104 protein-coding genes, 3 tRNA genes and 1 pseudogene (2 of these 108 cut by a window edge) are annotated in these 115,343 nt (G+C 55.7%); 65 read left to right on the top strand and 43 right to left on the bottom strand.

Annotated elements, in window-relative coordinates; all coding sequences use genetic code 11:
* The 3 genes from IPM59_11840 to IPM59_11830 form a co-directional block, all read right to left on the bottom strand.
* Nucleotides 1–62, bottom strand: the start of a protein-coding gene (locus IPM59_11840; protein ID MBK9216267.1) for a M3 family metallopeptidase. Its footprint begins 2,071 nt before the window's first position; the window shows 62 of its 2,133 coding nt (coding positions 1–62); it begins with the start codon at nt 60–62; its stop codon lies off the left edge, out of view.
* Nucleotides 63–217: 155 nt separating this feature from the next.
* Nucleotides 218–294: transfer RNA gene (locus IPM59_11835), tRNA-Arg, on the bottom strand.
* A 178-nt stretch (nt 295–472) separates the two neighbouring features.
* A complete protein-coding gene (locus tag IPM59_11830; GenBank protein MBK9216266.1) occupies nt 473–1,015 on the bottom strand; it encodes a hypothetical protein in 543 nt (180 codons plus the stop codon).
* Nucleotides 1,016–1,231: 216 nt separating this feature from the next.
* Between IPM59_11830 and IPM59_11825 the strand changes: the two genes are divergently transcribed.
* Nucleotides 1,232–2,203 carry an IS110 family transposase gene (locus IPM59_11825; GenBank protein ID MBK9216265.1) on the top strand — a complete coding sequence of 324 codons (972 nt, stop codon included), beginning with the start codon at nt 1,232–1,234 and terminating at the stop codon, nt 2,201–2,203.
* 556 nt (nt 2,204–2,759) lie between these two features.
* On the opposite strand, the gene IPM59_11820 is transcribed toward IPM59_11825, so the two are convergent.
* Complete coding sequence (locus tag IPM59_11820; protein MBK9216264.1) at nt 2,760–3,749, bottom strand: VWA domain-containing protein; 990 nt, start codon at nt 3,747–3,749, stop codon at nt 2,760–2,762.
* Nucleotides 3,750–3,881: 132 nt separating this feature from the next.
* Here IPM59_11820 and IPM59_11815 point away from each other — a divergent pair, with 132 nt between their 5' ends.
* Genes IPM59_11815 through IPM59_11805 form a run of 3 tightly spaced genes read left to right on the top strand, consistent with a single transcriptional unit; the run spans nt 3,882 to nt 7,425 of the window.
* On the top strand, nt 3,882–4,406 hold the full coding sequence (locus IPM59_11815) for a hypothetical protein (GenBank protein ID MBK9216263.1): 525 nt from the start codon (nt 3,882–3,884) through the stop codon (nt 4,404–4,406).
* A gap of 22 nt (nt 4,407–4,428) precedes the next feature.
* Nucleotides 4,429–6,033 carry a protein kinase gene (locus IPM59_11810; protein ID MBK9216262.1) on the top strand — a complete coding sequence of 535 codons (1,605 nt, stop codon included), beginning with the start codon at nt 4,429–4,431 and terminating at the stop codon, nt 6,031–6,033.
* 6 nt (nt 6,034–6,039) lie between these two features.
* Nucleotides 6,040–7,425, top strand: a complete 1,386-nt coding sequence (locus IPM59_11805) for a tetratricopeptide repeat protein (protein ID MBK9216261.1) — start codon at nt 6,040–6,042, stop codon at nt 7,423–7,425.
* Nucleotides 7,426–7,427: 2 nt separating this feature from the next.
* Here IPM59_11805 and IPM59_11800 read toward each other — a convergent pair whose 3' ends face one another.
* Together IPM59_11800 and IPM59_11795 are read right to left on the bottom strand one after the other, a co-directional pair.
* Nucleotides 7,428–8,042, bottom strand: coding sequence for a hypothetical protein (locus tag IPM59_11800; protein ID MBK9216260.1), 615 nt, complete (start codon nt 8,040–8,042; stop codon nt 7,428–7,430).
* Between the two features lie 445 nt (nt 8,043–8,487).
* On the bottom strand, nt 8,488–9,093 hold the full coding sequence (locus tag IPM59_11795) for a sigma-70 family RNA polymerase sigma factor (protein ID MBK9216259.1): 606 nt from the start codon (nt 9,091–9,093) through the stop codon (nt 8,488–8,490).
* 323 nt (nt 9,094–9,416) lie between these two features.
* Here IPM59_11795 and IPM59_11790 point away from each other — a divergent pair, with 323 nt between their 5' ends.
* A complete protein-coding gene (locus tag IPM59_11790; protein ID MBK9216258.1) occupies nt 9,417–10,286 on the top strand; it encodes a hypothetical protein in 870 nt (289 codons plus the stop codon).
* Nucleotides 10,287–10,341: 55 nt separating this feature from the next.
* A complete protein-coding gene (locus IPM59_11785) occupies nt 10,342–11,751 on the top strand; it encodes a hypothetical protein (GenBank protein ID MBK9216257.1) in 1,410 nt (469 codons plus the stop codon).
* Between the two features lie 20 nt (nt 11,752–11,771).
* Here IPM59_11785 and IPM59_11780 read toward each other — a convergent pair whose 3' ends face one another.
* From IPM59_11780 to IPM59_11750, 7 genes are all read right to left on the bottom strand, one after another.
* Entirely contained in the window at nt 11,772–12,731 is a 960-nt protein-coding gene (locus tag IPM59_11780) for a hypothetical protein (protein MBK9216256.1), read from the bottom strand.
* Nucleotides 12,732–12,749: 18 nt separating this feature from the next.
* Entirely contained in the window at nt 12,750–13,706 is a 957-nt protein-coding gene (locus IPM59_11775) for a hypothetical protein (GenBank protein ID MBK9216255.1), read from the bottom strand.
* A gap of 28 nt (nt 13,707–13,734) precedes the next feature.
* The gene (locus IPM59_11770) at nt 13,735–14,127 is read right to left on the bottom strand and encodes a type II toxin-antitoxin system VapC family toxin (GenBank protein ID MBK9216254.1); all 393 of its coding nucleotides are present in this window, start codon (nt 14,125–14,127) and stop codon (nt 13,735–13,737) included.
* A 6-nt stretch (nt 14,128–14,133) separates the two neighbouring features.
* Nucleotides 14,134–14,388, bottom strand: coding sequence for an AbrB/MazE/SpoVT family DNA-binding domain-containing protein (locus IPM59_11765; protein ID MBK9216253.1), 255 nt, complete (start codon nt 14,386–14,388; stop codon nt 14,134–14,136).
* Between the two features lie 40 nt (nt 14,389–14,428).
* Nucleotides 14,429–15,277: a hypothetical protein gene (locus IPM59_11760; GenBank protein ID MBK9216252.1), complete on the bottom strand. Its 849-nt coding sequence runs from the start codon at nt 15,275–15,277 to the stop codon at nt 14,429–14,431.
* A gap of 283 nt (nt 15,278–15,560) precedes the next feature.
* Nucleotides 15,561–15,893 carry a type II toxin-antitoxin system RelE/ParE family toxin gene (locus IPM59_11755; protein ID MBK9216251.1) on the bottom strand — a complete coding sequence of 111 codons (333 nt, stop codon included), beginning with the start codon at nt 15,891–15,893 and terminating at the stop codon, nt 15,561–15,563.
* A 3-nt stretch (nt 15,894–15,896) separates the two neighbouring features.
* Nucleotides 15,897–16,673 carry a PspA/IM30 family protein gene (locus IPM59_11750; protein ID MBK9216250.1) on the bottom strand — a complete coding sequence of 259 codons (777 nt, stop codon included), beginning with the start codon at nt 16,671–16,673 and terminating at the stop codon, nt 15,897–15,899.
* Between the two features lie 444 nt (nt 16,674–17,117).
* Between IPM59_11750 and IPM59_11745 the strand changes: the two genes are divergently transcribed.
* The 4 genes from IPM59_11745 (at nt 17,118) to IPM59_11730 (ending at nt 26,206) form a co-directional block, all read left to right on the top strand.
* Nucleotides 17,118–17,843 (top strand): transposase, encoded by a 726-nt coding sequence (locus IPM59_11745; protein MBK9216249.1) that lies wholly within the window; start codon nt 17,118–17,120, stop codon nt 17,841–17,843.
* 175 nt (nt 17,844–18,018) lie between these two features.
* The gene (locus IPM59_11740; GenBank protein ID MBK9216248.1) at nt 18,019–18,399 is read left to right on the top strand and encodes a hypothetical protein; all 381 of its coding nucleotides are present in this window, start codon (nt 18,019–18,021) and stop codon (nt 18,397–18,399) included.
* A gap of 291 nt (nt 18,400–18,690) precedes the next feature.
* Nucleotides 18,691–25,074: an Ig-like domain-containing protein gene (locus IPM59_11735; GenBank protein ID MBK9216247.1), complete on the top strand. Its 6,384-nt coding sequence runs from the start codon at nt 18,691–18,693 to the stop codon at nt 25,072–25,074.
* Between the two features lie 145 nt (nt 25,075–25,219).
* Nucleotides 25,220–26,206 carry a KpsF/GutQ family sugar-phosphate isomerase gene (locus IPM59_11730; protein ID MBK9216246.1) on the top strand — a complete coding sequence of 329 codons (987 nt, stop codon included), beginning with the start codon at nt 25,220–25,222 and terminating at the stop codon, nt 26,204–26,206.
* Here the strand turns inward: IPM59_11730 and IPM59_11725 are convergent.
* The gene (locus IPM59_11725; protein MBK9216245.1) at nt 26,203–26,727 is read right to left on the bottom strand and encodes a DinB family protein; all 525 of its coding nucleotides are present in this window, start codon (nt 26,725–26,727) and stop codon (nt 26,203–26,205) included. The two genes, IPM59_11730 and IPM59_11725, sit on opposite strands and share 4 nt — an antisense overlap.
* A gap of 45 nt (nt 26,728–26,772) precedes the next feature.
* On the opposite strand from IPM59_11725, the gene der reads away from it, so the two are divergent.
* The 14 genes from der (at nt 26,773) to IPM59_11655 (ending at nt 41,374) form a co-directional block, all read left to right on the top strand.
* Nucleotides 26,773–28,119, top strand: a complete 1,347-nt coding sequence (gene der, locus IPM59_11720; protein ID MBK9216244.1) for a ribosome biogenesis GTPase Der — start codon at nt 26,773–26,775, stop codon at nt 28,117–28,119.
* A gap of 103 nt (nt 28,120–28,222) precedes the next feature.
* Nucleotides 28,223–29,689, top strand: coding sequence for a redoxin domain-containing protein (locus IPM59_11715; protein ID MBK9216243.1), 1,467 nt, complete (start codon nt 28,223–28,225; stop codon nt 29,687–29,689).
* Between the two features lie 99 nt (nt 29,690–29,788).
* Entirely contained in the window at nt 29,789–31,015 is a 1,227-nt protein-coding gene (gene tgt / locus IPM59_11710) for a tRNA guanosine(34) transglycosylase Tgt (GenBank protein MBK9216242.1), read from the top strand.
* A 51-nt stretch (nt 31,016–31,066) separates the two neighbouring features.
* Nucleotides 31,067–31,372: a preprotein translocase subunit YajC gene (gene yajC / locus IPM59_11705; GenBank protein MBK9216241.1), complete on the top strand. Its 306-nt coding sequence runs from the start codon at nt 31,067–31,069 to the stop codon at nt 31,370–31,372.
* A gap of 10 nt (nt 31,373–31,382) precedes the next feature.
* Entirely contained in the window at nt 31,383–33,074 is a 1,692-nt protein-coding gene (gene secD, locus IPM59_11700; GenBank protein MBK9216240.1) for a protein translocase subunit SecD, read from the top strand.
* A complete protein-coding gene (gene secF, locus IPM59_11695; GenBank protein MBK9216239.1) occupies nt 33,075–34,142 on the top strand; it encodes a protein translocase subunit SecF in 1,068 nt (355 codons plus the stop codon).
* 256 nt (nt 34,143–34,398) lie between these two features.
* Complete coding sequence (locus IPM59_11690) at nt 34,399–35,199, top strand: TonB family protein (protein MBK9216238.1); 801 nt, start codon at nt 34,399–34,401, stop codon at nt 35,197–35,199.
* A 98-nt stretch (nt 35,200–35,297) separates the two neighbouring features.
* Complete coding sequence (locus IPM59_11685) at nt 35,298–36,047, top strand: MotA/TolQ/ExbB proton channel family protein (GenBank protein MBK9216237.1); 750 nt, start codon at nt 35,298–35,300, stop codon at nt 36,045–36,047.
* A gap of 45 nt (nt 36,048–36,092) precedes the next feature.
* The gene (locus IPM59_11680) at nt 36,093–36,536 is read left to right on the top strand and encodes a biopolymer transporter ExbD (protein ID MBK9216236.1); all 444 of its coding nucleotides are present in this window, start codon (nt 36,093–36,095) and stop codon (nt 36,534–36,536) included.
* A 39-nt stretch (nt 36,537–36,575) separates the two neighbouring features.
* Nucleotides 36,576–37,049, top strand: a complete 474-nt coding sequence (locus IPM59_11675; protein MBK9216235.1) for a biopolymer transporter ExbD — start codon at nt 36,576–36,578, stop codon at nt 37,047–37,049.
* A 61-nt stretch (nt 37,050–37,110) separates the two neighbouring features.
* On the top strand, nt 37,111–38,100 hold the full coding sequence (locus IPM59_11670; protein MBK9216234.1) for a hypothetical protein: 990 nt from the start codon (nt 37,111–37,113) through the stop codon (nt 38,098–38,100).
* Between the two features lie 129 nt (nt 38,101–38,229).
* Nucleotides 38,230–40,434 (top strand): bifunctional (p)ppGpp synthetase/guanosine-3',5'-bis(diphosphate) 3'-pyrophosphohydrolase, encoded by a 2,205-nt coding sequence (locus IPM59_11665; GenBank protein MBK9216233.1) that lies wholly within the window; start codon nt 38,230–38,232, stop codon nt 40,432–40,434.
* A 29-nt stretch (nt 40,435–40,463) separates the two neighbouring features.
* Nucleotides 40,464–40,886, top strand: a complete 423-nt coding sequence (locus IPM59_11660) for a GxxExxY protein (GenBank protein MBK9216232.1) — start codon at nt 40,464–40,466, stop codon at nt 40,884–40,886.
* Nucleotides 40,887–40,996: 110 nt separating this feature from the next.
* Nucleotides 40,997–41,374: a RidA family protein gene (locus tag IPM59_11655; GenBank protein MBK9216231.1), complete on the top strand. Its 378-nt coding sequence runs from the start codon at nt 40,997–40,999 to the stop codon at nt 41,372–41,374.
* A gap of 66 nt (nt 41,375–41,440) precedes the next feature.
* On the opposite strand, the gene IPM59_11650 is transcribed toward IPM59_11655, so the two are convergent.
* The gene (locus IPM59_11650) at nt 41,441–41,635 is read right to left on the bottom strand and encodes a 50S ribosomal protein L28 (protein MBK9216230.1); all 195 of its coding nucleotides are present in this window, start codon (nt 41,633–41,635) and stop codon (nt 41,441–41,443) included.
* Between the two features lie 107 nt (nt 41,636–41,742).
* Between IPM59_11650 and IPM59_11645 the strand changes: the two genes are divergently transcribed.
* Nucleotides 41,743–42,975, top strand: a complete 1,233-nt coding sequence (locus IPM59_11645) for a SurA N-terminal domain-containing protein (GenBank protein ID MBK9216229.1) — start codon at nt 41,743–41,745, stop codon at nt 42,973–42,975.
* A 96-nt stretch (nt 42,976–43,071) separates the two neighbouring features.
* A complete protein-coding gene (locus tag IPM59_11640) occupies nt 43,072–44,976 on the top strand; it encodes an ABC-F family ATP-binding cassette domain-containing protein (GenBank protein MBK9216228.1) in 1,905 nt (634 codons plus the stop codon).
* Nucleotides 44,977–45,013: 37 nt separating this feature from the next.
* Here IPM59_11640 and IPM59_11635 read toward each other — a convergent pair whose 3' ends face one another.
* The 3 genes from IPM59_11635 to IPM59_11625 form a co-directional block, all read right to left on the bottom strand.
* The gene (locus IPM59_11635; protein ID MBK9216227.1) at nt 45,014–46,306 is read right to left on the bottom strand and encodes a M20/M25/M40 family metallo-hydrolase; all 1,293 of its coding nucleotides are present in this window, start codon (nt 46,304–46,306) and stop codon (nt 45,014–45,016) included.
* 78 nt (nt 46,307–46,384) lie between these two features.
* Nucleotides 46,385–47,854, bottom strand: coding sequence for an IMP dehydrogenase (gene guaB, locus IPM59_11630; protein MBK9216226.1), 1,470 nt, complete (start codon nt 47,852–47,854; stop codon nt 46,385–46,387).
* Nucleotides 47,855–47,925: 71 nt separating this feature from the next.
* Nucleotides 47,926–48,939, bottom strand: a complete 1,014-nt coding sequence (locus tag IPM59_11625; protein MBK9216225.1) for a helix-turn-helix domain-containing protein — start codon at nt 48,937–48,939, stop codon at nt 47,926–47,928.
* Between the two features lie 210 nt (nt 48,940–49,149).
* Here IPM59_11625 and IPM59_11620 point away from each other — a divergent pair, with 210 nt between their 5' ends.
* The 4 genes from IPM59_11620 to IPM59_11605 are packed head-to-tail and all read left to right on the top strand — an operon-like array spanning nt 49,150 to nt 51,961.
* Nucleotides 49,150–49,545, top strand: a complete 396-nt coding sequence (locus IPM59_11620) for a BMC domain-containing protein (protein ID MBK9216224.1) — start codon at nt 49,150–49,152, stop codon at nt 49,543–49,545.
* A gap of 31 nt (nt 49,546–49,576) precedes the next feature.
* Nucleotides 49,577–51,286: an aldehyde dehydrogenase family protein gene (locus IPM59_11615; GenBank protein ID MBK9216223.1), complete on the top strand. Its 1,710-nt coding sequence runs from the start codon at nt 49,577–49,579 to the stop codon at nt 51,284–51,286.
* 2 nt (nt 51,287–51,288) lie between these two features.
* Entirely contained in the window at nt 51,289–51,630 is a 342-nt protein-coding gene (locus IPM59_11610) for a hypothetical protein (protein ID MBK9216222.1), read from the top strand.
* 7 nt (nt 51,631–51,637) lie between these two features.
* A complete protein-coding gene (locus IPM59_11605) occupies nt 51,638–51,961 on the top strand; it encodes a BMC domain-containing protein (protein MBK9216221.1) in 324 nt (107 codons plus the stop codon).
* 10 nt (nt 51,962–51,971) lie between these two features.
* Here the strand turns inward: IPM59_11605 and IPM59_11600 are convergent, their stop codons facing one another.
* The 3 genes from IPM59_11600 to IPM59_11590 form a co-directional block, all read right to left on the bottom strand.
* Nucleotides 51,972–54,728, bottom strand: coding sequence for a VCBS repeat-containing protein (locus tag IPM59_11600; protein ID MBK9216220.1), 2,757 nt, complete (start codon nt 54,726–54,728; stop codon nt 51,972–51,974).
* 217 nt (nt 54,729–54,945) lie between these two features.
* On the bottom strand, nt 54,946–56,040 hold the full coding sequence (locus IPM59_11595) for a VWA domain-containing protein (GenBank protein ID MBK9216219.1): 1,095 nt from the start codon (nt 56,038–56,040) through the stop codon (nt 54,946–54,948).
* Between the two features lie 10 nt (nt 56,041–56,050).
* Nucleotides 56,051–57,040: a VWA domain-containing protein gene (locus IPM59_11590; GenBank protein ID MBK9216218.1), complete on the bottom strand. Its 990-nt coding sequence runs from the start codon at nt 57,038–57,040 to the stop codon at nt 56,051–56,053.
* 202 nt (nt 57,041–57,242) lie between these two features.
* On the opposite strand from IPM59_11590, the gene IPM59_11585 reads away from it, so the two are divergent.
* Both IPM59_11585 and IPM59_11580 read left to right on the top strand, forming a co-directional pair.
* On the top strand, nt 57,243–57,989 hold the full coding sequence (locus IPM59_11585; protein ID MBK9216217.1) for a type II secretion system F family protein: 747 nt from the start codon (nt 57,243–57,245) through the stop codon (nt 57,987–57,989).
* A gap of 547 nt (nt 57,990–58,536) precedes the next feature.
* A complete protein-coding gene (locus tag IPM59_11580) occupies nt 58,537–60,168 on the top strand; it encodes a type II/IV secretion system protein (protein ID MBK9216216.1) in 1,632 nt (543 codons plus the stop codon).
* 47 nt (nt 60,169–60,215) lie between these two features.
* Here the strand turns inward: IPM59_11580 and IPM59_11575 are convergent, their stop codons facing one another.
* Nucleotides 60,216–61,130, bottom strand: a complete 915-nt coding sequence (locus tag IPM59_11575) for a threonine/serine dehydratase (protein MBK9216215.1) — start codon at nt 61,128–61,130, stop codon at nt 60,216–60,218.
* Between the two features lie 65 nt (nt 61,131–61,195).
* Here IPM59_11575 and IPM59_11570 point away from each other — a divergent pair, with 65 nt between their 5' ends.
* The gene (locus tag IPM59_11570) at nt 61,196–61,528 is read left to right on the top strand and encodes a hypothetical protein (protein MBK9216214.1); all 333 of its coding nucleotides are present in this window, start codon (nt 61,196–61,198) and stop codon (nt 61,526–61,528) included.
* Between the two features lie 4 nt (nt 61,529–61,532).
* Complete coding sequence (gene gndA / locus IPM59_11565; protein ID MBK9216213.1) at nt 61,533–62,939, top strand: NADP-dependent phosphogluconate dehydrogenase; 1,407 nt, start codon at nt 61,533–61,535, stop codon at nt 62,937–62,939.
* Here the strand turns inward: gndA and IPM59_11560 are convergent.
* Entirely contained in the window at nt 62,936–63,781 is an 846-nt protein-coding gene (locus tag IPM59_11560; protein ID MBK9216212.1) for a UDP-3-O-acyl-N-acetylglucosamine deacetylase, read from the bottom strand. The two genes, gndA and IPM59_11560, sit on opposite strands and share 4 nt — an antisense overlap.
* 153 nt (nt 63,782–63,934) lie before the next feature.
* On the opposite strand from IPM59_11560, the gene IPM59_11555 reads away from it, so the two are divergent.
* From IPM59_11555 to IPM59_11530, 6 genes are all read left to right on the top strand, one after another.
* Nucleotides 63,935–64,519, top strand: a complete 585-nt coding sequence (locus IPM59_11555) for a hypothetical protein (GenBank protein MBK9216211.1) — start codon at nt 63,935–63,937, stop codon at nt 64,517–64,519.
* 85 nt (nt 64,520–64,604) lie between these two features.
* Nucleotides 64,605–65,003, top strand: a complete 399-nt coding sequence (locus IPM59_11550) for an EVE domain-containing protein (GenBank protein ID MBK9216210.1) — start codon at nt 64,605–64,607, stop codon at nt 65,001–65,003.
* Between the two features lie 32 nt (nt 65,004–65,035).
* Complete coding sequence (locus IPM59_11545) at nt 65,036–66,388, top strand: hypothetical protein (protein MBK9216209.1); 1,353 nt, start codon at nt 65,036–65,038, stop codon at nt 66,386–66,388.
* 22 nt (nt 66,389–66,410) lie between these two features.
* Nucleotides 66,411–67,853, top strand: coding sequence for a hypothetical protein (locus tag IPM59_11540; protein MBK9216208.1), 1,443 nt, complete (start codon nt 66,411–66,413; stop codon nt 67,851–67,853).
* Entirely contained in the window at nt 67,850–69,505 is a 1,656-nt protein-coding gene (locus IPM59_11535) for an acyl-CoA carboxylase subunit beta (protein ID MBK9216207.1), read from the top strand. The genes IPM59_11540 and IPM59_11535 overlap by 4 nt, the downstream gene beginning before the upstream one ends.
* A 294-nt stretch (nt 69,506–69,799) precedes the next feature.
* Nucleotides 69,800–70,117, top strand: a complete 318-nt coding sequence (locus IPM59_11530) for a hypothetical protein (protein MBK9216206.1) — start codon at nt 69,800–69,802, stop codon at nt 70,115–70,117.
* 8 nt (nt 70,118–70,125) lie between these two features.
* Here IPM59_11530 and IPM59_11525 read toward each other — a convergent pair whose 3' ends face one another.
* Nucleotides 70,126–70,737, bottom strand: a complete 612-nt coding sequence (locus IPM59_11525) for an inorganic pyrophosphatase (protein MBK9216205.1) — start codon at nt 70,735–70,737, stop codon at nt 70,126–70,128.
* Between the two features lie 60 nt (nt 70,738–70,797).
* Between IPM59_11525 and IPM59_11520 the strand changes: the two genes are divergently transcribed.
* Genes IPM59_11520 through IPM59_11505 form a run of 4 tightly spaced genes read left to right on the top strand, consistent with a single transcriptional unit; the run spans nt 70,798 to nt 72,886 of the window.
* Nucleotides 70,798–71,376: an enoyl-CoA hydratase/isomerase family protein gene (locus tag IPM59_11520; protein ID MBK9216204.1), complete on the top strand. Its 579-nt coding sequence runs from the start codon at nt 70,798–70,800 to the stop codon at nt 71,374–71,376.
* Complete coding sequence (locus tag IPM59_11515) at nt 71,373–71,693, top strand: hypothetical protein (GenBank protein ID MBK9216203.1); 321 nt, start codon at nt 71,373–71,375, stop codon at nt 71,691–71,693. Before IPM59_11520 ends, IPM59_11515 begins: the two co-directional genes overlap by 4 nt.
* Before the next feature lie 36 nt (nt 71,694–71,729).
* Nucleotides 71,730–72,083, top strand: a complete 354-nt coding sequence (locus IPM59_11510; protein MBK9216202.1) for a four helix bundle protein — start codon at nt 71,730–71,732, stop codon at nt 72,081–72,083.
* 47 nt (nt 72,084–72,130) lie between these two features.
* Nucleotides 72,131–72,886 carry an enoyl-CoA hydratase/isomerase family protein gene (locus IPM59_11505; protein MBK9216201.1) on the top strand — a complete coding sequence of 252 codons (756 nt, stop codon included), beginning with the start codon at nt 72,131–72,133 and terminating at the stop codon, nt 72,884–72,886.
* Between the two features lie 7 nt (nt 72,887–72,893).
* Here the strand turns inward: IPM59_11505 and IPM59_11500 are convergent.
* The 10 genes and pseudogenes from IPM59_11500 to IPM59_11455 all read right to left on the bottom strand — a co-directional run bounded on the left by IPM59_11500 (nt 72,894) and on the right by IPM59_11455 (nt 79,990).
* Nucleotides 72,894–73,090: pseudogene (locus IPM59_11500) on the bottom strand (NAD(P)(+) transhydrogenase (Re/Si-specific) subunit beta).
* A 105-nt stretch (nt 73,091–73,195) separates the two neighbouring features.
* The gene (gene tnpA / locus IPM59_11495) at nt 73,196–73,639 is read right to left on the bottom strand and encodes an IS200/IS605 family transposase (GenBank protein MBK9216200.1); all 444 of its coding nucleotides are present in this window, start codon (nt 73,637–73,639) and stop codon (nt 73,196–73,198) included.
* A 189-nt stretch (nt 73,640–73,828) separates the two neighbouring features.
* The gene (locus IPM59_11490; GenBank protein MBK9216199.1) at nt 73,829–75,655 is read right to left on the bottom strand and encodes a hypothetical protein; all 1,827 of its coding nucleotides are present in this window, start codon (nt 75,653–75,655) and stop codon (nt 73,829–73,831) included.
* A 5-nt stretch (nt 75,656–75,660) separates the two neighbouring features.
* On the bottom strand, nt 75,661–75,855 hold the full coding sequence (locus IPM59_11485; GenBank protein MBK9216198.1) for a hypothetical protein: 195 nt from the start codon (nt 75,853–75,855) through the stop codon (nt 75,661–75,663).
* Entirely contained in the window at nt 75,839–76,132 is a 294-nt protein-coding gene (locus IPM59_11480; protein ID MBK9216197.1) for a putative addiction module antidote protein, read from the bottom strand. The genes IPM59_11485 and IPM59_11480 overlap by 17 nt, the downstream gene beginning before the upstream one ends.
* 2 nt (nt 76,133–76,134) lie before the next feature.
* Nucleotides 76,135–76,425, bottom strand: a complete 291-nt coding sequence (locus tag IPM59_11475; protein MBK9216196.1) for a type II toxin-antitoxin system RelE/ParE family toxin — start codon at nt 76,423–76,425, stop codon at nt 76,135–76,137.
* A gap of 126 nt (nt 76,426–76,551) precedes the next feature.
* Nucleotides 76,552–78,015, bottom strand: coding sequence for a DUF1446 domain-containing protein (locus IPM59_11470; protein MBK9216195.1), 1,464 nt, complete (start codon nt 78,013–78,015; stop codon nt 76,552–76,554).
* Nucleotides 78,016–78,021: 6 nt separating this feature from the next.
* Nucleotides 78,022–78,423, bottom strand: a complete 402-nt coding sequence (locus tag IPM59_11465; protein ID MBK9216194.1) for a cobalamin B12-binding domain-containing protein — start codon at nt 78,421–78,423, stop codon at nt 78,022–78,024.
* A gap of 15 nt (nt 78,424–78,438) precedes the next feature.
* The gene (locus IPM59_11460; GenBank protein MBK9216193.1) at nt 78,439–79,167 is read right to left on the bottom strand and encodes a hypothetical protein; all 729 of its coding nucleotides are present in this window, start codon (nt 79,165–79,167) and stop codon (nt 78,439–78,441) included.
* The gene (locus IPM59_11455) at nt 79,157–79,990 is read right to left on the bottom strand and encodes a sterol desaturase family protein (protein ID MBK9216192.1); all 834 of its coding nucleotides are present in this window, start codon (nt 79,988–79,990) and stop codon (nt 79,157–79,159) included. The genes IPM59_11460 and IPM59_11455 overlap by 11 nt, the downstream gene beginning before the upstream one ends.
* A gap of 125 nt (nt 79,991–80,115) precedes the next feature.
* Here IPM59_11455 and IPM59_11450 point away from each other — a divergent pair, with 125 nt between their 5' ends.
* From IPM59_11450 to bamD, 13 genes are all read left to right on the top strand, one after another.
* Nucleotides 80,116–80,586 carry a heme-binding domain-containing protein gene (locus tag IPM59_11450; protein MBK9216191.1) on the top strand — a complete coding sequence of 157 codons (471 nt, stop codon included), beginning with the start codon at nt 80,116–80,118 and terminating at the stop codon, nt 80,584–80,586.
* 72 nt (nt 80,587–80,658) lie between these two features.
* Entirely contained in the window at nt 80,659–81,183 is a 525-nt protein-coding gene (gene def, locus IPM59_11445) for a peptide deformylase (protein ID MBK9216190.1), read from the top strand.
* Nucleotide 81,184: 1 nt separating this feature from the next.
* Nucleotides 81,185–81,409, top strand: coding sequence for a hypothetical protein (locus IPM59_11440; protein MBK9216189.1), 225 nt, complete (start codon nt 81,185–81,187; stop codon nt 81,407–81,409).
* A gap of 72 nt (nt 81,410–81,481) precedes the next feature.
* A complete protein-coding gene (locus tag IPM59_11435) occupies nt 81,482–82,186 on the top strand; it encodes a hypothetical protein (protein ID MBK9216188.1) in 705 nt (234 codons plus the stop codon).
* Nucleotides 82,187–82,190: 4 nt separating this feature from the next.
* The gene (pruA, locus tag IPM59_11430) at nt 82,191–83,762 is read left to right on the top strand and encodes an L-glutamate gamma-semialdehyde dehydrogenase (protein MBK9216187.1); all 1,572 of its coding nucleotides are present in this window, start codon (nt 82,191–82,193) and stop codon (nt 83,760–83,762) included.
* A gap of 7 nt (nt 83,763–83,769) precedes the next feature.
* The gene (locus tag IPM59_11425; GenBank protein ID MBK9216186.1) at nt 83,770–84,675 is read left to right on the top strand and encodes a hypothetical protein; all 906 of its coding nucleotides are present in this window, start codon (nt 83,770–83,772) and stop codon (nt 84,673–84,675) included.
* Nucleotides 84,676–84,752: 77 nt separating this feature from the next.
* A complete protein-coding gene (locus IPM59_11420) occupies nt 84,753–86,375 on the top strand; it encodes an alkaline phosphatase (GenBank protein ID MBK9216185.1) in 1,623 nt (540 codons plus the stop codon).
* A gap of 22 nt (nt 86,376–86,397) precedes the next feature.
* Nucleotides 86,398–87,321, top strand: coding sequence for a methionyl-tRNA formyltransferase (locus IPM59_11415; protein MBK9216184.1), 924 nt, complete (start codon nt 86,398–86,400; stop codon nt 87,319–87,321).
* A 5-nt stretch (nt 87,322–87,326) separates the two neighbouring features.
* The gene (locus IPM59_11410) at nt 87,327–88,088 is read left to right on the top strand and encodes a hypothetical protein (protein MBK9216183.1); all 762 of its coding nucleotides are present in this window, start codon (nt 87,327–87,329) and stop codon (nt 88,086–88,088) included.
* Entirely contained in the window at nt 88,085–89,374 is a 1,290-nt protein-coding gene (gene rsmB, locus IPM59_11405) for a 16S rRNA (cytosine(967)-C(5))-methyltransferase RsmB (GenBank protein ID MBK9216182.1), read from the top strand. The genes IPM59_11410 and rsmB overlap by 4 nt, the downstream gene beginning before the upstream one ends.
* A 67-nt stretch (nt 89,375–89,441) precedes the next feature.
* On the top strand, nt 89,442–90,065 hold the full coding sequence (locus tag IPM59_11400; GenBank protein MBK9216181.1) for a PASTA domain-containing protein: 624 nt from the start codon (nt 89,442–89,444) through the stop codon (nt 90,063–90,065).
* Nucleotides 90,066–90,122: 57 nt separating this feature from the next.
* On the top strand, nt 90,123–90,785 hold the full coding sequence (gene rpe, locus IPM59_11395; protein ID MBK9216180.1) for a ribulose-phosphate 3-epimerase: 663 nt from the start codon (nt 90,123–90,125) through the stop codon (nt 90,783–90,785).
* Between the two features lie 14 nt (nt 90,786–90,799).
* Nucleotides 90,800–92,308, top strand: coding sequence for an outer membrane protein assembly factor BamD (gene bamD, locus IPM59_11390; protein MBK9216179.1), 1,509 nt, complete (start codon nt 90,800–90,802; stop codon nt 92,306–92,308).
* Between the two features lie 176 nt (nt 92,309–92,484).
* Here the strand turns inward: bamD and IPM59_11385 are convergent, their stop codons facing one another.
* A complete protein-coding gene (locus tag IPM59_11385; GenBank protein MBK9216178.1) occupies nt 92,485–93,639 on the bottom strand; it encodes a M48 family metalloprotease in 1,155 nt (384 codons plus the stop codon).
* A gap of 224 nt (nt 93,640–93,863) precedes the next feature.
* Between IPM59_11385 and IPM59_11380 the strand changes: the two genes are divergently transcribed.
* The 5 genes from IPM59_11380 to IPM59_11360 all read left to right on the top strand — a co-directional run bounded on the left by IPM59_11380 (nt 93,864) and on the right by IPM59_11360 (nt 100,000).
* Nucleotides 93,864–97,241 carry a hypothetical protein gene (locus tag IPM59_11380; protein MBK9216177.1) on the top strand — a complete coding sequence of 1,126 codons (3,378 nt, stop codon included), beginning with the start codon at nt 93,864–93,866 and terminating at the stop codon, nt 97,239–97,241.
* A gap of 41 nt (nt 97,242–97,282) precedes the next feature.
* Nucleotides 97,283–98,134 carry a DUF2520 domain-containing protein gene (locus IPM59_11375; protein ID MBK9216176.1) on the top strand — a complete coding sequence of 284 codons (852 nt, stop codon included), beginning with the start codon at nt 97,283–97,285 and terminating at the stop codon, nt 98,132–98,134.
* A gap of 59 nt (nt 98,135–98,193) precedes the next feature.
* Entirely contained in the window at nt 98,194–98,673 is a 480-nt protein-coding gene (locus tag IPM59_11370) for a transcriptional repressor (protein MBK9216175.1), read from the top strand.
* A gap of 66 nt (nt 98,674–98,739) precedes the next feature.
* On the top strand, nt 98,740–99,054 hold the full coding sequence (locus tag IPM59_11365; protein MBK9216174.1) for a hypothetical protein: 315 nt from the start codon (nt 98,740–98,742) through the stop codon (nt 99,052–99,054).
* A 94-nt stretch (nt 99,055–99,148) separates the two neighbouring features.
* Nucleotides 99,149–100,000: a hypothetical protein gene (locus IPM59_11360; protein MBK9216173.1), complete on the top strand. Its 852-nt coding sequence runs from the start codon at nt 99,149–99,151 to the stop codon at nt 99,998–100,000.
* 4 nt (nt 100,001–100,004) lie between these two features.
* On the opposite strand, the gene IPM59_11355 is transcribed toward IPM59_11360, so the two are convergent.
* The 3 genes from IPM59_11355 to IPM59_11345 form a co-directional block, all read right to left on the bottom strand.
* Nucleotides 100,005–102,881, bottom strand: coding sequence for a VCBS repeat-containing protein (locus IPM59_11355; GenBank protein ID MBK9216172.1), 2,877 nt, complete (start codon nt 102,879–102,881; stop codon nt 100,005–100,007).
* A gap of 307 nt (nt 102,882–103,188) precedes the next feature.
* Nucleotides 103,189–104,703 carry a mechanosensitive ion channel family protein gene (locus IPM59_11350; GenBank protein ID MBK9216171.1) on the bottom strand — a complete coding sequence of 505 codons (1,515 nt, stop codon included), beginning with the start codon at nt 104,701–104,703 and terminating at the stop codon, nt 103,189–103,191.
* 10 nt (nt 104,704–104,713) lie between these two features.
* Nucleotides 104,714–106,018 carry an Nramp family divalent metal transporter gene (locus IPM59_11345; GenBank protein ID MBK9216170.1) on the bottom strand — a complete coding sequence of 435 codons (1,305 nt, stop codon included), beginning with the start codon at nt 106,016–106,018 and terminating at the stop codon, nt 104,714–104,716.
* A gap of 153 nt (nt 106,019–106,171) precedes the next feature.
* On the opposite strand from IPM59_11345, the gene ggt reads away from it, so the two are divergent.
* Nucleotides 106,172–107,896, top strand: a complete 1,725-nt coding sequence (ggt, locus tag IPM59_11340; protein MBK9216169.1) for a gamma-glutamyltransferase — start codon at nt 106,172–106,174, stop codon at nt 107,894–107,896.
* On the opposite strand, the gene IPM59_11335 is transcribed toward ggt, so the two are convergent.
* The 4 genes from IPM59_11335 to IPM59_11320 form a co-directional block, all read right to left on the bottom strand.
* On the bottom strand, nt 107,890–108,267 hold the full coding sequence (locus IPM59_11335; GenBank protein MBK9216168.1) for a hypothetical protein: 378 nt from the start codon (nt 108,265–108,267) through the stop codon (nt 107,890–107,892). The genes ggt and IPM59_11335 overlap by 7 nt on opposite strands.
* A 242-nt stretch (nt 108,268–108,509) precedes the next feature.
* A complete protein-coding gene (locus IPM59_11330; protein MBK9216167.1) occupies nt 108,510–108,986 on the bottom strand; it encodes a hypothetical protein in 477 nt (158 codons plus the stop codon).
* Nucleotides 108,987–109,034: 48 nt separating this feature from the next.
* Nucleotides 109,035–109,352 (bottom strand): YbjQ family protein, encoded by a 318-nt coding sequence (locus IPM59_11325; protein ID MBK9216166.1) that lies wholly within the window; start codon nt 109,350–109,352, stop codon nt 109,035–109,037.
* Nucleotides 109,353–109,361: 9 nt separating this feature from the next.
* A tRNA-Glu gene (locus IPM59_11320) sits at nt 109,362–109,436 on the bottom strand.
* Between the two features lie 154 nt (nt 109,437–109,590).
* On the opposite strand from IPM59_11320, the gene IPM59_11315 reads away from it, so the two are divergent.
* Together IPM59_11315 and IPM59_11310 are read left to right on the top strand one after the other, a co-directional pair.
* Nucleotides 109,591–112,428, top strand: a complete 2,838-nt coding sequence (locus IPM59_11315) for an aconitate hydratase (protein MBK9216165.1) — start codon at nt 109,591–109,593, stop codon at nt 112,426–112,428.
* A 171-nt stretch (nt 112,429–112,599) separates the two neighbouring features.
* Nucleotides 112,600–115,224 carry a hypothetical protein gene (locus IPM59_11310; GenBank protein ID MBK9216164.1) on the top strand — a complete coding sequence of 875 codons (2,625 nt, stop codon included), beginning with the start codon at nt 112,600–112,602 and terminating at the stop codon, nt 115,222–115,224.
* 60 nt (nt 115,225–115,284) lie between these two features.
* Here IPM59_11310 and IPM59_11305 read toward each other — a convergent pair.
* Nucleotides 115,285–115,343: transfer RNA gene (locus IPM59_11305), tRNA-Arg, on the bottom strand (it continues 17 nt past the right edge of the window).

The raw sequence follows: 115,343 nt of genomic DNA, 5'->3' as shown, positions 1-115,343 counted from the left end.
GCCGCCTTTTCAGAAAAGTTCTTCATTGCAAATACAAGGCCCGCCATTGCGAGCAAAAGCATACTGATAATTGAGCGAAATGACATGGCTTGAGAGTCTCCTCGTGAGATAGATGAATTTTGTGATTTTACGGATGCAGCAAATAAATGTTTCCGGCCGTTCGTCGTTGGGAGGCAAATGATAAAGGCGGCCGACAAGGCCGCCAGTTTATCCTAAATGGTACACCCGGCATGATTCGAACATGCGACCTCTTGATTCGTAGTCAAGCACTCTATCCAGCTGAGCTACGGGTGCACAAGCTGAATAGTAAGACTACAAACCACTGGCTCTTGTGTCAAGCATTTGGCCTCCGCCCCTCGCAAGATCCCCACGATCTGCTCTTCCGTATACTTTTTCCTCATTGCAAGAACCTTCCTCCATTCTATTTGATTCTTGCTTTCCACTTGGGGTAATTTTACGGGAGCAGGTCACTTTATTCGTCCCCCAGCTTGATGAGGTGAATCACGCCATGGCCCGCTTTGCTTCGGCCAATAAAGCGTTCGATCCCTCCTTCAAGATCTATAAAGATGCTTTTGCCTGCGATTTTCAACATCCTCGCGGGAGAGTTTGCCTCACCGTCAAAGCAAAATCTAATCTCATTCGTGGATTCGGTGCAGAACTGTAATTTCTGAAAAGTATTCTCAAGTCGATAGGCTACCCCGCTGTTAATTGGAAGCCGCGTCCCATCCGATGTCACAACGAAACCTCTGATTTGTACGGAATCAGCATTGCTCGTTGTTTTTAGCAAAGCGTCGGAGACATTTTTCAAACCAATCTCCATTATCTGAAGGTCAGGTGGTTGTGATCTTTTGGAATGGAATATCCGATATTTCCCTAAAATCGGAAAATTGTAGTAATCTCCAATTCCCGTCGCTGTGGCGTTTCTTGGAACAGGCGATCCTTTATCTTGCCCAAAACAAAAGATAATTTGAGCCACGACAATCAAGGTAAAAATGCGCCCACCTTTAATATTCATGAGTATTACCTAGAACCACTGTCTAAAACAGCTCTCTTCAACATGCCGTGAAATTTGCAGAGTGCCCCCACCTTTCGTCAACCCAAGGAAATAGACCGATCAGGCTGTCATCACGACGGACGGGGTCAGGCTTGATGTTATAAAGACGGTTTCTCCTGGTCGGTGGAGTAGTATCTTTTTGACGAAGAAATCTGCTCTTTGACAGGAGAAACCGCTATGACATTTTACATTGGAGTTGACTTTCATCCATACCAGCAAACGCTTTGTTGGTGTGATGAGGAGACGGGTGAGACAGGGGCTTTAAAGCTGTTTCACGACATTGAGAAGGTACGCGAGTATTACTCGTCGCTTGGGAAACAGGCCGTGATCGGGATCGAGGCATCGAGTCGATGCGGGTGGTTCGAGAGGATAGTCGCCGAGGCCGGTCATACGCTGCTCGTCGGCAATCCGGTTTCGATAAGGAAGACCGCACTTTCCCGGCACAAGAACGACCGGATCGACGCCGAGCACATGCTTTGGCTGCTGATGCGGAATGAGTTTCCGGCGATCTGGCGGCGACCAATACAGAGCACGGAGATACTCGACGTGATCAAGCTGAGATCGAGCCTGGTTGGGCAGCGGACACAGATCTACAACCGTCTGAGTGCCGTTGCCCGGGACATCGGAATGCCGAAGTCGCTGATGAGAACCGTCGCCGCCCAGAAGGTGATCAAGGAGGTGGATATGTGCGAGGCTTCGGCACTGTGCCGTGACCAGCTTTTCTCTACGCTTGAGCACCTCAAAGCGCGAATACTCGAGGTCGAGTCTTGGCTAAAGCAGAAAGCAACGGCAGACACCAAGGCACAGCTGCTGATGACCCAGAGGGGCGTCGGATATCTCACGGCCCTGATATTCGTTCACACGGTCGGCGATGTCACACGCTTCGACAAAGGAACCAAAGCAGTAACACGCTTTGCAGGTTACGATCCCGTCGAACGTTCCAGTGCCGAGAAGATACGCTTCGGGCGGATCAGCAAGGCAGGGCCGAGACTGCTTCGCTTTCATCTGGGCCAAGCCTCAGATAGCCGTTCGCTCGGATGCGAGACTGAACGCATTCTACAAACGGCTCTCAAAGAGGAAACCCAGGGCTGTGGCCAAAACGGCCACTGCCCGCAAACTTCTGGTCAAACTCTCGATAATGCTTCGTGACTCGATCACGGCAGAAGAGTTCGACCTGCGTGGACGCACAGTTGGCAATGCTCGAAAGAATCGCATGGTCCGAAATGACCGTGACCTGATAGAGCCAAGCCAACCTTGCCTTGCTTGACCGCCGGCAAAGTGCGAAACGAAACATCATGGGTATTGAGGCAGTGAGAAACACTGCCTCGCTAACACAAGCAGACCCGAAGAGATGAATGAGTGAGCCACCAGCTCTTACTCGACAAGTCCGATGCCACGCTTCGGACAGCTACGAACAAATAAATGAAGATCAGAACTTCTTCGTCAACCGACTACCCACTTCACCACCGGCCCCCGCGCCGAACAGCGAAGCTCCGCCTTGACTACAACACCGTCTTTAGAGATGCGATATTGCTATATTCGCATCATTCGTGTAAGTCTAGCACTCCTGGCAAGGCGAACGCGGGTTGAGACGCGACCAACACGTCAAACTTCTCAACACGGCCTCATGTGCGGAGCGCTGTACACTCCGAGGTACCAGCAACGCCGAGGCCGCCCATTTACGGGCGGCCTTTGTGTAAGGATCCTATTTGGCAAAGTAGCCCATTCGCGTTCGAGGTATTAGGTCGGCCTGACTGACACCGACCTTGATCGACCTCCATTTGCCGTCCCGTCTGTCGTTTGCCGGCTGGTATTCGAGCGTGTAAAGCGTTCGCAGGTCGGCAGCGACGAGGGCGTATATGCAGCCCATGTCTTCGAGGCGTTCGATCGTGTTCACTCGTCCGCCTGTCCTATCAGCGATTATCTGCAATCGGGCCCTAGCGGCCAGATAAAGGGCGGTCTGCCGAGGAGTAGGCTCGGCCAGCTTGGCGGGATCACCCGTGGGCAGGGCGAGCGGATAGATCGTCACTCCCTGCAGATCGGCTCGGTCAAGGACGCGCTGTAGTATTTCGCTCTTCTCAGGGCTTATCGCCATCGGCACTGCCTCATCGGAAAGCTTTTCAAGCAGTTCCCGATCCTTGTCTCTGACGGCTGTATCGACGCCATCGCTCAGGACGACGATGGCCTTTCGTCGGCTATTCTCACCGACGAGTTTTTCGAGGGCGAAGTCGATCGCCTTGTACATTTGGGTCTTACCACGCCCATCCGATACTTCAATCGAGTGGCCGATTACCTTTCTGTTCGTCGTAAAGTCGTTGCGCAGTTTTACCTTATCGTAAAACTCGATCACGGCAACCCTGTCTTGTGGCGAGAGGGCATCTATGAATCGAGATGCCGATTGCTTGATCACCTGCCGGAAGCCGAGCGTCGAGCCGCTCATATCGAGAATGAGAACGACGCTAAAAGGCGATTCTGTAGCCTCAAAGCGAGTTATCGGTTGTTCTATGCCGTCCTCGGCAATGCTAAAGTCAGCACGCGTCAGATTCATGATCGGACGTCCGCGTCTGTCGACAACGCCTACGTTAAGGCGGACGATCGAAGAATCGACGCGTATCGGGTCATCATCCTGCGCCGCGACGCCGATGCTCAAGATCAAAATTACCGTAAGCCGGGCCGCTAGCTGTCTGAGGGGCATACACCGTGATGGTAGCCTGTTTGACGCGGCGGGGTGAAGCATTGGTTGCATTTGGTGTCTCGCGACCGGCTATTGTATTAACTATTCTACGGAATTGGTCTATAATCGTTAGCAACCGGTTATCCTTTTGGGGTGCGCATGCTTTTTCGGCCGAGCTTTTGTGCAAATTGCGGTGAAAAGATCGAGCGAACGGATTGGACTATTTTGACAAGCCGCAGGTTCTGCCCCGTCTGCGAGATCGAGTTTAAGGGACATGAACTGCTGCCGCGAGCGATTGTGGCCGGTGGAATTCTCGTCGGTTTGATCGGCGTCGGAGCCTATTTGAAAAGCGGCACAACTGTTGCCACATTGCGGTCCGGGGCGAAGCCGCAATCGCTGGTTGAGCGTCCATCAAACTCTGCGCTGCGACCGTCAGGCCCTATGCCACGGGCAGAACCGACGCCGTCCGTAGTGCAGAATACAGCGCCGCAAGCCTCGTTGTCACCACCTATACCGGTTCGTCCGACGGTTGTGACGAGCGAACCGCAATACTATTGCGGTGCCGAGACAAAAAAAGGAACGGCTTGTCTGCGGCGAGTAAAGGGTAATGTTCGCTGTTACCAGCACGTTGGGATGCCGGCGATTGCCGGGGCCGATCGACTGACGGCAAAGAAATAATCAGGAGATAGATGACCTCTACATGAAACCACTTGCGCAAAACTCGATGATCCAAAACCGCTACCTGATCGTTCAGTTGATCGGGAAAGGCGGCATGGGCGAGGTCTATCTTGCTATCGACCAGCGGCTGGGAAGCGCGGTCGCCCTGAAGCGGACGTTTTTCAAAGGCGACGAGACTATGGGGACGGCCTTTGAACGTGAGGCTCGGATACTCGGACGTCTGCGCCATCCGGTATTGCCAAAAGTGATCGACCATTTCGCTGAAGGCGGCGATCAATTCCTCGTGATGGAGCATATCTCGGGCGACGACCTGGGCAAGCGGCTCGAGACGTCGAAAAAGCCATTTCCGCTAAATTGGGTCATGTTTTGGGCGGATCAGGCTCTGGACGCACTGAACTACCTGCATTCTCACGAGCCGCCGATCATTCACCGCGATATCAAACCTCAGAATCTCAAGCTTACGGACGAGAATCACATCGTGCTTCTCGATTTTGGTCTGTCTAAGGATTTTGACAGTGTCAATACCGGTGGTTCGTCAGGCGTCGGCAGCATAGTTGGTTACTCGCCGGGGTTCGCTCCGATGGAGCAGGTCCGCGGCACAGGGACCGATGGCCGAAGCGATATTTACTCGTTATCGGCGACGTTATACCAGCTGTTGAGTAATGTTGCCCCGCCGGATGCCCTTGCCCGGGCCGATGCAATGCTTGGTGGCGGTGCCGACCCGATCGAGGGTCTGAATCTGCTTAATCGCGACGTCGCACCCGCGATCTCCGACGTTATCGTCAAGGGCATGGCGATCAGGCAGGACGATAGGTACCAAACAGCCGCGGAGATGCAGAAGGCGCTTCGTAAGTCGTTTAATCAAGGGAAGCAGCCGACTCAGGCGGTGACGGAGGTCCTGCCAAGCCTGGATATTGATACTACCGAGGCCCCAACACGTATCGTAACGGCCGCCCCCGCGAATCCGACGCAGGTTAACGCGGCACCTGACAACGGCAGCACGACGATGGAATCGACGATCCAGATGGATCATGCTGAGGTGGCGGAGGTCCTGAGGCAGTCTGACGTGAAGGCTGATGCTGTAGCAGAAACGCCGCCCCCTCCGGACGCTGTAGCCAAGGATGTCGTTGCCGAGCCGCCGCCGGGTGCGAAACCGGTCGCGAGTGCTACCTCATCGGTTAGCCCGCCCATGACAGCCGGCAGAGCTGCGGCCGCACCCCATAAGGCGAGATCGTCGACCGCAGGGTTCCTGATCGGCGGCCTGGTCGGCCTGGTGCTCCTTGCTGTCGCAGCAGGCGGTGGATGGTACGCCTATGATCGATACTATAAGGCGAGCCAGACGGCGCCGGCGCCGACACCTGTTCCGGCCGCGTCGCCTGTTGTGAACGCCAACGTGCCTCCGACAAACACGGACAACGCTAATGGGGAGGTATCGAATTCCGGCATAAGTTCGGCCAACACAGATCAGGAGACGGAGGCGAACGTGCAGACCGGACCGTCAACACGTTCTACACCGAATTCGCCCTCGAGGACGACACAGCCACCGGCTCGCACATCACAGCCGGCGGCGCCCAAATCGACGCCGAAGGCTAAACCTCGCGATGACAGAACGATTATTTTGCAATAGACGCCCATGAGACCACGACACATTCCAATAATAGTTGCGACGATCGTCGCACTGGCAACGATCTGCTTGCCCGTTGCCGCACAGAACAAGCGCGAAAAAGAGCGTGCACGGCAATTGGCAATACAAGCCGACCGGGCCTATCGAGAAAAGAACTATCGGGAGGCGGCGGACAAGTATGCGGAGGTGATCGCGATCCTTCCGAACAATCCGAATGCTCACTACGCCAAAGGCTCTGCCCACGTTGACCTGAAGGAATACGATGACGCTCTGAACGAATTCACGCTCGCGATGAATAAGGGGTTCCGGCCGATCCTTGCGATCCATAAGATCAGAGCTTTCGTCTATAACGAGCAGAAGAATTTCGATGCGGCGGCAGCCGAACTTGAAAGGGCACTCGGCATCGCACCAAAGGATATTCAAATTCTAAAAGATCTCGGCGGCGTGCAGATCAATCGTCAAGCGTATCAGCAAGCCCTAGATATCCTGGGCCGGGCCGCAAAGATCGCACCCCAGGACGCGGATGTCTATTACAACATCGCTCGTGTTCATAACGCTCAGGGCGATTTTGGGAATCAGCGGACGGCGGCGGAGACGGCGCTTGCCAAAGGGACACGTTTCCCTGGCGAGGCGTATTACCTTCTTGGCGACGCTTGCCGCAAGCAGAATGATACGCCGTGCGCCATTGAGGCATTTCAGAAATCGGCCAATGCGAAACCCGACAATTTGCAGACGTACAGAACTCTGGCTGAGATCTTCCAGGACGAGAATCGTTTCCCCGACGCTATCAATATTCTGAAACAGGGGCTCGTTGCCTTTCCGGCCAACGGCCATTTGTACACGGACCTGAGCCGGTATTACAGCTTTGATGACCGCCCGAACGAAGCGATCCAGGCCGCAAAATCCGGCATTCAGATCTTGCCAAACCAATCGGCGGCCTACACTAATCTCTGTCGGGCGTATAACGAAACGAAGCAGTACGATCTGGCCGTCAAGGAGTGCAATACGGCGCTTCGGCTAAAGCCGGACGACGGCGAGACCAATTTGTATCTCGGCAATGCTAACGTTAATCAAGGACGAGCGGTCGAGGCGAACAAGCTGTATGCGCAAGCCGTCAAGGGCCTTGAGAAGCTGACCGCTATGAGCCCGAAGTTGTCAGAAAACTGGTATCTGCTTGGCAACGCATATTATGCGGACAGGCAGACTGACAAGGCGATCGAGGCCTATACGAGATGTCTGACGATCAGCCCGAAATTCCTAAGGGCGAGGTTCAATTTGGGTATTGCTCAAACTTTGAAGAAGAACCGCGCGGCTGCTATGGAGCAGTACGAGCGCATACTGACGGTTGATAAGGACCTGGCGACACGGCTCAAGGCCTACATCGACAGGATGTAAGTTCAGAGCCTTGTTCTTCCCGCCCGGCGCTGTGTGCTGACATTCACGCTTTGCAGCATGAAGACCACTCGGACGCTGTCCGGCCGGTTTTCGACGCTTGAAGGGACGAAAGGAGCATACGCAGAGTCCGTCTCAAGGGCCTTTCGGAGGTCGTCGACAAGCCGCTGATCATTAGCTGGTTCGACGACCTCCGAGATGCGGGCCAGTCCGTTCCCGAAGACGTCCGCCACGATCACGACCTCCTCATCCCGCATCTTTCCACGAACCAGCGACTTGGTCAGGGCGATCAATGCTCCCTGAGGATTGACGCTGGGCGATTCGGCGGCTACTGCCATTCTGCTGTATGCAAGGTCGCTCGCCGATATTTCATCGCTGCCGTTCACCCGATCCGGATCGAAGGGCCTCGCGAGCATTACAGTTGCCGTGCCTCCGGGCCGTCCGGCCGAGAGGCGATCGGTTTGCAGGACCCCGGAAAACATCATCGTCAGAAAGCCGAACGCGATCAGCACCGATGCCGCAACACCGACGCCATATGGCATGACCTGAAGTTCCAGCCAATGTCGCAGGCCGGGATGAAGGAAGCCAGTTCGGGTGCTGACCGCCTCGGCGACCATCATGCTTCGAATTTGCCGAGCGCGGGAATGTGGAAGTCGTGGCCGGCTTAGCCGACCCAGGCCCAATCGCATCTGACGAAACTGAAACAAGCGTTCACGACAGGTAGGGCACTGGTCCAGGTGCTCGTGCCTACCGGTTTTGAGGTTCGTGCCGGCTTGGGCATTCTCAAGCGAAAGATCAAATTCTACTTCCGAGCACTTCATATTACCTCGCTGATGCAAATGGCTCACTAACCCCGGCTGTTCCGGATGGAACAACGTTGGCCGAGGCCGTTCAGGCAAGCACAAACGGCGACTCCCTTATCGATGTTGCTGGTCGACTCAAATATCGCTATTCGCTCGTGCGGCTGCTCGGCATCGGTTTTTCGCTTGCTTGACCTATCGTTTGGCACCGATGTTTATTGACTCAAAACAAAACCGGGGCAAGTCAGCCATTTGCATCAAATTATCAACATCCACTCAGCCGTCGTCGCAATTGTTCACGGCCGCGCGAGATCCGAGACTTCACGGTTCCGATCCCGACACCGGTGACGGCGGCAGTTTCCTCGTAGCTCAAGCCCTCAACATCGCATAGCACCACCGCCTCACGAAAGGCCGGACTTAGTTCGCCGAGTGCGACGCTTAGCTCATACTCTCGTTCCTTGCTGAGCGTGACCTCTTCCGGCGTCGGGCCGCGGTCCGGGATCATCGTCGAAAGTGGGGTCTCAGAGTCGCCCAGGGCCGAGTCGAGCGATATCGTCAAGTCACGCCGCCTGCGCTTCCACCAGCGGAAGCGATTTCGCGATTCATTGATCGCGATCCTATAGAGCCAGGTCTTCAGTCGGGCATCACCTCGGAAATGCCGCATCGACCTAAGAGCCTTGAGGAAAGTATCCTGTGTCAGGTCAGCGGCTTCGTCGGGCGAATCGGTCAATCTATACAACAGGGCATATATGTCGTCTGAGTATAGGTCGACAAGGGTTCCGAACGCCTCGGTGTCGCCTGCTCGTAGTTTGTCAACAAAGCCTACATCCTCCGCCGTATTGGGGAACTCGGCACGGGACGGGACAGACATACAAGAAATCCCTTCGTCGTCAATAGCGATCGACTCGTTGAAGACCATCGTTCGTCCCGTTTGCGATCCCGTGGTCACGGGATCTGTCAAGTTGCCTCCCGTTTTCGACGGGCCAAAACATTAGACACCGCCGTGCGGAACTTGTTCCCAAGAAAATTGCAGTTTTCCATCGCGATCCGAACATGCGAACATCTGTCTGAGATTTGCCCGTTGTTATTTGCTCTAGACATGGTTTTAGGCTAAATTAACTCTTTTGCATAGTCGCCGCTATCCGGCACTAATATAACGCGCAAAGGTTGGTTTGATTGCACTTTTTTTGACGAATGGGGAAGAAGAAACGACGATTTGAGCAGCTCCAAGCCGCGGCTGCGACACCAAAAGAAAAAAAGACCTACGTGGACCCGCTCCAGCAGCAGGTCGTTCCTCGGCTTGAAGAGGTCGGGAAGAAGCTTGAAGGAAAAGGGCGGACAGTCCTCTACGGAATAGCGGCGATCGTGCTGGTCGTACTTGCCGTGGTCGTGTTCATGCGGATTACGCGAAACTCGTCGGCCGCCGCTCAAACGGCCCTTGGAAAGGCTATCGAGACGTCACAGGCCCAGATCTCTGAGACCGGGGCACCTGCGGGCTCGACCGCGAAAACCTTCAAGACCGAGCGTGAGCGCTCCGAGGCCGCCATCGCGGAATTTCAAGTTGTCGTGGACACCTACGGCGGAGCGGCGGCCGAGAAGGCAAAGTACTTTATCGCGGTTAGTCGCCTATACATTGATCGCCCGGCAGCCATCACCGAACTCGAAGCTCTTTCCGGGCAAGATTCTCCGGTCGGCCGACTCTCGAAGTTCGCACTTGCCGAAACTCGCATCGGAGACAGCCGGTTCGATGACGCCGTCAAGTTGCTCGAGGAACTGCTTGACGCTCCGGAATCGGTCATCGCGAAGGACACCGTAAATTTTGAGCTTGCTAAGGTCTACGAGAAGCAGGACAAGAAAGCGGAGGCGTTGGAACTTTACTTTACGATCGCAAAGACTGCCAGCGAAGCGAAGGATGCCGACGGCAAAGCCATTCGGATGTCACAGACAGCTATCGAGGCGAAAAAGAAGGTCGAAGAGATGGACCCCGAACGAGCAAAGCAGATCGTCGAGCCCGCACCGGAGGCTCCTTTCGCCGGAGGGATGCCTCCCGTCCAGATCCAATAGACTTAGCGGAATCTCGCCCTTATTCCAGCTCTTTTGTTTAGTGGACTAACCGACTGTGGGTAACATAGACCGCGCTGATATCTCAAGGCTTAAGCCCGACACGGATGTGGCGACGGGCGAAGATGCAACCGTGGCGATCCGAGTATCACCGCATGGATACCTCAAGGGCGTCATGTTAGGGACGTTCCTCACCGGCTTACTCTTTTATCTCCGTTTTGATCTCGCCGCCTATGCGGTCTTTTGCACGTCTTGGATATTTCTCCCATTCTTCGCCCTCAACGATAGGATAACTTTTGACGGCCGCCATCTAAAACGGACTGGGTTCTTGCCGCGGCTGTGGGGCTGGTTCAACGGTGGCCGCAAGCGACTGAAGGTAACCGACGTTGAGCAAGTCGAGACGCAAGCCATCAGAGCGGTTCGACGTGGAGGCAACGTTCATTATCGATATCGAACGGTTCTGCACGGTAAGGGCGTGAGTGTCGCATTTGCGTCAGGCGGCGAGGCCTTCAGGCAGATGATCATGGCGATCCTACCGACGCTGCACGATGACGCCCTCGACGTGCGGTCGTTGGATCTCCGCCGCTTTCTCAGCGACCCCAAAGAAGTCCTGATGAAGGCCGAATTTGCTCGGATCCCGTCGGCCGAGGTGCTGGAGGCGGCAGCGTTGCCGCTCCGTGGTCGGGGCGACGGCGTAAGAGCATCCGTGACCGACACGGATACTTGCTCAGAGGAACTCCATATCATGGCGAATGAACTTCGGCTTGCCGGTCATTTGCCGCGAGCCCTGGAATCATTTCGGCGTGCCCTTGTTGGACGGCGCGCAGGAGCCAGGCTCCTGTTTGACTTTGCCCGGTGTCTCAACTCCTACGCGGCCATGAGGCATGATAGCCGGTTAATGCGGCGTTCGATCGCAGCCCTCCGTCTGTCCGAACGACGTGGCGCTGATGACCCAAAACTGCTATCGGAGATCGGCGAATGCTACGTGCAATACGGTGAATGGCGGCGTGCGAGCGAGTTATTTCGACGTGTCCTCGACAGGTTTGGCGACAGCGTCCGTGCCGCTCGCGGGCTCGCCGAACTGGCTCTCAGGGACGGCAAGATCGCCCACGTGATCCATCATTTCGCCACAGCCAATCGAGTTGCTGAGACGCCGGCCCTTCGTCGTTGGACGGGCGGCGAAGCTGAATACTTCTCACGCCTCAACAGCGACGAGGAGTACATGGAGACCGAGATCAGCCGAGTCAATCTGCTTGATACGGTCGAGCGAGGGCGCCGCACGGCTCTTCGTATCGCATTTCTTGCATTTCCGGCTGTCTTCATCGGGGTCTTCTTTGAGGATGAGCTTATTGCGAACATTGGCTGGGCCGTGACGAGCGTTGCCCTGCTCATCTGGACGGGCCTGGTCATAACCTCGAGACTGTTGGCACGTCGGATCCCCTACGACCTGGTTGCAAGTGACGACTAGAGACCCTGTTGACATTCGGGCTACGAAACTCGGTCACACCGTCGTTTGATCACGTCCAACAGCCGATCCTGAAAGTCTGCCAGAATGATGTCGCCCCAGAATTTGCCGTAAAAGTTGATCTTCGATGTCAGCCGATACCCGGACGTCAGCCTAAGGCGGACCTGAGATCCGTTTAGCGGTTCAATCTCATAACCTGCCTCGACAAAGTTGAAATAGTTGCCCCTAAGCACGTGCTCGTCAAAGACCCGCTCCGCGATCGTGTTGGGATCGACGACGATGTCGAACGTGACCTTGCGATGCGGCTGCCAGTCGATGATGTGCTCGACAAATGTGAGGCCGCCCTCGAAATGTCCTTTCCGCAATGCACGCGGCTCCTCGGCCATCAGTTCTGCCTCGATCGGACGCGGGATGCCAAGGTAGTTAAATGTCCCCCTGCGATATTCGCTCTCGCTGATCTCAGGCACGCGGACGATATTTCGCCAGACCTCGTCGGCTCCGGCATTGATAACGACCTCGCTTGTAACCGAATACACCTCTGACGGGCTCTTGACAGCGTACTCGACCGGTGCGATCAATACCGGCAGCAGCATGAATGCTATGGCCGGGAGGACGTTCTTTTTGGAGCGCTGATGCAGAATGACCAGCCTAAAGATTAGCCCTCCGATCGTGCCGAGAACGAAGAACGGAGCACCAAGAATGATGAGGCAAATAAGGCTCTCAATCCTTAGAATCCACATCGTTACGAAGAGCGACAGGACGGTGATCCAGGGTAAAAAGATGATGTAGAGATACGAGCGGACCTGAGCCTCGTTCGCGAAAACTAGCGGGATGACACCGAGGACGGCCGGTATCAGGAATAGATACGTAAGCGAAGCCAATGCCATCTGCTGGCCCCATACGAGCCGGGTAATAAGCCCGTAGCCTATACCGATCACGACGCCGAACGCCAGGAGATAGTATTTAGTCGTGAACCGGGCCATAGCTTCCGCCGCGGGCCATTAACGCCCGGCCGCTTTCTCGGGTGGGTTGAGCATTGCCGACCATCGATACTCGGGAGCGTCCCATCCTGTTTCCAGCTTATTCAGGATAAAGTCCGTCATATGATCGACGATCCAGCGGTGGTTCTTTTCGCCGACGGATGCAAGCTCGGCGTCGGGGGCCGGATTCATAAAGTCGATCGCATACGGGATGCCGTCCTTGATCGCAAATTCCACCGTGTTCAGGTCGTAGCCCAGTGCGGTGCAGATCGTGATCACGTCCTGCTCGACACGCTTATGAAGCTCGGGTGACAGATAATCATCTACATCGACGTACTGCATGCCCGAGAGATATGGCTTCGACGGGTCGTAGGGCATTATGAGGACGCTCTGTTTGCCGACGCAGTAGCAGCGGACGAACTGGTCATACTCGATGCCTTCCTGCAGCGTCATGCAGAGCGTCGAGGATTCGTTGTATTCGGTGAAAAGCTCTTCGAGCGAATGTATCTTCGACACGTTTTTCCAGCCACCGCCGTCGTGGGGTTTCAGGAACGCGGGAAAGCCCACGTAATCCACAACCCCCTCCCAATCGATAGGGAATTCGAGGTTGCGAAGCGATTCGCTCGTGATGTCCTTGATGTAGCTGTGCTGCGGCAGCAGGACGGTCTTTGGTATCGCCACACCGATCTTGGCCGCGAGCGAGAAGTTAAAGAACTTGTCATCAGCCGACCACCAGAACGGGTTGTTGATGATATACGTCCCCTCAAGCGCCATTCGCTTGAGCATCGCCCGGTAATACGGCACCTCGTGGGAAATGCGGTCGATGATGACGTCGTAACGCTTTGGCTCATCAAGGCGAATGCCGCCGACAGTAACCATCTCTGCAGTGACATCGCCACCGCCGTTCTCGTTAATGCTGTTGATTATCGACTCCGGAAACGTGACCTCACGCCCGACTAATATTCCAACTGTTTTCATACCTTGATTATTGAGAAGGAAATCACCATCATGTCCAGTTCTCGACCGTAAGTCCGGGAATACGCGAAAAATGTCGAACGTTATTTGTCACCATTGTGCAGCGGAGACTGACAGCATGTGCCGCGATCAGTACATCAAAATCACCGATCGGCGTCCCTCGTTTTCTGAGGAGGCTGTTCAGACGGCCAAATTCTGCTGCCGCATTCGCGTCAAACGGCAGTACCTTGATCGGCTCGATGAATTGATCGATCGCCCTATGGATACGCGACGATTCCTTAAGTTCCGCACCCAACCGCAGTTCGGCCAAGGTGATCGAGCTTATCGCAAGATCGTGAGGCGGAGCGTGTCGGATCCGTTCGTGAACGCGGCCTTGCGATCTTAGGGCGTAGCTAACGCTATCGGTATCGAGGAGATATTTCATCGATACCTAGTCGAACGGATTCTTGTGAAGCGAGATGTCGACGTTGGCCGGCCTCGGTATATCCTCGTCCTCCCTTAAGGAACCAAGAGAAGACAAAAACTCGTCGCTCCATTCGTCGGGCGGGGAACTGGGCTCCAATATAACCTTGCGTCCCTCGCGGCGCACGATTACTTCGACTTGATCGTCATCAAACCGACAAGACTTAGGAAGTCTCACCGCCTGGCTTCCTCCATTTCTGAATATTCGAGCACGTTCTACCATCGGTCAAAAGTATATACTAATATATATACATTTGCAATCCTCACTTCGACCCCGGCAGAAGTTCGAGGTTGCCCATCTCGCGATTGTACATATCGAGCTGCCCGACCTCGTCTGCGGTGGCGTCGAGCATTTGCTTGGTCATCGCGATGGAATCCGAAAGTTGCTCAAAGTCGAGGAGAGAGAATTTCTCGGGCGTCGATATAGTGACTATCTCGTCGTTGAGGTAGCTGAAAAAGTTCTCGATTGACTGAAGCTGGCCCTCGACGAGCTTGACGCTGCGTTCGATCTCGTCGAACGAGGCGACACGCCGTTTGAGGATCTCGACGTTGGTCTGCTGTATGCGTCTCGTTTTGTCGTCGGTCGCGGCTTCCATCGCGCGATAGGCCTGTGACAATTGATTGTGAACGGCCGTGCGATTGATGGATTTTAAGTGCTGCTTGCGGCGGCGATAGACGTCGAGAAGCTCGACAAAATCTTCCCAACGCTGGTCGAGGGCCTGGAGATTACTCGGCAGCGATGACGCACCGGTAAACTTTCGATAGTTGTCCTGGATCTTGTCCTTGAGCCAACGGAGATATTCGACGGCTTCGCGTTCGCGGGGCGTAAAGCTCTTGATCAAGCCTTCACGATTGGCATTGTGGGCGGCCAGCAGTTTTTGCCTGTGACGATTCGCGACAAGTTGCCGATATGACGGCAGGTTCGGAACGACCATTATGTAAACCGCCTCGGCGATCAGCGCGATCAGCAGCGGTATCCAACTGCCGGTAAATGCTGCAGCCGCAAGGAAGCCGGCGAGGGCCCAGAAATTAAAGGGCTCCTTTATCGCTTCCTTCGCATAACTCTGGTTGAATTTCGCGAGGTCTGTGCGGTATTTCGCAAGGTCGGCCATGGAATAAGAAGCTAAACGCTTAGCGCGGCAGAAATTCGTGAACTCACTATTCGCGATAACGGAAGCTGCACGAAGAAATCCAAGGGATAAAGTGAGACTTCGGCGTTGTCGTCCGTAACCCACGCATCGTCACCCGAAATAGCGATCTTGTAAAGTTTGGACAAAGTCAGGTGCCCCGGATCGTCCTTGATGCACACCGCGAACACTTTCTTTAACGGCTTCGGCAAACCTTCAACGGCCCAAGTGGTAGTTCTCCACCCGTTATCGTCTATTGAACGTTCTACTATTTTCGCTTTAGCCATAAGGCAACATCCTGTCTTAGATCTTCAAGTTCCTTGCTGTCGAGGTCAGACTTTTCGCCCTTAGAGAAAATGTCGAGCAGTAAAACACGGCCTACCGATAACCGAAGAAAGTAGATGATCCGCATTCCGCCTCGTTTTCCCCGTCCCGATGACCCCCATCGCATTTTCCTCATCCCGCCGGAGTTCGGTACCACAACACCGCCCTCGGGGTATTCAGAGATTTTCAACTGAAGTTTCGCGATCTCATCATCATCGATCAACTTGGATGCATTCTTTACGAATCGCGGGGTCTCAGTAAATTGCAAGTAGTCCATCGCCTAAGACGATTGATGCGCGTCCTTTACCTCGACGTTCTCAATAATTTCTGCCTCCTGTACTGGCGCTCCGGCCTCGATCTGTTTGCTCTCAGGCGGCGTTCCCGCACCGAGCATGCCCATTTGCTGTTTGTATTCGAGCAGCTTGTCCTGCATCTGAATGTCCATCGCCTCGCGTTCGATGTCGGCCATCTGGTTATCGACCGAGGCGGCCCCAAGCTGGAGTTTCGCTTCGGCGGCGGCAACGCGGCGGTCGATCTTTTCGCGCATCTCGTTGAATGTCGAAGCGTCGTCGCCGATGTTGAAAGCCTCCATCGTCTGGGCGAGCTGTTCCTGCAGCTTGGCCTGCTTGGCCGCTGAGATGAGCTGCATCGCCTCGGCGGTGCGCTTCTTCATGTTGAGCACGTAATTGTCGCGTGCTTTTAAGGCCTGCTGCGAGGCCATCTGGGCCTGTTCGGCTTGCGTCCCCGTTCTTTCCAGGTCCGCCTGCGCCTGCTGCAGCTGGCCGATGTAGGCCGTGGCGATGTCGTCGCGGCCCATCTTGACCGACGCCTTGATCTTGCTGTCAAGCTCGACGACCTGCGTCGAAAGGTTTTCTTTCTGCTTTAACAGCAGCCGCTCGGTCGCCATCACCTGTGCGACGGAGTTGTTCAATTCCGGCACGCGATCGCGCATGTCGCGTATCGTTTGCTGCAGCACCAGTTCGGGGTTCTCGATCCGATCGAGCGCGGCCCCCGACGTGGCAAAAAATACTCGTTTGATCCTCGCCCAAAGTCCCATTTTTATACGTGCTCCTAAACTATTATCTTAAACCGCCCACAGGCCAAATTCCTTACGACCGGCCATGTGCGGAAGTTGCAAATTCTGGGAATCAGTATAACAGGAAACGGCCGATCTGAAACCCGCGAACTTGCTCATTAGGGTGTTCCGGTGCGTTCCGCGTGTTCCGTTCGCGTTCCACCCCTGAGCGGAACGCTGCAAACGACTGTAATGATTAGAGTTAACTGCCATTTTTCACCCGTGTTCCACGAATTTCGCGCAAAAAATAAATCTGCGGTTCCGGACTTGCATATATGAGACAAGATAGCACAAAAGGCCCATAAAGTCAAGGGTTTTCTCGATCGGTGTAAGTAGCACATCATATGTCCGGTAGTTGTAGCAGATGAAATGTCCGCTTTCTGCGGCGAGGGGTGAAAGAGAAGATAGCTTCAGGAAAAAGAAGCTATGGAAGAAAGCCCGGGCGTCGCGATGGAGAAGGCGATGACAAGACAGGAGATCATATTGCGAGCGTTTGCAAAGAAGATCAGTTGGATAGAGGCGGCAGAGATATTAGATATCAGTTGCCGGCATTTACGGAGGATACGGGAGAAGTATGAAGAGGTGGGGTATAGTGCGCTGTTTGACAAGCGAGTAGGCAAAGCGAGTCCGAAGCGGATACCAGTTGAAGTGGTAGAGCAGGTGATGGGGCTTTATCGGGACAAGTATTTTGATCTGAATGTAAAGCACTATCACGAGAAGCTCGTCGAGGAGCACAAGATCGAGGTGAGCTACACATGGGTCAAGGGGCTGCTGCAGGGAGCGGGTCTGGTGGCGAAAGACGCTGTGCGAAAGAAGCACCGGAGAAAGCGGGACAGAAAGCCTCTAAAGGGGATGCTGCTGCATATCGACGGGTCACATCACCAGTGGTTTGGCGATGAGAGCTGGCACGATCTGATCGTGATACTCGATGACGCCACGGGCGAGATCTATTATGCCGCTCTGGTCGATGCGGAATCGACTTCGACGATCATGAGGGCGATCAGGCAAGTTGTTGAAAAAGAAGGCGTTTTCTGCAGTCTCTACTCTGATCGTGCAAGTCATTTCTGGCTGACGCCAAAGGCGGGAGAACCGGTGGATAAACAAACACTCACGCAGGTCGGACGTGCACTGCCGAGCTCGGGATCACAATGATCCCGGCTTACTCGCCGCAGGCACGAGGGCCCCGCGAACGCGGGGGCCGAGGCTTCCCGAGGGATATCAACGCCTGAGGAGGCAAACAGATTCTTGAAAAGAAGCTATATTCGCGAGTTCAACCGAAAGTTCACCGTCGTGGCGCGCCGCTGGTGCTTCGGCTTTTGGGCCATGTTTGAGGGACGATCTCGACCGTGTTTTCTCGATCAAGATCGCGAGGACGGTTAATCGCGACAACACCGTCAAATATCGTAACTTGGTGCTCCAGATCGACCGCCAAATATGGCGCTCCTCCCTCGACGTGGCCGCGTCACTGTATATCAGCACTTGGACGGCTTCATCTCGATCGGCTACGGGCCCAGGCAGATCGGCCGATATTCAGCCGATGGAAAACCATCTGCCCGAGGTGAGCGGCTCAGACGGCCCGTTGCAGGAAACGGGCGCGCCCTTTCCTGCAACAAACACAAACCGGACATTTGATGTGCTAACAAAACCGGACATCTTCATTTGCTATCAACAGGGTTTTCTCGATCGGGTAGTGGTCTACTTTGAATAACCGCCTTTCCGCGAACTCTGCGACCCATTCTCTGCTCTCTCTGCGTGGAAGAATCCTGAGCAAATAGTCCACGCAGAGAACACAGAGAATTTCGCAGAGATCGGAGAGACGATCACAATTTCAATCTGAATCATTTCCCTCGACCGAGCTACGGTCCTTGCAAGAAGCGGCGGTCCCCGGCGTTCACACACCGTAGGAGCGGCCTCTTGCATCAAAGGTCATAGCTCAAGAAATCAAGGTGAAGTATGATTACACGGTCAGCTTCACTCAGAACCAAGGATCGAAACTACTATGCGAAAAGCGATCTCATACCTATTGGTAATAACGACGTATTTGAGCTTTATATCGCAGGCCGCGATTCCGGCCGGCGGACAGGTAATTGGAAAAGCGATGGAACAGCGATTAAAGGATGTGCCCGACGGGCTTAAATTCAGGCTTAGCGAAGGGGTCGAGGGAGCCGAGACGCGTGAGAAACAGCAGCTACCGTCGACCGATCCGCTGTCGCAGTCTGACACGGGTGGTTTGCTCAAACGCGTGCCTGATATCAAGACGGACAAGGACGATAAGACAGAATTTGCAAAACGCATAGGTACGCTGCCGGCGCCGAAAACCGGTCAGAAGATCCCTGTCAAATTCCCGTCCGACGAGATGCGCGCGGCCCCGAATGTCGATAATTCGGGCGCGCTGCAAGTAATTCGCTGGTCGCCGGAGGGCGAGGTGCCGCTCGCGCCGGACCTGAGCGTGACATTCTCTCAGCCGATGGTCGCCGTTACGTCACAGGATGAGGCGGCGAAGTATGCGCCGGTCGAATTGACGCCGCAGGTCGAGGGCCGCTGGCGTTGGCTGGGGACAAAGACGCTGATGTTCGACACCACAAAGCGCTTTCCGATGGCAACAAAGTTCACGGCCCGCGTTCCCGCCGGAACCAAGTCGGCTACCGGCCAAACTCTCGCAAAAGACGTCGTTTGGACCTTCACCACGCCGCCGCCAAAGGTCGAGCAAATGATCCCGCAGAACCAGATCACGCGACGCGACGCATTGATGTTCGTGTTGTTCGATCAGGAGATAAACCCTGAGGCCGTGCTGCAGACGATGGTCGTGACCGGCGGCGGCAAACGCCTGCAGGTCCGCTTGGCCACGCAGGAAGAGGTCGACCGCGATGGCAGCATTTCGTATTACTCAAAGGCCGCGCAGCCGCGGCGTTGGCTTGCGTTTAGAGCAGTAAATCCCGACGGTTCGACCGAAAATGCGCTTCCCGCGGCTTCATCGATCGTTGTCAATGTTGACAAGGGAACTCCGTCTGCCGAAGGGCCGCTGACGACGCAGAAGGCGCAAACGTACAGCTTCAATACCTACAGCCCGATGAAGTTCAACGGCGGCTTTTGCAACTACCGCGGTTCGAAGAAATGTTCGCCGTTCGACACGTGGATGATGGAGTTTAACAACTCGATCGACTCGTCGAAGTTCACGAAGGAAATGGTCAAGATCGAGCCTGCGGTCGAGGGCCTGAATATCTATCCTTCAGGCGGTTATGTCTATATCCAGGGCTATAAAAAGGGCCGGACAAGCTACAAAGTAACGGTTGACAGCACGCTCTCGGACATTTTCGGGCAATCTCTCGGATCGAGCGCGACCGCGACGTTCAAGGTGGGCCAGGCTGACCAGAATCTATACGCGCAGGGCGGCTTTATGACCGTTCTCGACCCGAACTCGCGACCCGCTTTCTCGATCTATTCGACAAATCACAACAGCGTCAAAGTGCGGCTTTACGCCGTCCAGCCAAAGGATTGGCAGCAGTTTCAGAACTACGTGCGGCGGATAAACTATGACGACGGCAAGCGGCCGGCAATACCTGGTCGTCTAGTTTCGGACGACACGGTGCCGATCGCCACAAAGCCCGACGAAATGGTCGAAACGCGCATCGACGTGTCAAAGGCGCTCAACGGCGGCTTTGGTAACGTCATAATCGATATCGAACCGACCGTTCGCCGCGACAAATATGACCGCACGCGGATCTTTACCTGGCTTCAGGCGACACAGATCGGATTGGACGCATTTGTTGATAATACGGAGCTTGTCGGATTTGCGACCGAACTGAAGACGGGCAGGCCGCTGTCTGGCGTTGAACTGTCGATCTTTCCGAACGGAAAGGCCGTCAGCGTCGCTGAGACGCCCGAGCCAGGCATTTTTGAGAGGGCTTGGAACTGGATCACGAGCTTTGGCAGCGGCGGGCCGAACAATGAGGTCGAGGCGGTCGAACCGGATGGTTCGGTACTAGATACCGAGACCGTCGCCGAGGCCCAGGCGAACACGACGGGCGAGAATGGCATACTTCGACTTTCGCTGCCCGACCAGGCTCCCGAGATGCAGAATCTGCTGATCGCCAAGCGCGGTAAGGATGTCGCGTTCCTGCCCGAGAACACCGATTACTATTGGCAGGACAGCGGTAACTGGTACAAAAAGCCCACTTACGATCACTTGCGCTGGTTCGTCTTTGACGACCGTAAGATGTATAAGCCCAAGGAAGAGGTCGCCGTAAAAGGCTATATCCGCAAGATCACGGGCGGCAAGCTCGGCGATGTTGAGGGGCTGGCCGATGCTGCAAGCGGCTTCACCTGGTCGGCAAAAGACCCGCGAAACAACGAGATCGCAAAGGGCACGGGCGATCTGAACGCCTTTGGCGCGTTCGACTTCAAATTCACGCTGCCCGATAACGCGAATCTTGGATACGCGAGGATCGATCTTTCGACAAGCTCCAGCCTGGGCGGGACGACGTATCAACATCAGTTCCAGATACAGGAATTTCGTCGGCCGGAATTCGAGGTTTCAGCCAAGGTCGAGACCGAGGCTCCGCACTTCGTAGGCGGCAACGCAATGTTGTCCGTCGAGGCAAAATACTACGCCGGCGGCGGCCTCGCGAACGCCGAGACTAACTGGACCGTTACGGCCACGGCGACGAATTACACGCCGCCGAACCGTGATGATTTTACGTTCGGCACATGGACGCCGTGGTGGGGCCGTCACGGTTATGAGGATTACGGCTACGGACGCGGTTATGGCGGCAGATCGTCGCAGACGTTCAAGGGCGTGACCGACGCCAGCGGCAAGCATCTGCTAAAGGTCGATTTTGAATCGGTCAAGCCGCCGCGCCCGTACGCGATCACGGCCTCGGCTGCGGTGCAGGACGTGAATCGCCAAACGTGGGCGGGCCAGACGTCGCTGCTCGTGCATCCGTCGAATCTCTACATCGGTATCAAGACGCCGCGCACATTTGTTCAAAAGGGCGAGAAGATCGTCGTCGAATCGATCGTCAGCGACCTCGACGGCAAGCTGATCGCCGGCCGCGACGCCGAGATCAAGGCCGTTCTGAAGGATTGGACATTCGATAAAGGCTCATGGAAAGAGGTTACCGTGGATGAGCAGAACTGCTCCATTAAGTCCACTGAGTTCACTCCGTCCACCTGCACTTTTACAGCCAAGAACGGCGGCCGTTATACGATAACCGCGACCGTAATGGATGATCGCGAGCGGTTTAACGAGAGCGAGTTCACCGTTTGGGTGCCGGGCGGCAAGACGCCGCCGAAGCGAAACGTCGAGCAGGAAGAGGTCCAGTTGATCCCGTCCAAAAAGGATTACGCGCCGGGGGACGTTGCCGAGTTACTGGTGATCTCGCCGTTTGCGGTCGGTGAGGGGGACAAGAGTGTCCGCACTCCGGCGGAGGGCGTGCTGACGCTGCGGCGTGACGGCATCGTCAAGACCGAGCGCTTTACGATGAAGGATTCGTCGATCACGCTGAAGGTGCCGCTTGAGGAGAAATACCTGCCGAATATCACGGCACAGGTCGATCTGGTCGGCGCCGCCGTGCGCACCAACGACAAGGGTGAGACCGACGCGAAGCTGGCCAAACGGCCTGCGTTCGCGAGCGGGAATATCAACCTCTCTATCTCGACCGCCTCGCGAAAGCTAACGGTCACGGCCGATCCGGTCGATAAGACGCTCGCGCCCGGCGGCTCGACAAAGGTCAACGTCGCCGTCACCGATCATCGAGGTGAACCGGTCGCTAACAGCGAGGTCGCGGTAGTGATCGTTGACGAGAGCGTGCTTGCATTGTCGCGATATTCGATCGCCGATCCGATGGGCGTGTTTTATACGCAGCGTGGCGATGGTGTCGCGGATTATCATTTGAGGAAGGATGTGCTGCTTGGCAATCCTAAGGACGTTAAGAATCCGCCGCCACCGCCTCCGTCGGCTACGGCGGACGGAGCCGTGAGTGAAATGGTCACGATCTCGGGAGGCCTGGCGAACGGGCGAGCAATGCAGAAATCGGCTGCGCCGAGTCCTAAAGGCGAACGTAGAGATTTTGCCGCGTTGGAAGCCGACGACGAACGGCAGCAGCAGCCCGGCACGCCGATCAACTTACGGCAAAACTTCAACGCCCTCGCATTGTGGTCGCCGACCGTCAGGACCGATTCGAGCGGGCGTGCGGTCGTCGATCTCAAACTGCCGGACAATCTGACGCGATATCGCATCACGGCCGTTTCGGTCGATACGGGCAAGCGTTTCGGCAAGACGGAATCGAACATCACGGCCAAACAACCGCTGATGGTGCGGCCGAGTGCTCCTAGGTTTTTGAACTTCGGCGACAAGGCGGATATTCCGGTTGTCGTGCAGAACCAGACCGATAAGGATATGGCGGTCGATATCGCGATGCGTATTTCAAATGCGCGGTTCGTGGATGCGAGCGTTGGTGCAGGCGGGACGCCTGCCGTCCAGTCGGGGAAGCGAGTTGTTGTTAAAGCGAATGATCGCGCCGAAGTTAGATTTCCGGTGACGACCGATAAGGCCGGAACGGCGCGGTTCCAGTTTGTGGCGTCGAGCGGCTCGTTCTCTGACGCCGCTGAGATATCGCTGCCTGTATGGACGCCGGCGACGACCGAGGCGTTCGCGACGTACGGGACGACTGATCAGAATGGCGCGATCGTCCAGCCTGTGCAGACGCCGGGCGAGGTGTTCCCGCAATTCGGCGGGCTTGAGGTGACGACCTCATCGACGCAGCTGCAGGAACTGACCGATGCGTTCATCTATCTCGCGCGCTATCGCTACGAGTGCTCTGAGCAGATCTCGTCGCGAATGATCTCGACTGCCGCACTGCGTGACGTGTTGAGCGCTTTCAAGGCCAAGGACATGCCGACGGCTGAGGAGCTGAACGCTCGGTTCGCCCGCGATGTCGAGATATTAAAGTCACGACAACGGGACGACGGTAGCTTTGGGCTGTGGACTAAGGCTAAGGAGCGATACGAATATCCGTTCCTCACGATCCATGTCGCCCACGCTCTGGCGTTGGCCAAGCAGAAAGGCTACAAGGTGCCGGACGAGATGCTCAACAAGACGAAGCCTTATATGAAGGACGTCGAGAAGCATTTTGACAGTTGGTACAAGAATTCCATCGAGGTCCGCTGGACGATCTCAGCCTACGCCCTATACATACGCGATCTGATGGGCGACAAGGACGTAGCCAAGGCCAAGAAGCTGCTAACAGAAATGCGGGGCGGCAAAGCGGTCGGCGCAGACGTTGCTGAGCAGGGCAATTTCGACAAAGCTCCATTCGAGGCCCTCGGCTGGATATTGTCGGTCCTTGCCGGCGATGCAAATTCACAAACCGAGGTCCAGGCGATCATCCGTCACCTGATGAACCGCACATCCGAGACAGCGGCGACAGCGAACTTTGTGACGGACTATCGCGACGGCGCATGGCTCATCATGGCGTCGAACCGCCGTGCTGACGGCGTGCTACTCGAAGCGTTGATAAAGGCGGACGTTAAGAACGATCTCATTCCGAAGCTCGTCCGCGGCCTGCTTGCTCATCGGAAATCGGGTGCATGGTCGAATACGCAGGAGAATGTGTTCATTCTGCTGGCGATGGACAAGTATTTCAACGCCTACGAGAAGGTTACGCCCGACTTTGTGACGCGCGTATGGCTCGGCAACACGTATGCCGGCGAGGAGGCGTTCAAGGGCCGTTCGGTCGATTCGAAACAACTCGACATACCGATGTCGTATCTCGTCGATCAGGGCGGCACTTCGAATCTCATCATCGACCGGCAAGGTGCAGGGCGTCTCTACTACCGCATCGGTATGAAGTACGCTCCAAAGAATCTGAAGCTCGAACCGGCAGATTACGGCTTTACGGTGCTGCGTAAGTACGAGGCTGTTGACAACAAGGACGACGTTAAGCAAAACGCCGACGGCTCGTGGACGATCAAGTCGGGCGCTCGCGTTCGCGTGCGGCTGACGATGGTCGCACAGGCACGTCGTTATCACGTCGCTCTCGTCGATCCGCTGCCCGCGGGGCTTGAGGTGCTCAATCCGGGCCTTGCGGTTACTGAATCGATACCGGCGGATCAAGGCGGCAATACGTCCGTTATCGAATACGGTTCGCCGTCCTTCGGCCACGGCTGGTGGTGGTGGCGCCAGTATTGGTTCGAGCACCAGAACTTCCGCGACGAGCGTGCCGAGGCGTTCGCGTCGCTCCTGTGGGAAGGTGTTTACAACTATACCTACGTCACCCGTGCAACCACGCCGGGGCAGTTCATTGTCCCGCCCGCCAAGGCCGAGGAGATGTATCATCCCGAGACGTTCGGACGGACGGGGACGGACTTCGTAAAGGTTGAATAGTCAGAACCGCCTGCGTAAGCGGGCGGTCAGTTCCTTTCGTTTAAGGCAGGTTTGAGTGGAAGCGGCGGGGGGTTCGCACATCGTGACGAACTGGCCGCCCGCTTACGCAGGCGGTTCTGACTGTCGACGTGCTATCATTCTCGCAATGTTGCGGGCAGCTCCTGAGGTGATAAACAACGCTGACAAATTGCGCGAGGTTCTGCGGCTCGAATCCGGTGCGATCGAGCGGGCCGCCGCTGCGCTGGATGCTGAGCAGGCTGAGGCGGCGTTGTCGCTACTTTACGATTGTGCGGGCAAGACCGTTGTTACGGGCGTCGGTAAATCGGGGGTTATTGGGCAAAAGATCGCGCAGACGCTGATCAGCACGGGAACCGTCGCTGTTTATGTTCATCCTAGCGATGCGCTGCACGGCGGGCTCGGGATCGTTTCGCCGGGCGACGTTGTGATCGCCTTGAGCAATTCGGGCGAGACGGATGAATTGCTGGCGATGCTGCCGACACTGAAACAGCGGGGCGTATCGATGATCGCGATCGTCGGAAAGGTCGATTCGACGTTGGGACGGGCGGCGGATGTTGTCCTCGACGCATCGGTCGATGCGGAGGCTTGTCCGTTGAATCTTGCCCCGACCGCATCAACGACTGTTTCGCTCGCGATCGGCGATGCGCTGGCTATGGTCCTGATGGAGAAGAAAGGGCTTACCGAAACGGATTTTGCCGCAAATCATCCGGCGGGCCAGCTTGGCAAACGCCTAACGATCCGAGTCGTCGATCTGATGCATCCAAGTCCAAACATTGGACCAGACGCAGGCTGGCTGGATGTTGTCCGTGCAATATCGAAGCACGCACTCGGAGCCGTGAATGTTGTGGCCGGCGACGGCAAACTTCTCGGTATCGTGACGGACGGCGACCTACGGCGCACGGTCGAGCAGACGCAGGTGGCGGAACTTGCAGGCCTGACCGCGACCTCGATGATGACGGCTTCACCGATCACCGTGGCCGGCGACCTTCTCGCTGTCGATGCGTTAAAGCTGATGGAAGATCGGCCGTCACAGATATCGGTGCTGCCGGTGGTCGACAGCGAAAAATGCGTAGGGCTGATACGGCTCCACGACATTGCTCGTGCCGGGCTCTAGCCATTTAGGATCCCAAGATGTGACTTCCATCTGCCGACATTCGCCTCATATTTCTTTGCCATATACGTCACGATCTGCCGGATGTGATTCAGGTCGTGGACGGTCCAGGTGGCGAGCAATTGAGACAGCGTGACCTCGCCGAGTACGGGATGGATGCCCGAAAGGGAGAGTTGTTCGGGCGTCAGTTGCCAGCGGATGAGTTTCTCGATATTCGCACTGCGAAGGTGAGCAAACTCTGTCAACAAGTCAGCGAGCGGTTTGCCTTTTGACCTCTCGAACTGCGCAAGCCGGTCAAACGGGACGAATGCGACGCTCTCGCCCTGAGCGAGAATTATCTCAGCTCGAGGGATCCAATCCGTCTCTTCGCCGTGGATCAGATGGCCGATAATGTCGTACGGCCCCCAATTCTCCTGGTCGCCGCTTGTCGCCGTCCAATCGTCTGACAGATCGCCAAGCAGTCGCTGAAGCGTGTAGGGCGTTTGACGCAATATCTCGACTGCTTGGTCCAGCCTGAATTCCATAGCGTTTCGGCAATTATACACTGCGTTTGTTAGAATCACGTTTTTATGGCGTCACCGCTTGTAGCCATCATAGGCCGGCCGAATGTCGGCAAATCGACGTTGTTCAATCGCCTGACGGGATCGCGCAAGGCGATCGTCGGCGACGAGCCGGGCATTACCCGCGACCGGATGTACGGCGAGGTCGAGTGGCGGGCAAAGAGTTTTCGTCTGGTCGACACAGGCGGCATCGTACCCGATGATGAGGCGATCATTCCCGCGAACATTTTCAAGCAGGCTTCTAACGCGATCGAGGAATCAGTAGCGATCATTTGGGTCGTTGATTCGCGTGCGGGTGTGACACCGCTGGACGAGGAACTTGCCGTCTTGCTGCGTAACACAGGGAAACCAGTGTTTATCGGGGCAAACAAAGCTGAGTCTCGAAGGGTCGAGGACGAGGCCGGCGAATTTCACCGTTTCGGCTTCGAACTGATGCCGATATCTGCCGAGCACGGCAATGGTGTGGGCGATCTGCTCGATCAGGTGTTCGATGTTCTCGACCTCGATCCGACACCTGACGAGAAACCGTCGAACGACATTAAGCTTGCCATCATCGGGCGGCCGAATGTCGGCAAGTCATCTCTGCTTAATAAGATACTCGGCGAGGAACGCGTGATCGTCTCGCCGATCGCGGGAACGACGCGTGATGCCATCGACACACATTTGACGGTTGACGGGCAGGATTATCTCTTAATAGATACGGCCGGCATTCGCCGAAAGGGCAAGACGACTGAGATGGCAGAGAAGCTGTCGGTCATTATGGCCCGCAAATCGCTCGAACGAGCCGATGTCGCCATTCTCGTCATCGACGCCGTCGAAGGCGTCACCAATCTCGACGCAAACATCGCAGGCTACGCTCTCGACAGCGGCTGCTCGATCATCATCGCGGTCAATAAATGGGACGCGGTCGAGGAGAAAGAGACGAACACGATCTACGAATTCGAACGCTCATTGCGCGACGCAATGAAATTCCTCGACTGGGCCCCGATCGTGACGATATCGGCGCTGACGGGCCAGCGCGTCACAAAGATATTGCCGTTGGTCAGACAGGCGGCCGAGGCCCGTGATCAGCGAATACAAACCTCGCGCCTCAACCGTTTCTTCGAGGATATGATCTCACAGCCAAAGGGCGGAACGGCACCGGCACCTGTAAAAGGCGGCTTTTCGCGATTGAAAGTGCAGTTCATAACACAGGCGGGCATTCGGCCGCCGCTGTTCATATTATTTACGTCAGGCGGTAAGGCGGGGCTGCATTTCTCGTATCTGAGATATGTAGAAAATCGTTTGCGTGAGGAATTTGGCTTTTTTGCGACGCCGGTCAGGCTCGTCGAACGGCACAAAACGAAGCCGAAGTGATATGCTTCGGAATAAGTGAGAAGTGATAAGTGAAAGGTGATAAGTAGGACTTATCCCTTGTCACTTATACCTTTTCACTTATTCCGAATTTGCTATTGGACTGATGGACGTTGTCTTACTACTGTTTCGAACACTGTTGGCGGGCATCTTTGCGCTTGCGGGGGCGACCAAATTGCTCGACCTCGGCGGTTCGAAGCGGGCGATGCAGGATTTTGGCGTGCCTGCCGGCACGGCGATGCCCGCGGCTGTTCTGTTGTCTCTAGTGGAACTGGCCATTGCAGCGTTTCTGCTGCCGATCGAGACTTCGTGGTACGCGGCGATAGCAGCGCTCGTATTGCTCGCCGTCTTTGTGGTCCAGATGGGCTATCAACTGGCACAAGGCAACGCTCCCGATTGCCATTGCTTCGGGCAGGTCTACAGCGAGCCGGTAAGTTTGGCGAGCGTGGTCAGGAATTTTGTTTTCGCGGTTCCCGCGATAGTACTCGTTGCTTCGGGGGGCGGAATGCAGGGAATGGCTCTTACCGACCCGGGGCTGGATGTGATGCAGTTGGCGTTTGGCGTTGTGATAGTCGGCCTCCTCGTAGCGGCCGTGGCGCAGCTTCGACGGATATTGAAGCGACAGGACGAGATCGTGAAGCGTCTCGACGTGATCGAGGCGGTATCGCACACGGAAGGCCACGTGCATCGTGACGAGGCTGGGCATCCGAACGACGGAATGCCCATCGGCGCGGTGGTGGCGGACTTTGAGGCAAAACGGTTGGATGGTGCCGCGGTCACGCTGGAGGACGTTCGAGCGAACGCGTTGCCGGTGATGTTTCTCTACGTGAGCCCGACGTGCCGGCCGTGTGAGGCATTGCTGCCCGAATTCGCGGCGTGGCAAGAGGAGCTTGCCGGCAAGGTCGATGTCGTCTTCATAACGTCGGGGACAGAAAAGGAGAACGGCGATAAGTTCGGCGATCTCGGGCCGATGCTCATTCAGGAGCACACCGACATCTCTGACCTGATCGGCGCAAGATGGACACCGACGGCCGTTCTCATGGGCGCCGACGGCCGTATCGCGAGCCACGCCGCGCCGGGCGACATCGCGATTCGGGACCTCGTTGGGAAGCTAATGGCAGACGACGCAGGTCGGGAATTTGCCCATTTCACAAACGGTAACGGCACCGCACAGACCTTGAAGATCGGTCAAGCCGTGAAAGGCTTTGCAGTTGTCGATATTGACGGCCGCACACTCACTGATGCCGACCTTAAAGGCAAGGACACACTCGTCACGTTTTGGAGTACAGGCTGTTCGCATTGCTCGGCGATGCTGCCTGACCTGCGCGACTGGGACTCGGCAAAGAACGCCGACGAGCCAAATCTTCTGGTGTTCTCGGACGGCGACGAAGAGACACTGCGGGAGCTTGGTCTGATCTCGCCGATAGTCCTGGATGAAGGCCACCGGACGGCCGCCACGCTCGGGATGTTTGGCACGCCTTCAGCAGTGCTGGTCAACAAGGATGGTGTGATCGTCACCGAAACCGCGATCGGAGCACCGAATATCTGGTCGCTGATCGGGAAAAGGAAATAGTGTCTGTAGCCCGACCGTGAGGGAGGGCGCCCGCCCATATCTACGCGCTGTGGATGCTGCGGGAGCCCTCCCTGACGGTCGGGCTACTGACAGCTTGTTATGACAAAACCTCTTGACTGGCAGATAAGCGCGACTGATGGCAATGCTCGCGCGGGCATTTTGACGACGCGGCGGTCGGTTATCGAGACGCCGGTGTTCATGCCGGTCGGGACGCAGGGCGCGTTGAAGGGCGTCCGTTTCGAGTGGCTTGAGGGCGAGATCGATGCTCGGATAATCCTCGCGAATACTTATCATCTTCTTCTGCGTCCGGGTGTCAAGGCGATCCGTGAGTTTGGCGGGCTGCATAAGTTTACGTCGTGGGGCCGGTCGTTCTTGACGGATTCGGGCGGGTTTCAGGTGTTCTCGTTGGCGGATCTGCGGAAACTGACGGAGGAAGGCGTAGAGTTTCGGTCGCATTTGGACGGGAGCAGACATTTCCTGTCGCCTGAGGTGTCGATGGAAGTTCAGGCGGCTCTCGGTTCTGAGATCGTGATGGCCTTTGACGAATGTCCGCCAGGCGATGCGGGGCATGAGCGGACGAGGCAGAGCCTTGAATTGACAGCACGGTGGGCGGCGAGGTCGAAGAAGCGGTTCGAGGAACTTCAGTCAGAACCACCTGCGGTAGCGGGTGGTTTAGCGGCACTAACCTCGGCCGTGGAGGATCACGTTCAACCACCCACTACCGTAGGTGGTTCTGACAGACAGGCACTCTTCGGCATCATTCAAGGCGCGGGACATCATGATCTAAGAAAAGAAAGCCTCGACCGCACGGTCGAGATCGGCTTTGACGGGTACGCGATCGGCGGTTTGAGTGTTGGCGAGGAGAAGCCGGTGATGTACGGCGTGCTGGAATTTCTCGCGCCGCAGATGCCGGCCGATGCCCCAAGATATCTGATGGGTGTCGGCACTCCTGAGGACCTTATCGAGGCGGTCGGGCGTGGCGTGGATATGTTCGATTGCGTGATCCCGACGCGGAACGGGCGCACAGGCGGCGCATTTACGTCGCGAGGCAAGCTCAATATTCGAAACGCAAAGTTTGCCCTCGACGATGAGCCGCTCGACCGTGATTGCCCATGCTCGGTATGCAGCCGCTATTCGCGGGGCTATCTAAGGCATCTTTACCAGGCCGGCGAGATGAATGCTGCGATTCTGATCTCGCATCACAATGTCGCATTCTTTGTCGAGACCATGCGACGGGCCCGGGCGGCGATCCTCGACGGGGCGTATCAGACCTTCAGGACGGCATTTCTCGAAAAATTGCGAGAGTACGATGCTGCGTTTGATTAAGGTGCAGCAAATGTATATTATTTTGCTTTTGTCTTTTTGACTCGACCTGTGATGAATACTTTCTTACTGCTTTTTGAAGGTGAAGCGGCCGGTGGCGGCAGTCTGCTCTGGACGCTGCTTCCATTTATCTTCATTTTCGGCATCTTCTATTTCCTCGTAATACTGCCCCAGAAGCGGCAGAAACAGCAGCTTCAAGAGATGATCGGATCGCTGAAGATCAACGATGAAGTCGTCACGAACGGTGGCATTATCGGTACAGTCAAGGAGGTTCGCGAGTCGAGCCTTATTATCGTGAGTGCCGAGAAATCATTCCTTGAGGTAGGCAAGAGCGCGGTCGTGGGCAAAAAGCCAGAGTAGTTTTACCAGAATGAAGAACACCGGTTTATGGATCAGGACGGCGATCATTATCGCCATCACGCTCGCGGGCATTTATCTCGTCATAGGGCCGCGACGGACGCCGACGGCGGCCGATTTCTCGTGGGAAGGCATAAAGGCCAACCTCGCCGAGAACATCAACCTCGGCCTCGACCTCAAGGGCGGCTCACACCTTGTGATGCGGGTCAAGACTGACGATTACCTCAAGACGCTCACCGAAAACAACGCTCAGGCGGCGATGACGGCGGCGACTGACGCCAAACTGCCCGTCAGCGGCAACAACGTGATCGCCGACGGCGGTAACTATGCCGTCGAACTTACTCTCTCGGATCCGGCGCAGGCCCAGGCTGTTATCGATGAGGTCAAGAAAAAGGTCGATTTCGTCAATTGGACCGAGTCGACGAATGGCAGCACGATCCGATGGACGCTGCCGTCGCAGATCCAGCAGGTGCTCAAGATACAGGCCGTCGATCAGGCGATGAAGATCATCGACAGTCGTATCAACGCTTTCGGCGTAAAGGAGCCGACACTGCAAAAACACGGCGCGGAATCGTCGGGACAGATACTGCTTCAGATGCCCGGCGTTGACGATCCGGAGCGTATCAAGAACCTGATCGGGGCCGAATCTAATCTCGCGCTGATGAAGGTTGTGAGCGGGCCAAACCCACAGCCGGTGCAGACCTATCCGACCGAGGAAGCTGCGAAACAATCCATGGGCGGAAGCGTCCCGGCGAACAGGCGTATCCTGCCATATGCTGATAAGGATGAGCCGACGAACAAGTCATCGAACGCAACGCCCGACCCGAACAAGCCCAAGCAATTTGTAGTTGTCGAATATCCTGCGATAGTTGACGGCAGCGAACTGCGTGAGGCTAGTGCGGGCTCGCGGACGGGAAGCGACCGGGATTTCGAGATCAGCTTTTCGCTGAAACCGGCCGGAGCACAGAAATTTGGCGACTGGACCGGCAAGAACATCAATAATTACATGGCCGTTGTCCTGAACGGCGAGGTAAAATCGGCCGCCTACATCAAGTCGCAGATATTTGACCAGGGACAGATCACAGGCCGATTTACAAAGGAATCAGCCGAAGATCTGGCGCTCACGCTCAAGTCAGGAGCGTTGCCCGCGAAGATCGAGTATCAGGAAGAACGCACGGTCGGGCCCAGCCTTGGGGCCGATTCGATCAAGGCAGGCGTTGAGGCGTCGCTCGGCGGGCTCATCTTCGTCGTGGCTTTCATGCTCTTCTACTATCGTGGATCCGGCGTCAATGCCGTTGTCGCGTTGGTGCTGAATATGGTGCTTACGATGGCTGCCTTGGTGATGATCAAATCGACGCTGACGCTGCCGGGCATCGCCGGGCTCATCTTGGGTATCGGTATGGCTGTGGACTCGAACGTGCTTATTTTTGAGCGCATACGAGAAGAACTCCGAGACGGGAAGTCTATCCCGAGTGCGATCGAACTTGGATTTGACCGAGCATTCATCACGATCATCGACACGCACATTACCACGATCCTGTCATCGGTGATCCTTTATATTTACGGTTCGGGCCCTATTCGCGGTTTTGCGGTTACTCTTGTGCTCGGATTGTTGATCAACCTGTTCTCGGCGGTATTCGTCTCACGAACCATCTTTATGTGGCTGCTCGAGAAGCGTCCGAACATGGCTAAACTTAGTATTTAGATGCTGGAATTTTTTAAGAATATAGACGTCGATTGGATGGGCTGGCGAAAGCCGCTCATCATGGTCTCGATCGTTATCCTTCTGGCCGGGCTCGGCTCGGCTATTGGCCGCCAATTTACACCGGGCGGAACCGATGCATTCAACCTCGGCGTGGATTTTAGGGGCGGAACGGTCGCAACCGTAAAATTCCGAAGCAAGCCAGCGGCAGATGATATTCGCTCCGCTCTAGAGGGCGTCGGTGTTGAAGAGGCGATCATTCAGGATTCGACTGATAAGGCTGATGAGGTCCTGATCAAGGTGCCGACTATGGGGCAGCGTGAGGAGTGTCCTAACGTTGACGAAGCCGGACGCTGTTTTGTGAAGAGGGGGCTTGATACCTTCGGCAAGGAAGCTGAGGGAGCGGCCACGCTCAATGACGACCAGACGGCGGCGTATAAGATCGTGGGAACTGATTCGGTCGGCCCTGTCGCTGGAGCACAGCTTCGGAACCAGGCTGTGATCGCGACCTTGCTCGGAATGGTCGGCATCCTGCTGTTTATTGCGTTTCGATATGATTGGACGTACGCGGCAGGAGCCGTTATCGCTGTTTTTCACGATGTCCTGATCACGCTGGCCTTCTTTACGATCTTTCAATGGGAGATCAGTCTGAATGTGCTGGCGGCCTTGCTAACACTCGTCGGCTTCTCGGTCAACGACTCGATTGTCATCTTTGATCGAATTCGCGAGAATCTGACGCTGCATCGCGGCGAATCGCTCTACTCGCTGACGAATCAATCGATCAACCAAACGATGTCGCGGACGATCGTTACGAACGGGCTTGTGTTTTTGGCCGTGCTTGCATTGGTTTTGTTTGGCGGCGAGGTGCTGCGCGGATTCTCGTTGGCGCTGTTTGTAGGGTCGATAACGGGAACATATTCGACGATCGCGATCGCGAGTCCGATAGCCATCTGGTGGCAAAGCAAACTGGGTGATTCGCGGGTCAAAGAGGTGCTTGTGCCTCAGCAGCAAGGAGAGAAATTAGCCTCGTCCGCTCGCCGCACCGTAACACGTCGGCCCGTGACAAGGTAAGTAACGAACGAGCCTGAAGTTATCACTAAAAGCAGGACATCTTTCTTGACTTTGTATTGTTAAACTTTTAGACTTCATTTCGTTGCTGGTCAAGTAAGTTGTGTTTCGTCCGAGCCTCTTTAGGTCGGAACGGTGTCTCTACCGAGTGCTGTTGCAACGCCAGCATCTGCTGATGACATCAAAGCAATAATAGTTTTTTCGTTACCCTTGACCTGAAGTTGGCACCGGAAAGGGAGGAAGTACAATGCTAGACCAAATGGTAGAATCGAAGGACACCGGAGCTGAGAACAAGCGGCGTAGTGAATTTATGCTGATCGTCCTCGTGATCGCGGTGACCACCGTTGTCGGCCTGTGGACGCGCGACCTGTTTGCTCATGACTATGGTATGGGGGGTGACGACCTGTCGCTCACTACGTTAGTTGCGCCAGTTCCGGTTGCGGACGAAGAGCCGCCGCCTGAAGAACAGAAGAAGCCGGAGGAGCAGAAGCAGCCGGACGTCGATGTTCGGCGCGAATTGATCCAGAACATAATGTCGTCGCCGATCAAGCCGCCTGATACTATCAGTACGACGCGCAACCTGATCAAGGAAATGCGGACGGATCGCCTGACCAAGCTCGGCACCTCAGATTCAGACACGGGAGCTCGGATCGATCCGGGCGTGGCTCGTGTTGTAGATTCGGGAGGAACCGGCGGCCTTTCGACTGGAACGGGCGACAGCGACGCCGGCGGAGCAGGTGTTCCGCCTCCGCCTCCGCCGCCTGAGAAGAAGGCCCCGCCAAAGACCGTGTCCGGTGGAGTCCTTAATGGTAAGGCGACGAGCTTGCCAAAACCTAGCTATCCTGCGGCCGCTCGAGCGATGCGCGCTTCGGGGTCTGTCAGCGTTCAGGTGCTGATCAGCGAGAACGGGAGCGTTATCTCGGCCCATGCCGTCAGCGGACATCCGCTGCTGCGTGCCGCCGCCGAGGGTGCAGCCCGTGGTGCGCGGTTCAGCCCGACGCTGTTGTCCGGACAGCCGGTAAAGGTTTCGGGTGTCATCACTTACAATTTTGTCCCATAAAGATGCAGGGTCAAGACGGCCGCCGGGTGCGGCCGTCTTGAGCTATTAGATCTCTATCGCAATATTAGAATTCTTTGATTTTCATTGGAGGAAAAACCATGACTTTTGTAGCCAGCCTGATCGGAACGGATATTTCGGGCTTTTTCTTGTTGTTCTCCGAGGGTGGAGTCTCCTTCGGCATTTACGATATCGCAAAGAGCCTTACCATTCCGGGTTGGGGCGTTATCATCACCCTTTTGATCCAGTCGGTGTATATGATCGCCGTCGGGATCGAAAGGTGGCTGACCTATAACAAGGCAAAGGCCCAGTCGCGCCAGTATGCGCCGAAAGTGGCCCAGGCCCTGAAGAACAGCAACATTGATGAAGCGATCAATATCAGCGACAAGCACAAGGATTCGCATCTTGCGATGGTTGTATCGTCGGGCCTTAAGGAGTTTGCCGCCCATCAGGGCAACACCGATATCTCGGCTGACGAGATGGAGGCATCAAAGCGTGCTCTCGAGCGTGCGATCGCCGTTAAGACCGCTGAATTGAAGCGCGGCCTCGCCGGCCTTGCCACGGTTGGCTCGACGGCTCCGTTCGTCGGACTCTTCGGAACGGTTGTCGGTATCATCGGAGCATTCCAGGCATTGAGGACGAACGAATCGGCCGGTATCGGCGCCGTTGGTGGTGCTATTGCCGAAGCGTTGGTCGCTACCGCGTTCGGTATCCTAGTCGCGGTGCCGGCGGTATGGCTGTTCAACTACTTCACGAACAAGGTGACGAGCTTTGGTGTAGAGATGGAGAACTCAGCTTCCGAACTGGTTGATTACTTTATCAAGCAGCGCTCGCGCAGCCTCCGCGGATAGTTCAGGCAATTCCTTGGCCTCAGCAGTAAACAGGAGAGTTTTGCTATGAGTATGAAAGTCGGTGGGACCGACGAATACAATTCCGAGATCAACGTCACGCCTATGGTGGACGTAATGCTCGTGCTGCTGATCATCTTCATGATCGTCACGCCGCTGCTCCAGCAGGGCGTGTCGGTAAATCTTCCCCGCGATATGGTCAGCCCGGATGAGGACGCCGACATCGCGAAGGACACATCCGTGATCGTGGCTATTCCCGATAACAGTAATTTCTACATCGGGAAGGAGCAATATCCTATCGATGCCCTCGGCGACGTGATCAAGCGTCGTATGGAGGGAAAGACCCCTGACAAGCGGATCGTATATATCAAGAGCGGCGTCGAGGTCGATTACGGCCGAGTCGTTGCAGCGATCGATACGATCCGTAAACAGGACATCGATAAGATCGGCCTCGTAGCGGATAAGAAGAAAGGCGGCGAACCGTCTCAGTAGATATGGACGGTCATTGACCGAGGTAATTGAAATATGTCTATGTCAGTAAGCGCCGGCGGTGAGGGCGGCGCAACACCACATATTAACGTGACGCCGTTGATCGACGTGCTCCTGGTACTGCTGATCATCTTTATGGTCATCACGCCGCTCAAGCCGAGCCGGTTCGAGGCGAAGGTCCCTGCTGAGCCTAAGGACCAGCAGAATGTCAACGTCAAACCCAATCCGCTGACACTCGTGGTGGCGATCAACAAGGAGACGCGTGGTGTCACGCTGAATAATGAGGCGTTTGGTGATGTCACCGACACGGAAAAGCTCGGAAACAAGCTTCGCGAGGTGTTTAAGGAACGCGAGAACCAAGGCGTGTTTCGTGAAGGGACAAACGAGATCGAAAAGACGATCTTTATCAAGTCGCCGAAATCAGTCAGATATGGTGACGTCGTAAAGGTGATCGATGCGGCCAAGGCTGCGGGCGCCTCGCCGATCGGGCTTCAGATCGACGATCTGTCAGAGTAATTTGCCGCATCTGCTCGTGACCGGATGCTTGTCCGGCCGCAGGCGGCGTGAACGGAGTCAAATGATGAGATTCTCTCGTGTTGGAATCATCGCTCTATTAGCTGTCAGTGTATTGGCAGGGGCGAATTGCGGCTATTACAACCGTGTAATGGCCCGAAAGGACCTGGTTGACGGCTCGGCCGCTTACAAGAATCGTAAGTTCGACGAGGCGCAGGCGCTGTTTAAGAAGGCTGTTGGCCGCGATCCCAAGGGTGACTACCTCGAAGGCAGGATGGCACAGCTCTTTTTGGCGAGGACGCTCCATTCGCAGTACATAGGCAACCGAAAAGACACGGCGAAGGCCGAACAGGCGATCGTCGAATACCAGAAGGCACTGGCGTTCGACCCGAAGGACCAGAGCTCATACAAGGCGATAGCGAGCCTGTATGAGAACCTGCAGAAGTCGGACGAGTGGCTTGATTGGGTGACAAAACGCTCACAGAATGCGAGCATTCCGCCCGAGCAGAGGGCTGAGGCGTTTACTTCGCTTGCCGCAAAGAAGAATAGCTGTGCTACAGATATCTCCGACACTGAGGCAACGAAGAAGAAGACGACCAAGGATGGCAAGCCGGCTTACACATACGTCAAGCCTGCCAGCAGCGAGGACTTTGAGAAGTTTAAGCAATGCGTCGCTGACGGCATGCAGCTTATCGATCAGGCGATCGCTCTCGAACCAGATACGGTAAAGAGTGCGGCGAGCATCAACATTAAGGCTCTCTCCGATGCGGATCTCAAGGCAAAACAGGACCTGCTGAAGGTGTTTGAATCGGCCCGCTCTTACAAGACAAGCCTTTTGTATCAATCTGCTTTTCTTGCTGAGATGGAAGGGCGTGGTGAGGAATATGCCCGGTTGAAGACTGAGGCCGATGATTATCGTAAGAAATTCCTTGAATTAAGCGACATCGGTAAGAATATCCAAACCGAGATCGATGAACGCGCTGCCGCAAAGGAGGCCGAGGCTACAGGTAACAAGGCTGGCAAAGCCAACGCTAACACCGCCTCGAATAAGTAACAGCGTTTTTCTTTCCAACTTGGACGATGCTCAATTACAATTCAATTGGGCATCGTCTTTTTCTATTACGAATTGTAAATTTCGATGCGTTATCGGTAATGCGTAATCGTTAGATTCACAATTCAGTTTATGATCAGGATCGAGGACGTCATCGAAAAGGTTCAGGCCAATCGGCCTAATGCCGATATCGAACTGATCCGCCGCGCATACATGTTCTCGGCGCTGCATCATCGCGGCCAGACGCGGGCGTCGGGCGAGCCGTATCTTGTTCACCCGATCGAGGTGGCGTCCATTCTGGCCGATATGCGGCTCGATGAGGTGAGCGTTTCGACCGGATTGCTGCACGACGTTGTAGAAGATACTCTGGTCGATCTCGACACGATCCGCGATACGTTTGGCGACGAGATAACGACCTTGGTGGACGGGCTGACCAAGATCGCCAATATCAGCGATCTTTCAAAAGAGGAGCAGCAGGCCGAGAATGTTCGCAAGATGGTGCTGGCGATGGTCACGGACGTACGCGTCGTGCTGATCAAGCTGGCGGACCGGCTTCATAACATGCGGACGATGCAGTATCTCAAGCCCGAAAAACGCGCCCGCATCTCGCAGGAAACACTTGATATTTACGCACCAATCGCACATCGCCTCGGAATGGGTAAGCTCCGCGGCGAACTCGAGGACCTGTCATTCCAGAACCTATATCCGCAGGATTACAGACGTCTCGCACGCGAGGTCGATATTCGCCGACCGGAACTCGAAGCCACGCTTGAGAAAGTAAAGACCACAATTTCGGACAAGCTGACGGAGAATAACGTGCCCTTCATCAGCGTTGAGGGCCGCGTCAAGCGACTCTACTCGCTGTGGAAGAAGCTCAAGAAGCAGAAGATACGCATCGAGCAGGTTTACGATCTGATCGCCGCACGCATCATCACGCCCAACGAGCCGGGAAATTGCTATCTCGCGATGGGCGTCATTCACGATATATGGACGCCCGTTCCGGAGAGGTTCAAGGATTGGATCGCGATTCCGCGAGATAACCTCTATCGTTCGCTGCACACATCAGTGATCGGTGATACGGGGCAGCCGTTCGAGGTTCAGATCCGAACCGAGGATATGCATCGTATCGCCGAAGAGGGCGTCGCGGCGCATTGGCGTTACAAACAAAGCCGACTCGGCAAACTGGAAGATGAATCAACCCTTGATGAACTGCGGCGGACGGTTGAAAAACTGCTGCTGCCGCTCGTCGAGGAGACGGAAGGGCACGGGGATTCGGCGGATTTTATTGAAACGCTCAAACTCGATCTTTATCCAAAGGACGTTTACGCGTTTACGCCAATGGGCAAGGTAATACAGATGCCCAAGGGGTCGACCACCATTGATTTTGCCTACGCTATCCACTCGGCTGTAGGTGATAAATGCACCGGAGCAAAGATAAACGGCCGAATCGTCCCGCTGCGAACCGAACTCCAGAACGGCGATGTGATCGAGATACTAACCAAGCAAAATGCAAAGCCATCCAGTGACTGGCTTGAGCATGCTTTTACTTCGCGGGCGCGCAGCCGCATCAGGCATTACATTTCGCAACAGCAGCGTCTGGAATCAATTGAGATCGGCCGCAAGCTGCTTGAGAAGGAAGCGGAAAAATTCCGCGTTGCTCCGAAGAAGTTCCTTGCGAACGAGGCCGAGTTGAAACGTATCGCGAACGAATACGGTTTGAGCCGGCCGGACGACCTTTTTGCGTCGGTCGGTTACGGCAAGACGCTTCCGCGCAACGTGCTTGGCAAACATCTCGGTGCCGAGAAGCTCAAAGAGCTTGACCCCGACGGCGGCAAGCCCACAAGGCTCAAGAAAGCTACAAAGGCCGTCCGAAAGTTCATTGGGATGGAGGACGCCATCGTTGTCAAGGGCGTCGACAACCTGCTCATCAACCGCGCCAAATGCTGCAACCCGCTCCGCGGCGAAGAGATCATCGGCTACATATCGCTCGATAAGGGCATCGTCGTTCACAACAAACGCTGCAAGAACGTCTCACAGCTAATGATCAACAAGGACCGGATCGTCGAGGTCAATTGGGCCAAGACCGATAAGGAAGAGATCCAGTCGGTTCAACTGCTCGCCACGACCGAAAACCGCACCGGCATGCTCGCCGGCATCACAAACGCGATCGCCGATATCAAGACCGGCATACGCGACGCCCGAGCAAACGTGTCAAAAGACGACATCGGTATGATCGAGGTCACCGTTGAGGTATTCGACAAGAAACACCTCGACAAGGTGGTCGGCGCCATCGAACACGTGCCCGGCGTTATCGCCGTCGAACGTGTGAATCCATAAGAATAAGAATGAAACCACGGATGGCACAGATGGACTCGAATGAGGAAGTGGTATTTTCGTCTTTGCTCGGAGACGATCCCGAGTGGAAAAGGGAGGTTGATAAGATCTCTGAACGGATTATTGGCTGTGCGTTTACCGTCGGCAATAAGCTGGGTTGCGGCTTCTTGGAAAAGGTTTACGACAATGCTCTCGCATGGGAGCTAGCAAAGGCGGGTCTGACGATCCAGACACAGCAAGAGTTGCTCGTCCACTACGACGGCGAGGTGGTCGGAAAATACGAGGCGGATCTTGTTGTGAACGGCCTGGTACTCATCGAGCTAAAGGCGGTCCGTGACCTAAACGATATTCATCGAGCCCAATGCCTAAACTATTTGAGAGCAACGGGATTTCGTCTTTGTCTCCTGATCAACTTCGGCAATCCTCGAGTCGAGGTAAAGCGGATTATCCTCTAACGGCGGCCTATCCGAGTCTATCCGTGTCATCAGTGGTTCCAGCCTTTTCTTTTGCGCCTCGATTTGATAAAATTCGCCTTTTGCTTGGGGATGAGGCTTAGGCAGCTTTTATGATCGAGATCGTTTCTACAGACGGGGCTCCCGGTGCGATAGGTCCGTATTCACAGGCAGTGAAGGCCGGCGGGATGGTGTTTTGTTCGGGGCAGATACCGATCGACCCGGCGACGGGTGAGTTTGTCTCTGAGATTGTCGCGGAGCAAACGGAACAGGTGCTAAAGAATCTCGGCGAAGTGTTGACGGCTGCGGGAACGAGTCTGAACAGCGTTGTCAAGACGACCGTCTTTCTCGCGGACATGAATGATTTTGCCGAGATGAATGAGGTCTATTCGCGTTATTTCAGCGAGAATAGGCCGGCTCGTGCCACGGTCCAGGCGGCTGCTTTGCCGCGTGGCGCGCGTGTTGAGATCGACTGTATTGCCATTTTGTAGGCAAAACAAAACGCCCGTATTTACGGGCGTTGCGGCAACCAAATGAACTGGCCGTATCTCTAAGTTTTACGCGGCTTTGACAACTTTTCCGGATTTGATGCAGCGCGTGCAGACCTTCATCTTCGCGTTGCCGCCGGTAGGCAGCTGGACGCGAACGGGCTGCAGGTTAGGGTTGAACCGCCGACGCGTTTTATTGTTGGCGTGTGAAACATTATTACCAAATTGCGGGCCTTTCCCGCAGATGTCGCAGCGTTGTGCCATAGTCTTAAACTGAGTTTTCTCGAAAAACTCAAAACGATATTTATAACAAAACGTCCTGATATTAGTCAAACATGAATAGGTTGAAAGCTATAGGAGCTATTTTGAACATGAGAAACAAACGGCCGTCGCTGACGGCAGCGATAGCATTGTCGGCGGCTTTCTTTGCCGCGTGCGGACAGACACCGCCGGGCAAGTCACAGAGCGGTTCCGTAGACCCAAATGAGACGGCCGCTAAGGTCAACGGCAAGGTCATCACCATGCAGGACGTTGAACGTGCCGTCAAGCAGGAATCAAGGGGCCAGGAAGCTAAGATGTCGCCGCTCGAACTCGCTGCGGCAAGGCTGCAGATCCTCCAGAACCTCGTCGAGCAAGAAGTGATGTACCAGAAGGCGGAGGCCGAGAAGCTGGTGCCTACCGAGGAAGATATTACGGCTGAGATCAATAAGCGCAAGGTCGAGAGCCGAATGTCTGCTGAGGAATTTGACAAGCAGATGAAGGAGGCCGGCCTCGACGAAAAGTCTTTCCGCGAAACGGTCAGAAAGGGCCTTGCGATACAGAAGCTGATCGATAAGATCACGGGGCGGATCGAAACGCCGAGCGAACGCGAGATAGAGGAGTTCTTTAAGAGTAATCCCGATATGTTCGTCAAGAAGCGGGGCGTTCGGCTGGCCGCAATTGTTATTGATCCATCGGACAACGGGCAAGGCGACACGACCCGCAATGCGGCGGAGGCGGAACAGAAGGTAAAAGAAGTGCTGACAAAGGTTGCACAGCCGGCAAGTGATTTCGCGGCAATTGCTCGCGAATATAGCGAGGATGGGAGCCGTCTTCAGGGCGGCGACCTTGGCTATATCAGCGAGCAGGAACTCAAGCAGAACTTTGGCGACCAGATCGCGGGCGGCTTTATGAATCCGCAGTTTGATGTCGGGCGTATAACGAATGCAGTGCCGCTGCAGGGAAAAGCGTATATCTTCAAGCTCCAGGAACGCATAGAAAAGGACGAGAGCCTTACGCTTGAGAATCCGGCCGTCCGTCCGCAGATCACACAGCTGCTGACCGACAATCGAAAGCAGCTCCTGGCTGCGTCATATCAAACGATCGCCATGAATGAGGCTAAGATCGAGAATTTTCTCGCTAAGAAGGTCGTTGATAATCCGAATGAGCTAAGCGGAGCTCGCCCGGCCGCGGCGGCAAATAGCAATACAGCTGCGAACTCGAATTCTAATGCGGCACCGTCGAATATCAACTCGGCTGCGAACACGAACGAGCCAAACGGCAATTCTAAATCGGTGTCGAACGACGCCGCGAACAAGCCGGCGGCGAATGCTCCAACCAAATAGGTCTGATGTGAAAACGTAATCTGGTTAGAAAAGGGGAGTCCTTCCGACTCTCCTTTCTTCCTTTTCAACGGATCGATCCCCTCTGTTCGTAACTACGTGCTTTTTCGTTTATCCAATATCACCAAGTCCTACGGCGGCACCGAGGTGCTGCGAGGGGTTTCTTTTCAGATCAATCCGGGTGAGAAGGTTGGGCTCGTCGGCCGCAATGGCGCCGGAAAGACAACGATCTTTCGCGTGTTGACAGGAGAGGAATCGCCGGATGCGGGCGAGATCGCAGCGATCAACGGCCTCAAACTCGGGCTTCTGGAACAGCATGTAGATTTCGAGTCGACCGAAACCGTTCACACAGCGGCCCTGTCGGCATTTAGCCATATCCATGACATCGAGGCCGACATGAGGCGGATCGAGAAGGTCATGGAGACGGACCATTCCGAAGCGGTCTTAGACAGATATGCTTCGCTGCAGACAGCATTTGAGCAGGCGGACGGATTCTCTTATGCCGCCAGGGCCGAGGCCGTGCTGCTGGGTGTTGGATTCGACCGTGAACAATGGTCGATGGAAACCAACACATTGTCGGGTGGACAAAAGAACCGGCTTGGCATGGCGCGGCTTCTACTCTCGAATGCGGACGTTCTGCTGCTCGACGAGCCGACCAATCACCTCGATGTGAATGCCGTGGAATGGCTGGAAGAGCATCTGCAAACATACGACCGGGCATATGTGATCATCAGTCACGATCGGTATTTCCTGGATCGCACCGCGTCAAGGATCATCGAGATCGAGAATGGAAAGGCCGTGACCTACAAAGGAAACTACTCAAAGTTCCTTGTCGAACGCGAACTGCGTCGCGAACAGCAACAGCGTGAGTATGACAACCAGCAGTCGATGATAGCCAAGACGGAGGAGTTTATCCGCCGTAATCTAGAGGGGCAAAAGACCAAACAGGCAAAATCGCGCCGCAACATGCTCGAACGCATGGAACGACTCGATGCTGTAAAAGGCGAGAAACACGGTGGCAAGTTCGATCTGAAGAAAGTCGAACGTGCAGGCAATAACGTTTTGACGACAGAGAACCTGGCTGTCGGTTACGGCGGAACGGTGCTGGCGAGCGGTATCAACATTTCGCTGCATCGCGGCGGCGTGCTCGGCATTATTGGCGGTAATGGAACGGGCAAGACGACACTGCTAAAGACACTGCTTGGCGAGATCCGAGAGATCGATGGCCGGGTCGTTTGGGGCACAAAGACCAACGTCGGCTATTATTCACAGACGCTCGACGACTTGCACGACGGTAATGCGGTCCATGCCGAGATGCGTCGCGTTGCACCGAATGTCGAGAATGTCGAGATCCGTTCATTTCTTGCGCGCTTTTTGTTTTTTGGCGAAGACGTCGAGAAGAAAGTGCGTGACCTTTCGGGCGGTGAGAAAGGCCGTCTCGCCCTGGCAAAGCTAATATACTCACAAAAGAATGTGCTTGTTCTCGACGAACCGACAAACCACCTTGACATACCGGCGCGCGAAGCGCTTGAGGCGGCGCTTGATGAGTATCCCGGCACGATCGTTACGGTGAGTCATGACCGTTTCTTCCTCGACAAGCTTGCGACTCAGATGCTCTCGTTCGAGGCGGATGGTGCCGTCCTCGATTACAACGGCAACTATACAGATTTTCACGACTGGCGCGATAGCCGACACGTGACCTTAGCGGCTGAACAAGACGCCGGACTGCCAAAACCTCATGTTGAGATGAGTGTGGTCCAAGCGGATGTTTCGAACCTATCAAAAAATCAACGCCGGCAGATCGAAAAGCGGATAGTCGAGATCGAGCAAACGATCCCGGAGTTGGAGGCCGAAGCCGAGCGTCTGACCTCAGCTATGTCGGCCCCAACAGTGGCTGCTGACTATGCCCATCTAACAAAAGTGACCGAGCAGCATACCGCCGCTCAGTCACGGATCAAGGAGCTTTACGAAGAATGGGAGGCCCTGGCCGGCCAACTGGCCTAAGGATGCTGATATCGATACTCAGCCGGCCGATTCCACACTAAAGAGAGCCCGCACTACATGCTCGCGAGCCGACAGAGACGCAACCTTTCGCCAGTTCGCCGACAAACGACAAAGCGAGTTTTGTGAACCGTGTCGCATGGTTCGCGTTATTGTTGCTGCGTGCGATCGTGTCATTTGCCGTGTGGATCGCGGAGTTATCGTCGTTCATCGTCGCCTCGAAGGGCATCGATGCGGGATAGCTCTTGTTATGCCAGGACGCATGGTCTGAGCATGCATAGCCGCAGGCCGATGTCGTTAGGTTCAGGCCGGGCTGGTATGTCGTGATCAGGTTCGTGACGAACTGATTCTGGGCGGCATTTGTATAATCAGTGAAGATCACGATGTCATAGCCGAGTGTGCCCTTATAGTTGGTCATATCGAGCTGCATCACGCCCACGACGTTCTTGTTAGCCGTCCGATATGACGTCGCAATCGCATTAGAGCCGCGAAGACCGACCTCTTCTGCAGCATACGCCATAAACTGCACGGTGCGGTCCGGCCTGAAGCCCGTTTGGGCCATTACCCGTATCGTCTCGGTAAGACAAGCAATGCCCGACGCATCGTCATCTGCTCCGGGGGCCGGAGCGGTCGAACCCGACTGATTGATCGAGTCCTGATGAGCTCCGAGCACGACTATCTCATCAGGGAAGCGCTTGCCCTTAAATGTCAGGATTATCGACGGCTGCGGTGACGTAGAGGTCGGATGGTTGAAATATGCGAGCGACACCGAGTCGCGGTCGTAACCAGCGACAAGTGACGCCCACCTGTTATAGATCCAGTTCGCAGAGTCTATTCCGCTCGGCTGGTTGTAACGGCGATTTGGGAACGCGGAAAGATCGATTATGACCTGTCTCGTGTACGGCTCGCTCACGGTATTGAGCATCGTGTTGACGGACTCCGGATTATCGATCGTATAGTTTATCAACGGGGCCCCGGTCTCCGCGGTCGCGAAATTTCGGATCCATTCCACGGCCTCACCCTCGCTCTCGTGCGTGACAAAGCCGGCACATTTGTGAAAGCTGTGATGCATCGCGCCTGACAGACTCTCCATTTGCTGGTCGTTCAGGCGAAGGATGGCGATGTTGTTTACCACTTGCTGGACACGAAGACTTGCCAGCCCGGCAGGGTCTTTAGTCCCACGCTCGGCCTGAATGGTCTGCAGCTCGGATGCATCGATCGAGATCCAATGCTCAGCCGCCTTAGCGCTTGTGCCGCCGGTCTGAAAGATCACTAATCCCGAAAAACAAGCCAGGACTACCGATAGTAGGAATGCTTTTGCGTAACGCGACATTATAGTACTCCTCAAATTTAAGCTATGTTCCCCAACCGATAATCATACTCCAAAATCTAGTTTTTCGCACCCGCAAGATCAGCTTTCCAAACGATAGTTCGGGGCCTCTTTTGTGATGATGACGTCGTGGACGTGTGATTCGCGAAGCCCGGCCGATGTAATGCGAACAAAACGGGCATTGGCTTGCAGGTCGCTGATCGTGCGGCAGCCGGTATAGCCCATGCCGGAGCGAAGCCCGCCGACGAGTTGGGTGACCATCTCAGCCAATGTCCCTTTGTAGGCGACGCGTCCCTCGATGCCCTCGGGAATATACTTTGAGTCAGCAGATGTCGCTTCCTGCGCATAACGGTCGCTGGAGCCCTGTTTCATCGCTCCGAGCGATCCCATCCCGCGATAGGACTTGAAGTTTCGGCCCTGAAAGAGGATGACCTCACCCGGCGCTTCTTCGGTCCCCGCAAAGAGCGATCCGATCATCACACTGTCGGCTCCGGCCGCGATCGCCTTCGCGACATCACCCGAGAATTTGACACCGCCGTCTGCGATAACTGGCACGCCCGAGCCTTTCGCAGCCGCCACGCACTCGACGATCGCACTGATCTGTGGCACGCCTGCACCGGTGACGACGCGCGTCGTGCAGATCGATCCCGGTCCGATCCCGATCTTTACGGCGTCAACGCCGGCTTTGACGAGAGCTGTGGTTGCCTCAGCCGTCGCGACATTGCCGGCGACGACTTCGATCTCTGGAAACTCGTTTTTGACGGCACTTACAGCGTCGATCACGCGTGAACTGTGCCCGTGAGCCGTGTCGATCACGATAGCGTCGGCCCGTGCATCGACCAAGGCCCTGGCACGTTCGAGAAAGTCGCCGGTAGCACCGACCGCGGCGGCACACCGCAAACGGCCGAGTTCGTCTTTCGCCGCAGTCGGAAAGTTGATGGCTTTCTGGATATCCTTGACCGTGATAAGGCCCTTGAGATGGCCGTCGTCATCCACGACGAGGAGCTTCTCGATGCGATGCTTCTGCAGCTTCACCTTGGCCTCATCGAGAGTCGTGCCAACGGGGACGGTCACGAGCGGCTGCGGTGTCATTATCTCAGAAACAGGAATATCCGTTCGCGTTTCGAACCGCAGGTCGCGATTGGTAATGATGCCGACGAGCAACCCGTCCGCATCTGTCACCGGAACGCCGCTGATCTTATAGCGGCCCATGATGGCGAGGGCCTCGGAGACAATAGCCTTTTCATTGATCGTTACCGGATCGACGATCATGCCTGATTCCGACCGCTTGACCTTATCGACCTCCTCGGCCTGCTGCTCGATCGAAAAGTTCTTGTGAATAACGCCGATGCCGCCTTGTTGTGCGAGGGCGATTGCCAGGGCCGCCTCGGTAACGGTGTCCATTGCTGATGAACACAGCGGGATATTCAACTCGATATTTCTGGAAAAACGTGTGCGGGTATCGGCGTCGCTCGGCAGGATCTCGGAATAGGCAGGAACGAGCAGAACGTCGTCAAATGTCAGGCCTTCGGCTATCTGGGTGATCTCCATAGCTAATTATAAACAAAAATATCCGCGTCGCTAAATGCCGACGAGAGACCTATCATTGATCGCGTAGTTGTTTAGCTGTTCGCGGGCGGCTTGGCGGGTGTAGACGCCGGCCGAGCATTGCTTGCGGGCTTTGGCGAGGGCGTTCTTGCAGGAGTATTCGCTGCGTTTGCAGCATTGCTCGGACGTGGTGCGGGTGTGGGACGGACCTGAGGCGCGGGCGGGCTCGACGGAGCGGTCGTCGTCGGTATCTCCGTGTTGTTGGGGTGAGCTTCAGCCTCAACCGACGGAACCGCGGTCGAGATGGTCGCGGTCGTCCATATCTGGGCGAGGTTCTCGCGTGATATCGTGAAGATGATCCTGTCGCGATCTTTCGGATCGAGCGGCTCGGCTGGGAGCGTTATGACTTTTCCGTTTATCGATAGCTGGACGTTGGGGGCGTTCCACCGATTGTAGTTAAGAGTTAGGCTCTCTCTAGGCGAAAAGCTGAGAGATGAACCTGCCGAGACATCGGATTTCTTCTGCGGTTCGCTGTCAACCGTTGCGATCACGGAGACGGGATTCATGGCCTTGAACTCGACATTCAGCGCTGCCATGTCAGGCACATCCGATGTCGTGGGGGCCGAATTTGACGCACCTTCGACGGAAGCACTCGCGGTCGGGCGCGGCGTCGCGTTTTCTGCGACGAGATCTGTCGGCTGCTGTAAATAGTTGAGGAGAAGTAGGATACCGCCGGTCATCAGCGTCAGGATCACGAGGGCTACAATGATCGTTGGCGTCATCGACGGGCCCGATCGGTCGTCCGTAAGGACCTCAGGCTTGTATAGCTTTAACTCGGACTCCTCAGCGATGTTCGCCTGAGCCATCAACTGCGAGTAGTCAGACAGGGCCTCCTCCTCTTTAATCCCGACGAATTTTGCGTAGGATTTAACGAAGCCCTTGTTAAAGATACCTCCCGGAAGTCCCCGATAATCATCGTTCTCGATCGATTCGAGGTAAAGGGCCGAGATCCGTGTTTGTTCAGAGACCTCGCTGAGGGTAAGGCCGCGCGCTTCACGGGCCTGCCGCAATTTTTCTCCCAAGGTCATGGACATGTTAGATCCCAACGAACTGTGAGTGCCGGAAACGACTACGCTCTTTGACTTGAAATATATCGTTCCTATCGTCAGAATGTCAATTGATTCACTCTAGGTACGCCCTGTTTTGCGTGATTCCGGAGGAGTTGGCAGATTGCGTTTTGGCTTCAGGGCAACTTATATTATTATCGGTAGAGCAAACCAAAAAGTGAGGAATCATCAATGAGTTTAGAAGCTCTCGGTATGGTCGAAACAAAGGGCTTTGTCGGAGCGGTCGAGGCGGCCGATGCGATGGTAAAGGCTGCAAATGTTAGACTTATCGGTAAGGAATATATCGGCGCCGGTTACGTGACCATCTTCGTGCGCGGCGATGTCGGTGCGGTAAAGGCCGCGACCGACGCCGGTGCGGCAGCGGCAAGACGCGTGGGCGAGCTCATCAGCGTTCACGTCATTCCGCGACCGCACAACGAGGTCGAACGCGTCCTGCCCAAGGGCGGCGCGGTCGGTTACAGCCCGGACGAGAAGGCCCTTCAGGGCGGGGGCGGACGCCAGCTCGGTGCGGGTGCGGCTTCCGGCACGGGCTCGGCAGCCGGTAACAAAGGCAAAACCAAAGCATAGGGCCTGACCACACGGCCTTTCTTCGCTTGCTATGGGCGACAAGGACCTGATAGCTCAACAGGAAGCACGCGACGCGGTTGAGGCCGCGTCGTTTGCCTTTCAGACCGTAGCTCAGTTCGATCAGGCAAAGATCGACGCGATCTGCGATGCGATGGCGAGCGTTGCTTTGGCGGAATCCGCACGTCTGGGGAAACTCGCGAATGAGGAAACTGGCTTTGGCAAGGCCGAGGACAAACGGGAGAAGAACCGCTTTGCCGCTGAGGATGTGTGGAATGCTTTCAAGCCACTGAAGACGGTCGGCGTAGTCAGCGACGACGGTAACGTGGTCGAGATCGCCAGCCCGCGAGGTGTCGTTGCCGCGATCATCCCGTCCACAAACCCAACATCCACAGCCATTTACAAGATCATCATTGCGATCAAGTCGCGCAACACGATCGTGCTCTCACCGCACCCATCAGCCGCTCAATGCATCGCCGAGACGACCCGTGTGATGCGCGATGCGGGTGTCAAAATGGGACTACCCGCCGAAGCGGTCACATGCCTCACAACCTCGACGATCGAGGGCACCGAGACGCTGATGAAGCACAAGAAGACGGCGGTTATCCTCGCTACCGGTGGCACGGGACTCGTCCGAGCGGCATACTCGTCGGGCAAGCCTGCGTTCGGTGTCGGGCCGGGAAACGTACCGGTTTTTGTCGAGAGAACGGCGAATGTTGAAAAGGCCGTCGCTGACATCCTGACTGGAACGTGCTTTGACAACGGCACGATCTGCGCATCTGAGCAGTCCGTGGTTTGTGATGCCCCAGTCGAGGTTGAGGCGAGAGAACAGTTTAAGCGGCAGGGTGGACATTTCCTGAATCCAGCCGAAGCCGAGGCCGTTGCAAAGATCCTACTGACGCCACAGCGAACGCTAAACGCCGGGATCGTTGGCAGATCGGCGAAGTACATCGCCGACCTCGCCGGCATCTCGATTCCGGAAGGCACCCGCTGTCTGCTCGCCGATTGCGGCGGCGTCGGACGTGATTTCCCGTGGTCGGTCGAAAAACTGTCACCAACACTGGCGTTCTTTGTCGTTGACGGCGTTGAGGATGGGGCCAATCGGTGTCAGGAGATACTGGAATTTGGCGGTATGGGCCACACTGCCGGAATGCACACACAGGCTCGCGACGCGGCGATCCGATACGGGAAACAGATGCCCGCGGCACGGGTCGTTATTAATTCGCCTACAACGCACGGTGCGATCGGCCTTACGACGGATCTGCCCCCGTCGATGACCCTCGGTTGCGGTTCGTGGGGCGGCAACGTCACGTCGGACAACATCTCGCCTATGCACCTGATGGATATCAAGCGGGTCGCGTTTGAAACGAAGCCGATCAACGAGCCGGCAGCCGTCAGCCGTCAGCCGTCAGCAGCGACCTTTTCGCCGCCGAAGACGCCGAAGCGGGAAGATATTGCGGCGATAGTGGATAGTTTTTTAAGCAAGAAGATGGCAGCGATGCCGCCGCCTGCTCCGGAACCGACACCCGAACCCAAGCCAGAACCGAAAACGGTCGTTCACGAGATAACGCCGGAGAATGCCGTGCAAAAACCTGTTCCGATCACGCCTGCGGATTTCGTCAGCGAGGACGACGTCCGGCGTGCGGTCGCAAGCGGCGAGAAGATATATATTTCTAAGAAGACGATCCTAACGCCGTCGGCACGAGACCTCGGCGAGGAAAAGGAAGTGTTTGCGAGCGTTTAGCGATGACTGAGGCCGTTCTGGAAAAGGAAAAATGTGATGGCTGCGGCGTCGATGTTCGCGAAGGCACGCTATTTTGCTACAACTGTGGCGCACGCGTTGCGGGCCAAGAACCGGAAGCCGCACTCGAAGATGCTATCACTGCAGCGAACAACGGGCATTTGCCGGGCGATACCGACAAGTTAGCCACCGCCGCGAACGAAAGAAAACGCGCCCGCGTCGCTCACCGTAAGATGGCCGAATACTTCTGGGTACCGACGACCGGCGAGAACGCCCTGCTGACGCTGATCCTGGCGGTCCTGATCGCTGTTTTTGCCCTTGTTGTCGTTCTGTTGATGGTCTGGTAGAGGTATTATGCAAGCTCTCGGAATGGTGGAATGTTTTGGCCTTGTGGCTATGATCGAGGCCGCCGACGCAATGGTAAAGGCTGCAAATGTCGAGCTCGTCGGCTACGAACGCATCGACGCCGGTCTTGTAACCGCAATAGTCCGCGGCGAGGTCGGCGCCGTCAAAGCCGCCGTCGACGCCGGAGCCTCTGCTGCCCGCAAGATCGGCACCGTCACCGCCGTCCACGTTATCCCGAGCCCGCACAACGAAGTCGATCAGGGCATTCCAGTCCTCAAGACCGGCGAAACGACGCGCAAGAAGATCTCAGGCTCCGTCCCAGAGAAGAGTTGAACCACCACCATTATTGAAACAACGGCAGAGGTAGGTCACCGTCGAGCCCAAAGGCAGCGATCCGCGTTTGGCCGTTGGATTGAAGGATATACCAGATCCCCTGGCGGAACACGGCGATGTCAATACGCCCGTCGCCGTCAAAGTCGCCCGGAACAGGCAGGTCATTCACTGCGCCCCAAAACAGTGCTTCATAGAGGTCTTCGCGACTGCGTTTTATGTGCCAGACGCCGCCGCGAAATACCGCAAGGTCCGTGCGGCCGTCACCGTCGTAATCACCGGGGACAAATCTATCAGTCGCCAGGCCCCAGGGCTCAGCGCGGAGCGAACTTGTCGAACTCTGCAGGATGTACCAGATCCCGTTGGACGGTCGAAAGACCGTAACGTCCGCTTTTCCGTCACCGTCGTAGTCACCCCGAAGCGGCCGGTCGCCGTTTATGCCCCAGGGCATGGCTCGAAAATCGATTCCAGGGATCGAGGAAGGCCGATAGTAGAAGTTACTTTGTGCTCCCGGAGTCGTACCCTCACGGTAAACCGCCGGATCGGCCTTGCCGTCGCCGTCAAAATCGCCCGTAATCGACGGATCATCGCCCGTAACACCAAAATGCTCGCTTCGAACGGTCGAGGTCTCGCTCAAGAAAATGAACAGATTGTCGGCGTTCGTCGTGACCGAACGCCATACGGCGTAATCGGCCTTTCCGTCACCGTCATAATCGCCGGGCACCGGCTTGTCCGTAGGCAGCCCCCATCGGAATGCGTTGAAGAGGTTGCTGCCTGTGTGCAGGATATAGAACATCGCTCCAAGCAGATCGCTCGGACGGAACAGGCCGATGTCGGCCCGGCCGTCGCCGTTGAAGTCGTAATCGGTCGTGCGTCGCACGTTCGTCCGGCTTCGGAGTTCGGACGTTGAGAGGTCATTCGGGCCGGAATGCGCATTTACCAGCATACCGAGGATCGCGACGCGTCCGGCGTCGCCGGTTACCTTTATCCTTGCGAATCCGGCAACATCCAAACGCGGAAATCCACCGGCGGCCGTTATGAGGTCGTCGACTATGATGCGACGTTTCCTTGTCGTCGTGTTCAACGGCAGATGACACGGGTTGCAGACGGGCTGATTGGTCAGCGACATCAGCGGCTGGCTATTCATCTGGTCGTATAGATACAATTCGAGATTCGCGGAGTTTCTTCCGTTGTAAACGGCGTGAAACTCACTGTCGTAGGTGAAGGTCGTGTTGCTCGCCTTTCCCGTTCGGTCGCGGAAGTGCGGGTAGTTGTATTCAGTCGACAAGATCCGGCGACTGCCCTCGCTCCTGCCGCCGGGCCTTTCCGCAGATTCGTCTATCGCTTTCTCGAGCAAGGCCCCCGGTTCGCCGAGGATCGGCTGGGCCTCAAAACCGAAGACCGACAGATCGAACGGACTTGTATGTGCGTTGATAACAAATCCCTGAATATTCACGCCTTGCGGGTCGGTTCCGCCGATCACAAGAACTCCAAAGCCCAGCTTTAAGTTTTCCGTTCCGAAACCGCCTTTTGCGACGATCTCGTCATCTACGACGAGCGTTCTTTTTCGCGTCGTTGTGTCCAGGACCGTCGTGCATGGATTGCACACGTCTTGGTTTGTCGCGGTTTTCATGGGCAAGCCCGTGGCTTCATCAAAGATAGTAAGGTCAACTGTCGCCCCCGTTCCTGTCGGAAAGCCGGGCAACCCGCCCGTATAAGTCATGGATATGTTTGTGTCGAAAGTGAATTGCGTGTTAAAGATCGTGCCTCCTTTTTCAAAGATATGATGGAGAACCCTAACTTCATTATCATCATAATGTCGCAAGGCGTGCGGATCTAATGGATACAATTCGACATCGTTTGGGCCGGTATGGGTATTCGTGCCAATACCCTGCAGAGAGACATTTTTTCGGTCGCCGGTTATGTCCACCGTCGCGAAGCCCCTAACATCCGCGCGCGGGAAACCGCCCGCTGCGCGGATCAGCTCGTCGAACGAGAATAGGCGTTTTCTATTGATGTTGGTGAGATCGGCGGAGCACGGATTGCACACAGGCTGGCCTGTCATTGAGAGGAGCGGTTGGTCGGTCAGGTCGTCATAGAGCCGCAGATCGACCGTTGCCCCGTTTCCGGGCGATGTTCCCGGCAAGCCGCCCGCATAAAACGCATTAAGATCGGTCGAGAATGAGAATGGCTGGCCCGGCATCATCGAGTCCTCGCGGTAATCGAATGGCGTAGTACCATCTGTGGTCTCCCTGAGATCTATTGTAAGATCTTCAACAGCTACAGACTGTATGGATACATCAAAGGCCGTGGTGTGCGAATTTATCACAAACGCACTGGTATCGATGTTATCGAAATCGCCGGTGACGTTAAAAATCATCGAGCCGGTCACGTTATCGCGCGGCAAGCCGCCGACAGAATTCGCAATTCCCTCGATGTTGCCGATAGCTTTGCGGTTTGCCGTGCTCACCGAAAAGCTGCACGGATTACAAACATCTATGTTGGTCAATGATTTGAGCGGCTGGCCCGTAAGATCGTCATAGATGAACAGATTGATCGACGCACCGGGAGTGAGGTCGGTGTTGCCGATCCCGCCGAGGTAAGTGACGAAGAACGTCGTGTCGAAGGTGAACTGCGTGCTCCCTACCAATCCGGTCTTTTCAATAAAATGGGGGACGATAAAAGTCTTTTGTGCGTCTGCCTTTACGGCAAACGCGGCCACCAACATCGTCGATGCGGCCAGTAGAAATAATATCCTGCGTGCTCTCATGCTGTAACCCTCCGATACGAACGGCCCGTATGGGCGGCGTTAGCCGGTTGAGCGTGAGATAACCTTCGCGGTTGACGCCGGGATCCCCGGATCCTCAAAGTCCGAGATCCACTCTTGATTCGTTGTTATCTCGCGATAGTATCACGGTTTTCACAGAAATAAAGCAGAAAAAAGCCCCGCCCTTCGGCGAGGCGTTCGGCCTGATACGAGATACATCCTACGGATTCTTCGCCGGTGCCGGCGATGATTTTGGCGCCGGTGAAGTTGATCCGTCGGCGTCGGCGGTGCGGCCGGCTCGGGTGATGGCGATCCGTTTCTGGGCGTTGGGGCCGTCATTGACTTGGACCTTGATAGTCCGGTAGGTGCCGTCGCGGCGGTCGTTTGACGGAATGTAGCCGATGGAATACTGCGTGCGAAGCTCGTTCGATATCTCGCGGGCGAGATTCGGAAGTTCCGCGGGGCTTGACGGGAAGTATGCCTTGCCGCCGCTCTCGGTAGCCATCCGTTCAAGAAATGCACGAGCTTTTGCTTGCGGGCTCTTGCTGATAAAGCCACCGTCCTTGCTTAGTTCATCGACAAACCCGACAACGTAGATCTGGACCTCAGATTCACGCAGTAGGTCGAACAACTGTTTCTCATTATAGAAGCTGCTTCGGTCCTCGCCGTCCGTGACGAGGATCAGGGCGCGACGCTTGCGGTCTTCGTTTCGCTGCGAGGTCTGGTATTCGTCGATGCTCTCGACAGCGAGGTAGACGGCATCAGTGATCGCGGTCTGGCCGCCCTCGATGTACATATTCTCGAGAGCATCATTAAGGTCGGTCTTGTTGGAAGTAAACTCCTGGAGGATCTCGATCTTCTTGCTGTCGACAAACCGAATGATGAGTGTCTCGTCATTCTGGCGGTTCATATTAACGAGCACCTTTCCTGCCTCGATTACCTTTTCCAACTGCGAACGAAGAGAGCCGGAATTATCGACGACGATGCCGTAGTTTGTCGGCACTTCGGATTTTGAGAAAAAATCGATCTGCTGTAGCTTGCCGTCTTCGTAGATCCGAAATGCGTTCTCCTGCAAATCGTTGACTGGCCGGTTATTCCTGTCGACGACGCGGACGTTGAGGTTGACCAATTCTGTGTCGATCTTGATGATCTCGTCCGGATCGTCGATACGAGGTGTCGGCTTGACCGTCGGTGAGCCTACCGGTGTCGGAGTCGGGCTCGGAAGGCCTTCGGCGGCATTCGAGACCGGTGAGTCGGTCAGAAGCAGGCATGCGAGCAACGTCGTGCCCAGCATCGGCAATATGCTTTTGTTCATCGTGGCAAACCTAGCGATATTTGGTATTTGGCGTCGCATAGTAGCCCTCGCGACTGCGGACGGTTAGACGCGGCAAACCCCTGGGAGGTTTGACCTTAACTTTTACTTTACGCCATTTTCCGTTTGGTTGGAAGTCTTTTGGTATGTAGCCGATCGTGTACTGATGCCGGAGTTCGAGCGCGATCCTCTCGAATATCTCATCCATCTCAACGTCCGACTGCGGGTAGAACGACTTGCCGCCGGTTACCGAACTGATCTCGTCCAGAAATGCCTGACCCTGCATTCCGAGAGTCGAACTTGCGTCGCCTCTGTCCATAATGCCAACGGCATAGGTGACGACATCTGACTCTTTCAGCAAGCGGCGCACCTCGCCAAAATTATATCGCGACGCATTGTCCTGGCCGTCGCTTATGATCAGCATTGCTCGCTTTTGATGGCTTCCTCGTGTGACACGTTCGACGCCCAGATAGACGGCGTCATATAGCGCAGTGTCGTCTCGAGGTTGAATAAGAGTCAGCTTTCTCAACACCGCTTCGCCGTCGCGCGTTCGGTCGAGAAGCAATTGGGCACGCGAATTGAATGCGATCAGGAAGTATTCGTCAGAAGGATGACTGGTGTTGATAAACCGTTCGAGGGCGTTGCGTGCCTTGCCGATCTTTTCGCCGCTCATCGACCCCGAGACGTCGAAGAGGATGCCAAGCGACACCGGAGCGTCGCTGTCGCTAAAGAAAGTGATGTCCTGTGGAAGGCCGTCATCAGTGACGGAAAAGTGCTTCTTCGAGAGGCCCGAGACATAACGGTTAAATTGGTCGGTGACCGTCAGGGTTAGTGTGACAAGGTCTGTCTTTATGCGAACGGGCGCATCAGGATCGTCGGGTGGGGTCTCAGACGGCAGCTGCGCGAACGACGCTAACGCACAGCATAGAAATACTCCGCACGTTGCCACGAATCGACAAACCGATGCCGAAAGTCGGCGAGAAACTACTTGAAAATCGCCCATCTAGACTTCTGTAAGGTCAGCCATATTCTATGGAACTTGGTTGGCCGTTAGCAAGATGTTTCTTTGATGCCCGCGTCCGATTCTCGGTTGTTTTGCTTTGGATAAAATCCATTTGGTGGTGAAACAATTCAATAGTTTCGGCGTGATATAATCGTGCAGATCGATCAAAGGGTGTCAGGGCACAAATTGGTTCGATATATCTATGACCGAATTTATCTGCCGGCTAGGTACGCCGTCGGGGGAAATCGTTACGCGGATCGTTGAGGCGGCTGCCGCCTCGGACGCTCGCGCTCGGCTCGAGAATGAGGGCTTTAAGGTGTTTGCGGTGTCAAACGCCAGCGAAGGGCTCTCTGCTGTCCTTTCGTCTGCCAGCCGCAAAGGCCGCGTCAAGCAGGCAGATTTTCTTCTCTTCAATCAGCAACTATCGGCATTGCTCCGTGCCGGTATCCCCATCCTGCAGGCTATCGGACTGCTCAAAACACGCTCGGCCACGGCGAATCTGCGTGCAGTGCTCGTCGATGTCGAAGACAAGATCAAGAACGGCATACCGCTATCTGAGGCGTTTGAGTCTCAGGGAATGTTTCCCCGCATATACACGGCGTCGATCCTCGCGGGAGAGCGGAGCGGCGCCCTGGATGACGTTCTGGCCAGGTTTGTAACGTATCTCAAACGCAGTGTCGGTGTCTCGCGCAAACTGCGCGGGGCTCTGGCGTATCCGGCGTTCCTGCTTCTTGCATCGACGATGATGGTGGCGTTTTTGACGCTCTATATCGTTCCCCGAATGTCGGATCTGTTCAAGAGCCTTGCAGCGAAATCGTACGCTGCCGACGGTCACGCTGATCGTGCTGTGGATATCGAACGCGATCATCAACAATATTTATTGGCTTGCCCCGCTGCTACTGATAGTCGGGCTGGCGATATTTGCGTGGCTCCGCACTCAGGCCGGTAAGCTGATGCTGCACAAGGCTTTGCTGAGAGTGCCGATCGGCGGGCAACTGATACGCAATATGACCACTGCCCAGCTTTCGCGGTCGCTTTCGACGCTGTTGTCAGGCGGCATTACGGTGCCCGAGGCGTGGGAGATATCGGCGCAGGCGATCAACAATCTCGAATTGCGTCGCCGCAGCCAAGGCGTGCTGCCGATGATCCGAGAGGGGCGCGGATTCACGGATGCTCTTGAGAAGGCCAACTGGCTGCCCGAATTAGCACTCGACATGATCGGCATCGGTGAGGGCTCAGGTTCCTTGCGTGAGATGCTCGATGAGGTGGCCACGTTCTACGACGCGGAGGCCGAGGTGAGGCTCGAGCAATTTACGACACTGCTCGAACCGTTGATACTGTTGTTCATGGCCGGCATCGTCGTTACCATATTGCTCGCTATCTACCTGCCGATCATACAGATGATCTCGGCCGGGCCGGTAGGCGGACGAAAATAGATTGAAATGAGCACTACTACGAACGGCGATCAGACGTACACATCGTCGCCAAATATCCAGATGAATGACTTCCTCGATAAGGAACCACCCGAGGTGACCGAGGCAAAGTCGCTGGCAAAACGCTACCGAATGCCGTTTATTGACCTGTTGCCGCCTGAGCAGGAATCGCCGGTGGATATTGAGGAATTGGCGGTCATTCCGGTCGATCTAATGCTACGGAATCAGTTCGTGCCGCTCCGGCGTGACGGCAACAACCTCCATGCGGCGATGGCCGATCCGACGAATCTCGAAAGGCTCGATGAGTTGGAGAACGTTCTGAATGTCCGCATCGTGCCCTACGTCGCGACTGCCGGTGCAATCGATGTTGTTCTCAGAAAAGGCGACTCGACCTCGCGTGTCTTGGCTGAGGCCGCATCGACCTTCAAGATATCGCTCGTCAAGGAGACCGAGCAGGGCGAAGAGGTGCTCGATCTCGACAAGCTGGCGTCTGACACTGAAATGTCGCCGATCATAAAGCTCGTCGACACAATACTTTACAACGCGATGGAATCGCGATCGTCAGATATTCATATCGAAACGCGCGAGCGTGATGTTCAGGTCAAATTTCGCATCGACGGGGCTCTCTACTCTAAGGTCGATCCGATCGACATAGCCTTTCACCAGACGCTGATCTCGCGCATCAAGGTTATGTCTGAGCTCGATATTGCCGAACGCCGCATCCCGCAGGACGGGCGTTTTCGGGTGCGGTACAAGGGCCGCACGGTCGATTTTCGTGTCTCAATAATGCCAACGATCTTTGGTGAGGACGCGGTTATTCGTATCCTCGACAAAGAGCAAATTAACGAGTCGTTCAAGAATCTGAATCTTGATGTCGTCGGATTTGACGATGACGATCTCCAGCGTTTTCGTCTTTATATTAAGGAACCATACGGCATGGTGCTCGTTACCGGGCCGACGGGTTCCGGTAAGACGACGACGCTCTACGCCGCTCTGAACGAGATCCGTAACGACGAGGATAAGATCATAACGATCGAGGATCCGGTCGAGTATCAGCTTCACGGGATCGTGCAGATACCGGTGAATGAGAAAAAGGGGCTGACGTTCGCTCGCGGACTTCGTTCCATCCTGCGTCACGACCCGGACAAGATAATGGTCGGCGAAATTCGTGACGAAGAAACGGCACAGATCGCCATCCAATCCGCGCTGACCGGCCACCTCGTGTTTACGACTGTTCACGCCAACAACGTGATCGACGTTATCGGCCGCTTTCTAAACATGGGCGTTGAGCCGTATAACTTTGTCTCATCGCTCAACTGCGTGCTCGCCCAGAGGCTCGTTCGCTTGCTTTGCCCGACTTGCAGACGTCCTTACGAGGCGACTGACGAAGAACTGCTGTCGTCCGGTATCCGTCCATCCGACGCACAAGGCCGGTCATTATTTCGGAGCGTCGGGTGTGACGCCTGTAATCACACCGGCTACCGAGGCCGCTCCGCGATCCATGAATTACTTGACATGTCGGATCTCATCCGCGAAATGATCATCGAGCGCCGGCCGGGCTCGGAGATCCGCCGACAGGCCGAGAAAGAAGGCCTCTCATCCTTGCGCGAATCTGCCGTCAAGAAGGTCTTTTCGGGCCAAACGACGCTGCATGAAATTAACCGCGTGACGTTTGTGGAAGAAATTCGACAATAGCTGGCCAGCGGTGGTTCATGCTCGCCGCAAGCGCTGTATAGTCGGCGTCATCCGCGACTGATCAACCTAGAGTAAACGGACGGATCTACATTGCCACCGCTGACGACGAGACAGATCGTTTTACCGATAAACCTCGCCTGATCTTGTAGGACTGCACCGAGGCTAAGGGCTCCTGTGGCCTCGCACTTGAGATTTGCTAGATCATAATAGAGCCTGACAGCCTCAACGATCTTCTCTTCAGGTACCTCAGCGATCTCTGTCACTCCGTCTCTGATGATCGGCCACGTTAGGTTACCGAGCGAGAGTGTGCGCGTGCCGTCGGCGATGGTTTGTGGTTCGGTAGCGTTGGCGATAAGTTCGCCCGCTCGCAAACTGCGGGCGGCGTCGTTTGCGAGCAGCGGTTCGGCACCGATGATCTCGGTGGCCTTGCCGTTTCGTGCAAAACTCTGGATCGTGCCCGAGATCAGGCCGCCGCCGCCGATCGGCAGCACGACCGCGTCGAAATCGTGTGTCGCTATCTCGTCGCCCAGCATCGAGTTGCCGTCGATCACGAGTTGATCATCAAACGCGCTGGCGAGATATGCATCAGGTCGTTCGTTGGCAAACTGTTCGAGTCGGTCGGTCCGGCTGATGACCTTAACGTCTATCAGATCGGCTTCCGCACCGTACGCAAGTACGGCATCGACCTTAACCTTTGCTGAGTTATGCGGCATTATGACGGTGCATTTTCGCCCCAGCAGTTTGCACGCATAGGCAAGGGCCTGTCCGAAGTTTCCCGATGAGACGCCGACAAACTCGTCATTCGGCGAATTCAGCACGACGTTGTATGCAGCGCGGAACTTAAAGCTCCCCGTGTGCTGAAACGTCTCGCTGGCGATGGTCACATCCAGTCCAAGGTAATCGCGGAGTTTTGCGGATTTAATGAATGTCGTAGGTCGAATGGCGTCGCGGAGTGATAACATAATGACTAGCCACAAGTTTAGAGCGAGTCATTTTGCCGGGCAAGTTAGATCCGGAGTCATGCCGTATGCCAAAGAACTACGATAAAGAGGTCGCCGAAACGCTCGATATGATCTTTCGCCAGGCGCAGATGCAGTTTGGCAGCGCTATTAAGTCACGCTGGTTTCACGACGGCGACGGCTGCCCCGGCTGCGGCGGCGAGATCAACGTGATGAAATACAAGAAGAAAGATGCGCTGTCGCTCAATGCTTTTATCTTCCGCGAACATGGCGTTCTGATCGCCTATTTTCTCTGCGGCAAATGTGGGAAGAAGGTCATTGGAGCGACCAGCGAGACGCCACTTCACGCCGAGATCGAAAGGAATCTTAAAGCGGCGTTCATCAAGCATTTGGGACACTAAGGCCATGTCAAAATCGCATTTTGGGATGATCGGCCTCGGCACGATGGGGCGAAACTTTCTGCTCAACGTCGCGGAGCACGGCATCAGCGGCGTCGGTTACGATCTCGATGCGGCGAAGCGTGCCCTGCTGCTCGAAGAGGGAGCAGGAATACCGGTCGCAGTTGGCAATGATCTGCCGGATTTCATCTCAAAGCTCGAATCTCCACGCAACATCATGCTCCTTGTGCCCGCCGGGCCGATCGTTGACAAGGTTATCGGCGACCTCGTGCCGCATCTTGACGAGGACGATTTGATTATTGACGGCGGCAACTCGCACTTCACCGACACCGAGCGCCGCGAATCCGAACTGACGGCAAGGGGTATCGGTTTCATCGGGATGGGCGTCAGCGGCGGCGAAGAAGGTGCCCGCCACGGCCCGTCTATCATGCCCGGCGGCCGCCGCGAGTATTACGGCCGTATCGAGAAGATCCTTCAAGCTGTTGCTGCAAAGGTGAATGGAGATCCATGTGTTGCCTATATCGGTAGCGGCTCGGCCGGCCATTTTGTCAAGATGGTCCACAACGGCATCGAGTACGGAATGATGCAGTTGATCGCCGAGTCGTATGACCTGATGAAACGAGTTCTCGAAATGGACTCAGATGTGCTGAGCGAGACCTTTGCCGCATGGGGCAGCGGCGAACTCAACTCTTTTCTTATCGAGATCACGGCGACGGTGCTTGCGAAAAAGGATGCTGATACAGGCAAACCGCTCGTGGAACTGATCCTAGATACTGCCGGCCAGAAGGGAACCGGCAAATGGACATCGCAGGCCGCGATGGACTTCGGTGTGCCGGTTCCGACGATCGACGCCGCCGTCACCATGCGGCAGATCTCGGCCCAGAAAGAGCTAAGGGGAAAGATGGCACACAGATATTCCAACGATCTCACGGAGCACCACACGTCGGTCGAGGCAGACGATCTGAAGAACGCCTTGTTCTGTGGGTTTGTGATCGCCTATGCCCAAGGCCTATCGCTGCTGCGGGCGGCCTCAACCGAAAAAGGCTATGGCCTCGACGTAGCGGAGATCGCAAAGATCTGGCGCGGCGGCTGCATCATTCGGTCCGCCCTGCTCGAACAGATCCGCGAGGCCTACTCGGCGACGCAGGATCTCCCTAATCTCTTGCTCGACGCGGCCTTGGCGCCATACCTGGTACAACGAATGATGTCGTTGCGAAAGGTCGTGTCGGCATTGAATGGCCACGGCATTCCAGGTATGGGCTTTTCATCCGCTCTCGGCTATTTCGACGCATTCCGTGCCGGACGCCTGCCCGCTAACCTCATCCAGGCACAACGCGACTACTTTGGCGCTCACACCTACCAACGCACCGATCGCGAGGGCACGTTTCACACGCCGGATTGGGAGACGAGCTAGATAACCGACCAAGCACCATTGGTTCTCAGCAGTTTGCTCATAAGCTGTGCATGTATCGAATGCCCGCTCTTTTCGGCGGTGAATTTGCCTTGGACGGGCATTCCGAGCAGCGCGAGGTCGCCGATGATGTCGAGTATCTTGTGGCGGACGAACTCGTCGGTGAAACGGAGCGGTGTTTCGTTGAGCATACCCTGTTCCGTGAGCACAATGGCGTTGTCGAGTGAGCCGCCTTGAGCGAGATTAGCCTTGCGCAACGTCTCGATCTCATGGGTAAAGCCGAATGTGCGTGCGGAGGCGATCTCGCGGCCAAACGAGCCGTTGTCCAACGTGAAAGTGAGAGACTGTCTGTTAATGAACGGATGAGGAAAATCGATCAAACATTCGATCTCAAATCGCTCTGCCGGTTCGACCGACATTCGGCGGCCACCCTGATCGATCTCGACTCGCTCCATTATCTTCAGCGTGTGTCTGGGCGAATCCTGTTCGAGCGTACCCGCGCTCTCGATGAGATCGACGAAGGCCTCGCTCGAACCGTCGAGGATCGGGATCTCGATGTTGTCGATCTCAATAAAGCAATTGTCAATACCGGTGCCACGGAGGGCAGACAGGAGGTGCTCGCACGTCGAAAGCACCACGCCTCGTCGCATTAGCGTGGTCGCATACGCACAGTGTGATATGTATTCGACCGACGCCGGTATCTCAAAATTATCGAGATCCGTGCGGACAAAGATGTAGCCCGTATTCTCCGGCGCTCCCCGCAGCGTCATATTCACATCGACACCTGTGTGGAGCCCGACGCCTGAGACACTGATCGATCTTGAGAGAGTCGTTTGGTTTGCCATTCGAGTATACCCTAATCAATCGGCGTGCCATCGTGAAAAGGCGACAAAACGGTTCTAGGTGACATGAATCTCCTATCGTTTTGTGGCGTGGCCGCCACGCGCTGTGGCGCGATTTACTATTACCGGCTAACCAATTACAATCTACACCAAGTTATGCCCATAGAGACCGCCGGCCAAAAGGCCGCGAAAGTTAGCAAAATTCGCATCGAGAACACTGCGTCGTTTGCGTTGCCAAAAGATCATGAGGCGAGTATCGAGAAGGCACTCGACTTTTTGCCGATCGAGCAGATCCGTGGCGTCGAGCGCATCAAGCTTGTCGATTACATAAACGACCCGAGGCTAAAGAACCTCGATGTTCCGATCAAGGGCGACCTGCCCGGACTGTATCACCCGCGAATGCAGAACAGCGCCCCGTGGTTTGAGATGTCGATGGGAGCGCTTCTGCAGCCAACTGAAGGCTTCTTTAAGCGGTTCATGGCGAAAAGCTCCTTCAAAGGCAACCTCGCCGGCCTGATATTTTCGCTTGCCGGCCAGCATTACTATCTGACGCTTCGCCACTCAGTCAAGAAAGGCAGCCTCGAACCGCAGATACGCCAATATGCCGAAAAGAACCTGAAGCTATGGAGCGAGAAACAGGCTGAGGGAAGCTGGCGGGCGAAGTTGTTCAAACCTTTTAGGCCGATATTAGAACGCTGGGCGAAGTGGCTGAACAAAAAGGCAGCGGCAGCGAAGAAATAGAAAAATTGCCGCAAAAATGCGTAAGAGACACAAAACATAGAACTCTTTTGTGCATTTTGCGCCCTTTCGAGGCCAACCGAATCTTATGAACTACTGGATGGTGAAACAGGAGCCTACCGCGTATTCGTGGGACGACTTTGTTAAAGAAGGCAAGACCGACTGGACCGGCGTCAGGAACTTTAAGGCTCGAAATTTCTTGCGTGATATGAAGAACGGCGACAAGGTATATTTTTATCACTCGGTCGTCGGCAAAGAGGTCGTGGGCATTGCGAAGGTGACGAAAGAGGCCTTTCCCGACCCGACCGACACTGCGTGGCACGCCGTCGAATTGACGCCCGAGAAGCCACTAAAGAAGCCGGTCACGCTCGAAGCTATCAAGGGCAACAAAGCCCTCGCAAACATCTACCTCGTCCGTCAGCCACGATTCTCGGTGATGCCGCTGACCAGGGACGAGTTTGAAGAGATCCTGAGCATGTCGAAGTAGCCGGGATGCGGTTATCTCGCCTGCGTCTTTCTATGTTAAAAGCCGCCGTCGATCACTACCACGAACTTTTAGATGACGCCGACCTCGCCGAGTCGTCTCTTCAGTTGCTCGACGCGGAACTTGACAGGACGAAGCTGATCTTCGGCGGCCGCCGCCTCACGCCATACCTCAGGCCTCATTTTGTTTCTCGGGACGATTGGGAACGTGTAAGCCGGACGTGCGAAACCGTATTTGATGCTCTCCAAAAGGTTAAGGACGCCGCCGTTGAGGATGACGCTTTACTTGACGAATTGGGCGTTACCGCAACCGAACGCGATCTGGTGAAGATCGATCCGGGGTACGCGCACGTCTCTCCGACTTCACGACTCGACTCGTTCCTGACAGATGAGGCTTACAGCTATGTCGAATTGAACGGTGAATCACCCGCGGGTATTGCCTACGCCGACTCGGCCTCGGAGATATTCAGGTCGCTGCCGATAATGAAGCGATTCGGCGAGCGCTTCGCATTTTCGGGGCATGATGGACGGGCAAAAATGCTGGACGTGCTCCTGGCGTGCTACGAGGAGTTTCTTGGCCGTACCCCTGAGCGGGCGCCGACGATAGCTATCGTCGACCTCAAGGATCTGCCGACGCAGAAGGAATTTGAGCTGTTTGCTGAGTATTTCGAATCGCAAGGCTATCCGTCGGTCATTTGTTCGCCCGATGAACTCGAATATGACGACACTTGGCTGACCAACGATGGCCGGGTGATCGATATCGTTTACAAGCGTCTGCTCGTCAATGAATATCTGCCGATAATGGACGGGAATCCCGATTTGTTGAACGCTTACCGAGCGGGTCACGTCTGCATGGTCAATAGCTTTCGCAGCAAACTGGTGCATAAGAAAGCGATCTTTGCGGTGCTGACGAACGAACGTTATTCGCATCTGTTCACCGCTGCCGAATTGGATGCCATTAAGGCACATGTTCCGTGGACACGGGTGTTTCGCGGCGAAAAGACCGTTAATCGCGGCGACACGATCGATCTTGTTGAGTGGACGCGAGCAAATTCACAAAAACTAGTCCTTAAACCGAACGACGACTACGGAGGCCATGGCATTTATATCGGCTGGAACTCAAGCCAGTCCGAATGGGACGACGCGATCGCGGTAGCCCTCAGCGATGGTGATTACTTGGTGCAAGAGAGGGTTAAGACCGCTAAGGAGATGTTCCCGATGCTCACCGACGATGGTGGCTGGCAGATGGTCGAGCAGCTCGTGGATCTCGATCCGTTGTTGTTCCTCGGCAAGGTCGGCTCGGCATTTACGCGGCTGTCATCGACCGAACTCGCCAACGTTTCATCCGGTGGCGGCATGGTGCCGACATTTATAATCAATGAAAAGTGATATGAGATATTTTGCGTTTCTTATGTTACTTACTGCGGCACTACTCATGCCGTCAGGTGCCGAGGCTCGCGATGGACGACTGTTCACATTGCTCGATACGCCCTCGACGCGTGCGGCGGCGGAACGATCATCTATTGCCTCGATCCGCGAGAGCGCCATTCGGATCGATGGTGATCTGCTGCGGGGCAGCGAGAGCATTACGCTCGACTTGTTTGATAGCAGGTCGTTCACGGCACGTCGCATTGCGGCTGAGGGCCTCGAGATCCGGTCCGCTCGTGACCTGACGTGGCGCGGCAAGATTACCGACGGCAGCTTCTCTGGCGATGTTGTGATCACGCAGAAATCGGAAAGCTTCTCGGGGATTATTTACTCGCCCTACGCTGTGTATGAGATCGTGCCGCGAGGCGACAAACATTATCTCGTCGAGCTTGATCAGACGCTCTTTCCGCCGTGCGGCGGTGAGGTAAAGGGTGATGTTGGCGTTGAACAGCGAACGGCCGGCGCCGAGGTCGATTCAGGCGATCGCATAGACGTGCTGGTCCTATATACGGCCGCTGTCCGGACATCTGCTGGCGGCGATACGCAGGCCCAAACGATCGCTCAGCAGGCGGTCGATGCGACGAATACCGCGTACATTAATAGTAAGATCCGCCAGCGCGTGCGGCTGGTCCGGGCAGAGTTCACGGCGATGGTCGAGACAGGGAGCTTCAACACGGAGCTGTCAAACCTCAGGGCTGACACCGCAGCGAACATGCGCCGCGACGAACTGAGGGCAGACCTCGTGGCGATGCTGACCAATTCGACCGCGGCGTGCGGCATCGGATATCTAATGGGCCCGCCCGGAGGCAACCCGAACAACGGCTTCACTGTGACTGCGCGAACCTGCGCGGTCGGCAACTTGACCCTCGCTCACGAACTCGGTCACAACATGGGTAGCCACCATAATCCTGAAAACGGGGGCACGGCGACTTATCCTTACAGCTTCGGCCATTATCTGAATGGCAGTTTTCGTACCGTAATGTCCTATACAGATCCCTGCACGGCGGGCTGTCCGCGCGCGCCGCACTTCTCGAATCCGGACGTGATCTATAACAGCGCTCCGACCGGTGTTGAGAACGCCCGCGATAATGCACGTTCGCTAAACAACACTGCTGACTGGATCGCGAACTATCGTTACAGTGGCCAGAGCATCACGTTAGGGAACTACAACGGTAACGAGATCGTGCCGCGCAACATCCACCTGAGCATGATATGGACGAGCAATAATGTCTCTGGCGACGTTCGCATCGAACTGTCACACGACGGCGGCACGACATGGCGAACTCTCTTCAATCGGACGCCCAACGACAATCAGGAGTATTTCTCATTTGGGCCGCGTGTTACAAAACAGGCCCGCCTCCGCATCACGAGCCATGATAATCCGAACGTTGGCGATACGAGCTCGGCGAATATTTCTATTAGATGACAAAATCTGACGCCCCGCGTTTGCGCTCACTTACAGACGATTACCTCCGCCTCGAGAAAACCTTAAAACTTGGCGGCGGGCCGGACAAGGTCGCGAAGATTCACAAGCAGGGCAAGCTAAGCGCCCGCGAGCGGATAGCCCTGCTGCTCGATACCGATACTTATAGCCAGGAGATCGGCCTGCTCGTCGCTTATGACGAATACGACGGCCAGGCTCCGGCCGCCGCGGTGGTCACCGTCGTTGGCAAGGTCGAAGGCCGCGAATGTGTCATCGTCGCCAACGACGCCACCATTAAGGCAGGCGCGTGGTATCCCGAGACGATCAAGAAGATCCTCAGGGCACAGGAGATCGCGATGCGTAATCGCGTGCCCATCGTGTATCTCGTTGATTCTGCAGGCGTTAACCTGCCATATCAGGGCGGCGTGTTCCCGGGGCAATACGGTGCCGCTCGAATCTTTTATTACAACTCGATCATGCGGCATTACCTTAAAGTCCCGCAGATCGCCGCCGTTATGGGAATGTGCGTCGCCGGCGGCGCGTACCTGCCCGCGCTCAGCGACGTGATCCTGATGGTCGAGGGCACGAGCTTTATGGGCCTCGGCGGGGCAAACCTCGTCAAAGGCGCCACGGGCCAGACCATCGACAACGAAACACTGGGTGGCGCAATGACGCACAACTCGATCTCCGGCGTCGCGCACTATCGCACGAAAGACGACAAAGAGTGCATCGAGAAGATACGGCAACTTGTCACAGAACTGCCAGTTCGGAGTGCAGACACTCCTGTCCGCATCGGCGGTTCCTCCGCCGAGAAAGCAACCGAGCGTAAAAGCGACGCTCGCGCGGAAAAGAGTGTCCGCGCTCCTTCGGCACTCTACGATCTCCTTCCCTCCGACCATCGAGCACCGTATGACATGCACGCGGTATTGAATACATTCCTCGACGGTCCAATCGACGAATTCCAGACGGACTTTGCCAAGGAAATGATCTGCGGCACGGCGCGAATCGGCGGGCATCTGGTCGGGGTGATCGCAAACTCGCGTGCGATGTCAAAGGGCAAGAACGGACCGCGTTTTGGCGGGATCGTTTACACCGAATCCGCCGAGAAGACCGCCTATTTCATCGAAAACTGCGACCGTCACGACACGCCGCTGCTCTTTGTTCAGGACGTCTCCGGCTTCATGGTCGGGGCCGACGCCGAGCATAGCGGCATCATCCGCGCGGGAGCGAGGTTTGTCGAAGCGATGGCAACTGCCAAGGTCCCAAAACTCGTCCTTACCATCAACCACGCCAGCGGTGCGGGCTACTACGCAATGGCGGGGCAGGGATTCGATCCCGACTTCATCTTCTCGCTGCCGACCGGCCGCATGGGCGTGATGGAAGGCGACAGCGCAGTGCAGGCGATTTTTGGCACGCAGCTCGATAAACTAAAAGCCTCGGGCCAGGAACCCGACGATGCCCTCAAGGCCGAGATGCAAAAGGTCCGTGATACTTACGACCGCGAACTCGACGCGAAACACGCCGCCGCCCGCGGCCTCGTCGATGCCATTCTCATTCCCGAAAACGTCCGCGATGCACTCATCCTCGCTCTCGAAACGTGCCAAAATACATCGTCGCCGCATATCGGTGCCTTTGTCTTGCCGCCCATCAGCTAGATACTGACCGCGTATGTCGCAGACCCGCGTTCCGGCGTCTTGACGCCGCTTTTACGGATTTTACCTTCGATTCGACCTATTTTCACGTCAAGCAGGGCCTAACCTACTACGCGTAGTGCAAAGCTGGAGTTATTTCATGTTTCCTCGGCTTTGTCCGGCCCTGCTCCTCAACGGCCGGTTGATCACGGGACGCTGAAAAAGTGCTTCTCAAACGCAATCTCAAGCGGTTATAATGATAAGAGTCGCTTCCCACAGCGATGTTCCTCACATCTTACCTGCCGGTCACTCGAAAAAATGAACAGAATATTCAGGTTGTTGCTGCCGTTGTGCGCGGTGTTGTTGTTGGCCGTTTCGCTCCACGCTCAGGACAAGGGTTCTCGGTCAAAGAAGGCTGAGCGCAACACGGGTCAGAACGCCGTAGTCATCATCGTCAAATCGGCTGCGAAGGCCACTTGGGTGACGACGAAGTTTGTCGCAAAGAACGTCGCCAAACCGGTCCTGAAAGCGGTATTGCTAAAAGCCGCGCCAAAGGTGCTGATCTTTACTCTTAAGAATGCACCTGTGGTCGCCAAGCACGCTTTGCCCTGGGCGCTTAAGCTAGCTCTGCTTTGACGGAACCCTTATTTGGCCGTCAAACTATGGTAATCGTCTATCGCCGTCTTGATGATGCCGTAAGCACGCTCTCGCCCATAAAAATATGCGATCTCGCAGCGGTTCGGTTCGTCGGGCAGGGATTTGTAGGTCAAGAAGTAATGCTCGATGCGGCTCATGATGCCGTCGGGCAGCTCCGTCATTTCGGCATATTGGCCGTAAACCTTATCGCCCTTGAGCACCGCTATTATCTTGTCGTCAGCTTCACCGCCATCGAGCAGGCAAAAGCCGCCGATCGGACGAGCTTTCAGGATGATGTCGCCGCGAGGGATATGGTGTTCGCTAAGAACAAGGATGTCGAGCGGATCGCCGTCGCCTTTGGCAACAGCTTTGCCGGAACCGCTGGCGGCCAACGCAGCAATACTGTCACCGCAGTAAGTTTTCGGGATAAAGCCGTAGTTGGCCGGGACGACGTTTGAATACTGCTGCGGGCGGTCGATCTTGAGATAGCCGCTCGGTTTATCGACCTCGTACTTGACCGTATCACCGGGCACTATCTCGACAAAGACAGTGACCTCAGCAGGCGCGTCCGGGCCGATCTCGATCCCGTGCCACGGATGGGCTTTGTTGGTTCGGAACATGACACTGTTATTCTAACGAAGTCAGGACCACCTGCGGTAGCGGGTGGTTGAACGAACCCAATGTTGACCATCGTATCTGAGCGGCATAACAGTTCTTTGATGATCCGCTTCAACCGCCCTGAGATCCGGAGCCCGCTTTCTGTGGCGGTTCTCGGCGAATTAGATGTCTTGGTCTCAGAGATCGCAGAATGCAAAGACATTCGAGCGGTTGTATTCGCCGGAACGGGCGACGTGTTTGCATCAGGTGCAGACCTACGAGAGATCGCTGCCGTGACAGCCGACGAAGCACCCAGATTTTCCCGACGAGGCCAGAGACTGATGCAGTCGATTGCCGATCTGCCGCAAACTACCATCGCTGCGATCAACGGCTATTGCTTCGGCGGCGCGCTCGATCTCGCCCTTGCCTGCGATCGGCGGATCGCATCGCCGAATGCACAGTTCGCCCATCCCGGAGCCGGGCTCGGCATCATCACCGGCTGGGGCGGTACACAGCGTTTGCCGCGATTGATAGGCACGTCGAGTGCGTTGGAGATGTTCTTCACGGCCTCGCCGATGGACGCCCACCGAGCGCTGGCGATAGGTTTGATCGACGATATAAGTGAAGATGTAGTGGCAACTGCGGTAAACTTGGTGCTATGAAGGTTCAACTCGTAAACATCGCCCACGCCCGTAGCGGCGACAAAGGCGACACCGCCAACGTCGGCCTGATCGCCCTGAAGCCCGAATACTATCCACTGCTCGTGGAAAAGGTAACCGCCGAAGCCGTCAAACAGCATTTCGGCGAGATGGTCAAAGGCGATGTCGAGCGTTTCGAACTGCCAAACCTCAACGCGCTCAACTTCCTCCTCCACGGCAGCCTCGGCGGCGGCGGCACGCTGAGCCTGATGACGGACGCCCAAGGGAAGACCTTCTCGACGGCACTGTTGAGGATGTTTATCGAGCTAGATGAGGTTTAATTAATAATTACTCAATTACTAATTAGTAAGTAGGTTATGAGTGAGAATATTGTTCTCGACAAATCCCTCGACTTCGCATTGCGGATTGTGAAGCCGTGCCACTATCTGAACGAGGAAAAGCGTGAGTTTGTTTTGTCGAAGGAGTTGCTAATCTCCGGGACAAACATCGGCAGGCACGTTCGGGCGGCAATTGGTGCCGAGAACCGAGACACATTCGTTTCAGAATTTGGCATTGCTCGCCGTCGAGCCTTGGAAACCGAGTATTGGTTATTGGTTCTATTCCATGGCGAGAGATTGACTGAGCAGGAATACAATTCTATTGAGGCAGATCGACTGGAACTGGTCAAAATAATCTCCTCGATACACTCCTCATCTCGACCTACTAATTAGTAATTACTAATTATCTAATTATTAATTAGAAGGAAGTGACACGACTGATGGATGAGATCTTAACCGAAACCGCTGGATCGATTGCGATCATTACACTCAACCGGCCTGAGAAACGTAATGCGCTGAATGACGAGTTGATCGCGGCGTTGAAGACGGCTTTGCGTGAAGCTGATGCTGATGATTCGATAAAGTGCATCGTCATTCGCGGTGCGGGGAAGGATTTTTGTTCGGGGGCGGATCTTTCTGCATTGCAGAAGATCGCTAATGCGTCACTCGAGGAGAATCTTGAGGATGCGCGGTCGCTTGGCGAATTGTACAAGCTGATTCGCGAGGTGAGGCAGCCTGTGATCGCGGCGGTGAAAGGAAGGGCGTTGGCGGGCGGCTGCGGGCTGGCGATGGCTTGCGATCTTATTGTGGCGGAGACTAACGCCAAGTTCGGGTTTCCTGAGGTCAAGATCGGGTTCGTGCCGGCGATGGTGGCGGCGATCGTGCATCGCAGCATGTCCGAACGCCGTGCCTTTGCGACGCTCACTCTTGGCGAAGAGATGTCTGCCCAAGCCTTATCAGACTCCGGCATCGTGCATGCTGTCGCCGACGAAGCCCGGTTCGAATCCACGCTCGCTACCGTCACCGACCGCTACACCGCCCTTAGTGCCTCCGCCGTCCAGATGACGAAAGGCTTGCTCTACGATATTGATGGGTTAGATTTCGCTTCGGCAATTGAACAAGGCGCGAACGTAAATGCTGAAGCTCGTATGACCGAAGATTGTCAGAGAGGAATCGCTAAGTTTTTGGAGAAGTAGCGATCAGTCACCGCGCCGCCGCGAGCACCGGTAGGCCACCCACATTCATCGCCGCCGCCGTCGCCACCAGCGCGATCAGCATCCCGACGATCCCATAAACATTCCCCCGCCGCGCCGTCTCCTGCTGGCTCAGCCCCCCCCAGGGCTCAAAATAAACAACGCACTCGCGGCGATGTAGGCGATTGTGATCAGGCTTTGTTGCATTCAGATTGCTTGCAGCTTTAGTAAATTTGCCTCGAGCTTTAATTAAATTGCCTCCAGCTTTAGCTGGAGGTAAATGTTAAAAAAGAAAACGGGCTTTAGCCCAAACTATTCCGGAGCATCTTTAAACTTCTGAAACCCGGCACGCTTCAAGAAGCTATCAAACTCGTCATCAAACGGAACCTTCTTGTGATGTTCTTCCTGCTTCGCGATATATCTTCTAACACTCGGCAAAGTCTCTTCATTTACAGAGACGACAAAATACTCATCTTGCCATGCAAATTTGGTTTTCGTCAGCTTCTGTTTATTGATCCAAAAAGACGACTCGCCTTTGATCAACTGCATTATTTTCTCAAGCGTCTGATCGGTTCCAAGCGAGATCAAACAATGAACATGTTCGAGCCAGCCATTTCTGAAATCAATAAAAATGCCCTTCTCCCACGCATTCTCGCGAATGTGCTCAAAGACTTTCTGGCGAATCTCATCCGTCAGAAATGGATGTCTGTTCTTCGTCGTCCAAACAAAATGTAACCAAACTTTGACCCAAGGCATATTCAGCTAAAGCTATAAGGAAATATTTTTTTGTTCGTTCGGCTAAAGCCGCTTTCTGTTTTGCATCCTATCCAGTAGCTAAAGCTAGTGGCAATTAAAAAAAACTCTCAATCGCGATGTATGCGATTGTGATCAGGCTTTGTTGCATTCAGGTTAAATTAATGGAAATTCGGCCTTCTTCGGTCCTCCTCAGTCCCCGTATTTCCTTATATCTCTTTTGATCATTTTGATAATTGACGATTTTCGAGACCTGCCAAATAACTTTCGGGGACGACCCCGACCACGACCCGTACCGGTCGGAGGCGTGTAATGATACGCTGTACCGCCGCCCGTCTCACCTGCGACCTCAATTGCACCTGCAACCAGCGCGATTAGGAGGGTTACCGGTGTTAGACACAACAGCGGTGACATGTCCTTACCCGAACACGACATAACCCCTAATAGCAGCGTAACGACGAAGAAAAAAACAGAAATCGCGCCGGCAATTCCAAAACTCGTTGAATCGGGAGTTGAATTTGGTTGTTCTATCGAATGATCCGCCGCAAATTCGTTAGTCGCGTCTTCGTCAAGATTCGGCAGGTTTTCGTACGCTTTTGGGAGGATCGGCCTCGCTCGCGTCGTCCCATCCATATCGCCGACATAGCCTTCGCGCACCATCGCGTCGAGAATTGCGGCCGCCCGACCGTAGCCGATACGAAGGTGGCGCTGGAATAACGATGTTGAGGCACGTTTTGCCTGAACGGCACACCGGAGAGCATCAACAAAAAGCGGATCTCGACGCCCAGGCAAGTCCGAGTCCTCGTCGTCAGTACTGAACTTTGCGTAATCAGGCCGTCCTTGCACTTTGACGAACTCCACCACGCGTTTTACTTCTTCTAGCTCCGAGTACGTTCCCTGTAGACGAATCAGCTCTTTAGCTTTCGGCGGCAGAAAAAGTGCATCGCCATTTCCAAGCAATTCTTCCGCACCGTGAGAGTCAATAATTGTTCGGGAGTCCGAACGTGAGACGGTGCTGAACGCGAGCCGGGCGGGAAAGTTGGCCTTAATTTCTGGGGTGATCACTTCTGAAGATGGTCTACCAGTTGTCGCTATAAGATGAATACCGACGGCCCGCCCTGCAGCAGCCACATTCGATAGTGTGTCGCTGATACTAGCTTGGCGAGCTAGAAGTTCACCGATTTCATCGATGACAATAACTAGATACGGCAAGAGTAAGTGCGGCTTCCCATCGTCGTCCCACTGTTCCAGGGAGTTCCGTCGCACTACTTCTTGATTGAAATTCGCGATGTTTGCGGCCCCATAACCCGCGAGATCTTTATATCGACGATTGACCTCTGCCACTGCCCATTCGAGTGCAACAGCCGCGCGAGCGGCATCGGCAATCACTGGAGTAGCCAAGTGAGGGATGTCGGAATATAGACCCAATTCAACCCTACGCGGATCAATTAGGATAAGCTTTACTTCGTCGGGACGTGCCTTGAAAAGGATAGAAAGGATAATCGAGTGTAGACTGCTCGATTTGCCGGAGCCTGTTGAGCCACCGACTAAGAGGTGTGGCAAAGCACTCAGATCGACCACATAGCTGCTTCCGTCTATTGTCCGTCCCGTTGCGAGCGTCAAGAGTGACGCCGACTCGCAGAATCTGCGTGATTCAAGCAATTCTCGAAGCCGAACAATTTCCGGTTGCTCGTTTTGAACTTCTATTGAAATTTGCGACTTGCCCGCTGCTGTCGTGACGCGGACTGATCGACCGTGAAAAGCCAGGGAAATATCCTCCGCACGTTTCGCTAACCTCGCCGCAGTTGTGCCCGGTTCAGGTTTGAAGTCGAACACCGAGAACACTGGTCCCGGCGAAATGTGGACAACCTGACCATAAAGTTCAAATGCCGCCAGAACCTCAATAATCCTCGCCGCCTGACTACGCAGGTTGTCCTCAAAACCTACGGGCTGAGGGTCCGCTGGTATCAATAGCTGCGGAGAAGGTAATACATAGCTGCTCTGGCCGTCATCGATCATGTTTCCTAGGGCGTTGGTGTCTGCTTCTTTGGCGCCTTCTCGACGTGGCTTGCTGAAATCCATGCAGCCAGCTTGCCCGGATCGTTGGCGTAAACGTTGCGGACGATGCCGTCGAGGATGCGTACCTTGATCATGCCTTCGCGGATCTTCGCGGACGTGTCGGCTGTGGCGGCTACGCGGCTTTTATGCAGGTTCAGCATGGATCTTTAACCCAAGAGCATTAACTACTTTCAAAACGGTTTCGAAGCTCGGGCTGCGTTCGCCTGACAATGATTTATAAAGGCTTTCACGAGAGAGGCCGGTTTCGCGGGCGATCTCGGACATGCCTTTGGCGCGGGCGATGTTGCCGAGTGCTTTGGCGACGAATGCGGCGTCGCCGTTTGCTTCTTCGATGCAGGCTTCCAGATACGCGGCCATCTCTTCAGGCGTGTTTAGATACTCCGCGACATCGTATTTAGTTGTCTTTACCTTAGCCATTTTTATAGTTCGTTTGCGATCTCGATCGCGTTCTGAATATCGCGTGATTGCGAACGCTTATCGCCGCCAGCGAGAAGTATGATCGATTCAGAGCCTTTTTGAATGAAATAGACCCGGTAGCCGGGACCGTAGTCGATCCTCATTTCCGAAACGCCTTCGCCAACGGGTTTAACATCGCCTGCATTTCCTAGTTCGAGCCGGTCGATGCGAGCCTGAATCCTTGCACGAGCACGAAGGTCACGAAGTTTCATCAGCCATTTTGAAAACGTTTCGGTTTGGCGAACTTCGATCATCAATAGTGTATCCCTCTGGCTACAGAATTACAATAGTTTCATGCCGCGACAATATCGACCTTTGTTTCGATGAGCGAGTTCTGGCCTGGCAACACGTGGCCAGTGCTTACGCCGTGGGATGAGGGATCAGGCTTCAACTACGGAAACCTCCGTTGCAATTAGTTCTTTTGGTATCAAAGCCGGGAAGTAGGCCATTATCTCTTCGACCTTTGGGCGGCCGCCGGCGAAGCCTGTTACGGCGGGCGGGCCGGTGAGGATGAGCGGGGCGATCTCTTTGGTAAAGCGTTCGACGTCGGCACGGTTTTGGCCCCGGACGGCGATGCGGAGCTGGACTTCGGGGATCTCGGATGGAGTGCGGACACTCTTGTCCGCATCCCTGGTTCCTCCGGCGAGGTTGGTTTCGCTGCCATTTACGTCCGACGAAGCGTCGGACGTTGCGGACAGGAGTGTCCGCGCTCCAAGCGAGCCGTGCGTTGCGTTGACACCGACGAATTCGGTTAGGATCAGGTCAAAGGTGAGGCCGAGGTTTTCGAGGCGTTCGCGGAGGATGCGGTCGGCGGCTTGGGCTTTTTCGAGGGCGTCGGGCCAGGCGTAGACTAGGGTGCCGACGCTTTTGAAGCCGTCGGAGTAGGCGATGGAGACTTTGTAGAAATCGGTCTTTGGGTTGCCCTTGATGCCGAAGACGCGGACGCGATCCTCGCCCGCAGCTTCGAGGTTGATCGACGAGAAATCCGCCACGACGTCGGGCGTGATGTAGGCTTTGGGGTCGCCCATCTCGTAGAGAAGCTGCTCGGTGACGCTCGGGACATTGACGCGGCCGCCGGTGCCAGAATGTTTCGTGACGATGAATGTGCCGTCTGGTGAGGCTTCGATGATGGGGAAGCCGATGTTCGCCATGTCGGGGATGTTCTGCCAATCGTACTGGCAGTTGCCGCCGCTCGATTGGGCGCCGCATTCGATTATGTGGCCTGCGATCGTCCCGGCCGAGACCTTGTCCCAATCTTCAAATGACCAGCCGAACTCATGCATCAACGGCGCGAGCGTCAGGCCCGTGTCCGTCAAGCGTCCGCCGACGATGATGTTCGCGCCGCGGTCAAGAGCTTCGACGAGGGCTTCGGCACCGAGGTAGACGTTGGCGGACTGGACCTTGTCGCGGATCGCCGACAGCGGCGTGCCGTCGTCCATCGAGTTGATCTCAACGCCGTCGGCCAGCCACGTATCGAGCTTGTCGAGCACGTCATCGCCCGTGACGACGCCGATCTTTACCTTGCCTTGCAGGCCGCGTTCGACGGCTGCTGCCCGGATGCCCTCGGCACAGGCTGCAACGTTGACGCCGCCGGCATTCGAGAGGACCTTGATGTTCTTTTCGACACAGTCGGGCAGGATCTCATGCATCAGCGAGACAAAGTCGCGAGCGAATCCGGCGGCGGAATCACGCGCACGCTGCTTTTGCAGGATCGACATCGTCACCTCGGCGAGGTAATCGAGCATCAGATAATCGATCGGCCCTTTGCGGACCTGATCGATCGGTGCGGTGAGCAGATCGCCCCAAAAACCCTGGCCTCCGGCAACTCTGACTTTATCTTTCATTGGGAACTAGGCGGCGCGGACGTGTGAATTGATGAACGTGACGATATCCTCAGTCGAAGTGCCGGGCAGGAAAACCTCGGACACGCCGATCTTTTTCAGCTCGGGAATGTCTTCCTGCGGGACGATGCCACCGACCAGCACGAGCGTATCGTCCATGCCGTTCTCTTTGAGAAGCCCCACGATGCGCGGGCAAAGCGTATTGTGCGCTCCGCTGAGGATCGAGATGCCGACGGCATCGACGTCTTCCTGGAGCGCGGCGGACGCGATCATTTCAGGCGTTTGCCTTAGGCCCGTATAGATCACTTCCATTCCGGCGTCGCGCAGTGCGCGGGCTATCACTTTAGCTCCGCGGTCATGGCCGTCGAGGCCTGGTTTTGCAACTAGGACCCTGATCTTTCTATCACTCATATCTTACTCAGATAATCATCGCACAAGCCGCCCGAGGACGCTATTTACACGAACGAAAGGCTTCATCTGCGCCCATGTGAACGTGAACTCGCCGTCAGGCTGCATGCCCTCAATAACGTGTGGAAAGCCGTAGTCGTAGTGAAAGGTCACACCACGATCAGCGATGGAGAAGCCCTTGAGGTTGTCCATCGTGAAATCTGCCGTCTCAAACAGGTGCTCAGGTTCCGGCTCTTCCCAGTCCTTGTTGTTCTTGATCTCTGTGATGGCGTCAGCGATCTCCTTCTTTTGGGCTTTCTTGACCATGTCGACAAGGCCGTCGATGTAGGCGAATACCTCGCCGGGCAGGACCCGCGTGCCTTTACGTGTATCGACGACGATAAACTTCGTCGAACCGCCAGGGTAGGCTGCTGTGCCCTGCACCGATAGCTCGACGCAAAGCAGCCCGTTCGTGTTGTAGATAACCTTGTAGTCGGCCTCTTCGAGCCACTGCGTCTCGTTGATGTCTTCCTTTAGGTCGATCGCAAATGCCTTCTCATAGCTCAGAGCTGCCTCGATCTTTCGAGAGATGGCCGGCGACGCCGCCTTGACCTTCGGATAATTGACAACGAAGGTCTTCTTGAAGTCGGTGATCGGTTTTGGCCGCGTGTATGTGACCTTCTTTCGTGTTACGACGACAGACTGGGCCGTTACCGTCGATACAAAACTGAGCGCCACGACCAGCAACAGAATATATTTAACTTTCATAGACGTGTGTGATGTCCATATTTGGAGAACCGAATATGCATTTGAGTTTACCGCGAATCGTCGGCTGGCGCTTTATCGCTCTCCACGTCTCGACCCAGCCGTGTGTGTTTATCCACAATGGATTATAGCTTTTGAGCGGCGTGATGATGCCGTAACGCGGTGCTTCTGTCTCAGGCACAAACGAGCCGAATAGACGGTCCCAGATGATCAGGACGCCAGCGTAGTTCCTGTCAAGGTAAGGGCTATTCACGCCATGATGCACGCGGTGGTGCGAAGGTGTATTGAGAAACCATTCGAGCGGGCCGAGCTTATCGATAAGCTTCGTATGGATCCAGAATTGGTAGATGAGATTCAAGCCATGCATCAGGGCAAACATCCATGGGGCAAATCCGAGGAGCATTATCGGGGCATAGAATATCCAATGCAGAACCCCGGAGAACCAACTCTGCCGAACGGCGACGCTGAGGTTGTACTCTTCGCTCGAATGATGCACGACGTGAAAGTTCCAGAACAGCCGTGACTCATGGCTTACGCGGTGAAAGATGTAATATGCGAGGTCGTCAACGAAGAAGAGCACGATCCACGCCCACCAGGCGTCAGCAGGGAACTTGAACGGAGCGGCCTCATACGCAACGACGTAGATAATGCCGGTCGCGAGGCCGAACAGAGCCCCAAACACGGTGCTGCCAAAGCCGAGGATGATATTCGTCCATGCGTCCCTGCCGTCGCGGTATTCATCCGTTCGTCTAACATGCGCCAACAGGGCCTCGGCCGCGATGAGCAATGCGAATATAGGGATAGCAAGCACCGTCGGCTTGAGCATAGCGTTACATTAAGCGAATTCTGCCGCGGTGTTCAAGCGAACCGGCATTTTCGACGGTCTCATTTTATGCCCGAAGCCGGTTATAGTAGCATCGTGCTCAAGACCGTGTTTGCAAGGGATATGCGATGATAAAGAAAATACTTAAGATACTCGCGCTTGTTTTGATCGCAGCCTTCGTGATCATTCAATTTTTCCGAATCGATAAGGCAAACCCGCCAATCGTTGAGGACGAGACGATCGAGGCTGCCCTTTCGGTGCCTCCGGACGTTGCATTGATAATGGGCCGGTCATGCAACGATTGTCATTCCCACAAGACTGTCTACCCCTGGTATTCCAACATCCAGCCTGTCGCATGGTGGCTAAAAGACCATATCAATGAGGGACGGGATGAACTCAATTTCAGCCAGTTCAATACCTATTCGGCAAAGAAGAAAGCGAAGAAGCTGGAAGAGATATGCGAAGAGGTTCGTGCGGCCAACATGCCGCTGCCTTCATATCTCTGGACTCATGGTGATGCCGTGCTTAGCGAGAATGATAAGAACACGCTCTGCGATTGGACGAATGTCGAGCGTACTAGGTTAGCTTCCGAGAATTAATCGTCGAGTGCCTTTGCCTTCGGCGGCACCACCAGACTTCGGAAACAGAGGGAAGAGAAGTAAAATAATCAGATGCCTTTGCTCCCGATAGTCCACTATCCCGAGCCCGTTTTGTTGTCGGTCGCAAGGCCTGTCGACGACGGTAATTTTGACGGCGATCTCGCAACATTGATCGAGGATATGTTCGAGACAATGGCGGATGCGGGCGGCGTTGGGTTGGCAGCTCCGCAGGTTGGGGTTTCGCGGCGGCTATTTGTGATGGACACGCCGGAGACAGACGAGTGGGCACGCGAGCGGCATGTATTGATAAATCCCGAGATCATCAGCGTCGAGGGTGAACAGACCGGCGACGAAGGGTGTTTGTCGTTCCCGGGCCTGTTCCAGACCGTGAAAAGGGAGATGCGTGTGATCGCGCGGGCCCAGAATATTAATGGCGATCAGGTCGAAATAGATGTTCAAGACCTGGCCGCAAGGTGTATACTGCATGAAACGGATCATTGCGACGGCATTGTGTTTCTCGACCGGATGACGCCCCTCAAACGGCAGTTTGCCAAGCGTAAGATCAAACATCTGCAAAGCACGGGGAAGTGGAATTGACTTGAAGCTAGAGGACACCAAACTCACCGCCGAACTCTCGTCGAGTGGCGAACTTAACAAATATCTGAGCGAAGGCTGGGTGCTGATACTTGGTTATGTAAAGCACTTGAGCGATTCGCAGCAGCCGCGCTTTGTGGTGGCATGGCAGGAAGACGGCCCGGCTATTTTCCCTGAGATACTCGACGAATGGGAACAACGCGAGATGGCCCGGCAACGATATCGGTAGCTTTCGCGGAGTGTCGCCATTAGCCCCGGTGGCAGCCATGGTGAAAAATAGAGTGCCAATAGGAGCAGAGCTATGCTAAGAGGCGCTTCCTTCTTTATCGGAGCCTTAGTTTGGTTGGCCGCAGTCAGCACCAGTGCACAGACGACGTTGTTCAATATTCCGGTCGCCGACACGCTGCAGAAGGGGTCTTGGGGGTTGGAGGGCGACTTTATTACCAAGCCTGCAAGATACAGTGACGGCGGCTATCAAACCTATGGCTATCGCGTAGCATATGGTCTCGGCAACCGCACTGAGCTGGGTTCGAATTTTTACTACACCTGGGACGGCGAAGAATCGGCCGCCCAAGCCGAGTTCAGTTGGAAGCAGAATGTCTACCGCAATGAAAAGCTGGGTCTGACGGTGTCCGGCGGCACGGTCGCATTTGTCCCGCTGCGTGCCCGAAACGGCAACGAGACCGCAGTCTTGGTCTACGGCGTTGCGAACAAGACCATTAACGCTCTCAACGGAATGACGCTGATCGGCGGTGTGTATCACGTATTTGGCGGCGGTCGGGATTTTGGTGATAGGTCAGGCTCCCTCGTCGGGATTAGTCAGCCGATCATAAAACGCGTGAGTTTTGTCGGCGACTGGTTTTCGGGTAAGAACCGTTTGGGCTATGCTTCCGCGGGTCTCAACTTTGGTATCACCAAGCGCCAGTATCTGACGACGGGCTGGAGTTTTGGCAATTCGGGCCGTGGAAACAATTCGTTCGCGGCCTACTACGGCGTCACCTTTTGATCTTATGCAAACACAACAGACATTGGATGAATTCAGAAACGAACCATTTACCGATTTTTCGCGACCTGACAATGCTGAAGCGATGCGGGCGGCGATTGACAAGGTCGGTGGCGAGCTCGGCCGTGAATATCCGATCATCATCGGTGGTGAAAAGCTCTCGCTAGATTCAAAGTTCACGAGCAACAACCCATCAAACAAGGCCGAGGCTGTAGGTGTCTTTTCTGAGGGTGACACCGATACATCGCTGGTCGAGAAAGCGATTGCAACGGCAAGTGAGGCCTTCAAGTCCTGGCGAAACGTGCCGGCCGCAGAACGTGCCGAGTATCTCTTCAAGATAGCCGCAATTATGCGCGAGCGGAAGCACGAGTTGTCCGCCTGGATGATCTTTGAGGTTTCAAAGACCTGGGCCGAGGCCGACGGCGATACGGCGGAGGCGATCGACTTTTGCGAATTCTACGGGCGCGAGATGGTCCGCTGGGCGGAGGAACAGCCGGTTACGCCATATCCGGGCGAAGCGAACAGTTTTGAGTATATCCCGCTCGGCGTGGGAGCGATCATTCCGCCATGGAATTTTCCGCTTGCTATCATGTGCGGCATGACGATGGCCGCCGTGGCTGCCGGCAATACGGTGGTTCTTAAACCGTCGTCGGACTCGCCGACCATCGCCGCGAAGTTCATGGAGATAGTCGAGGAGGCTGGCCTTCCGGCAGGGGTCGTTAACTTCATCTCCGGCAGCGCAAAGACCGGCGAAGCGATGGTGACGCACCCAAAGACGCGGTTCATCTCGTTCACCGGATCTAAAGGCGTCGGCCTGCACATTAACGAAGAGGCCGCAAAGGCGCGGCATGGCCAGATATGGATAAAGCGGGTCGTCGCGGAGATGGGCGGCAAGGACGCGATCGTTGTCGCCGATGACGCGACGGACCTCGATGCAGTGGCGACCGGCGTGGTCCAGGCTGCGTTTGGATTTCAGGGGCAGAAATGTTCGGCATGTTCGCGGCTTATTGTTGACGAAAAGGTCCACGATCAATTGATGGCGAAGATCGTTGCCCTCACCAAGTCACTGAACATTGGTCAACCGACCGACGCTGGGACAAACGTTGCGGCGGTCATCAACCGGCGTTCGTATGACACTACGTTGAGCTACATTAAGAAGGGCGTTGACGAGGGCGGCGAGATCGTCGCGGGCGGTAGCGGTGAGGATTCGACCGGTTTCTTTATCGAACCGACGATCATCGACAATGTCCAGCCCGGTGCAACTATAGAGCAAGAAGAGATATTCGCCCCCGTTCTCGCAGTGATAAAGGCGCGCGATTACGATCACGCGCTTGAGATCGCGAATGGTACTGAGTTCGGCCTCACCGGGGCGGTATATTCAGCATCAGAGGAGAGATTGACAAGGGCGCGACGCGAATTTCACGTTGGCAACCTCTATCTCAACCGAAAATGTACAGGCGCTCTTGTAGGCGTACATCCGTTCGGCGGATTCAATATGAGCGGAACGGATTCAAAGGCGGGAGGCCGCGAGTACTTGCTCCAGTTTATGCAGGGCAAATCGATATCGCAGAAGATCTGAGGAGAAAATGACAAAACATCTATTCGTCAGGGTTACCATCGTCACAATGTTCGTGCTTGGGTTTTCGGTGGCGGTCGCGGCCCAGCGGGCGGTCTCAAAGCCGCCGAAGCCGATCATTTTCGCGGTACTCAATGACGGTAAAACGCTCGAGCCGATCGCTTACATCAATAAGGGCAAGCTTGCCGAGACGGTCAACGGGAGCGACGACCAGACGCTCATTACGGCGTTTAACAGAGCTTACTACAAGCCCGGGACGATCTATAAGCTGATATTTGGCGGAGCGAATGCGGGTAACGTGACGGTCAAGTCGTCCGATGCAAAGGCCGAATGTTCGCGAAACATGGCGACGGTCACGACTAGGGCAAGCAAGACACCCCTGCAGGGACTCGTTATGGGAATAGCCACCAATGCTCCGATCAAGACCGCATCTGCGAGCTACCGTCGCCGACCCACCGCCGCCGAAAAGGACGAGATCGACGCCCTTGTAAAGGCTGAGTTCATGAGACAGAAACTGACGCCGGGGACGCTGCGCTATCAGAATCTCACGGCGCTCGACCTTGACCGCGACGGAAAGGCCGAGATCGTCGGTTCGTACTGGGTCGAGATCGACCGACTGACCCGAGGGCTGCTCTTCTTTATCGCCTCAAAAGGCAGTAACAGTAAGTATGCGCTCGGCTACAAGGAGTACCGTTCGATCGATCAAGCGAACGTGATGAGTGGTGATATCAAGAGTGTTGACGAAGGCGTCTATCACGAGTTGCTCTTGGATGCGTTTGACTATGACGGTGACGGAACCAGCGAGGTGTTCACTTATATTCAATCGTTCGAGGGTGCCGGTTTCAACGCCTATCGCAAGTCCGGCGGCAAATGGGAGCAATCCTACACGACATCAAACTATCATTGCGGCTACTGAGGCGGCCGTAGTCGTCGTAATTTCGATTTGCTAACTCGAAGTGCTAAGTTCTTACTCAGGACCTAGCACTTTTTTCTATGACCAGGAGAAGTTTTCTTAGAAGGGCAGTTGCTGTCATATTATCCTTAACTCTTGTACTTTCAGTCTTTTCCCAAGTCGTCCATCCGCCTTTCCCCGTGACCCGCATTGAGAATCCGGACATGTGGCGAACCGACGGCTGGAATGCCGTCGAGCTGGCGAAAAGACAGAAGGTCCGTTCGGGTAAGGCAAAGAACGTGATCCTGTTTCTCGGGGATGGGATGAGCAACTCAACCATTGCGGCGTCAAGGATCTTCGAAGGGCAACGACGCGGTGAAAGCGGAGAGGAGAACCGCCTGAGCTTTGAAGAGTTCCCGTTTGCGGCCCTTTCGCGGACCTATAGCGTGAATCAGCAGGTATCTGACTCTGCCTCGACGATGAGCGCGATCATCACGGGCGTTAAAACCGATGAGAGCGTTATCTCCGTCGATCAGAACGTCGTTCAGGGCGACTATCGGACGGTAAAGGGCAACGAGGCCAAGACACTGCTCGAGTACGCCGAGGAATCGGGACGCTCGACGGGTGTCGTTACGACAGCAAGGCTGACCCACGCGACTCCGGCGGCATGCTACGCCCACACGGCCGAGCGCAACTGGGAATCTGACGAGGACATCCTCAAGCGGAATAAGGACGCCCACGCCGCCGGATTCCCGGACATTGCAAGGCAATTGATCGAATTCCCATACGGCGATGGCCTCGAGGTAGCAATGGGCGGTGGCAGGACGAAATTCTTGCCTGCCGAGGCCGCCGACCCTGAATACGATGTGCGGCGAGGCGAGCGACTCGATAAGCGCGATCTCACAAAAGAATGGCTGAGTAGATACGGCGATTCAGCATACGTGTGGAACAAGCAGGAATTCGACCGGATCGACACGAAACGGACGAAGCACCTCCTCGGCCTGTTTGAGCGTTCGCATATGCAGTTTGAGCACGATCGAGGCAATGACAGGGCCGGAGAACCGTCTCTTACCGAAATGACCCGTAAATCGATAGAGATCCTCTCGCGAAACAAGAAGGGCTACGTCCTGATGGTCGAGGGGGGCCGTATTGACCACTCGAACCACAACGGCAACGCCTATCGGGCCCTCAGCGAGACGGTAGAGTTCTCAAACGCTATCCGGGCAGCTAAGGAGATGGTCGATCTCGACGAAACGCTCATTATCGTGACGGCCGACCACAGTCATACACTTTTTATCCAGGGATATCCGGTTCGCGGCAATAATATTCTCGGCCTTGTTCGCGAGAATGACGGCAAGGGCAATCTACGACCAGGCTACGCAAAGGACTTGCTCGGGCTGCCATTTACGACGCTCGGTTACGTAAATGGACGCGGCTATGCGGGTGCCTCCAACGACCAGCCGGAAGGGCCAAAACGATGTTGCAGTGAGCCGAAGACGTTCAAGCCATATCTGGACGGCCGCTGGGACCTTTCAAATGTCGATGTTTACGCCCCAGATTATCTTCAGGAGGCGATGATCCCAAAGGTCAGCGAGTCGCATAGTGGTGAGGATGTCACGATCTTTGCGGCGGGCGTCAACGCTCATCTTATCCGCGGTTCCATGGAGCAGAATTGGATATTCTATGTGATGGCTGACGCTCTTCGGTTGGCACGACGGAGATGAATATGAGGCGGTCTGAAGCCGGATGAAAGTTGTTTTTATGGGGACGCCGGCCCCGGCGGTAGTGTCGCTGCAGCGTCTATTGGCAGACGGCCACGAGATTGTTGCCGCCTATACACAGCCTGACAAACCCGCGGGGCGTGGCAACAAGGTCGCACAGTCGCCCGTCAAGATGTTTTCGCTCGAGCACGGTATTGATGTCTATCAGCCGCTGCAGATCAAAACGGACGAAGTTTCCGAGAGATTTTGCTCGCATGCGGCTGATGTGGTTGTCGTGGTTGCTTATGGCCGGATCTTGCCCGAAGCTTTCCTGAAAGCGTTCAGGTATGGCGCCGTGAACCTCCACTTCTCGCTTCTGCCAAAATATCGCGGTGCGGCACCCGTAAATTGGGCTATTGTCAATGGCGAGAAGGAGACCGGCGTCACTACCATGAAGATGGATACGGGACTCGACACAGGGCCGATATTGCTGCAGCGATCGGCGGCGATCGGTGACGACGAAACCGGCGTGGAACTGATGGAACGCCTTGCACATCTCGGGGCAGATCTCCTGTCAGAAACGCTCGAACGGATCGATGATCTCGAACAGGTCACTCAGGACGATGCCGCCGCATCGCTCGCCCCGCTCATGAAGAAAAGCGACGGCTTGATCGACTGGTCGATGACCGCGGTGCAGATCGCAAACCGCGTTCGCGGCTTTCAGCCTTTTCCGACCGCCTACACGACACATCGTGGAGGCCGCCTGACTGTCTGGAAAGCAAGACACGCTGGCGAGCAGTCAGGCAGGCCGGGAGAGGTGATCGAGGCGGCGGGCGATAAGTTGACCGTCTCCTGCGGCCATGGCTCCTCACTGCGGTTGGTCGAAATCCAGCCCGAAGGCAAGCGTCGGATGTCAGCTCGGGACTTTTTGAATGGGGCCAAGGCTGAGGTTGGCGAGATTTTTGGATAGCATTGATGGAACAGGTCGAAATAATAGCCTTCTACGAGTTCAAGCCCATGGCGTCTGTTGGGCTTTTGGCCGACCTTAGGGACGAATTGCGCAAGTTGTTCCTTGAACTCGACGTTCGCGGCACAGTAATACTGGCGGACGAGGGCTATAACGGCATGGTCTGTGGCCGACCGGAGGATATCAAGGCCTTTGTCCGACGTGCCGGAGATGCCCTAAAGACGGACATCACATTCAAATCCTCATTTTACGATTCGGCTCCGTTCCGGAGGATCGACATCAAGATCAAGCCGGAGATCGTGACGCTCAAGCGGCCTGTCGATATTTCTCTGGGCATTGGGACGCACATCTCGCCTGAGGACTGGAACGCCCTCATCTCAGCCCCTGACACGGTGGTTCTCGACGCGCGAAACCGGTATGAATACGCCACAGGTACGTTTGAAGGGGCTGTAAATCCCGACACCGCAAAGTTTAGCGAACTTCCGCAGTATGTCGCGGACAATCTCGATCCCGAACGGCACAAACGCATCGCGATGTTCTGCACCGGCGGTATCAGGTGTGAGAAGTTCGCACCGTATATGAAGCAGCTCGGTTTCGATGAGGTCTATCAACTCGAAGGGGGCATTCTCAAGTATCTCGAAATAGTTTCGCCCGAAGAATCGCTTTGGCGCGGCGAATGCTTTGTCTTTGACGAACGCATCTCGGTGGACGGCTCTCTTCAGAAGGGCCGTCAACCGGATCATTCGCAGCGGCGAAAGGCGGCTAGATGAGTATCTCGCCTGCACGCTATTCGGCTTTCGATATCCTTAAACGGATCGAGACTGAGGCAGCCTATTCATCGGTCCTGCTGCCGGAATACGAGGCCAAGCTGTCACCCTCGGACCGAGGTCTCTGCCATGAACTCGTGTTGGGGGTCCTGCGGCGACAGATTTGGCTGGATAGGGCGATCGACCTGCTCACGGGGAATAAGAAACTCGACTTAGCTGTGCGGCTCGCCTTGAGGCTTGGGCTGTATCAACTCCGTTTCCTGGATAAGGTCCCGCCGCACGCTGCGGTCAGCGAAAGCGTCGACCTTGTCGGGCGTGCGAAAAAGATGTCAGCCAAAGGGCTGGTAAATGCCGTACTTCGCCGTGCCGTGACCGAGTCACCGTCGGTGCAGCCGAGAGACGAGATCGACCGCATAGTCGTCGAAACGTCCCATCCACGCTGGCTTGTTCAGCGCTGGGTCGATCAGTTTGGAGAGATCGAGGCTGCGGCGATCGCGGCAGCGAATAATTATCCGCAGACGGTTGCATTCCGCCATATCGGTAGAGACTTCGATGTGAATTCGATAGCCGGAGCCACGCGTCCCTCAGAGTATGTGAACGGGTGCCTGCTTGCGGATAAGATCTCGCCGGAACTTCGTGAGATGTCTTTGCAGGGCTCGGTCTATTTCCAGGATGAAGCGTCGCAGATGGTAGCTCATTCTGTTGAGGTGCCGCCTCGGGGCCGCTTTCTTGACGTCTGTGCGGCCCCCGGAGGTAAGACCGGCCTCATCGCTGCGAACGCTACGAACGTCATGATCACCGCGGGCGATCTGCATCGATCCCGTGTTGAGTTTCTTAAGGCGAATCTGGCCCGCCAGGGATGCGATCGTGTGTCCGTCGTCCAATATAACGCGGAGTCGGGCCTTCCGTTCAGCGACGGTTCATTCGGTACAGTGCTCGTCGACGCACCATGTTCTGGAACGGGCACGATCAGGCGAAACCCGGAAATACGTTATGCCGCCACACAAACGGACCTTGCCGAACTGTCCGCGAAACAACTTCGGATCCTCGTGAATGCATCAAAACTAGTGAGTTCAGGCGGTCTTCTCGTTTACTCGACCTGTTCGCTCGAACGGGACGAGAATGAGAGTGTTGCGGGGAGCTTTGGCGACGCCGAGGGACACTTTGCCCGGATCGGCCCAGATGTTCCGTCACGATTCATTACAGCCGAGGGCTATGCCCGAACGTGGCCGCATCGTGACGGCATGGATGGATTCTTTATTGCCGCGTTTCAGCGTATCGCTCAATAGCGATAGTGAAGTTCCTTGCCGACGGTGAAAATGGTAGACTTTCGATTTAGTTTGAGGTTCGTTTCGAATGGCATCACGCGGATCCGCATTAGGTAGATTAGCGACGGTAGTCATCCTGGCAGGGGCCTTCCTGTTCGGTATGTCAGGCGTGGTCTATATGTCGCTTCAGGGCAAAGAGGTTCAGGTGCCCGAGATAACCGGCAAGGACCTCAAGGCAGGCGAAACGGAACTTGCGGCTCTCGGCCTAAAGATCAAGAAACGTGCGGACCGATTTAGCCAGGAAACGCCGGGCACTGTGATCGAGCAGCTTCCTAAGCCGGGCGAGACCGTAAAGACGGGTCAGCTTATCCTCGTGGTTACTAGCAAAGGGCCAGGCGAGGGTGGCCTGCCGCCAAGTCTGAAGGACTCGAGCGAAGAGGACGATTCGGAAAAGATCGAGGAGATGATCACGGAGAAGCCAAAGAAGTCAAAGACAAACTCGAATTCGAATAAGAAAAAGGCGGATACGGCTCGCGATGTGAACGGGGCGGGCGAGACAGATTCGGACACAAACTCGGACTCGCCTCCGTCCAACTCAAAGCCGAAGGAGCCCGGAGCTAATACGCCGGAGAAGCCGAACCGGAATGCTCAGCCATCGTCGCCTCGGGCACCAAATCCGCCGACAAGGAGCGATAAACGTCCCGGCCAATAGCGACAGGGCCGTGCAACGTAACTTGTTGGATCTGCAACCAAATAGACGATCATAGGAATGTTTGAAATAGCTCCGTCCATCCTTTCCTCGGATTTTACGCGGCTGGCGGACGAGATCGAGGCCGTTCGCGATGGCGGGGCGACAATACTCCACGTCGACGTAATGGACGGCCATTTCGTGCCGAATATTACGATAGGCCTGCCCGTGGTCCAGTCGATCCGAAAGGTTACGGATATGATCATCGACACTCACTTGATGATCTCGGAACCCGGCCGATATGCGGTGGAGTTTGTGAAGGTAGGGGCGAACATGGTGTCGGTCCACGTCGAGGCGGATCCGCACCTGCAGAGGACACTCACGGCTATCCGGGACGCCGGTGGGCAAGCAGGTATCGCCATCAATCCGGCGACGCCGAATGAGATGTTGACCGAGGCCCTGCCTTACGCGGATTTTGTGTTGCTGATGTCTGTCAATCCAGGATTTGGCGGGCAGAAGTTCATCCCGACGATGCTTGACAAGCTCAGGCGTCTCCGGGGAATGATCGACGAACGCAGCCTGAATGCAAGGATCGAGATCGACGGCGGCATTGACGACTCGAATATAAGAGGCATTGTGGCCGCCGGGGCCGAGATAATCGTTGCCGGATCGGCGGTTTTTGGTGGCGAAGATGCGCGACATGCGGTTGGCGATCTGATCGAGAAAGGAACAGTTTGGGTTTGAACCTAAGTATTGGTATGTCATTTTCTTTGTTTCGAATAGCGTTGGTGTCTTTTGTTGTGATCTTTGGCCTCGCAGGCGTCGTAGCGGCGCAAGCAAGCGACTCGCAGCGATTGGACGTCATGCACGACAAACTGAGCACTATGCGTCGATCGTTGTCTGGCGCGGCATCTGCCCTTGAAGCGGACAACAAGGGCGATAAGTCGAAGAAGGATGACGCAAAAAAGGCCGATACGCCGCTTGGCCGCTTAACGTCGCTTGAGCGGGAGGCCTCGCGGCTACAGTCCGACGTGAATAGCCTGAAGGGCAAAGTTGACAGGGGCGACAAGTATGAGCGCAGCGATGTCAATGATCTCGAACAAGCAGTGACCGACCTACAGGCGCGTGTCGAAAAGGCCCAGCTTGAGACAGCTTCTGCCCGTGCGACGCCGGTCTCGACGGAGGGCCGTCCACGAGAGAAGAAAAAGAAAAAGAAATTCTTGGGCATATTTGGGCGAGGCGGTGATGACGAATACGACGAACTGCTGGGCACGGTTGCTCCGGGACGTGACCGAGAGCTCTTCGTGGTCGCAACACGAGAGATACGCAAAGGTAACTACGATGTCGGCCGGCTGCTTTTCCAGACCATCATCACAACCTATCCGGACTCGCCTTACCTGCCTATGTCCAAGCTGGCCGTAGGAGATTCCTTTTATCTTGAGGGATCGACGAGTGCCCTGATCCAGGCGGCCGGGGCGTATCAGGACTGGCTGACATTCTTTCCGACACATCCACTTTCAGACAGAGTAGTGCTCAAGATCGCCGAATCGGAGATGCGGCAGATGGGCCTGCCCGATCGCGACGCAACCCGCGCAAAGCGGGCCGAGACGAAGCTTAAGGCATTGTTGCAGCAGTATCCTGACTCGGTGATCAAGAATGACGCGGCACAGCGCCTGCGCGAAGTTCAGGACAATCTCGGGATGCACAATCTGCTTGTTGCAAATTACTACTACACTCTGTCGGTTGATCAGAAAAAGGGCGGCCTAAAGGGTTCACAGTCGCGTTTCCGGGAGATCATCGACAAGTATCCCAATTTCAGCCATATGGACGAGGTCCTGTATAAGCTCGGGGTGACTTACCTGATAGAAGAGGAGACCGACCAGGCCGCGAGATACTTTCAACGAGTCGTTAGCGAGTATCCAAATAGCGATTACGTTGCCCGATCAAAGGAGCAACTTGAACTGATAGGTGCGTCAATTCCGGAACCGGACCCAACTCGAACGAGTGTTATTCCGGTGGAGAACGTGTCGTTCCTTGGGAACCTAAAAAACCAGTTCTTTGGTATCTATCCGATGACGATAGACAAGGACGGCGTGCTCATGACCAAGGATTTTGATCCGGAGAAATTCGAACTCATTGACCAGGTCATCGAGAACCAGGGCGACATTCTCGTTAACCAGATACCACAGGCCTTGACTACAGTAATATCCCAGCGTCAGTCGCCGACGCAGCCCAAACCGACACCGTCGGAGCCAGAGCAGCGCTGACACATTGCGGCCCATTCGGCTGTTCAGATGGCGGGCCCCAATCGTCGTCGGTACGGAGCGGCGAAGCAGAGGGTTGCGAGGCGGCCAGCTTGCCGGTATGACCGCGAATGGCGTGATCGAGGTCGAAAAGGCGGCTTCTGAGGCCGCCTTTTTCGATCGTTACTGCTGTTAATTGGTCAGTTCTCTGGTGATGGCGAGGGTTGTGGCTCAGCGTCACGCTTCTTTAGCTTTGGTGGGCCGTCGTTTGACGATGAGCTTGAGCTGCTGCTGTCCGATGCATCGGGTGAATCGGGTTGACGTTTCTTTAGTGTCGGCCGGCTGTCGTCGGTCTCATCATAATCGGACGTTATCCCCGCCTTGGCGTTCGTGATCTTCATTAGGTAGTTCTTAACGCGATTAAACTCCGATGTGCTGATGAGATACTCCTCTTTTTCGGGGAACCGAGCGACGAGCGCCACACTTTCGTCGCGGCGATCGACGGATTGCGGATGAGAGGAGAACATCCTGGCCAGTTTGCCGGGTTTCTTTCGATTCAGCGAGGCGAGTTTTTCAAACATTGTGGACATTCCGTTTGGATCATAGCCCGCGGAATAGAGGTACTGGACGCCCAAGCGATCAGCCTCACCTTCTGACTGTCGGCTGAACTTGAAGAAGGCGAGCGCCTGCGTGAGGCCGCCAGCATTCTGGAGGACAGTGCTCGCGATCCCCCCGCCGAAGAGTATTCCAGCGAGCATGCCGTACTGGATCAGGGCCCCTTTGCCCTGATTTTCCATCGCATGGCGGGCTGCGACGTGTGCGATCTCATGGGCCATGACGCCTGCGAGTTCGGCCTCATTGTCCGCTGCCAGGAGGAGACCCTTGTTGACAAAAAAGAAACCACCGGGCAGTGCGAACGCGTTCACCTCGTCGCTGTCGATCACCTTGATCGTGAACGGGATCTTAGCGTCAGAGTGAAGGACGACATTCTGACCTACGCGATTAACATACTCCGTGATCATCGGGTCGGTGACGATCTTGGCCTGCTGCTCGACCTCCATTGCGAGTTGACGCCCGATCTGCATCTCCTTCTCCTTTGAGCCGCCCAGCCAGCCGAAGAACTTATCGCCAGAGCCGCCGTTTATGTTGCGTTTGCCGATCTGGGCCGGATCCTCCTTTACGCTGAGCGGAGCCGGGCCGGTTGGCGTCGGTTCCGGTTTCGGAACGCTTTTTTCCATATTCTTCGCCGCCTTCTTCGCCGCCTTCTTGTCATCCTGAGCCTTAACCGGGACGACCGCGATCGAGCAAAGCCAAAGACTGATGATGGCTGCCGAGGTAATTAGATTCTTGAACATTAGCTTGCCTCCGTAAACACGTGCTTGCCGCCGTGAGGATTGTATCCCGTGTCCGGACTGTGTTTCAACGCAGGATTTGATGCGCTAGCGGGCCAAATAGTTGCGAGAATGTCGGAAGGCGTCGGGCACGCATCATTTGGTATTCACACGAGTGCCAAAACTTGTTAAAATATAGCCGGTGTGCGTTAGCACCACGCCTCGTCCTGACAACAGTCAACTACTCAATGAAACGCGTTTCAGAAAAGGTCAAAGATATAGTCGAGGTCCGTTCTTTTGCCCAGATAAGCGACTTTGGGGCCGAACCGCGCAGAACAGTCGAGGCCTATCGATTCACGGAGATCACGGCGGGCCTGATGGCCAAATGGCTCGACGGGATTGCCGGCGTTAGGCCCGGAGATGGGCAGACCCTCGCGATCGCGGGCCTGCGCGGCGTCGGTAAGAGTCATTTTCTCGCAGTCATCGCTGCGGTCGTCGGTGACCCCGCACTGCGCAATGAGATCTCGGACCCGCACGTGAAGACGGCCGCAGAGCACCTGGCCCGAAGACCGAGTAAGGTCTTTGTGGTTCGGCGGGGTTCAGCACCGACGCTCGTTGCCGAGTTGAAGCAGGCGACGGCGGATGTCCTCGAGCGGCCGCTATCGGAACTCAGCGACTCGGTCAACGACCTGCTGCTTACCATCTTTGAGCGTGGTGGCGAGGCTCCGCTTCTGTTGTTTGACACTGCCCTCGACCGAGAGGCAAGGGTGAGCCGGGACGATGGCCCCGTGCTGAGCGAGATCGCAATGGGGGCGAGAGCAATGGGCCTGTTTGTCGGCGTCGCTCTCGATGATGACATTTCAGGTGCAGACGGTGCGAATGCCTCGATCGTTGCGAACTTTACGATCGACTATCTCGATCTGGAGCATTTATACAAGATCGTTGACAATCATATTTTCGCGAAACGCACGCAGAAGCTGCCGGTCCTTCACGAGATCTATGAGGACTATCGTAGCCGTGTGCCCGGCTTCAGATGGAGCGAGCAACGCTTTACGGCGTTGTATCCGCTGCATCCTGAGGCGCTCGAGATCGCTCCGTTGATCCGATTGTTCGTCCATGATTTCGCCTTGCTCGGGTTCGCTTCAGAAAGCGGTGCAAAGGTCCTCGGCCGCCCAGCGAATTCGCTGATCGGCCTGGACGAGCTATTTGACAGCGTAGAGTCAAAGCTGAGGAGATCATCGGAACTAGAATCGGTTTTTGCTGCCTACGACAGGATCGAGAGAGAGGCTATTGCGACCCTACCGGTCAAGCAGCGTCACGTTGCCAAACTCGCCCTAAAGGGCCTGTTCATCTTGTCGCTTAATGGACAAGGAGCAACGGCTGCGGATATCTCGGCGTCAATGATGATCCTGCCCGACGATGAATCGTCGAAAGGGGATGTTGAGGCAATTCTTCAGCGATTCGCTGAGGCGTTGCCGGAGGCCGTAAGTTGTGTCGCAGGGGCGGCGACCGCGCTCAAGTTCAGTTTTAGGCTTGATGAAAAGGACCTGCTGCACTCCAGATTATCGGAGTTGGAGAGTACAGTCGATGAGCGCGCGATCTGGCAGGTACTGCTTAGGCAGACTGCGGAGAAATTTTCGGACCTCGAGATCTCAGACCAGTTTGGGACGAGTCCGACGCCCTGCAATGTTGAATGGCGAGGAGCAGTTCGGCGCGGCGAGATATTTTGGGGCATGGCGAACGAGACCCAGCCGCATCGGGGCTCGGACTTTCGACTATTGATCGTGCAAGAAGGTGGCGAGGAGCCGTCCGACGGTGACCCGGGCTCGGACAGCTACGTTTGGCTAACAGCTTTACCTACGCCGGAAGAGACTGCAGTCCTACGCCGACATCATTTGCTCCAGACAGATGCCAGCTTGCGGGAATCGAACCCTGCGACGTGGTCAACGGCCGCACACTTGCATTCGATCATGGTCGAAAAGGTCTGGCAGCGACTGTTCCTCGATGACGCTCAGGTGCTGACACCGATGGGTGCGACGACCCTGTCGGAGGAAACAAGAACGGCCTATACCATCTCGCATCTTCTGACCATGGTACTGGCTCCTTCGTTAGAAGCCGCGTTTCCGGCCCATCCGATGTTCACCTCGCCGCTCACTCCGACGGCATCGTCCCTTTTGATCGGCAGCTTCTTTAGTGGGATCGATACGACCGGCGAGTCAGTCCAGCGTGCGGCCGCGGCCTTTGCGGTACCGCTCGGCCTTGCCGTCCAGGCAGAGACGATGGTTGTCGCTGCGTCAGCGGGGGTTCTAATGGGCCTCGAGATGTTGCAGCCGCTGCTTGAGGTCGCGGCTGCGAAAGGGCGGGATGTGATTCCGGTTGATGCCGCGGGCAGCAGCCTTCGCAGCGGCCCCTACGGGCTTTCGCGAGACACGCAGCAGCTTGTCCTTGCGGCATTGGTGGCGCAGGGTCAATTCGAATTTGTGACCACGACAGGCGATCGCATCAATCATCGCTCGCTAGATCTGCAGATCGTATGGGATGACATAGCCGGGATCGCGTTGCCGGACGAGTGTCGCTACTCGCCAGAGCGGCTTTTAGCCTGGGCACGACTGATCACTGGCAATACTGCATTGAAATCCGTCGATCGAGCGGTTGACAGGGAACTGATCAATGATTCACTCACGGCATGGCTCGAGGGCTGGCGAGCGTCCAGCATCCTGCAGGATCTCGGTGCGTTGGACGATCAGAGTCTGAATACACGGCTCTGGCGTCTTGGCACGAATCTCCGACGCTCGCTGAGCCCGATGGCGGAGGTTATCGCCGACCCTGCTCGTGACGAACGCCACGTGGAAGACTGCCTGAAGCGAATAGCAGACCTCTTTTCTGATTCGGAGAGTAATTTCGAGGCCCGAAAGGCTGAGATGCGGGATCTTGCAGCTCTGATCGCCCAGAGGCGCGAGGCACGGGCCAGGCTGGCGTATCTTGCCCTCGCCGATATGACCGACGATCCGGTAGTTGAAGAGGCTCGCTCTCTTGTCCTAAAGCAAGAGCCGGGTATTGATGAAGATGAGCGGTGGCGAGCCTTTAGATCAGCTTACGCAGACCATTACATACTTAAACATAGTAACGCGAACTCTGCCGCGCGATCGGATGCCGCTCGGTCTGTGTTGGCCTCGGACGCATTTGGAATGTTTGAGTCAGTCGCCTGCCTGCCGTGGTTCGATGCCCGCCGCGCTAATGAGATCAAGGAAACGCTACGGCAACTGCGTCGCCCACCCTGCGAGGAGGATGTGGCGGCCGTGCTGGAAGTGAGTCCTGTGTGTCATTGCGGATTTAGGGCCGAAACTGAAGATGCCGCTTCACAGGAGACTGTGGAAACCGCTTTGTTTTCGTCGCTGTCGGATTTTGTAGGCCGTCTTATGGATGCCAGAGCCGACGTCGCGGAGGCGGTTTCTGATGCCGGATATCTCGTTGACCGCATCAGCGTCGAGACCTCATCGCTCGGCTCCGCGGAACTCTCGCACTCGGACATCCTGCTACTCCGACGAGCCGCAGACTTGCTCGGTGGTACGTCTGCGTCGGAAACTGACGAATTGATCGAAGAAAACATTCTAACCATCAATTAGCGGTTTCAAGGGCGGACCACTTTGCACTATATTGTATCGATATGGTGACAGTATCGATCGTAGGCATCGGCCGCGTCGGCGGAGCTCTGGATCTCTCGCTTCGCACCGCCAAGTATGACGTCCGGCACCTCATCGGGAAGGCCGGGGCCGGACGGGTTAGCACCATCGACCTTATCGAGCGGATCGATTCCGATGTTATCCTTGTCACTACTCAGGACAGCGAGATCGCAAATGCAGCCAAATCAATCGCTCCGCTCGTTGTGGGTGCCCCCGTCGTCTTGCACACCAGCGGCGCGTATCCTTCGTCGATCCTTGGCCCATTGGCGGAGCGAGGCTGTCCCGTCGGATCGATGCATCCGCTCGTCTCGATAAGCAGCCCCGAACTCGGTCCCGAACGATTCCGCGGCGCCTATTTTTGCGTCGAGGGTGACAAAAGAGCCGTTGAGATGGCCCGAAAGATCGTCAACGACCTCGGCGGCCGGCCGTTTACCATCGACACGCAGTTTAAGACGCTGTATCACGCCGCTGCCGTTACTGCATGCGGCCATTTTGTTGCGCTTTTTGACGCCGCGGTCGAGATGATGACCAAATGCGGGCTCTCGGCCGAAGACTCCAAGAAGATCCTCTATCCATTGCTCCTGAGCACGGTTCAGAATGTTGGCGAGCAATCGACCGCCGCTGCATTGACCGGGACCTTTGCACGCGCCGATATAGAGACGTTTACGCATCACCTAAGTGCACTCAACGCAGTCGGTGACGATGAATTGCTCGAGATATATCTCTTGCTTGGGGAACGGTCGCTCGAACTGGCTACAAAACAGGGTGTCAGCCCTGCTCGCATCGATTCGCTCCGCACGAAAGTGGCCGTAGCTAAATCGAAATTGAAGTGGTAATATCGGGCTGGGAGCGACAATTGGGCACAAGAAAGGAAAAGTTTGCGGCCGAAAAGGCCATTTTTTATCAGCATATTCAGTCGGAGGGGCTGAGGCGTACGAACCAGCGTGATCTGATACTGGAGACCTTTCTGAGTACCGAAGGCCATCTCACCAGCGAGGACCTTTACGGGCTCGTTCACAAGCAGGACGATTCTATTGGGCTGACCACTATTTACCGCACGCTGAAGGTGCTGACGGAGGCGGGCCTGGCGAGCGAGGTTCGGTTTGGCGATGGGAAGACATACTACGAACACCTCTACGACCATGAGCATCACGACCACATGATCTGCACGGCATGCGGGCGCGTTATCGAGTTCTTTTCGCCCGATATCGAATCGTTGCAGGACGAGATGGCGGACAAGTTTGGCTTTCGGCCTACACATCACAGCTTGCGTATGTGGGGTTTGTGCTCGGACTGCCATGAGCGTGCCGACGAGATGCCGGCCGCGCCGCCGGGGGCACAGCCGCGCGTCCGAGTGCGAACCGCGATCCATTGAGGAACATTTCCCGAGTTGCCTGCGTAGTCCAAGTGAGGCCTGAAAGAGGCCGCGGGAGCAGTTACTATGAGCGAGAGCAAGACCAAGAGTCGCCTGCAGGACGAGTTTAATGCGTTGCCGCTTGAAGATAAGTTTGCGAATCTCTTTCGCATGGAAGCTACAACGATCGGCGAGGCTTTGAAATTCGTGGCCGATTCTTCGATGAAGGCCGTTGAGAAAGCCGGCGAGGCGATCCAGGACCTGAGCGCGAAGATCGAAGCGGAAGTAAAGAAAGCGTCTGCTGACTGTAAGAAGAACGGCAGCGGAGCAAAGACGGAGGCACGAAAGCCGGCCGGCACTGCCAAGCGTTCGCCGCCACGCGGGAAAAAGAAACCGAGCTAGCACCTGCGGCCTCTGCTAGATCTCAGCCTCTACCGGGCGCTATCGTTCAAAGCAGAGAACGCAGAAAAGCCAAGAGAAAAGCGCTGAGAAGAATGTGAAAAAGACGAGTCTCGAAAAACGAGGATCGACGGTATTAAGAGATAGAGCTCAGTACGTGTTGGCATTTGGCGTCATTGCCCTGATGCTGTATGTGGTAGGATTTCCGGTTTTCATCCTCGCATTCTTTGGTGCCCTTGCCTATTTTGTATGGAAGGCGATCACAGGCGGCCTCCGGCTTGAATCGCGGCCGATATTTGAGTTCTACCTGCTGGCAAACGAGATCCTACGCGACGACGGGCGCCGCTGGTTCGGGTTTGAGATAAAGGAGACGATCGAACGCGGCGAATCGATCGTGCGTTCGATGCCGACCGTGCCGCCGCTCGTGCAGTTCGCTCTCGGCGCACTTTATCAGCGGATCGACGATCACACCCTCGCCATCAAGCACCTGGCCGAGGCCCTTGAGGGAGGCACGTCTGACGAGACAGCGATAGTCTTTCCAACACCCGAGCTTCGCGATTACGTCCGGCTGCTTCGCAAGATAGAACGATCTCCTGCAGAATCGCCGCAAACATCGTCCGCCATTCGATCTCTCGAACGCCTCCGCAAAAACCGCGGAGCCCGGATGCTCGATCTCAGCCGCTCGGTCGCCGCTGGTGCAAAGGGGCCACAGATCGACGCATCAACGGATCACGCCGTCAAAAAGGCCGTTTCTGCCGTTGAGGAGACCACCGATGACGAGACTCAACTCAGAACCGGGAGCGGCAGCGACCGGATTCCGTCGAGAGTCGTCTCGTTCAAGTCCGAGGAAGAGCGCTCAACGACCGCGCGCCGCCGTTCGTCAACCGCCGCTGAACGCAAGACCATCTCCGAGGTCCTTCGCGATATCTACGACGAACAAGCGAGATAACGCATCAATTTGCATACGCCGCCGCCGTTGGGATGTCGCCGTTCTGGCCCCATTGATGAGCAACGAGCGAGCCATTTGAGCTATTGAGGCGGTACCAGATGCCTGAGGATGGCCGGAAAACCGTAAGGTCAGCGCGGCCGTCGCCGTCGTAGTCTGCCGGGGCGGGAATGTCGTCGGGCAGGCCGAATTGCAAGCCGTAATAGCCAAGCATCGATCGCCAGATATGCCAGACGCCGTCGCTCGGCCGCCATATCGCGATGTCGGCCAGTCCGTCGCCATCGTAGTCCGCGGGAACGACCTTGTCGCCGTTCATCCCGAACTGCACCGCCGCGAAGGAGCCGTTAGAACTGTTAAGCCGGTACCAAATACCGTTTGACGGCCGGAACACAGCGATATCGGCGCGGCGGTCACCGTCAAAGTCGCCCAGCGTCGGCCAGTCACCGTCCGTGCCGAATGAAATGCCTGCGTAAGCACCATTAGAACTATTGATACGGGACCAAACGCCGGTTGACGGAGTGAACACACCCACGTCCGCCCGCCCATCGCCGTCATAGTCCGCCGGGACAGGTACGTCCGCGACCGAGCCCAATCGGTGAAACTGATCGAAAGTGGTCTGGCTGCTGATCCACAACCATGATCCGTCCGACTGGCGATACTCGCCCAAGTCGGTACGCCGGTCGCCGTCATAGTCGGCAGGCACGATTCGGTTGCCAATCATCCAAAGCGGGCCCGTTTGAGAAAAGCCACCCGTTGACCGAAGAATGTACCATCGCCCACTAGGCCGACGGACGGAGATATCCGCCTTGTGGTCCCCATCATAGTCGAACGCAGTAGCCGGACTCGGCGAGGGACTGGGTGTCGGAGTCGGCGTTGCGCACGGCGCTCCATAGCGCACGAGCGCAAAATCGTAAGTGGTTTCTCCAAAGCCATATCCGGCCGCGACTATCTTTCCATCCGACTGGAACGCGACGGCGTTAGCGCCTGAAAAATTAGGTTCGAGGTCAGTGGTGATCAATCCGGTACCATTGAGCGTCGTGTCGAGCGTGCCGTTCGGGTCGTAGCGGGCCAGCGATATCTCTGACGCTGAATCACCCACGGCAACGATCCGGCCGTCGGGCTGAATGGCGATCTCGTGTAGTAGGTCTTGGCCGTTGCCCGCCGCGATCGCCGTTGTCACTTTGCCGCCGTTACCGAACGAAGTGTCGAGGGTGCCATCCTGATGATACCTGACGAGTGCGAAGTCAATGTTGGTGGTTCCGACGAACGACACACCGCCTGCCACGATCCGACCATCGGCCTGCAGAGCGACCGACTCGGCCGCATCGGCAACAGGACCGATGGGGGTAATTACTGTGCCTCCGTTCCCAAACGAAGCGTCCAGGGTTCCGTCGGCATTGTATCTGGCCGCCGCAAAAGCAACGTCCTCCGACCCGACGGAGCGGAGCACGGATCCGACCGCAACGATGCGACCGTCAAGCTGCAGTGCCATTCCTAGCCCATAACTGTCACGGTTCTCAATGCGCGTCGTGACGAGTCCGCCGTTCCCGAATGACGTGTCGAGCGTGCCGTCGCCGTTGTATCTGGCGAGGGCGAAGGCTCTTTCCGCACCATTCGTGGTGCCGCCGGCCACGATCCGTCCGTCCGGCTGGATGGCGACCGAGTATGCTATGCTGCCCGTGCTGCCGGGGAAAGCGGTAAGCACCTTTCCGCCGGTGCCGAAGGAGTTATCGAGTGTGCCGTCAGAATTATATCGGGCAAGAGCAAAGCGATTGCCGTCGGAGTCGGCGCCGTAACCCGCGGCGACGATCTTGCCGTCAGGCTGAAGTGCCAGCGCATTCGCACGGTCGGCGGTTCGGAGGTCCGTCGTCACAACCCCGCCCGCCCCGAACGAACCGTCAAGACCGCCATCCTGCAAGTGGCGCGTAAGTGCAAAGTCCAGGCGAGCTCCGGAAAATGAGCAGTTACCGTCCGGTTCGGCGCAAGTGAAACCGGCCGAGACGATACGTCCGTCGGGCTGTATGACCATGGCGTTCGCAACATCGACACCGCCCTGGATCCCGGTCGTTACCACGCCGTCCCCGCCAAAGGCCGTATCGAGCACGCCGGGCTGACAGACCGGCGACGGGGATGGTGTAGGTGTTGATATCGGTGACGGCGTCGGCGTCGGCGTACACATCATCGGAGGTCCGTTGCAGAGAAATGTGAACCTGAGCGTCCACCCGTTTGGCAGGCTGCTGACGTTCCCGGTCTCGTCATCTACGACATAAAGTTTCCATGCCCCCGAAGGAAACGAATATACGTTCCCAAAATTCGCGTCGTAACTCGCCAGACCGCTGACGTCGGGGAAGTTGTCAAAGCCGTTAGGTTCAGTCGTCGTCAGGCCTGGGTACTGTCCCGGCAAATATGTGCCCGAGGGCGGTGCTGCGGCATCGGGAAAAACAGCGCCGTTGATCGTAAAGGTATAGTTGACGCCGCCGACCGCTTTGTCGCCACCTGCATCTGAGATAGCTATTGTCCGGTTGCCTTGCGGGTTGACCAGTAAGATATCAAGGTCGTCCGGCCGCTGGGACTCGAGATCAAAGCTCACGCCGACGTGGGCCAACACGCACGATTCCGGTGCATCGCTTCCGAGTTGGATGATCGACGGATACAGGGAGGGCAATCCGGGCGCGCTCCCCGGATCGTTGCTCGAGCGATCTGCAGGAACGATCGGCAAGCTGTTCGAATACGTCGTTGTCGAAACAGTCGGCGTAGGGAAAACCGTGCAGCCCGGCCCCTCACCGTCGGGCCCAAATACAGGGCCTGTAGCTTCGGATGACGACGCTAGCCAATATGCGGACATCGCTGCGAGCAGAAGAGATGCGGCAACACCTGTTCGCATTGGGAATGCTTGTGTCAACCGTTGTGCGATGGTGACCTCCTACTGTCGGAAAATCAGAAACGTCCATCATTTCTGAAAGACCAAATATGCCACTTACTCTATTCCTGGTTGGTGAGAGTGTCAATACCGAAGTAAAAGGACTGATTGCGATCAAGTCCACCTGAACGATCGGAACGATAGTAGGCGATGAACGAGATCACGAGTATTGAACCTTCGTTGATCCGTCGCGACAAAACCGGTTCGTATCGATACAATGCGTCCGAACATGCGGGTTTTGTAAATACATCTCGCGAGATCCTAATAGGCGTTATTTGATCCCAAAAAAGCTCCGGATCGAGGTCATGACGCCTTTGCGCTTTGCGGCCTCGGCCTGCTCCTCGGCTTCCTCTTCGAGTTTCTGCAAGGCCGAGCGGCGTTCTTCGACGAGTTCAGAGATAGTTTGGACAAGCACGGGATTTCCTTCGAGGATCGGTTTGAGGCCGGCCTTGTCTATTCGGAGGACCTCGGATTCTTCGAAGGCGACAACATTGGCGGTTCGCGGCTCGCCGGTGAGCAGGCTCATTTCACCAAAGAAATCGTTCTCTTTGAGCGTTTTGATCGTCTTTTGATACGTCTTTTCCGGAACCTGGACCTTTACGGTCCCGCGAGCGACGACGAACATGGAATTGCCTTCCTGGCCCATACGAACTATCGCTTCGCCCGGAGCGTAAATGCGTGATGTGGACGAACTTGCGAGCTTTTCGATCTCTTCATCAGACAGCGGGCCAAAGAGTTCGACACGGGCTAATCGCTCCGCAAAGGTATTGACAACGTCGTCGGCCGGTATCTCTTCCCGTTTCGGCTCGATGTGCAGCGTCCGTGTTGGGAAGGCAAAGTTCAAATTCTCGCGCTGAAACACATACCAGATTCGCTGTCGGATCAGCGCGTCCGTATCGTGCTGCTGACGGTAGTCCTCGAGCCAGTATTTTACTTCCCAGTCGATCCCGTCGGCAGCAAGATTTCGAATCCGCACATTGGGCCTGATCTTTGGACTGACGTTCTCCACCTGACGCACAGCGTCGCGAACAAGCTGTATGATCCGTGTCGGCGAGTGCGTGTAAAGCGAACTAAAAAAGACCGCCTTTGCGTTCAGATTATCCTTCGGGGCGACCTCGATGAGTTCCTTTCCGAGTACGGAATTGCTCAGGACAAGCAGCTTATTCTGAAATGTACGAATCTTGACGCCTCGCCACGAGATCGATTCCACGACGCCCTCGCCGCGGTTGTGGATAATGACAACGTCGCCCACCACAAATGGTTGATCTGCCTGTAAAGCTAACCCTGAGAATAAGTTACCGAGTGTGTCCTGCAATGCAAGGCCCACGACAATACCAATGATCGTCGATCCGGTGAACAGAGGCGCGAGTTGGACGTTGGGGAACTGGGATTGGAAGATAATAAAAAATGAGACGATATAGATCACGACCGAGATCACCGTTTTCAACAGTGACGATATCTCTCGGTCAGAGCTTTTCCGTGAAGCGGTCTTGATGACCAGGTAGCCCACGAACCGGACCACCATAACGACCAGGGCCATCGCGATGATTATCTTTAGGATGTGAATGACGGTTATTGCCAGGCTGAGGCCCGTCTCCGTCATCATGCCCGGCGTGCGGCCTTCGACCGCCGTGAGCGTGCCGTCGGGATTGATCGTGACGCCGAGCAGGTCTGTCAGGATGATCCTGATCCAGTCTTCAAGAAATGGAAAGAGGACAAGAATGAGCGTCAGAACACCGGCCCAGATCAGGAAGTAGACACTTCGTTTTTGCAGTTCGGACGCCATTCGTTGTGAGCTAAAACATATCAGCAATCGTCTTTGCAATCAATAAAAGCGACAGCGCCGATACAATCGCCGTGACCAAATAGACCACAACCCTGAACATAGGGCCGTTGGCCCTCTCGCCCATTATCTCTCGATTGTTAGATAGCTTTACGATCGCGATCAGCAGCACGGGGAGCAAGAGGCCGTTGACACACTGCGTCAAGATCAAGAGGCGGATCTGAGGAATGCCCGGGATCATCGCGACTATTGCGCCGATCACGATCAATAATGTAAACGTCCCGAGAAAAATGGGAGCCTCGCGGAATGAGCGAGAGAGGCCCTTTTCAAATCCGAGTGCTTCGCTGAGACTGTAGGCAGTAGCGAGCGGGAGCACGCCCATAGCCAGCATCGCCGCGCCAAAGAGGCCAACGGCGAACAGATATTTTGCGTACGTCCCCGCCATCGGTTCCAGGGCAGCTGCGGCCGTAGCCGCGGAGTCGACCGATGTGATCCCTTCGAAATGCAGCGTTGCAGCGGCGCAGATCACAATGAAAGCTGCGATCAGACAGGCGAATATGGTCCCGACGATCACGTCGGCACGTGCCATTGGCAGGTCCTCATCGTCCATCTGCTTTTCGACAACTGCCGATTGGACGTAAACCTGCATGAAGGGCGTAATAGTAGTTCCGATCAACGCCACGATCATGAAGAGGACATTCGTCTCACTGCTCATGCTCGGCTGTGTCAATCCACGGCCTACCGAGTTCCAGTCCGGGCCAACCATAAAAGCCGAGATCACATAGCAGAAGAAGACAAGCGACATTGCGAGAAATACGCGTTCAACTCGCTTCTGCGAACCGCGAACGACAAGCCACCAAATAAGCGCTGCCGTCAGCGGTATCACGATCTGTCTCGGTATGCCAAAGAGTTCGGATGCCTGCGCAATTCCGACAAATTCAGAGATGATGACACCGGTGTTCGCGATCAGGAGCGCGAGCATGATGAGGGCGGTCCACCGAACTCCGAACTGCTCGCGGATCAGGTCAGCCAATCCTTGCCCCGTGACGACGCCCATTCGAACGCACATTTCCTGGACAACGACGAGCGAGACGATCATCGGCACGAATACCCACAGGAGGTCGTAACCGAATTCGGCTCCAACGCTCGAATAGGTTGCGATTCCGCTAGCTTCGTTTCCGGCATTAGCGGCGATGATACCGGGGCCGATCACCGCCAGATAGGCAAAAAGGCGATATTCAGATAGACTTCGACGGAGACGCGACGGTAATCGTCGTGCCCGCTGCAAAAACGGTCTTGGAGACAGGCGTTGGAGCATTTCTACTACTGCCGTCGTCGTTCATAGTTACCCAAAAGCAGACGCACCGGGTGGTGCGAAAGATGACTATAAACCTTTTTCCGAAAAAAAGGAAAGCGGGCCGGCTCCTGCTCCAATTTGGACGGTGGAAGGGCGTTTGCTAGAGTGTGCGCTATGAGAACTAAACAAAATGGCCGCCTGCGAGTACTCATCCTGGTGATCGCACTCCTTGGTCCGGCCTTACCAAGACAGGCTGCTGCGTCGGCGGAGCCCACACGCGGGAGACATGCGATGGTGGCTTCCCAGCATGAGCTGGCGTCAAAGGTCGGAGTGTCGATCCTAAAGCGTGGAGGCAATGCCGTCGATGCGGCGATCGCTGTTGGGCTTGCTCTCGCCGTAGTCTATCCGGAGGCGGGCAACATCGGCGGTGGCGGCTTTATGCTCATTCGCAATAAGAGCGGCGAGATAATTGCCATCGATTACCGAGAGATGGCACCGGCGGCGGCGAGCCGAGACCTCTATATTAGTAGCGACGGAGATCTGGTAACCGGCGACGCTTCATCGACCGTCGGTTATCGGGCTGCGGGAGTTCCGGGCACACTGGCGGGCTTTGAACTGGCATTCCGCAAATATGGGTCGCGCAAGGTCACGTGGGCTGACCTGGTCCGTCCGGCGAGGTTGTTGGCAAAGGAGGGCTATGTCCTCTCACACCGCCTCGCCGAGCGGTTTCGAGACTATGCAGACACTCTCGATAAATATGAGGACAGCAGACGAATCTTCCTGAACAGCGGGAGCCTCTTTAAGGAGGGAGACGTTCTTAAACAACCCGAGTTGGCCGCGACGCTGGGAAGGGTTGAGCGGCTCGGCGCAAGAGAATTCTATACGGGGCACACTGCGCGGCTGATCGCTGCGGATATGAAACGCAACAACGGTCTGATCACGCTTGAGGATCTGAGGAGCTACGTTGCCAAGGAACGGATGCCGTTGCGTGGCACATATCGGGGTTTCCAGATCATTTCGATGCCGCCGCCAAGTTCGGGAGGGATAGTGATGCTTGAGGCCCTGAATATTCTGGAGGGTTTCGACATCGGACGTATGGAACACAATTCGGCCGCGAAATATCATCTGGTTGCCGAAGCGATGCGGCGAGCGTTTGCCGATAGGGCCGAGTTCATGGGGGACCCTGACTTTACGAGCGTTCCGGCCACAGAGCTTATTGATAAGAACTATGCGAGCCGTCGGCGCGAGTCCATCAATCCGAGGCGGGCATCGTCGAGCCGTGATGTGGGACACGGGACACCGATCGGGGCCGAACCGACCGAGACGACGCATTTTACGGTGGTTGACCGCGATGGGATGGTGGTCTCCAACACGTATACCATTAATGACTTGTTCGGCTCGCGCGTAACAGCAAAAGGGACCGGCGTCCTTCTAAACGACGAGATGGACGATTTTGCAGCTCAACCGGGCAAGCCAAACATGTACGGCCTCGTCCAGGGTGAGCGCAACGCTATTCAGCCGCGAAAACGGCCCCTATCGTCGATGACACCGACGATCGTGCTGCGGAAGGATGGTTCGGTGTGGTTTGCTCTGGGCGCACGCGGCGGGCCGAGGATAATCTCGGCAGTTCTGCAATCGGTGATGAATGTAATTGACTTCGGGATGGATATGCAGGACGCCATCGATGCTCCGCGTATCCATCACCAATGGCTGCCGGATCAGATCGCCTATGAGCCATTCGGGATGTCGCCGGACACGCGAGCGGTTCTCGATTCGTATGGCCACCGCTTTGGCTCACCGACATACATCGCTTCGGCGACGGCGATCATGATCGACGAGGACGGTGCTCGCGTAGGAGCGATCGACCGACGAAGTGACGGTGCGGCTGTCGGCTATTGAGTCCGGCGGTCGTCCTTTTCAAGTAGCTTTGTAGTGCCTTCGGTGACGCTCGGCTGCAGGTCATTAGTATCACGCCAATGTCCGGCCTGCGGCGGCCCATACTGCGACACAGGGATCGATTGCACCGGCGGCAGGGCCGAACGATCAGGAGACGCTGGAAAACTCTCCGGGACCCCTGTAAACGTCGTTGGGAATAGCAGTGGGGCCTTGGGCGTTTTCTTGAGGAATCCGAGCGAGGCAATAAGGAAGATCATTGTTGTAAAGACGCCAAATATCGCCGGTACGGCGGCTGCGTCTTCACCGCCTGCGAGACCGATAAAGGCGGGCAGCATCATTACCCAGATCACGAACCAGATCAGACTAAAAATCACGCCGTTCTTCCTCGTAAGAAAGGGTTGTTTACCTTTATGTAGCTCAGCCAGTTGCGGTAAAAATCCACCGTTTGCGACAACCTCTGAAACCAGGCTAAGCGGCATTCCGCATCGGGAGCAGAATTTTGTCTCCTGAGAGACCTGTTGTTGTCCACAGCTTGGGCAGTGCATGCTTATTCTCCGGATTCTAACGTCTCAATTGTAACGAATTTTGGCACGAAAAAGTTGCGTTTGCAATGAGCTCATAGCCGCGGAGGCTTGTGCGAACTGATGATGCGATAGATCTCGAAGGCACGGCCCTGAAAATGGGCCGAGCGTGTGAGGGTGTCGAGGAGGACGTCGATGATCGGACGGAGGACTGCCGGCGCGGGAGTATGACGCATAAGATCGGCGTCTGATGAGAAGTACCTAAACCCTCTAACGCGAGTAGCTTCGACCTCATCGAGATAAGTAAGCAGCGAGGCTATGCTGGTGAGCTTCTCAGGCAGGATCCACTCGTATGGGTCATCCCAGAGCCGCGTGGTTAAGCCGCCAAACGTTCGTTCGACCTCGGCTGCGGACCGGGCAATGAATTCGCCGCACGACAACGGCTCGATCGAATCGGCACCTCCCGCAGGACGTGTATATAGATTATCGTCATCGAGCAGGGCAAGAAGTTGTCGAGACCTTGTATCGAGCCTTACGAACTGGCCGGCGAGGGCCGTCAGAAGCGTATCCATCGAATAATGACGACCGGCCCAGCGGTCAAGGGGACACAGGTTTACAAACTACGGGAGCAGTCTGACAGCAGTGCCGTAGGCGAGGACCTCGGTCGATCCTTGAGAAAACTCCGTAGCATCATAGCGCATGCCGATGACAGCGTCCGCGCCGATCTCATGCGCATGTTGAACCATTCGGTTGAATGCTTCCATTCGGGCGGCTTCGCATACAACGGTCCATTCCTCGATATTCCCGCCGGCGATCGATTTAAGGCCACCTATGATGCCGCGGCCAATGCCTGTGGCTCTTACAACTATTCCCCGAACGACGCCCAGATACTCGGCGACGGGACGGGCCTCAACCTCAAAACCAGTTGTGACGATCATGAGTGATGGTGGCAGCGCCTAGGGGAATCGAACCCCTCTTTCAAGAATGAGAATCTTGCGTCCTAACCGATAGACGAAGGCGCCGCAATGTCGAAGTGAGAGTATAGACCAATCATGGCGGTCGTGCAATCGCCACAGAGTTAAGGCTCGGCCCGTCCTCGCGTCAAACCCATCACCTTGACCTACCGCAAGGTGGCTTTTAGACTGTTAGTTTAGGCTGTTCCATTGGCATTTCGCTATGACACACGATCTATTTAACTCGATGCAGACCTTCGAACTCGGAGGTCTAGGGACCGGTTCGTTCTATTCGCTGCCGCAACTCGAGAAAGCGGGACTTGGCGCGGTCTCTCGGCTGCCGGTTTCGATTCGCGTGGTGCTCGAGAGCGTACTGCGCAATTTTGACGGCGGCCGACGAGTGAGCGAGGCGAATGTGCGAGCGCTCGCCGCGTGGCAGGCGAACGCGGAGCGCACCGAGGAGGTCCCGTTTGTTGTCGCGCGTGTGATTTTGCAGGATTTCACGGGCGTGCCGCTGCTTGTCGATCTCGCCGCGATGCGTTCGGCGGTGAAACGAATGGGCAAAGACCCGTCGGTGATCGAGCCGCTCGTGCCGGTCGATCTCGTCATCGATCACAGTGTGCAGGTCGATTACGCTGGCAGCGAAGCGGCCTATCAGCGGAACATGGAGATGGAGTTCAAGCGGAACGAGCAGCGTTATCGTTTCTTGAAGTGGGGAACTCAGGCCTTTAGCGGTTTCTCTGTCGTTCCGCCCGGGATCGGCATCGTGCATCAGGTGAATCTCGAATATCTTGCGAAAGGAGTGATGAACCGCGATGGCGTTTACTTTCCGGATTCACTCGTCGGCACCGATTCGCACACGACGATGATCAACGGCGTCGGGATAGTCGGTTGGGGCGTCGGAGGCATCGAGGCCGAGGCCGGCATGCTCGGCCAGCCTGTTTACTTTTTGACGCCGGATGTTGTCGGCGTCCATCTGCAAGGCGATCTGCCGCAAGGCGCGACCGCCACCGACCTTGTTCTGCGGATTACCGAGATGCTCCGCGAAGCAAAGGTCGTCGGCAAGTTTGTCGAGTTTTACGGCGCCGGCGCGGCTGCGCTCAACGCGACCGACCGCGCGACGATCGCGAACATGGCGCCCGAATACGGCGCGACAATGGGCTTTTTTGGAACAGACGAAAAAACGCTCGACTATTTTGCAAACACCGGTCGCAGCGACGAACAGATCGCGACGATTCGCAACTACTATCAGGCTCAGGGGATGTTCGGCATTCCGCGCACGGGCGAGGTCGATTACTCGACCGTCATCGAACTCGATCTTGGCACAGTTGGTGCTGCCGTTGCCGGCCCCAAGCGTCCGCAAGATCGGATCGAACTTGAAAACCTCGACGACAAATTCGCCGAGCTGTTTACAAAACCGCTCGCCGACGGTGGTTACGGCAAATCGATGGACGATCTTCGCAAACGTCACTCGGTTCAGTTGTGCGGCGACGAGGGCGAAGTTACCGGAGGCGGCAACCAGAATGGCAAGACGCTTGCCAAAGCTGCAACCATCGGTGAACTCGAGATGGTTAATAATCGCCCGACGCCCGACCGCGTTGAGACTTCCGCCGAATGCGAGCCGACGGCCGCGACGCTCGGTCACGGCGACGTCGTGATCGCGGCAATAACCTCGTGCACAAACACGTCGAATCCCTCGGTGATGATCGCCGCCGGGATCGTTGCAAAAAAAGCCGCTGAGCGCGGAATGCGCGTGCCCGATTACGTCAAAACGTCGCTTGCTCCCGGCTCGCGCGTCGTCACGGAATATCTCGAAAAGACGGGCTTGCAGCAGCATCTCAACGCCGTCGGTTTTAACCTTGTCGGCTACGGCTGCACGACGTGCATCGGCAATTCGGGGCCGCTCGACGCGGGAATCGAAAAGTCGATCGTCGATAACGATCTTGTAGCGGCGTCCGTGCTCTCGGGCAATCGCAACTTCGAGGCTCGTGTTCACCAAAACGTGAAAGCAAACTTCCTAATGTCGCCGCCGCTCGTAGTCGCCTTCGCGCTCGCCGGAACGGTGCTCGACGACATTAAGACGCAGCCGATCGGCAAAGATCGCGACGGCAATGATGTGTTTTTGAAAGACATTTGGGCTTCCCTCGATGAGGTTGAAGAGATGCTTGCGGCTGCATTCGACCCGTCGGTTTATAAAAAACTCTATTCCGAGTTTGCCGAGCAGAATCCGATGTGGAACGACATCGAGTCGAGCGTCGGACAAATTTACGAGTGGGACGCCGACTCGACCTACATTCAGGAGCCGCCGTATTTTGAAGCGTTTTCGATGACGACCGGCGCGTTTTCTGACGTGAAAGGCGCGCGGGCGCTGGCGATATTTGGCGATTCGGTGACGACCGACCACATCTCGCCTGCCGGAGCGATCAAAGCGACGTCGCCCGCCGGAAAATATCTGCAAGAGCTTGGCGTGGCGCCCGCGGACTTCAATTCCTACGGCTCGCGTCGCGGCAACGACCGCGTGATGCTGCGTGGAACTTTCGCAAATGTCCGCATAAAAAACCTAATGGTCGCGCCGACCGAGGGCGGCATGACAAAGCACCAGCCCGACGCCGCAGAGACGACAATTTACGACGCCGCGATGCAATACAAGGCGGAAAGTACGCCGCTTGTTATTTTCGCGGGAAAAGAATACGGCACGGGCAGCTCGCGCGATTGGGCGGCCAAGGGCACGGCTTTGATGGGCGTGAAAGCCGTCGTCAGCGAATCGTTTGAGCGTATTCACCGCTCAAACCTTGTCGGTATGGGCGTTTTGCCGTTGCAGTTCAAAGAAGGGCAATCCGCACAAGCATTAGAACTTGATGGCTCGGAGACTTTTGATCTCACAGGTCTCGAATCCGGCGAAGTAAAGCCGCGACAGGACGTGACTCTAACGATAATGCGTGAAAGCGGCGACAAGGTCGAAGTTCCGCTAACATTGCGCATCGATACGCCGATCGAGATCGAGTACTACAAAAGCGGCGGTATCCTGCCCTACGTTCTATGCCAACTACTCGGCGACTAGCCCGGCGGAAAGGTACGAAAGTATTGCCCGCGAGACTTAAGGCAGAAATAATGCCGGCCTCCGGAATAATTGTTGAATTATCTGAAGCTAAGTGTTAAATTTGCAGAATCTCTAAGGAGCACAGTCAGCCCGTTTTACGCCGCCCCTTCCCGGCATGACCGGAGTAAAGAAATGAAAAGAATAGCGTCGAGTATTTTGTTGTTTGCCCTGCTGGCGTCGGCCGGAATTCCGATAGTTGCCCAACGTGGGGTTCGGAAGGCGGCTCAGCCTGCAGCAGCCGAAGGAACCATCGAATTTGACCATGTGGACGCTGTGTCCGATGGAAAGGGCGTCCTGATCCGGTGGAATACATCGGTCGAAACCAGGAATTTTGGTTTTAATGTTTATCGGATCACTCCGAATGGCCGAGAGATTGTAAATCAGACGCTTATCACTGGTTCTGCCTTCAAGCCGAGTTTGCCCGGGCATAGTGGCGCGGAGTATGAACTGTATGACGCCGACGGCAGTCTCGACACCGTCTATTTGATCGAAAATACGTTTGTCGGTGGGCGGCTGTCGAGTGGACAGCCGTTCGGAGTGCGTTACGTAAAGGACCTTGAGGTAGAGACCGGCCGTTCGAGCTACGACATTGAACGGGTGAACGGGTCAAAGACGGGCATTGTCTTGCGCAGCGGCCTAGGACTGACCAAGGAACTGAGCGAGATCATTGAACGTGCCCAGCCTGAGGCGGACATTAATACGCATCGGTGGGTTGTTTCGCAGCCGGGAGCTAAGATATCGGTCAAATCCGATGGATTCTACCGCGTAACGAGATCACAGCTTGAGGCTGCGGGTTTCAACGTCAATTCGGCGTCGGCCAATTGGCGACTCTTCATGGAAGGTGTTGAGCAGGCGATCATCGTCGGAGCGGGTGACCAATACATCGAGTTTTATGGCACCGGGCTCGATACCCGTGAGAGTGATACGCGAGTGTACTATCTGTTGGCGGACTCGAGTCCCGGAAGGCGTGTTGACACCAAGGTCATCCGAAATGTCGGGGGTGCGGTGCAGGCACGAAGCTATCGGAGTTCGGCTCAGAAGCGGGAGCGGACGAGCTATAACGGGCTGATCAAGAACGGCGACCTTGAGAATTATTGGGGTCGGGCCGTAACGTCGAGCCCAATGCCGACACCCATAGGCATCTTTCTCAACAGTATCGATACTACAGCGCCGTCAGCGTCGATCCGTGTGAAGCTTCAGGGCATCGTCGGCTCGACACACAACGTAAGGGTGGCGATCAACGGCAGCGAAGCCGGATTTGTGCTCGGCACCGGTAACAATCCATATCAAGCGACGCTGACGATACCCACTAGTTTCCTGGTCGAGGGAGATAACCTCCTCGATCTCACCGAGGCCGACTCGTCGAGCGCCAGTTATTTCGACCAGGCCGAGATCACATATAATCGAGAGTTTAAGGCCGCGGGTGACCGGCTATCTTACTTCACGCCGGGTTATAGGAAGGTTGATGTCGGGGGGTTCTCCACGGCAAATGTTCGTGTATTCGATACGACGTATCCCGGCGTTCCGCAGGAGGTGATAGGCCTCAACGTTGTTCAGGATGGTGGTACGTTTACGGCGAAACTGCCGTCACACCGGTCGATGGTAATGTATGCGGCTGAGAATGGGGCCTTCCTCGCTCCCTTCTCGGTAACGTTCAATAGTCCATCCAGTTGGTCGACTCCCAATCACACTGTTCAATATTTGATCATCTCGCATTCGGCCCCTGACTTCCTTAATGCGGCTCAGCAATGGAAGACATACCGTCAGTCGGCTGCGGGCGGCAACTATTCGGTGGGTATTGTCGACGTTGCAGATGTTTTTGACGAATTTAGTTATGGGTCATTGTCCGCTGATGCCCTGAAGGCTTTCCTCGAATACGCGTACAAGAATTGGGACGGATCTCCTCAGTATGTGCTGTTGCTGGGTGACGGTTCATATGATCCACGGAATTACGAGGGATTTGGCAACTGGGACCTTGTGCCGACCAAATTCGTCAACCTGATCTTCGAGGAGAGCGGAAGTGACGAGGCACTGGCGGATTTCAATAATGACGGGCTTGCTGAGATCCCCTTAGGCCGAGTTCCTGCACGAAGCGGGTTTTCTATCTCGACCGTGCTCGATAAGAGTATGGGCTTTGAGACGATTGAGAATCAGAGTCTAGATCGTGGTGGTTTGTATGCTTATGACCTTCCGCAAGGATTCGATTTCGAGGGCATGAGCTTGGGGCTTAGGAACGAGATGCCGCCGACAATGCCGTCACTGCTTGTTCCGCGCGGGCTGCCGCCGCCAAATCAGATGACGCCTGACCCGCAAGCCCACACAAACCTTATGAATGGGCTAAACACGGGCATGTTCATCGTCAACTACTCGGGCCACGGCACGTCGGGGGTCTGGGGCAACCTGACGTTCTTTAATTCGAATGACCCGCCGCTTCTTACAAACACTCACCGGCAGTCGATCTTTACGATGCTGACCTGCTACAACGGCGTTTTCTTCCGGCCCAGTCCTGTTGCCGAATCGGTATCGGAGCGGCTCCTGTTTGCCCAGAACGGCGGCGGTGCCGTCACTTGGGCTTCCAGCACCGAAACCACGCCGGATTTCCAGTTTACGATGGGGGCCCAATTCTACAACGATGTCAGCGAGAGTAACATCAAGCGCATGGGTGACCTGGTCAAAGCTGCGAAGAGTACGATCGCGGGAAGCGACGTTGGATATTCGTGGGTCCTCTTGGGTGATCCTGCTCTCAAGGTTAGATAGTCCACATTCCTCGGTTAAAGAAGAAGAGGCGTTCCAACGGTTGGAACGCCTTTTCTAATGTGGTACTCGCGGCAGGAGTCGAACCTGCGACTTCTTCCTCCGGAGGGAAGCGCTCTATC

The organism is Chloracidobacterium sp. (genome assembly GCA_016715795.1).
Classification (GTDB): Bacteria; Acidobacteriota; Blastocatellia; order Pyrinomonadales; family Pyrinomonadaceae; genus OLB17.
This window is presented reverse-complemented; position numbering and strand designations above follow the sequence as displayed.

What these genes read in the sequence shown, in the direction of transcription:
- IPM59_11830 (MBK9216266.1), bottom strand. Translation starts at nt 1,015, where the DNA reads ATGAATATTAAAGGTGGGCGCATTTTTACCTTGATTGTCGTGGCTCAA.
- IPM59_11825 (MBK9216265.1), top strand. Translation starts at nt 1,232, where the DNA reads ATGACATTTTACATTGGAGTTGACTTTCATCCATACCAGCAAACGCTT.
- IPM59_11820 (MBK9216264.1), bottom strand. Translation starts at nt 3,749, where the DNA reads ATGCCCCTCAGACAGCTAGCGGCCCGGCTTACGGTAATTTTGATCTTG.
- IPM59_11810 (MBK9216262.1), top strand. Translation starts at nt 4,429, where the DNA reads ATGAAACCACTTGCGCAAAACTCGATGATCCAAAACCGCTACCTGATC.
- IPM59_11805 (MBK9216261.1), top strand. Translation starts at nt 6,040, where the DNA reads ATGAGACCACGACACATTCCAATAATAGTTGCGACGATCGTCGCACTG.
- IPM59_11800 (MBK9216260.1), bottom strand. Translation starts at nt 8,042, where the DNA reads ATGATGGTCGCCGAGGCGGTCAGCACCCGAACTGGCTTCCTTCATCCC.
- IPM59_11795 (MBK9216259.1), bottom strand. Translation starts at nt 9,093, where the DNA reads ATGTCTGTCCCGTCCCGTGCCGAGTTCCCCAATACGGCGGAGGATGTA.
- IPM59_11790 (MBK9216258.1), top strand. Translation starts at nt 9,417, where the DNA reads ATGGGGAAGAAGAAACGACGATTTGAGCAGCTCCAAGCCGCGGCTGCG.
- IPM59_11780 (MBK9216256.1), bottom strand. Translation starts at nt 12,731, where the DNA reads ATGGCCCGGTTCACGACTAAATACTATCTCCTGGCGTTCGGCGTCGTG.
- IPM59_11775 (MBK9216255.1), bottom strand. Translation starts at nt 13,706, where the DNA reads ATGAAAACAGTTGGAATATTAGTCGGGCGTGAGGTCACGTTTCCGGAG.
- IPM59_11770 (MBK9216254.1), bottom strand. Translation starts at nt 14,127, where the DNA reads ATGAAATATCTCCTCGATACCGATAGCGTTAGCTACGCCCTAAGATCG.
- IPM59_11765 (MBK9216253.1), bottom strand. Translation starts at nt 14,388, where the DNA reads ATGGTAGAACGTGCTCGAATATTCAGAAATGGAGGAAGCCAGGCGGTG.
- IPM59_11760 (MBK9216252.1), bottom strand. Translation starts at nt 15,277, where the DNA reads ATGGCCGACCTTGCGAAATACCGCACAGACCTCGCGAAATTCAACCAG.
- IPM59_11755 (MBK9216251.1), bottom strand. Translation starts at nt 15,893, where the DNA reads ATGGACTACTTGCAATTTACTGAGACCCCGCGATTCGTAAAGAATGCA.
- IPM59_11750 (MBK9216250.1), bottom strand. Translation starts at nt 16,673, where the DNA reads ATGGGACTTTGGGCGAGGATCAAACGAGTATTTTTTGCCACGTCGGGG.
- IPM59_11745 (MBK9216249.1), top strand. Translation starts at nt 17,118, where the DNA reads ATGGAAGAAAGCCCGGGCGTCGCGATGGAGAAGGCGATGACAAGACAG.
- IPM59_11735 (MBK9216247.1), top strand. Translation starts at nt 18,691, where the DNA reads ATGCGAAAAGCGATCTCATACCTATTGGTAATAACGACGTATTTGAGC.
- IPM59_11730 (MBK9216246.1), top strand. Translation starts at nt 25,220, where the DNA reads ATGTTGCGGGCAGCTCCTGAGGTGATAAACAACGCTGACAAATTGCGC.
- IPM59_11725 (MBK9216245.1), bottom strand. Translation starts at nt 26,727, where the DNA reads ATGGAATTCAGGCTGGACCAAGCAGTCGAGATATTGCGTCAAACGCCC.
- der (MBK9216244.1), top strand. Translation starts at nt 26,773, where the DNA reads ATGGCGTCACCGCTTGTAGCCATCATAGGCCGGCCGAATGTCGGCAAA.
- IPM59_11715 (MBK9216243.1), top strand. Translation starts at nt 28,223, where the DNA reads ATGGACGTTGTCTTACTACTGTTTCGAACACTGTTGGCGGGCATCTTT.
- tgt (MBK9216242.1), top strand. Translation starts at nt 29,789, where the DNA reads ATGACAAAACCTCTTGACTGGCAGATAAGCGCGACTGATGGCAATGCT.
- yajC (MBK9216241.1), top strand. Translation starts at nt 31,067, where the DNA reads ATGAATACTTTCTTACTGCTTTTTGAAGGTGAAGCGGCCGGTGGCGGC.
- secD (MBK9216240.1), top strand. Translation starts at nt 31,383, where the DNA reads ATGAAGAACACCGGTTTATGGATCAGGACGGCGATCATTATCGCCATC.
- secF (MBK9216239.1), top strand. Translation starts at nt 33,075, where the DNA reads ATGCTGGAATTTTTTAAGAATATAGACGTCGATTGGATGGGCTGGCGA.
- IPM59_11690 (MBK9216238.1), top strand. Translation starts at nt 34,399, where the DNA reads ATGGTAGAATCGAAGGACACCGGAGCTGAGAACAAGCGGCGTAGTGAA.
- IPM59_11685 (MBK9216237.1), top strand. Translation starts at nt 35,298, where the DNA reads ATGACTTTTGTAGCCAGCCTGATCGGAACGGATATTTCGGGCTTTTTC.
- IPM59_11680 (MBK9216236.1), top strand. Translation starts at nt 36,093, where the DNA reads ATGAGTATGAAAGTCGGTGGGACCGACGAATACAATTCCGAGATCAAC.
- IPM59_11675 (MBK9216235.1), top strand. Translation starts at nt 36,576, where the DNA reads ATGTCAGTAAGCGCCGGCGGTGAGGGCGGCGCAACACCACATATTAAC.
- IPM59_11670 (MBK9216234.1), top strand. Translation starts at nt 37,111, where the DNA reads ATGATGAGATTCTCTCGTGTTGGAATCATCGCTCTATTAGCTGTCAGT.
- IPM59_11665 (MBK9216233.1), top strand. Translation starts at nt 38,230, where the DNA reads ATGATCAGGATCGAGGACGTCATCGAAAAGGTTCAGGCCAATCGGCCT.
- IPM59_11660 (MBK9216232.1), top strand. Translation starts at nt 40,464, where the DNA reads ATGGACTCGAATGAGGAAGTGGTATTTTCGTCTTTGCTCGGAGACGAT.
- IPM59_11655 (MBK9216231.1), top strand. Translation starts at nt 40,997, where the DNA reads ATGATCGAGATCGTTTCTACAGACGGGGCTCCCGGTGCGATAGGTCCG.
- IPM59_11650 (MBK9216230.1), bottom strand. Translation starts at nt 41,635, where the DNA reads ATGGCACAACGCTGCGACATCTGCGGGAAAGGCCCGCAATTTGGTAAT.
- IPM59_11645 (MBK9216229.1), top strand. Translation starts at nt 41,743, where the DNA reads ATGAGAAACAAACGGCCGTCGCTGACGGCAGCGATAGCATTGTCGGCG.
- IPM59_11635 (MBK9216227.1), bottom strand. Translation starts at nt 46,306, where the DNA reads ATGTCGCGTTACGCAAAAGCATTCCTACTATCGGTAGTCCTGGCTTGT.
- guaB (MBK9216226.1), bottom strand. Translation starts at nt 47,854, where the DNA reads ATGGAGATCACCCAGATAGCCGAAGGCCTGACATTTGACGACGTTCTG.
- IPM59_11625 (MBK9216225.1), bottom strand. Translation starts at nt 48,939, where the DNA reads ATGACCTTGGGAGAAAAATTGCGGCAGGCCCGTGAAGCGCGCGGCCTT.
- IPM59_11620 (MBK9216224.1), top strand. Translation starts at nt 49,150, where the DNA reads ATGAGTTTAGAAGCTCTCGGTATGGTCGAAACAAAGGGCTTTGTCGGA.
- IPM59_11615 (MBK9216223.1), top strand. Translation starts at nt 49,577, where the DNA reads ATGGGCGACAAGGACCTGATAGCTCAACAGGAAGCACGCGACGCGGTT.
- IPM59_11610 (MBK9216222.1), top strand. Translation starts at nt 51,289, where the DNA reads ATGACTGAGGCCGTTCTGGAAAAGGAAAAATGTGATGGCTGCGGCGTC.
- IPM59_11605 (MBK9216221.1), top strand. Translation starts at nt 51,638, where the DNA reads ATGCAAGCTCTCGGAATGGTGGAATGTTTTGGCCTTGTGGCTATGATC.
- IPM59_11600 (MBK9216220.1), bottom strand. Translation starts at nt 54,728, where the DNA reads ATGAGAGCACGCAGGATATTATTTCTACTGGCCGCATCGACGATGTTG.
- IPM59_11595 (MBK9216219.1), bottom strand. Translation starts at nt 56,040, where the DNA reads ATGAACAAAAGCATATTGCCGATGCTGGGCACGACGTTGCTCGCATGC.
- IPM59_11590 (MBK9216218.1), bottom strand. Translation starts at nt 57,040, where the DNA reads ATGGGCGATTTTCAAGTAGTTTCTCGCCGACTTTCGGCATCGGTTTGT.
- IPM59_11585 (MBK9216217.1), top strand. Translation starts at nt 57,243, where the DNA reads ATGACCGAATTTATCTGCCGGCTAGGTACGCCGTCGGGGGAAATCGTT.
- IPM59_11580 (MBK9216216.1), top strand. Translation starts at nt 58,537, where the DNA reads ATGAATGACTTCCTCGATAAGGAACCACCCGAGGTGACCGAGGCAAAG.
- IPM59_11575 (MBK9216215.1), bottom strand. Translation starts at nt 61,130, where the DNA reads ATGTTATCACTCCGCGACGCCATTCGACCTACGACATTCATTAAATCC.
- IPM59_11570 (MBK9216214.1), top strand. Translation starts at nt 61,196, where the DNA reads ATGCCAAAGAACTACGATAAAGAGGTCGCCGAAACGCTCGATATGATC.
- gndA (MBK9216213.1), top strand. Translation starts at nt 61,533, where the DNA reads ATGTCAAAATCGCATTTTGGGATGATCGGCCTCGGCACGATGGGGCGA.
- IPM59_11560 (MBK9216212.1), bottom strand. Translation starts at nt 63,781, where the DNA reads ATGGCAAACCAAACGACTCTCTCAAGATCGATCAGTGTCTCAGGCGTC.
- IPM59_11555 (MBK9216211.1), top strand. Translation starts at nt 63,935, where the DNA reads ATGCCCATAGAGACCGCCGGCCAAAAGGCCGCGAAAGTTAGCAAAATT.
- IPM59_11550 (MBK9216210.1), top strand. Translation starts at nt 64,605, where the DNA reads ATGAACTACTGGATGGTGAAACAGGAGCCTACCGCGTATTCGTGGGAC.
- IPM59_11545 (MBK9216209.1), top strand. Translation starts at nt 65,036, where the DNA reads ATGTTAAAAGCCGCCGTCGATCACTACCACGAACTTTTAGATGACGCC.
- IPM59_11540 (MBK9216208.1), top strand. Translation starts at nt 66,411, where the DNA reads ATGTTACTTACTGCGGCACTACTCATGCCGTCAGGTGCCGAGGCTCGC.
- IPM59_11535 (MBK9216207.1), top strand. Translation starts at nt 67,850, where the DNA reads ATGACAAAATCTGACGCCCCGCGTTTGCGCTCACTTACAGACGATTAC.
- IPM59_11530 (MBK9216206.1), top strand. Translation starts at nt 69,800, where the DNA reads ATGAACAGAATATTCAGGTTGTTGCTGCCGTTGTGCGCGGTGTTGTTG.
- IPM59_11525 (MBK9216205.1), bottom strand. Translation starts at nt 70,737, where the DNA reads ATGTTCCGAACCAACAAAGCCCATCCGTGGCACGGGATCGAGATCGGC.
- IPM59_11520 (MBK9216204.1), top strand. Translation starts at nt 70,798, where the DNA reads ATGTTGACCATCGTATCTGAGCGGCATAACAGTTCTTTGATGATCCGC.
- IPM59_11515 (MBK9216203.1), top strand. Translation starts at nt 71,373, where the DNA reads ATGAAGGTTCAACTCGTAAACATCGCCCACGCCCGTAGCGGCGACAAA.
- IPM59_11510 (MBK9216202.1), top strand. Translation starts at nt 71,730, where the DNA reads ATGAGTGAGAATATTGTTCTCGACAAATCCCTCGACTTCGCATTGCGG.
- IPM59_11505 (MBK9216201.1), top strand. Translation starts at nt 72,131, where the DNA reads ATGGATGAGATCTTAACCGAAACCGCTGGATCGATTGCGATCATTACA.
- tnpA (MBK9216200.1), bottom strand. Translation starts at nt 73,639, where the DNA reads ATGCCTTGGGTCAAAGTTTGGTTACATTTTGTTTGGACGACGAAGAAC.
- IPM59_11490 (MBK9216199.1), bottom strand. Translation starts at nt 75,655, where the DNA reads ATGATCGATGACGGCCAGAGCAGCTATGTATTACCTTCTCCGCAGCTA.
- IPM59_11485 (MBK9216198.1), bottom strand. Translation starts at nt 75,855, where the DNA reads ATGCTGAACCTGCATAAAAGCCGCGTAGCCGCCACAGCCGACACGTCC.
- IPM59_11480 (MBK9216197.1), bottom strand. Translation starts at nt 76,132, where the DNA reads ATGGCTAAGGTAAAGACAACTAAATACGATGTCGCGGAGTATCTAAAC.
- IPM59_11475 (MBK9216196.1), bottom strand. Translation starts at nt 76,425, where the DNA reads ATGATCGAAGTTCGCCAAACCGAAACGTTTTCAAAATGGCTGATGAAA.
- IPM59_11470 (MBK9216195.1), bottom strand. Translation starts at nt 78,015, where the DNA reads ATGAAAGATAAAGTCAGAGTTGCCGGAGGCCAGGGTTTTTGGGGCGAT.
- IPM59_11465 (MBK9216194.1), bottom strand. Translation starts at nt 78,423, where the DNA reads ATGAGTGATAGAAAGATCAGGGTCCTAGTTGCAAAACCAGGCCTCGAC.
- IPM59_11460 (MBK9216193.1), bottom strand. Translation starts at nt 79,167, where the DNA reads ATGAAAGTTAAATATATTCTGTTGCTGGTCGTGGCGCTCAGTTTTGTA.
- IPM59_11455 (MBK9216192.1), bottom strand. Translation starts at nt 79,990, where the DNA reads ATGCTCAAGCCGACGGTGCTTGCTATCCCTATATTCGCATTGCTCATC.
- IPM59_11450 (MBK9216191.1), top strand. Translation starts at nt 80,116, where the DNA reads ATGATAAAGAAAATACTTAAGATACTCGCGCTTGTTTTGATCGCAGCC.
- def (MBK9216190.1), top strand. Translation starts at nt 80,659, where the DNA reads ATGCCTTTGCTCCCGATAGTCCACTATCCCGAGCCCGTTTTGTTGTCG.
- IPM59_11435 (MBK9216188.1), top strand. Translation starts at nt 81,482, where the DNA reads ATGCTAAGAGGCGCTTCCTTCTTTATCGGAGCCTTAGTTTGGTTGGCC.
- pruA (MBK9216187.1), top strand. Translation starts at nt 82,191, where the DNA reads ATGCAAACACAACAGACATTGGATGAATTCAGAAACGAACCATTTACC.
- IPM59_11425 (MBK9216186.1), top strand. Translation starts at nt 83,770, where the DNA reads ATGACAAAACATCTATTCGTCAGGGTTACCATCGTCACAATGTTCGTG.
- IPM59_11420 (MBK9216185.1), top strand. Translation starts at nt 84,753, where the DNA reads ATGACCAGGAGAAGTTTTCTTAGAAGGGCAGTTGCTGTCATATTATCC.
- IPM59_11415 (MBK9216184.1), top strand. Translation starts at nt 86,398, where the DNA reads ATGAAAGTTGTTTTTATGGGGACGCCGGCCCCGGCGGTAGTGTCGCTG.
- IPM59_11410 (MBK9216183.1), top strand. Translation starts at nt 87,327, where the DNA reads ATGGAACAGGTCGAAATAATAGCCTTCTACGAGTTCAAGCCCATGGCG.
- rsmB (MBK9216182.1), top strand. Translation starts at nt 88,085, where the DNA reads ATGAGTATCTCGCCTGCACGCTATTCGGCTTTCGATATCCTTAAACGG.
- IPM59_11400 (MBK9216181.1), top strand. Translation starts at nt 89,442, where the DNA reads ATGGCATCACGCGGATCCGCATTAGGTAGATTAGCGACGGTAGTCATC.
- rpe (MBK9216180.1), top strand. Translation starts at nt 90,123, where the DNA reads ATGTTTGAAATAGCTCCGTCCATCCTTTCCTCGGATTTTACGCGGCTG.
- bamD (MBK9216179.1), top strand. Translation starts at nt 90,800, where the DNA reads ATGTCATTTTCTTTGTTTCGAATAGCGTTGGTGTCTTTTGTTGTGATC.
- IPM59_11385 (MBK9216178.1), bottom strand. Translation starts at nt 93,639, where the DNA reads ATGTTCAAGAATCTAATTACCTCGGCAGCCATCATCAGTCTTTGGCTT.
- IPM59_11380 (MBK9216177.1), top strand. Translation starts at nt 93,864, where the DNA reads ATGAAACGCGTTTCAGAAAAGGTCAAAGATATAGTCGAGGTCCGTTCT.
- IPM59_11375 (MBK9216176.1), top strand. Translation starts at nt 97,283, where the DNA reads ATGGTGACAGTATCGATCGTAGGCATCGGCCGCGTCGGCGGAGCTCTG.
- IPM59_11365 (MBK9216174.1), top strand. Translation starts at nt 98,740, where the DNA reads ATGAGCGAGAGCAAGACCAAGAGTCGCCTGCAGGACGAGTTTAATGCG.
- IPM59_11355 (MBK9216172.1), bottom strand. Translation starts at nt 102,881, where the DNA reads ATGCGAACAGGTGTTGCCGCATCTCTTCTGCTCGCAGCGATGTCCGCA.
- IPM59_11350 (MBK9216171.1), bottom strand. Translation starts at nt 104,703, where the DNA reads ATGGCGTCCGAACTGCAAAAACGAAGTGTCTACTTCCTGATCTGGGCC.
- IPM59_11345 (MBK9216170.1), bottom strand. Translation starts at nt 106,018, where the DNA reads ATGCTCCAACGCCTGTCTCCAAGACCGTTTTTGCAGCGGGCACGACGA.
- ggt (MBK9216169.1), top strand. Translation starts at nt 106,172, where the DNA reads ATGAGAACTAAACAAAATGGCCGCCTGCGAGTACTCATCCTGGTGATC.
- IPM59_11330 (MBK9216167.1), bottom strand. Translation starts at nt 108,986, where the DNA reads ATGGATACGCTTCTGACGGCCCTCGCCGGCCAGTTCGTAAGGCTCGAT.
- IPM59_11325 (MBK9216166.1), bottom strand. Translation starts at nt 109,352, where the DNA reads ATGATCGTCACAACTGGTTTTGAGGTTGAGGCCCGTCCCGTCGCCGAG.
- IPM59_11315 (MBK9216165.1), top strand. Translation starts at nt 109,591, where the DNA reads ATGACACACGATCTATTTAACTCGATGCAGACCTTCGAACTCGGAGGT.
- IPM59_11310 (MBK9216164.1), top strand. Translation starts at nt 112,600, where the DNA reads ATGAAAAGAATAGCGTCGAGTATTTTGTTGTTTGCCCTGCTGGCGTCG.